Source organism: Brevibacillus choshinensis, assembly GCF_001420695.1.
GTDB lineage: Bacteria > Bacillota > Bacilli > Brevibacillales > Brevibacillaceae > Brevibacillus > Brevibacillus choshinensis.
In genome coordinates, this window is record NZ_LJJB01000013.1 from 1,205,001 (window position 1) to 1,318,725 (window position 113,725).

Consider the following 113,725-nt stretch of genomic DNA (forward strand, 5'->3'; position numbering starts at 1 on the left):
GACATATGAGCTTTTTTTGCAAGGAATCAGTAATCCTTAATAGTCGTTGCTTAATTTGCCTCATATAATCGGCTTTATCAATGAGAATCTCCGCTCTTGCTAGCATGTGGGCCAGCTTCTCATCCAAGCCGTAAATGGTTCCCTTTTCTAGCTGCCACATGCTTATCCACTGCTCCATAATTGATTGGTCCTGAAAAAGAACTCGCCTTATGGTACCATCAATCTCAGGCTGTTTGGCTACAATTAAGTAATAAGTACCCTCTCGACTGGGGAAATCAGGCAACATAAGTACAGCTTGTACATCCAAACGCTTTTGAAGCAGCTCGAGATACGTTTGTTGACTCTCTTCTGGCCTCATGTTCATGCCTTTCTTCCTCCCTGCCCCTGGGTTGAACTTATGGATTCTACATGAGAAGTCCTTTTCCTGCTTGTCAACAGACAAATCCTTTGTATGCTATACTGTAGGGTAGGAGGAATGATGATGAAGAAAACTGAACGCCTTAGCAAGATCAAACGCATGCGCACTTGGGGTAACTGGAGCATGGTGATCGGTATTTTGCTGATGTATACAGGGTACGCTTTTTTTGCTGGATACTTGGACTTTATTCCTTTTCTCGGCAGCCTGTTCAAAGGTTCTCACGTCTTTATGACGTTGCTGTTGATCATCGGCTTTATCTTAACGATGGGCAGCACGGTTATGTTTATGATTTCCGGAATGGTCTCAACCTCTGCTCCACAGGTACAATGCCCTTCGTGCCAAAAAGTAACAAAAATGCTCGGAAAAGAAGACGCCTGTATGTTTTGTGGACAGCCTCTGCGTCTCGAAGACGGACAACCGCAACAAAACCAAACATAATGTGGTATGATGTACGATCCATAAGCAAAAAGCCACCTGCGTTCACCCATCAAAGGGCAAGCAGGTGGCTTTCTTCTGTTTAAGAAGTTGGTTTGTCGTGCTGACTGTTCAATCCCTCTTCTACAGCCTTCCAAATCTCAGGTACTTCGTAACCGCGACGCCAGGACGCTACCCCTGCGAGATTGTACTTGTGCACGAGCGCCATCCGCTTTTCTATAGAAGTGACGTCTTCCAGCCACATCTTATACGTATTCCCATCCTTGGGGTCCGTGTATTGTACATAGTTCTGACCACTTGCCTCATCTAGCTTAGGAGTCAGCTTGCGTTCGTTCATCCACTCCAGCGCGCGGGGCATGGACAGAGCTTTTGAGCTTACCTTCACACTACCGTCTGCCTGCTTGCTCTCCGTCCATAAACGCGTATAGAATGGGACGCCCAGTAAAAGCTTTTGATGCGGAACCTCTTCCATAACGCCTTTCAGTCCGTTCTCGACCCACGGGAACGATGCTACAGAGCCTGCTTTTGGACTGGACGCCCAATGCTCGTCATAGGTCATGACTGCCATGTAATCCACGACCTGTCCGAGTGCAGCGCGGTCCAGGAACATCGACCACGTCTCCGCAGTCGACTTAATCGTCACATCAATCGAGACCGTGAGTCCTTGCTCGTGCATATATGGCGTCAGCTCACGAACAAACTGAACGAGCTTTGGCTTCTCATCCAAATACACGTTTTCAAAATCGATGTTGATACCATCCAAATCGTAAAGGTTGGCGTAATGAATCAGCTGGGCAATCATTTTGTCTCGCTTGTCGTAGCTGCTGAGCACGGATTTGGTCCAGTCCGGGTTAAAACCATTGGTCACCAATCCCCAAACCTTGTAGCCACGCTGATGCGCCCACTTGACATAACCGGAGTCCGCCTTGTTCAAAAACGTCCCTTCTGGATCCTTTAGCTCGAACCATGTTGGAGAGACGACATTGACTCCCGGCATGGCCCCAATACCCTCCACGTTTGGATTACGATTCGTCACTTGCTCCCACACGAGATTGATCTTTTGCCCCAACGGCTTCCAGGCAACAGGTTGTTGAGATTGCGCCGGGCGGTCCAGACTAACCTTGCGCACCTGCGTCAGCTCAACACTCTCTCTCGGCAAAAATCCCGCAATACCGTCAGCGGTCAAGACGCGATACCACTTTTCCGATTCTCCCAACACATCCACACTAGCCCCTGCCGCTAACTCGGCGACAATCGGCGTTCGGATAGACGCACCCGTTCTGACAAGCTGGAGCTCATCCCCTGCGACAACTGTTGCTTGCTGAATGGCGTACCCGTCTTTTTCAACCGATAATACTCCTGTATTTGGTTTTTGCACAAAGGCGTACGGGTACAGCTTTTCCAGCGGATCCATCGGAACGTAGCGCACACCGTCTACCTCTTTGACGGGCACTTGCAAATTGACAGGCTGTTTGTTCAAGTAGGCAACCACTTGCCCGCTCTCCATCCGAAGAACCTTGTCCTTCGTCGTAACGATGACAGAGTGAGTGGGTTCGTCCCAAAAAATAGCAGGATCAATCTGCTCCTTGATGAACTCAAAGGGCAGCAAAACCTGATTGGATTCAACTAAATAAGGCGTGGATGTTCGTGTTCCTTCGTAAACGATTACCTGCTTCGCCCCATCATACGGTTGGACGTGCTCTGTGGACGCCCTTAGCATGAAGAACCAGTATATCGCACCGAATATCGCGACAAAAAAGAGCATGAGCATGAAGAAGAACTGAAGGATTCGTCTTCTTCTTTTCTTGGGACGAGGTGCCATTCCCAATTCCAGACCCATGGCTACGACCTCCTCCCAAACGGACAGCATCCCAAAAGGACGTCCGTCGATCTATTTCGGTCTTTCGCATTTACATTCCATACGTACAAACCATTCACAACCTTCTGACATACTTAACGCTCGTATACACGCTTCCTTCCAAAAGACGTTTGAAACGACAAAACGTTACAGCTTGTGCCAAAAAACACCTTCCTCCTCAACTCATTTCCGGTTGATTCAGAAGGTGTTTCTCAGATTTAAAGTGATTTCAGTGGGTGTTCTTTTGACAGGCATCACAGATGCCATAAACTTCCATGCGATGACCCGTAACGTGAAAACCGATGTCTTTCGCAGCGGATTCTTCCGCGTCCCGCAAATAAGGGAAGTGAAAATCGCTGATAGCCCCACACTTCGAACAGATGGCGTGGTAGTGATCTTCCTCCACATTTGCATCAAACCGGCTGGACGCATCCCCATAAGTCAATTCAACAACTAATCCCGCATCCTTAAAAACGCGCAAATTGTTATAAATCGTGGCTACACTCATATTGGGGAATTTGCCTTCGAGAGCTTTGTATATTTCGTCAGCGGTCGGGTGAGTCATCGTCTCCAGCAAATAGGTCAAAATTGCATGGCGTTGAGGTGTCATTCGAACCCCGGTGTTCTTCAGGATTTCTACAGCTTTTTCTACACGCTGTGCCATATCGTTACACCCCACAGTCTTTCGCAAAGACAAAAGAATAACTGTTTCTCATGCCATTGATTAGAATTAATATAAATAAGTGTACGTCTACTTAGCGAAAAATGTCAATATCCATTACATCGAATTAGGCAATGAAGAAACTGGAAAAGGAGGATTACGCCTGCGCTTTCGTCTTCGCTTTTGATTTAGTCTGAGCTTTTTTTCCTTCCGTAATCGCATGCTTGCACATTGATTGAAGTGGACAAATCCCACATTGAGGGTTGCGCGCAGAGCAGATCCGTCTACCGTGCCAAATGAGCCAGTGATGGGCATCTGACCATTTTTCCCGGGGAATACGCTTCATCAATTGACGCTCTACTTCATCCACGTTATCGCTTTTTGCCAACCCTAGGCGATTTCCTACGCGAAACACATGGGTATCAACGGCGATCGCGGGGACCCCGTACGCATTGGACAGCACGACATTCGCTGTTTTTCTCCCGACACCCGGCAACGCCTCCAGCTCCTTATGCGTTTGCGGCACCTCGCTATTGTATTTTTCGTATAGGATTCGACAGGTCTCTAAAATGTTCTTACTCTTATTTTTATACAGTCCAAGTCCTTTTATATGCTCCTCCATTTCTTCTTGTGTCAAATGAAGGTAGTGCTCCGGCTGATTCAGTTTTGCAAACATCGGTGCTGTTATTTCATTAACCCGTTTATCTGTACATTGCGCTGACAGGATCGTGGCGATCAGAAGCTCAAACGGGGTCGTATAGTTTAATTCACAATGCGCGTCCGGATACAGTTGGTGCAGCGTATCCAAGATTTCTGCGACTGGTACTTTGCGTTGCGCCATAGATATATCCCCCTTTTTCTCCATTATACCGTGCGACGTCAACTCAGCAATCTGGTGACTTCGTGGCATGCTCGCCTAGCGTTGATGTACTATTAGAATGGAAAAATATAACGGGGGGAATGCACGTGAAAGTATTCCTGACCGGCTCGACCGGTTTTGTAGGGAAGGGTTTACTGGCAAAATTGAACAAAGAAGGACATCATACCGTTTGCCTCATTCGGCCTGGATCAGAAAGAAAAAAGCAGCAGGACGAAGCAGCGAGCGAGAATGTCACCTATGTGACGGGTGATCTGTTTGATCAGGCGTCGTTGGTAAAAGCGATGACAGGTTGTGATGCAGTCATTCATCTCGTCGGAATCATTCGGGAGCAGCCAGGAAAAATGATCACATTTTCTCGCATTCATGTAGAGGGTACGAGGAATGTAGTGGAAGCGGCCAAGCAGACGGGAATCAGTCGCTTTGTGCATATGAGCGCGTTGGGAGCCCGTGAAAATGCTACGAGCGGCTATCATCGGACAAAATACGAAGCGGAACAGCTTGTGCAGGCAAGCGGCATACCCTACGTCATTTTCCGGCCTTCTGTCATTTTTGGGCCAGGAGATGAATTCGTAAACATGCTTGTAGATTTAGTAAAGCTACCGGTAACACCTGTGCTCGGAAACGGCTCTTACCCTCTGCAGCCAGTAGCACGGGAAACGGTCGCTGATGTATTCGCCCAAGCCTTGTCGAACACGTCTGCAACGAACCAAATCTATGAAGCAGGTGGTCCAATAGCTATTACGTACGGGCAAATTCTCGACGGTATCGGGTCAGCACTCGGTAAACAACACGTTCGCAAAATTCATATCCCCCTCTCTCTGATGAAGCCAGTCATTAATCTCATGGAGGGTTTTACGTTTTTCCCCATAACGAACACACAATTGACCATGCTGCTTGAAGGCAACGCATGTCAAAATGGGCAGCGTCTCTACGATACGTTTGACACTCCGAAAATCGACTTTCTGCAAGGGATTTCTGCGTATTTACGCTAAGTACGTGCTTGTCTGAAACGCTGGATCGTCTGTATACAAAAGATAGCTGATGGTCAACACGGAATAACTAGACGCCTGAAACGTAAAAAGCCCCTGATCAAACTCCAGGGGCTTTTTACGATCTGACTATCGAATCTCCAAGACACCTTTACCGCCACGAAAAACGTGTACAAATGGAATGACTCCCACCGTCTCAAAACCGTAGCGACTGTAAACCCTTTCTACTCGTTCGTTGATCGGACATACCCAAAGCTGCGAACCACCCGAGAGCATAAACTGCTCCTGCGCAAAGCGGATCAAGTGACCAATCAGTCCCTTTCCGCGAAAGTCTGGCAAGGTCGCTACGTTTTCAATCCGCATAATTTCACCTGCCTGCAGCAAACATAACGATGAGGCAGGCTCCCCATTTACACGAAGCAAGAAGTGTTGGAAGGCCGGGTGGGCAAACTCTTTGGCAAATGCCTTTTCCCTGACTTCCTTTCCCCCAAACTCGGGCACGGACTCGACCCGCAAGCACTCTTCATAATTGGCTGTCGTAACCGGCTCAATCACGATCTCCGCAGTATTATGAACGGTAGCGAGTTCACCCTTCCAAACCTGGATGGGAGAAGGCAATACCTCCGTGCGAAAGCCTTGACTCTCCAGTTGCTTGATCAGCACCTGCTGATTTTGCTGATCGTATAGGTAAAAGCGAGGATAGATGCCTTTTTCCTCAAAGAACGGGATGACTTCCTCCATTATCGCAGCTGCTTGCCCGATCTCCGTGACAGGGTGGGATACATGTGCATGGTTGGCATCATAATGATTTGGATTTTCTTCATTCCAGAACAGATAGCCCCACGGACGCTCCACTCTATTGGAAAAGGCGTGCTTGTAAGCGATGTCTGATTGTTCGACGATCGACAACAGATTCATGAATGCCTCCTGCTGGTTTACTTGCGATATGGTTATGCCAGACCATGCACTCTGCGCGTCTCCCAGATCTGCTCAATATGATGGAGAGCGTGACCCATCAGCGGCTCAATCCGTTGCCGAACCGTTATTGTCTGCCCGGTAGGCAAGGTCACGAAGCGATTCCATGCATCGGGTAGGTGCCGCACAAGTCCTCCCATATGGCCGCGAATCGCACCAAACAGCGCCAACTCGGCTGAAATGCTGCGTCCCGCGTAGTCCAGCCCCTCTGCCCAAACATCTGGATCATAGGCATTCCCATGAAAGTCTCGTCCAGGCTCAGCAAGGGCAAATTTGGCCAACGCCAGTGAGGTTGCTTCCGAATCGACTATATGCAGGACAAGCTGTCAGATCGACCATTTACCGGGGGCTCGGACCAAATCGAGCTGAAGCTCTTCCAAGCCTGCCAACGCCGCTTGAAGACGCTCACTTCCCTGGTCGTAGTAGCTCAAAATTTGTTCATCGGTGAGCGTGCGACCTCCCCAAAAGGTAAGCACATATCCAAAGGGATCGGTTACCGTCAGCCTTTCCCAACCCCATTCTGTCTCGTACCACTCTCCGTTCGATTCCTCACGAGCCAAAAGGCGGTCCCGATAAGCATAAAAAGTATCGGTTGCAGACAAATACAAGCTTTGACCGGGCTGTGGCGCATCGTACCTATCCACTAAATATTCAGACAAATCATCAGATGCCAGACCAGCAAGCACAATAGGCTCACCAGCCGGCGCAACGATGACCGCTATTTCTCGCGTTTCATCCACCTGTTCCAAACGAAACTCCAAAACTTGTTCGTAATAAAACAATGATTGGGAAAACTCTTTCGTTCGAAGGCATCTTCCGATCATAGCGGACATCGTTCACACTTCCTTTTATCCAAATAGGCACTGCCTGACTGCCTGACGCATCTGGATCTATTCGTGCAAGGTTTGTTCTGTCGTAGCAGTTTGTTTATTGACGTGACGAGCAACAACGAACAGGTAGTCCGACAATCGATTCAAGTATTTAACGACCGATTGATTTACTTGCTCTTGCGTGGCTACATGGACAGCCTTGCGCTCCGCTCGTCTCACAACCGTGCGTGAAACATGGAACGCCGAAGCCGCCGGGTTTCCCCCTGGCAATACGAAGTTCGTCAACGGTGGCAAGTCCGCATCCAGCTTGTCGATCTGTCCTTCGAGGAACGTAACATCTTCTTCCCCGATCGGCCAGCCTACCTTTTTCCCCTCGGGCGTCGCCAGCTCAGCGCCTACGTGAAACAGCTTGGTTTGGATGACGTGAAATACTTCACGAAGCTCGGTCCAATCTATAGACTCAGGCAGCAAAGACAGTGCCAACCCAATCTGTGAATTTGCCTCATCACACGTGCCATATGCTTCTACCCGATCTGCAAATTTGGGTACGCGGACACCGGCTACCAATGAGGTTTCGCCTTTGTCTCCTGTTTTCGTGTAGATCTTCATCCAGACCCCTCCATTTATCTCCTTATTTCCCTGGAAATCGACAAGCTAAATCACTTCTGCTACCACGATAAACTCTGAGCTATTGGCATCAAAAGCAGTTTTCGCAAAGGTCCCGTAGCGTTGTGTCACCTTGAAGCCGTTTAACCGGAAAAGATGATGCAGCTCAGCAGGAAAGATATAACGCAGATTAAAGCGACCCGTTACACGTTCCTTGACCAAGCCCTTCGCATCGGAGCGTTCATAAATCCGCGTCACTTCACACAATTGCTGAAAATGGTCATAACGGGTGTAATCCCACATCGCTACTTCTTCACCATCGTCAAGGCGATATGTTCCTCGCAGAGACATCTTTTCGTTTTCTTCATAGAAATGGTTGATTTTCGGCACGAAAACATTCATTACGAATTTGCCACCTGGAGCCAGATGCTTGCGGATACAAGACAATGCCTTCATTTGCTCTTGGATGTGCAGCAGGTGCAGGAATGAACGAAACGGAATCATGATCAACGAAAAGGTCTGTCCCAGATCGAAATTGCGCATATCTCCCTGCAGCAGGTGTAACAAGTCAGTATCTCCTGACTCGCTCGCCTTTTGATTGGCCTTTTCTAACATCTCCTGAGACAGATCCAGTCCTGTAACGTCAATCCCTGCCTGTGCCAGCGGAATGCTGATGCGCCCCGTTCCACATCCCAGCTCCAGCACCTTTCCTCCCGCCTGTTTGGCCTGATCCAGATAAAAGTCCACATCTCCGCTTAAGCCGCGCTGCGTCAAATCGTAATAGTCCGCCCATTGATACATATTGCTCATAACGACACTCCTATGCTTGCAATTGTTCGGATTGGAGGTACGCCATTACCAGTTTCGCTGTGTTATCGAGTGCTTCCCGATGTGTCCGTTCATGAGAGTGGGAAGCATCTACACCAGGACCAATCAATCCGTGAACGATGTCATAGCCAGAACGAAGCGCTGCACTCGCATCCGACCCGTAAAACGGGTAAATATCTACCTGGTAGTTCAAGCTGTTTGCTTCCGCGAGCTTGGTCAAATGGCTGCGCAGTCCGTAGTGGTATGGTCCTGAAGAGTCTTTCGCACAAATGGAGACGCAGTATTCATCCGTCGTCTGCCCATCGCCAATCGCACCCATGTCCACTGCCAAATACTCAATGACATTGGCTGGAATGCTGGAGTTTCCGCCATAGCCGATCTCTTCATTGTTGCTGATAAAGAAGTGAGTAGTGTAAGGCAGCTTTGTGCCTGACTCCTGAAGCTGCTTGAGAACGCCCAGTAATATAGCCACGCTCGCCTTGTCGTCTATGTGACGAGACTTAATAAAGCCACTTTCGGTAACCGTCACGCGAGGATCAAAGGACACGAAATCACCTACGGAAATTCCCAAGTCGAGTACTTCCTGCTTCGTTGTCACCTTTTCATCCAAGCGAACTTCCATGTTTTGATCCGAACGCTCCGCTTTGCCCGCTTCCCGGCCGTATACATGCACGGAAGCTTTCGTAGACAAAATGGTTCCTGTGACAAGAAGTCCACTTCCTGTTTCCACGACACAATGCTCGCCTTCTACTGCATTGAACTCAAATCCGCCAATCAGAGTCAGCTTCAGACGACCGTTGGACTTGATTTCTTTAACCATGGCACCCAGTGTATCCACATGTGCTGTCAGCAGGCGTGCCTTTTCTTCATTCGCTCCTGGAATGGTAGCAATGATTGCACCTTTGTTCGTACGTTTGAACGCAACATCCAGCTTTTCGAGCTCTTGAGAAACCCATGCCATTACTTTGGCGGTATTTCCCGATGGGCTAGGAATATTTGCTAACTGGCAAAAAGATTCGACGACATACTCTGTTGATACGCTCATTGGGTTGATCCTCCTTTTCGATGGAAAGCGTAGTCTATGCTTTCAGTTCTTCCTGAATAAATTGAAGTACTTCCTGAACGTGCCCCTTTACCTTCACTTTTGACCATGCTTTGGCAATATTTCCTTGTTTATCAATGATAAATGTAGACCGCTCGATGCCCATATATTCTCTGCCGTACATTTTTTTCAAAACCCACACACCATAAGCCTCTGCCACCTGATGATCAGGGTCCGCCAACAAAGGAAACGGCAATTCATGTTTTGCCACAAACTTATCATGGGACTTCACTTCATCCGGGCTAATCCCCAATACGACCGTATCCAATTGCTTGAATTGAGGGTGGTAATCGCGAAAATCGCAAGCTTCAGTCGTACATCCCGGTGTCATGTCTTTTGGATAAAAATAAAGCACTACATTCTTTCCCCGATACGAAGAAAGTGAGATGGTCTGATTCTCGTTTGCTTGCAGCGTAAAATCAGGCGCAGCTTGTCCCATTTCGGTCATGCATATCCCTTCCTTCTATTCCGTTTTTTCCTTGTATGTACTTTTTTCATTTTACCACAAGCTTACAGGCACTTCATCTGTATACACGTTGCGCTTTCTATCAGAAAACGATAGAATTGATTGATAGTATAGAGAACGATGAAAAATCAAAATTTGGCCTAGTCAGTTGGATGGTGAGAAATGGCATGAAAGAGATTTATGAAGTTACAGACCCAGAAGCTCTAAAATCCCTTGCGATAGCCGAGCGTGTCAAAATTCTAGAACTCTTTGAGGATCTGGAACCTCGTACAGCAAAGCAAATTGCTACGGAGCTAGGTGAAAACGCTGCCCGTCTTCACTACCACGTGAAGGAACTTGTTCGTGTCGGTTTGCTGGAACAGGTAGATACTCGCGTCAAAGGCTCCATCGTAGAAAAGTACTACGAACCAGTAGCCAAGGTGATTCAGGTTAAGCTGCAAGTCATGATCGAAGAAAACGCACAGCAATTGAGCGATGTGATGTTTACACCGTTCCGAACTACTGAAAAAGATCTCATGCGTACCCTGAACCGTTTTGTTGCCAGTGATCAGGATATGCGTAAAGAGTACAAGAACACGTTTGCATTCAACTTGCATGAGTTTCACCTTAACCAGGACGAGCGCAATCAGTTCGTCGAAGAAATCAGTGAGCTTTTGCACAAGTACAAAGCCTTTAAAAGTGAGCCCGGCCGCCGCAAGTTCAAGTTTTTCGACGTGCTCTTTCCCTTGACACCTGCTGACCCTTCTGATGATTCCGAAGAGCCTTTCGAGGATTCCGAAGAATAGCAGAATCGTTCGCTGCATAATTGTTACTTACACCATGAAAACCATCAGCAGAGATGGTTTTCTTTTTGTGTTGAAAAGGAAGGAGGTCGTCGTATGAGAACCATCCTGTTTGACTTCGATGGAACCGTAGCGGACACGCTGCCGCTCATTTTCACTGCCTTTCGCTCTACATTTCAGCACTTCTTGCAAAAGCATTACACGAATGAGCAAATTATCGCGTTGTTCGGGCCCACTGAGACGGGGATAGTACAAAACGAACTACCGCCCCACGAACACACAGCAGCCCTCGACCACTTTTTTGCCGCCTATACCGACGAGCATGAACGTATGCAAAATCCGCCTGAAATCGCACGGATGCTCGAACAATTGCAGACAACTGGCATTCAGATGGGAATCGTCACAGGAAAAGGAAGGCGGAGTGCAGACATATCGCTGAGAGAATGGCAGTTAACCTCGTTTTTTGATGTGGTTATCACCGGGGATGATGTCACAAACCCCAAGCCCCATCCAGAGGGCATACGGCTCGCTATGGAACAGCTGGGGGTAAATGCATCCGAAACCATCTATGTGGGGGACAGCGATGCGGATATCCTGGCGGGTCGGGCAGCAGGGTTGACGACGGTGGGCGTCGATTGGCTCGCGGTCACTCAAAAAGCAGGCAAGTTCGATCCGCAGCCGGATTATCTTTTTACAGATGTACAAAGTTTCGTGGACTGGGTCATGACCCTACGTTCTTTCGTTTAGCAAAAGCTTGTGTAAAAAGTAAAAAGGCATGCCCAGTTCATGTCCGGGCACGCCTTTTTCTTGTGCATACGGCTCTGTTGACGCCAAAACTTGGCAAAGCCAGATTTCTTTACTCTAGTAAGCGCGTCCGAACCAAACCGTATGCTGCGCTTTTTCTCCACAACAGATGCAGGTTTCTTTGAATACAGGCGGCTCAAACGGAATATTACGGGAGGTGAACTTGGTCTCTTCCTTGACCTTTGCTTCACACGCATCGTCTCCGCACCAGCCAGCTAATACCCAGCCGCTCGTAGCATTTTCCTGCTCGCTCTTGGCAATGTGAGCGGCCAATTGCTCCATGGAGTCGATCTCCAGATGGGAATTCGCTTCGCGGAAAGCTAACGCCTTTTGGAACATGTTTTGCTGAATCTCCTCCAGCAATTTCTGAATGGATTCTACGATACCATCCAGCGCTACGGTCACTTTTTCTCCCGTATCACGGCGAGCCAGGATCACTTGGCCATTCTCTACATCGCGCGGCCCCATTTCCAGACGCAGTGGCACCCCACGCATTTCCCACTCATTGAACTTCCAGCCCGGCGTTTCTTCCCGTAGGTCAGCGCGCACACGGACGCCAGATGCCTTGATCGTATCAAAGAGCGGATCAAAAGCCTCCATCACTTGTTCCCGGAGCTTCATCGGCCCTACAGGAATCATGATCACTTGAGTAGGTGCCATCCGTGGAGGCAACGACAAACCACGATCATCTCCATGCACCATAATCATCGATCCGATCAAACGAGTCGAGCTCCCCCATGAAGTCGTGTGCACGTATTTAAATGTATTGTCTCGATCGAGGAACTTGATTTCAAAGCTGCGCGCAAAATTGTCGCCTAAGTAGTGAGAGGTCCCCGCCTGCACGGCTTTGCCATCCTTCATCATCGCTTCGATAGAATACGTATCGACAGCTCCGGCAAAGCGTTCACTCGGAGTTTTTTGCCCTTTCCATACAGGGATCGCCAGCTCCTGCTCGACGACTTCCCGGTAGATCTCCAGCATCTGCATGGTCTCTTGGCGTGCTTCTTCTTCGGTAGCGTGAGCCGTATGCCCTTCCTGCCAGAGAAACTCGGATGTACGCAAAAACGGCATGGTGCGCTTTTCCCAGCGGAATACGTTTGCCCATTGGTTGATCAATACCGGCAAATCGCGGTAGCTCTGAATCCATTGGCTGTACATGTGGCCGATGATCGTCTCGGACGTCGGGCGCAGGGCCAGCTTTTCCTCCAAAGGCTCACCGCCTGCTTCCGTCACCCACGGCAGCTCTGGATTGAAGCCCTCGATATGGTCTTTTTCTTTTTGCATGAAGGACTCAGGGATCAGCATGGGGAAATAGGCATTACGGTGTCCGGTTTCTTTGAAGCGCTTGTTCATCGCCTCCTGAATCCGTTCCCACAGCTCAAACCCTTCTGGCTTGAACACGATACAACCGCGAACGGGCGTATAGTCCATCAGGTCCGCTTTTTTGATCGTATCGATGTACCAGCGTGAGAAATCCTCCGATTGTGGCGTAATTTCTTTCACAAATGCCTTTTCCTCTTTCATCCTTCTACAGCTCCTCTTTTCAAAATAAATGCGGGTGAATGCAAAAAATCCCCCATCCCAAAATAGGGACGGAGGATCAACATCCGCGGTACCACCCTGATTGACCATAGCAAAAGCTACAGTCCACTCAAAGTCCCGATAACGGCGGGGCATCCGGCACGGCTCATCGCCAGCGGCTTCAGGATGGGGTGCAGTCAATGCCGAAGTATCAGCCTTCCAGACAAGGGCCGACTCTCTGGGACGCGGCGAATAGCTGCGAGTCCTTTCATAGCCTTTATTAAATAGATATGTTAGCAAGTCATCGGCAGATTGTCAATTTGTGGCACGTGGACTTAGACGGGACGCCAGCTTCACGTACACCGGATAGGCAACCAGAGAAAGCATCGCGCCCTTGAAAATGTTGAACGGAACGATTCCGTACAGGACGAGTGACCACACGCTATTTGCTCCAAAGGTCGACAGCAGTGTATCCATCGGCATTTGATACAGCGCAGCGTAAGCAGGTAACAGGAAGAACGCATTGGCGAGAGCCATCACTGCGCTCATCAACAAAGTCCCCAAGGATAGGCCTATCAAAAAGCCTTTTCTTCCTTGACCGAGGCGTTGCATGGAAACGGCCACCAGGATAAAGCTCGCACCCGCTACTACATTGGCCAGCTCCCCGATCAGGAGTCCATCTGTATTTTTAAAGAGCATGTGCATTGCATTTTTCAAAACTTCCACGATGATCCCTGCCACCGGACCGTACATCAGACCGCCGATCAATGCGGGCAACGTACTGAAATCCAGCTTTAAAAAGCTCGGCATCAGTGGAATGGGAAATTCCAAATACTGCAGGATAAACGCAACCGCCGCCAGCATGGGAATCGTCACCAGCCGCTGGGTTGACCGCGATGAATGCATCGCTGTTTCTTTCATGTGTACCATCTCCTCATTTTTGTTCTCCTTCTTGAGGAATGGCAACAGTGGTCGTGATCCACACGTCCTGACACTTGTGCAAACAGCAGAAAAGCCCTGAGGAATAAAAATCCTCAGGGCTTTGGCAGGCGCAAGACAAAAGCATGTGCAAAAAAGAGTACGAGAAACAAGAGGGCTATCGCGTATCGAGCGCCCTTTTCCCGTTTGCACAGGCAAACAAGCACGTGTGGTAACGTACTGTCGTCATCCTTCTCCCATCCAGACTGTACTGTCGGCTCTGGAGTCTCACCAGATCCTGCACTCCTTGCTGTTTATCAGCTCAGGAGGCTCGCGGGCTTACACACACTAGGTATGATCACCGCCGGTCGGGAATTTCACCCTGCCCCGAAGGAATGTGTAGTTGTATACAGCATATTATACTGCGGTTTTTTGTTTTGACAATAGTCGAAAATGCCATTTCGACACTTTGATCATTATTTTCCGATCTTTTTAATCGGTTTTATGTGCAGGATTTGGGCATGAGAGCACGAAAGGTAAGAAAAGGCCGTTCAAATAAAAAAGAGGGGGCCCTAAGACCCCGCTCCTCTATATTTGCTGACACCCACGTTCCATACCAAAATCCCGATGCCAAAGAAGATCACAGCCATCACTGGCGTCATCGCTGCGTAGGTGTACCACGTTTCTTTACGCAGGAAGTAGGCGGCCGGATAAACACCGACAAACGCAAATGGCAGCACGTACGTCAGTACAAAACGAATGACTTTGTTGTACACGTCTACTGGATAGCGACCGTACTGCTGAATATTGTAAATCATCGGTGTGATGCCCGTACGCGAGTCAGAGAAAAAGCTGATGGCGGAAATCGCCGTGTACACTCCGCCGTAGATCAACGCGCCGCTGATCGACAATACGATAAAAATGATCGGGTCGTACCAGTAAAAGCTCAGATCGAGCTGAATCGCCGCGTACGCCATAATAATGAGTCCGGAGATTACCCCGAATATCCGATCAGGTGCAATCGACTCCAGACAGACTTGCGCCAAATTGTGAACCGGTCTGGTCAGAATCCGGTCCATTTCTCCACGGATGATATAGCGCTCGTTGAAATCCCAGAAGCCGAAGAAGATGGAAAACAGCGCGTATGGCACCAAAAAGAATCCGTAAATGAAGATAATCTCGTCGCGCGTCCACTCCCCCATCAGCGGTACATGTTGGAACACGACAATGATAAAGACGAGATTGATCAACTCAGAGATCAGATTGGACGCCAAATCACCGAGAAAGTCAGCACGATATGCAAGTCTGGTCTTGAAATACTGACTTAGGTAGTCCGCGAAAATCCCAAAGATGTGTTTCATATTTTGCATGATCGACCTACCCTCCCTGTACGACGAGCCTGTTGCGGGCCAATCGCCATAGAATCAGGATAGGGACAAAAATAATGAACATCCAAATGAGCTGAAAACCGATCAGTTCCCATGCTCGACCGGATGTGATCGCCCCGGTGAAAATCAGACTGGGATAGTAGTTGATCGCTTGAAACGGCAGAAAGCCCATGACTGTCTGAGCCCAACCTGGAAAAAAGCTGATCGGCAAGACGAGGCCAGACATCAGGTCAACGATCACCCGTTTGGCGCGCATCATGCCGTCATTGCGGAACAGGAAAAACGTGAAGAGCCCTGTCAGCAGGTTGACCTGGGTGTTGATTAAAAAGGCAAACATCAAACTGATCAGGTACAATCCCCAGCCTTGCGCTGTCGCGGGAAAGCTGAACGGGATGATCAGGCTGATCAAAAAGATCCCAGGCCCGGCGAAAAACAGAAAACGGAAGATCCCTTCTCCAAATGCCTGCGCCGTCTTAACGGAAAGGTAATTATACGGTCGGATCATTTCAATCGCGACTTTCCCTTCCCTGACGTCTTGGGCAATTTCCATATCGATGTTGTTGAAATAAAAAGCGCGAGACATCCACGCGATCGCGACGTAGGAGGTCATCTGCTCGACAGATAGGCCACCCAGCTGCTGCTGCCCTCCGTAGATCGCTCCCCACAAAAAGTAATACGCTCCGATATTGATGGCGTAAATAATTATTCCGCTGTAGTAGTTCACCCGATAGGCCAGCATGGTCAAAAACCGCATGCGAATCAGTTCCATGTAAAGCTTACGCATGACTCGCTACCTCGCTGTCCGTCGAATAAATGTTTCGTACGATATCCTCTGTGCTCGTCTCCATGATCTTGACATCGCTCACGTCAAAGGATGCCATTACGGTGGACAAGACGAAAGGCAGCATTTCCTGACTTCGCGCTACCTGCACACTCAATGTGTAGTCATTTACTTGCTCGATCTGACAGGTCAATTCGCCCAACACGCGGCGAAGGTCATCTGCGGATGTGCGCTTTTTCATCTGGAAGGACACCTCTGTGCCATTCCCCCACCGATCTTTCAAATTGCTCAGCAGACCGTCGAAAATCAGCTTGCCTTTGTCCATGACCAAGACGCGCTTACAGAGCGCTTCGATATCGGACACGTCATGCGTCGTCAGCAGAATCGTCATGTTTTCTGTCTCATTCAAATTACGCAGAAACTCGCGAATCTTTTGCTTGACCAGCACATCCAGGCCGACTGTCGGCTCGTCGAGGAACAGCAGTCTCGGCTTATGGATCAAGGAAGCCGCTACCTCACAGCGCATCCGTTGTCCTAAGCTGAGCTTGCGTACAGGCTGGCTGACGAACGGGCTAATATCAAGCTCCTCAATCAAACGATCCAACCATTTGTCGCCTTCCGTGTCATCTACCTTGTAGACGCTCTTCAGCAAGCGAAACGACTCCATCGGCGATAAATCCCACCAGAGCTGGGATCGTTGGCCAAACACGACACCGATCGAACGAACATAATCCTCACGCTGCTTGAATGGGACATAACCATTGATTACGATATCGCCATCGCTAGGGGTGAGAATGCCCGTCAGCATCTTGATCGTTGTCGATTTGCCCGCTCCATTTTCCCCAATGAGTGCGAACATTTCTCCTTCTTCCACCGTAAAAGACAAGTTATCGACCGCTTTTACCGTCTTGTATTCGCGGCTGAACAAATCGCGAAAAGCACCACCAAGACCCGCTCTGGACTGGTGAATGCGGAACTCCTTTTGCAGCTGCTTTACTTGAATCATGGTTTACTCCTTTTGTATTCGGTTGTATTCCATCTGTAAGTGTATATGAGGTGCCCCGATAGTGCAAAATTCGATGTGCTGGAAACTGTTAGAAGAAGTGCAAAACGACGCCTGTCTTGTCATCCGATTTCTTGAAGCGAACGTAGCGAATGCATTCGGGATCGCCATTTTCAAGTGTCAGTAATTCGTCCGTGTAGCGCTGCAGTCCCTTGTGCACGATCGGCAAGACGGTTTCTTCCCATCTCGGCTCAGTTCCTGCGTATGGACGTGGCATAAACAAGCCGTCTGTCAGCAAGACAAGGGCACGTAGATTGATCCGATTGATTCGACCAGACTCCACAAAATCACAGCAGGCAGGCTCCCCGTTTATGACGCCATAGCCGCCCGTTTCATTGGCTAGATAGCGATTGGAGACCAGAATGTCGCGACAGTGCTCCATCAGCTCTGACCGCTGCTTCATCCCTTGCTGAATACACGATTCCCATTTCGCAAAAGCAACCTGCTCCAGATGACTGACCTGTGGATATGTCAGAGCGCGTACCGTATCGTCAGCATAGACAGCGAAAATCATGCAGTCCCCAGTCTGGGCGTACTCAATGTGCGCTTCTCCCACGCGGACCACTGCACAGGCTGCTCCCCACAAGGCTTCCTTTTTCTCCAGATCAATCTGTTGCTTGCGCATGCATTCGTAGAGCCGTTCGTTTGCCCCAACCAGCAATTCTGTCAAGCTCTGCTCTCCAACCTCTTCCTCCACATGCTGCTTCACGAGCTGTGCAGCAAACGCACCTCCCGTCTGTCCCGCTTCATTTTCATACGGAACCAGTGACGACACTCCATCCACAACAGCAAAAAGATGCTTCATCTGATTCGTGACGTAGGCATCCTCATTCATTTTGCCGCTTCCGGCGACAGAGATGCATTCCATTTTCATCGTGACAACCGCCTTCTCTCGTAATCAGTTGCTCGAAAATTGTATCATTTTTCCTTTTTCACATCCATACATCTCCGTGAATACCCACCTATCTTCTAGCTGTGGTAAGATAATGAAGACCTTTTGGACAGAAAGAGGGAAATAACATGAACCGTGAAAAATCCGCACACCTGCACCAACAAGCTACGGATGTGATTCTGGGGGGAGTCAATAGCCCTTCCCGTTCCTTCAAAGCTGTAGGAGGCGGTGCACCCGTCACCATGGAACGCGCCCAGGGAGCGTATTTCTGGGACGTGGACGGAAATCGATACATTGACTACTTGGCGGCATATGGCCCAATCATCACCGGACACGCTCATCCGCATGTGACACAAGCGATCTGCGAGGCTGCTGCCAATGGTACCCTATACGGCACGCCTACCCCTTGGGAAGTAAAGTTTGCCACGATGATTCGTGAAGCAATCCCTTCTATGGAACGGATTCGTTTCAACAACTCCGGTACCGAAGCCGTCATGACATGCATTCGTGTCGCTCGCGCCTATACAGGACGTGTCAAAATCATCAAGTTTGCAGGTTGCTATCACGGCCATTCCGATCTCGTGCTGGTAGCCGCTGGATCCGGTCCTTCCACGCTCGGTATTCCAGACAGTGCTGGGATTCCGCAAAGCATTGCAAACGAAGTCATTACCGTTCCTTTCAACGATGTCGAAGCATTCGCTGAAGCCATGAATCGCTGGGGCCATGAAACCGCTGCCGTACTCGTCGAGCCGATCGTCGGCAACTTCGGTATTGTGACGCCGGAACCAGGCTTCCTGGAAGCAGTAAACCGCATCACGCACGAAGCTGGTGCGCTGGTCGTGTACGATGAAGTGATAACGGCTTTCCGCTTCTGCTATGGCGGTGCGCAAAACCTGCTCGGCGTCGAGCCTGATTTGACTGCGCTAGGCAAAATTATCGGCGGTGGTTTGCCGATCGGGGCATACGGCGGTCGACGGGAAATTATGGAACAAGTCGCACCGCTCGGACCGGCTTATCAGGCAGGAACTATGGCTGGAAACCCAGCTTCGATCCGTGCCGGAATCGCTTGCTTGGAAGTATTAAGCCAACCAGGTGTCTACGACGAGTTCGAGCGATTGGGTGCCTTGCTCGAGGCGGGCATTCGACAAGCCGCTCAAACTCACGGAGTAACCATCCAGCTCAATCGTGTCAAAGGTGCCATGGCTGTGTACTTCACAGACGAGCCTGTCCATGATTACGATGCTGCACAAAAAGCGGATGGAGAGCTGTTTGCACGCTTCTTCCGCCTGATGCTCGACGAGGGTGTCTGCCTCGCACCATCCAAGTACGAAGCCTGGTTCGTCACCACCGCGCATACAGAAAAAGATATCCGTGAAACGATTGCTGCAGTTGAGCGCTCTTTCGCAGCATTGCACGCTTAATCACTCGCAAATGGCGAGCAAGGGAACGGTTCCCTCGACCCGCTTTCGTACAGGTGGGAATACTACTTTTGCAGTTACCCACAAGGGAGGGATCTCGGTGTCAAAAGGTGAACATACCTATCCGCAAGCTCCTGAAAAAACATTGGATTCCAAAATGAGCTCCAAAATGCTGGAGGTCGTTGGTTTCCAAAAACCGAGAAAAACCGAACATCACAAGACGCAAAATCACGATCGTTAACCATTGGAAACAGACACATCCCACCATTTACCCGGTCGGCTGTGTCTGTTTTTTTCTGCGTAAAATCAATGCTTTTACCTATCAAAAATATTTTCCTTACATTGAAGCGCTTACATACTTCCCGCTGCTTGTTCGCTTTATTGTGCAGTCTGTCTGTTCGTGTTATCCTAGACACTACAATATTTTTAGAAGTTTCAGAATATTTAGTGAGAGGGTGGACGGATCATGCTGAATAGAGAACATAAAGAAACCATCGAACAGTTTCATGATTACCATCGGATGGAGCACGACAGCTGTGCCATTATCTGTATTATCGAAAAACAGGGCATTCCGACTCGGACCAACGTAGATGAAACCATTCGCTCCATGATTCAAATGGAACATCGCTCTGGCTTTATTAACGGCGAAGGGGATGGCTGTGGAATTCTGACAGACATACCGCGCCAGCTCTGGTCCCATTACCTGAACGAAGCTGGACTGGATGGAACATTTGCTCACGACCCTCGCTTTGCGGTAGCTCATGTCTTTGTTCCCCTTTCAGGGCATGATCCCCAGGCGGTACAGGACGCAGTGCGAGCTCTATTTGTTCAAGACGATCTGACCATTTTGCTGGAAAAGGAGCATGCTGTAAACTCCGAAGTACTCGGAAAAAATGGACAACGTGATGAACCGATTTTTTGGCAGCTCGCGATCGCAGCTCCGGATGGATTGACGGAGACTTCCTTGGCCAGCCGCTTATTTCACACACATACTGCGATCGAGGCCGCACACAACGTTCATGTCGCCTCGCTCAGCTCGATAAGCTGTGTCTACAAACTAATGGGCTCAGCGAATGTTTTGACGAAATATTTCCGCGATTTAGCAGACGCACAGTTCGTCTCGTCCACTACCATCGGTCACAATCGTTATTCCACCAATACCTTATCCAACTTTTTCCGCGTCCAACCTTTCTCCCTGCTCGGTCACAATGGAGAGATCAATACGATCAGCAAGCTTGAAGAAGAAGCCCTAATGCTGGGTGTTCCCCTCGTCAATGGCGGTAGTGATTCACAAAACCTCAACCGCACGATCGAGACGTTTATTCATCGGTATGGTCTGAGCCTATTTGAAGCGATGGAAGTCGTCTTCCCGCCGATTCACCACGAAATGAAGAACCTTCCGGCGCATCTACAGGATCTGTACGTATATGTACGCCAGGCTTGGGGACATTTTGCCCAAGGCCCTGTCGGTATCGTGTCGCGCTATTCGTCTGAATGTGTGTTTAGCGTCGATGCCCTCGGATTACGTCCACTTTGGATGGTGGAAGGACCTACCTCCCTGTATTTCTCTTCGGAGCAGGGAGTCATCAGTGTTCATGACATGATGAGTGAGCCAAAATCATTGGCTCCTGGCGAAAAAGTAGGCGTCATCCTGCACAAAGATCGAGATGTCGAGATCATCGCGCACCACAAACTGCAGCAAATAGTCTACGAACGCTTTACGCAAAAAGTCCAGCCAGAAGGTTCCCGCCAGCATTTGCACTTTGCCTATGACATTTACGCCTTATCCACAGAGCCTGATGTCGCAACGCCGACATCTCCTGTTTACAGCGCATTTGGCTGGGACCGCGAGCAAGTCCAGCTGGTGGAACAGATGGCTTCCAACGGTGCGGAGCCGATCCGCTCGCTCGGTCATGACGGCCCGCTCGGAGCACTATCCAAAGAACGGCAAAACCTCACCGACTACATGAAGGAAAGCGTCGCTGTCGTGACCAATCCAGCGATTGACCGCGACCGGGAGATGGAGCATTTCTCCACGCGTATCACGCTCGGTTCTCGTGTGCCTCTCTCCTCCAAATCCGGTAGTTACCAGCGCTTGGAGCTGCCATCTCCCCTTTTGCTGGAGGGACAATCGTTACAAAAAACTGCTCAGCGAAACGGCACCCATTCATTAGAACAGATCATTCATTTCTTTAATAACCATCCGACTAGCATCGCGATCCTGTCCACTCATTTCACAGAAAAGGATGGGTACGAAGCCGGCCTGAAGCGATTGAGAAAAGCAGCCGTCAAAGCCGTGGAAAGTGGGTCTGTCTTGATCATCCTGGACGATACCGACACCCACCAGCAAGATAAATACTGGATCGATCCTCTCTTGGCTGTCTCTGTTGTAGACCAGAGCCTGAAAGCAGTGATTTCGGAGGAAGGCATCAACCTACGGCGCAAGACGAGTATTGTTCTACGCTCTGGTGCCATCCGTTCCTTGCATGACCTCGCCCTGTCAGTCGGCTCCGGTGCTGATGCAGTTTCTCCCTATCTGATGTTTGCCACAGCATCTGCCAAAAATATCGATACAGCCCCCTGCAACTTGTACAGCGCCCTGAACAAAGGGCTGGAAAAAGTCATCTCCACCATCGGCATTCATGAGCTGCGCGGCTACGGTCGACTCTTCTCCGCTATAGGACTTCGTGATGAAGTAGCTGCCGCTCTGGGCATCGTCAACTTCTGTGGCTCGGAGCACGCGGGTCTTTCTTTCGCTGACTTACAGGAGGAAAGTATCCGACGTCACCTCGATTTCTCAAGTGAGACTGCTCGTGAATCCAAGACGTTCCACATTTTCCCTCGTCTGTGGAAGCTGATCGGACAAATGGCAGCAGGCGATATTCCGTATTCCGACTACGCCCTGAAGCTGGATGAAAACGAACGGGAAAATCCGATCGCCATTCGGCACACGGCTGATTTTGCCTTTGAGAAAGCTGCGTCACACTTAGAGCCTGAGCAGGTAGATATCAGCGTCGGAGATCACTCCCTACCGTTTCTTATCTCCTCCATGTCTTTTGGATCGCAGAACGAAACAGCCTTTCGCGCCTATCCAGAGGCGGCCGATCAGCTAAACATGATCTGTATGAACGGAGAAGGCGGAGAGATCAAAGACATGCTCGGGCGTTACCGGAACACACGCGGTATTCAGGTGGCTTCCGGACGCTTTGGAATTAACGTAGAGCTGGCAAACGCAGCCTACATTTTGGAAATCAAGATCGGTCAAGGAGCGAAACCGGGCGAGGGCGGACATCTGCCTGGCTCAAAGGTAACTGCGAAAATTGCCGCTGCACGTAACGCCGCTATCGGGTCTGACCTGATTTCTCCCTCCAACAATCATGACATTTACTCGATTGAAGACTTAGCGCAAATGATCACGGAGCTCAAAACGGCCAATGACAAAGCCAAAGTGTGTGTAAAAGTACCGATCGTACCCAATATCGGGACCATTGCTGTCGGGGTAGCCAAGGCAGGAGCTGATTTCATCACCTTGTCCGGCTTTGACGGCGGAACGGGAGCTGCTCGTGTCCACGCCCTGCAACACGTAGGACTGCCCGCAGAAATCGGAGTCAACGCTGCACACAACGCCTTGCTGGAAGCGGGTCTGCGCGATCAGGTCGAGCTCTGGGCTGACGGCGGTGTGAAAAGTGCGGCAGACGTCGTCAAGCTGATGCTCCTTGGAGCCAACCGCATCGGCTTTGGTACTTTCGCGATGATCGCTGTCGGTTGTACGACCTGCCGTGGCTGCCATTTGGATACGTGCCACGTAGGAATCGCCACCCAGATCGACAGCATGGAGGAAGCCCATGAAAAAGGACTGCGTCGCTTTGTTCCCCGGCAGACAGATTTGGCTGTATCGGGCTTGAAAACATTTTTTACGCTGTTCGCCGAGGAAGTACGCCGGATCATCGCCACGCTCGGCTTTAACCGTGCACAGGATCTTGTCGGACACTCGGATTTACTGGTACAGACACGAATGCTCGAGAAGATCGATCTGACTTGGCTGCTAAACGTTCATCCACTCTCTACGGCAACAGTGGCTACCACGGCGACTACCGAAGCAGCAGAAGATGATCGCGTCTTGGTCGCAGCAGGCACTCTCGTGGAAGAAAGGGTAAATCGTTATTTTAATGACAAGCGTCCCATTCAGGAAACATTCTCTCACGTCCTATCCGGCGAGCGGGTATTAGGCAGTCGTTGGGCTGGCGCACGGGTGGAAAATCATCTAGATGGCAGCTACACCTCCTTGCCTGAGGTCTCTCTCCACTTTGTCGCCGGTAGCGTACCTGGTAATGGCCTCGCAGCCTACAACGTGCAAGGGGTAAACATCCGCGTCGAGGGTGGCGCACAGGATGGCGTTGGGAAAACGAGCTTTGGGGGCCGTGTCTCCGTAATAAAAGCGAAAGGTCTGCATGGGGAATTTGTGAACGGTTCCGTCGGAAAAAGCTTTTGCTACGGGGCGCAAAAAGGACTGTTTCTTGTACAGGGCGACGCCGATTCTCGTGCCTGCATCCGCCTCTCTGGAGCAGACGTCGTCTTTGGAGGGGAAATCACCCAGCCCATTCAGGACCATCTTGGCGGGATCGGTGCTCGTGCAAATCTCAAAGGCTTTGCGTTTGAATACATGACCAGCGGCCGTGCAGTCGTGCTCGGTGATCCGGGTCCGTGGATTTGCGCAGGTATGACAGGTGGAGTGGTATACGTCAAGCTGACTCCTGAAATGGGCTTTGACAAAGCGGCTCTGGAGCGTCGAATTGCCAAGGGGGCGAAAGTCTTCCTGTACAATCTCGATCAGCAGGGCCTCCGTGATATCCAGGAGCTACTCAGTGCATACAAGGAAGAACTTCACGCGACAGGCCAATATGAAACAGAGCAGCGTGTACAGACGTGGATCGAGGAAGCGACCTCCCAGTTCGTCATGCTTACACCGAAAAAGGAACAGGCAGATCCATCTGTATCCACCGAATAATAGTTGCAACTACTCCTCCTCTTTCAAGGGGGAGTATCTTTTCGATATGTATATAAGCGTACGATAATATTGTCAAACTTGGTCATGGATTGTACAATAAAAAATGAAACTGCTAGAAGACATATTCGTATACATAGTTATAGGACACAATGAAATGTACTGAAATCGCAATCTTGACGTCGTTGACGAATACTATAAGGAGTGATTGTGAATGTTTTTCCATCCGATGGACTTTCTGATCATTATCGCGTTCTTGCTGTCACTCTGGGCGCAATTCCGGGTGAAAGGTACATTTAACAAGTTTGCTGATGTACCCGCTTCCTCTGGGATGAGCGGTGCAGAGGCTGCTCGTCGCATGCTTGACGCAAACGGCTTGACCGGAGTGCCTGTCGAGCACATACCGGGTACATTGACGGACCACTACGATCCGATGTCTCGTGTCGTGCGCTTGTCCGATCCTGTATACTTCGGCAACTCGATCTCCTCACTGTCCGTTGCCTGCCATGAAGTAGGGCATGCGATCCAGCACAAGGTCTCCTATCCGATGCTGGTAGCGCGTCACCGGATCTTCCCTGTCGTGAATCTCGTGTCAGGTGTAGCTCCACTGTTGCTCCTGGCTGGTTTCTTTTTCAAAATGGCAGGTCTGCTGCTCATCGGGATTATCTTCTTCTCAGCAGCAGTTGCCTTCCAGCTGATCACGCTGCCCGTGGAGTTTAACGCTAGCAGCCGTGCGAAAAAGATAATGGTTCAAATGGGCTTCATCCGCAACCACGAGGAAAAGGGAGCCAGCAAAGTGCTTGGTGCCGCTGCCCTCACTTACGTTGCAGCCGCTCTGATCTCTGTTTTGGAGCTGGCGAAGTACATCATGATTTTCCGTGGCTCTGACGAAGATTAATACAAACATCTCCAGAAGGTGCAGCCTCCCCATGAACGGGGGCTGTACCTTTTTTGCTTGGCCTGCGCTACAATGAGAAGTAGGAGGTTGGTTCAATGAACATCGGAATTATCGGATTAGGCAGTATTGGACAAATGCTCGTAAAAGCCTTTTGCAAAAGTGCCGCTGTCCCTCCGGAAAAGCTGGTTGTTTTCAACCGCACCCGGGAAAAAGCGGAACGTTTGCAAGCAGAATATAACATAGCGATAGCAGAGACTGCTCAGGAGGTTTGCGATCAGTGTGGTGTGGTTTTCGTCTGCACGAAACCACTCGATATCCTTCCTCTTTTACGTGAGCTCTCGGTATCTGCCCAGACCCATGTCGTGTCTGTCGCAGCAGGTGTCAGCATCGCTGATTTGGAAGGCGTACATACAGGTGCCGTCAGCAAGGTGATCCCTACTGTTACGTCTCAGGAGCTACGCGGTGTGTCCTTATACGCCTGCAGCCAACGACTTTCTGACGAACAACGGGAGCAATTCTTGGGGCTTCTCTCCTCGATCAGTCTGGCGCAGGAAGTATCTGAACAAGAAATTGAAACTGCGACGATATTGACGAGCAGCGCCCCTGGGCTGATTGCGGGGATCCTGGAATCCTTCGCACAAGCTGCTGTCCGTAAGACACCAGAGCTACAAATCGATTTGGCACGACGGATGCTGGTAGAAACAATGCTGGGAACCGCAATGCTTCTTCAAAAGGAACAGCTAGGCTTTGACCAGCTGATTGAGCGTGTCGCAACCAAGGGGGGTATCACGGAAGAAGGACTCCGTGTTCTCGATAAAACACTGCCCTCTGGTTTCGACGAGCTATTTGCCATGACGGAATCCAAGCATGATTTGCTCAAACAGCTCGTCCAAAAACAAAATACGGTTGAGTAAAGAGAAAAGGAGTTTGCAACGATGAAAATTGGCTGGATCGGCCTAGGAAATATGGGAATCCCGATGGCAAGAAACCTGCTCGCAGCAGACTATGAGCTATCTGTTTGGAATCGCTCGCCAGAAAAAGCGGAACCTGTGCTCGCACTGGGTGCAAAAAGCGCAACGACACTCGCACAGCTTGTAGATGAATCTGACATCCTGTTTACGATGGTCAGTGACGATGCTGCTGTAAAAGCGGTCTATGATGGCCCCGGTGGCATTCTCGCTGCAGCAGGGAAAGGCAAGCTGGCCGTAGACATGAGCACCATCTCTCCCGATACCTCTCGTTTCCTCGCAGCTCGCTGCCAAGAAGTAGGCATCCGTTTTCTGGACGCTCCAGTATCTGGAAGTGTTGGACCTGCCAAAGAAGGCACGCTCGTCATCATGGTTGGCGGCGAAAAATCCGATTATGAACAGGCAAAGCCCATGCTGGACAAGCTCGGCAAGGTGGCTCTTCATCTGGGGCCAAACGGTGCGGGAACTTCCGCCAAGCTGGCAATCAACCTGCTTTTGGGCATTACCGTCCAGGGCGTTTCTGAAACGTTGCTGTTCGCCCGTTCGTTAGGAATCAGTACGGAACAAATGTTGAATATCATCTCAGAGAGCGCAGTAGGTACGCCTCTGGTCCGCGGAAAGGCAGCCTCCATTCTGGCTGACGACTATCCCGCTGCGTTTGCGCTCAAACATATGGCAAAGGATTTGCGTCTGGCGAGTGAGGCAGGCGTCTCTACCCCGTTGGCTGAATCCGCAAACGCTAGCTACCGCCACGCGTTGGAAAACGGTCTGGGTGATTTGGATCTGATGGCGATCATCAAGGATTTGGAAGGGAAGTAGATCAACAAGCAAAAAGACCGGAATCTATCTTCCGGTCTTTTTACGTACATGTTCTAGTTGCCCTATTGTTTTCCTTTTAACAGCCCGTTCAAAATCTTTGCATCCGCAATCGCCCGCTTATCCTCAAGCACATCTCCCGGTTTGTTGCCTTCCCCGATGATGTAGCCTTCAAATGGCATGCCGACGAAGCCGAAAATATATTGGAATTGCTGGATGAGAGGCAGCCCTTTTACTCGCGGCTCATCGCCACCTGTCGCCATTACGTAGGCTTGCTTCAGCCCCAGCGACTGCTTGAAGTTGTAACGCTTGTCGCGCAGGCTCTGCGACCAGCGATCAACAAAGTTTTTCATATGCCCTGACATTCCGTACCAGTATATCGGAGTGGCAAAAATAAGGACGTCATGGTCCAGTACAGCCTTGATCACTTCATCGTAATCATCGGCTACCGATGAAAAGCCTTCGGGATCATGCCGCTGATCGTGTATGGACTGAATATCTTTGTCCCGCAAACGGATACTGGTATGCGGGACACCTTCCAAAACGAGCTGTGTCAATTGCTCTGTATTCCCATTATCTCTCGAGCTCCCGTACAATACGAGGACGTTCATGCTTATCCCTCCGTTTTTTCAACCATCATGGGGGAGTGCTGACGTAACCGCCATGCGAATAGAACGGCTACACCCAGAATACCTGCCGATAGAAAGTACACCGTCCGAGTCCCCAACCATTCCGCGACGGCACCCATGATCAGGGCAGAAATGCCAAATACCAGTGAATCAATCGTTCCCTTTGCCGACAAAACGTAAGGAAGTCTGTCTACTGCCGTTGCTTGCTGCAACAAGGTCTGCTTGGAGATCATCTGCATTTGATACATCGGACCCAAAGCAAAGGAAAAGAACAAGGCGATGAGAGGATTCGTACTACTACCAAAGCAAAGAGTGACCACTCCCGAACCGATTGTCCCGATGACGATCCAGCGTGGCAACTGGTGGCGCAGTCTTTGCGCATTCGCCAAGAGCAGCGCGCCCCCTGCGATGGAGCCGAGCATGTAGCTCGCATTCAAATAGCCCCACCATTCTTCCCCTCTTCCCAGTTCATCCTTGACAAATGGCAGCATGATTGCAGCGATCCAGACAGCACTGGACAAGCCGATCAGTACATCCATCGCAACCACCGAGCGCACGAGTGGCGTATCGCGGATGAGCATCCAGCCTGCTCGCCAATCCATTTTTGCGTGGTCTGTCTTAGCTTGCACAGGCTCCGGCTTCTCCATGTCCATGCGCGGACTAACGCCTAGCATCGCTATCGTCGCTACCGTGTACGCCAGGACGGTTCCCCATAAAACCACACCATCCCCAAACGTAGCAACGAGCAAGCCCCCTGCTGCCCAGCCCGCAAAGAATACCGTTTGATCAGACGTTGCCAACAATCCATTTGCTCGCATCAGCTCTGTGCCTGTCACCAATCGGGGGACAAGTGCATTCCTCGCTGGATTGGCCCATCCGTCCATAAAGGCGATTGCCCAGCCCAGAGCAAAAAGAACCCACACGATCACCTTCCCAGCTTCGGGAGCCATCGGCACGACGACCGCTGCCGTTGCGAGAAGAATTGTTTTTACCGATTGAGAAAGGACAAGCATCTGCGGCAGGGTCAATCTTTGAAAAAGGAGTGGCGCCGTCAGCCCTCCCAAGGATTGCGCCGTCAAGATGACTACCGGAACCAATGCCGTATACATCACAGATGCAGTCACAGAGTAAATGGCTGAAATAAACGCGACAATATAAATAACGTCCCCTAGGTTGGCCAATGTCTGACCACCCCAGAGACAAATAAACCTTCTATTCCACATCAAAGGTGCCTCCCTGTCGATTTGAGAATATCTGCTATATCCTCATGAACATTTTTCGTTCAATCCAAACCGACATACGATCACAATGGAGGCACACCCCGTTTCAGAAAATTTTCTCTATTATAGATTAGGTACTTGTTCCCTGTAAAGGTTTGTTGCGGTAGAAGAAACTATAGTACACCCATCCTGCATTCATCAGCAAAAACGCAGCTGTCATGAAAAAGACGCCTTTGATGCTGACATAGCCTGCCAAAAAACCGCCGATCATCGGTCCGAGCATACTGCCTATGCTGACAAAGCTCTGGTTGTAGCCATAGACACGACTGACCATATGTGTAGGAGTCGCTCTGCGCAACAATGCGTTGACAGACGGCAGCAATCCCCCCAATGAAAGTCCAAGTAAGAAACGCAGGACAACCAGTTGCCAGACTGTGGTAACCAGTCCTTGCGGGATAAAGACGATAGCCGATGCCAACAAGGCAAACAAAAGCACTTTTTGTGAACCGAATCGGTCACCTAGCATACCTAAGCGCGGTGAGGCAAATACGTTTGCCACCCCCATCCCCGCCTGGACAATCCCTGCCCACAGCGCGACTTTGCTTCCTTCTGAGCCCAACAGCTGTGATATGTAAATGGGCAATACTGGGATGATGCTAAACAAGGCAAACTGGATCATCACGGTTACAAAAAAGAGCGCCGGCAATTCCTTTGACGAGAAAATCATGTGAAAATCTTCCCTAAGATTGGACCGGTCTTCTTTTTCAGGTGGAACAAAGTTCTCTTTCACCATAAACGTAATGACCAACGTCGCCAGTAGCAACAAACAGCCTGTAATGACAAAGATCATTCGAAAGCCAATACGTCCAGCCAAAACCCCGCCAAACAGCGGACCCATGATCGTGCCCGCCGTGACGAATGACTGGAGCATCCCTTGTGCCCAGCCAATTCGTTCCCGAGGGACGGAAGACGCAACAAGCGCGGTACTGGCAGGAATAATGCCACCCACCAATCCATTGATCAAGCGCAAAGCCAATAATTGCCAGAGGCTCCCGGCAAAACCGGTCAGAGCTACGGTGATCGACATGAAGTATCCGGAGCGCAAAATCATGATCTTGCGCCCGTGTTTATCTGCCAAATTCCCCCAGATCGGTGAAACCAGGCCGGCCGTCAAAAAGTTGGCCCCAAAAATGATCCCTGCCCAGGCAGTTACCTGATGCTCATCTTCAATTCCAAAATCCTGCTGAATATACAGTGGCAAAAACGGCATGATCATGCTCATCGCCATCATGACAACAAACAATGAACCACACAACACGTATAAGTTACGCCGCCATGTCTCCATCGGACGCGCCTCCCTTCCCTTCTACAACTCCCCATCATCTCTGGGCGCGTGCAGAAGCGATCCGGTCTCTTTTCACTGTATTATCCCTCTTGCAGTGTTCCCAAATCCTGCACACTCCACAGGCTGTGGTAAACCCCTCTTTTTTCCAGTAATTCTTCGTGTTTCCCCTGCTCGACAATCTGCCCCTCTTTCATCACTACGATCTTGTCTGCATGCGTGATCGTGGACAATCGATGGGCGACAATGATCGTCGTTCTGTCCTTTGTCAAATGAGCCAACGATTCCTGAATCATGTGTTCTGACTCCAAATCGAGTGCCGACGTGGCTTCGTCCAGTATTAAAATACCTGGATCGCGAAGAAACACGCGAGCAATGGCGACTCTCTGCTTTTGGCCGCCAGATAGCTTGACGCCTCGCTCACCTAGCTCGGTGTCGTAGCCATTTGGCAGTTCTGCGAGGAACTCATGAGCGTTGGCTGCCTTCGCTGCGCGAACGACTGCTTCATCGTCCGCATCCGGATTCCCCATCAAAATGTTCACTTTTGCCGACTCGCTAAAGAGGATGTTATCTTGTTGTACCATTCCGATGTGGTGGCGAAGACTCCGCTGTTTGACATCTCTCACATCGACACCATCGACTGTGATCCGTCCCTCTGTAACATCCCAAAAGCGAGGCAACAAACTGATCAAAGAGGATTTTCCGCCTCCCGACATCCCGACAATCGCGACAGTTTCTCCCGGCTCAATGGTCAGATTGATGCGGTCCAGCACGAGTGGTCCTTCATCTCGATAACGGAACGATACATTTTCAAACCGGACTTCCCCCCGAACTCGTTTTGTGGACGGATCAACCGGCATTTCCCGTGCATCTGGCCGATCGACGATGTCATAGGATTCGTCGATAAATTCAAACATCCGATCCATTGAGGCGACAGCCTGAGTCAACACCGTAGAGGAGTTCACCAACCGCCTCAGTGGTGTGTAAAGTCGATCCAGGTAAGCATAGAAGGCGACCAAAGTCCCTACACTCATCGCTCCACCGATGACCTGATATCCGGCATACGCAATCACCAGAAGCGGAGCGATGTCCGTCACGGTATTGATGACAGCAAAGGTATTCGCATTCCATCGGGTTTGGGCCAATGCCTTTTGTAAAAAGTGCTCGTTTTCCTTGGCAAACTGTTTGCTCTCATGCTCTTCCATCGCAAAACTGCGAATGAGCGGCATACCGTTTACCCGCTCATACAGATGTCCTTGGAGACGCGCCAATGCAGCCGATCGATCCTTTGTCAGCTGCCGCAAGCGCTTGTAGAAATATTTAACGGAGATGCTGTACAGCGGAAATACGATGATCGCGACAATGGTCAGCTCGAGATCCATGTAGAACATGATTGCCAGCGTAAGGCCAATCGTGATCAAGTCCAGCCACAAATTCATGAGTCCGGTTTCCACAAAACTCTTGGTCGACTCGACATCATTGATCACACGGGATATCACTTCGCCCGTTTTTGTGTTGTTGTAGTAGCGCATAGAGAGCCGCTGCAAATGGGAGAACAATTGATTGCGGATGTCAAACAAGATCCTGCTGGATACCCATTGTGCGTAATATTGACGGATGTACTCTACAGGTGCGCGAACGACGGTAAACAACAGGAAGGCTCCCAGCATCAGCCAAAATAACTGTGTCAGCTTTTCTGCTTGAGGAATAGAACTTGGAAGCAGATCATCAATGACGTATTTGATCAAAAGCGGTAATGACAGAGGAATGGCAAACTTGATGATCCCGATCAGAATCGTGCCCGCTATTTGTTTCCAATAGGGCATGACATAGGATAAATAACGTCTTATGCTCAACAGCTATACGCCCCTTTGCAAAACAAGGAAATCCCTCCCCCGGCTTAACGGGAAAGGGATTATTCCTCATCATCTCGTACTAGAAGATAACGCTCGTACCAACGTTGAACGAAACCATTTTGAAACGGTCCGCGACGTGCACGCACCCAATCAAGCACTTCCCGCAAAGCAGTTTGTACTTGTTCCACAACAACAGGAGGATAGTTCATCTGTTTGCTGTGCATCAGAAACTCCTCTTCATCGAGGATGGAATACGTCATGTCAGGATAAACCTTCACGTCCAGATCGTAGTCTATGTAACTCAGCAGTTGCCCCTTCAGGCTGAATGGCGAACCAATATTGCAATAATAGTAAATGCCGTCATCACGAATCATCGCAATGGTATTAAACCACTGACCTCGACCAAATGTGCAAATGGCCGGCTCGCGCGTGCGCCACTCCCGCCCGTCTGCCTCTGTCACCTTAACTCGATCGTTTCCCCCAATCACCACCGCATCACTGGTATGAATCAGCGTCGATTTGTCCCATATGCGGTGCAACGAATGGTCATGTTTATAACTTTCAATGCGGATATTGGAGCCTGGAGTCGGTGACATGACTCTCCCCTTTCTTCTCTTCTCTATTTGAATGGGGACAAGCCTCCTTTAAGAAGAGAGCTTTTTGGAAAGTGTAACATATTTTTGCAACTCATAGCCAAGCGAATGGTAAAATGGCAGAACTTCTGGGTTGTCCTGATTCACCATGATCAGTACGCGATTAACGCCTCGTTGCTTGAATCGTTTCTCGATCGCTTCCACCAGTTGTCTGCCTATGCCTGAGCCTTGTTCACTTGGTAAAACAGCCAATCGGTAAAAAAAGGCGCGCGACCCATCAATCGTGCCAACGACGACCCCTACCACATTACCTTCTTTTTCTGCAACCATCACTAAATCGCTGTCCCATGCCAATTGTTGGGCCAAATCGTTCAACGACTCCGTCTCCGATTGGTCCAAACCGGTTTCCCGCCAGATGCTTGTAATAGCCGAATAGTCACCGAGTCGAAACGGACGAATCAGCATACGTTGCCTCCTTCGTAGCCTTCTTGTACTATTGTACACCACTTACCCAACTTTGTCTTGTCCGTCAGTTCGTCAAAAGTCACCTGATCTCACATGCCCAGACACATCGACGATATCTTTTTACACCAGAAACTTATTATACAACTCCCCCTTCGCTTGCGCCACCCGCTACGCGCATCGGAGATGTTTGGTTGTCCCCTTCCAAAGACATACTAATCGAGAAATCAAGACGTGACTGACTGATTGAAAGCCCCTATAGGCCACGCCGTAAAGAAGGAGGATGACGGATGTACATAGGACGCGAATTATCCGAATTAACGATGCTGCCACTTGATCACTGGGAGATCAACGAACTGATGTATCACCATCATATTTTTTCACAGCTGGCAGCCTACCTGAGCACGGAGGGTGCCTCCTTACATGTAAAGGTAATCCGGGAGCTGGAATCGCGGGGACCTGTAGGCGGAGACAAAGGCAGCTGGGACCACTCCTCCACTCCCATATATGATTAACAGCCGCCATCTTTTTCATAGTCCTGTTGCCTGATCGTCATGCTCGGTTTTATCTACACGTTTGTTTAGCGTAAAAGCCCGACTGCGAGGGATCTCGTCGGGCTTTCAAACACCATGATTTGTCAGAATATAATTTCTTTTTACATTTAGGTAAAAAGTGCTTTACATCAAGAAAAAATTCCCATATTCTAAGGGTAAGATTTTAACTACTACTCGAAAGAAAGGAGGCTGCAATAAGATGATGATGACTGTACAGCTTGCACCCAACGCGTTTTCTGATCGTCTTATGTTTGCTACAACTGAATATCGCAGCGCCTCCTGGACGGACGAATTGTAGTTTTTCATTCGTATCTTCGACATTCTCTATTCGTCAAATACCCAGACCGCAGGCGTTGTAGCTTGTGGTCTTTCTTATTCATTGAGCTTTCTCAAAGACCGCAGGCCGTCGTTTGCGGTCTTTTCTGTGTCAAACAAAACCCATTTTTTACCATTTTACCTTGAGAGGAGGTGATTTGATATGGTACTCCACTTTCTTTTCTTCACGATCAAGATTGAACGCGCAACAGCTACTCAACGATTTGCCGAAATCGAGCGCTCCCGTTACCTGGAACAACGCGCTGAGGCTCACGCATTTGAGGCAGCACAACTGATGAGCCGCATCTAATGCCATGAAATATAAAAACACTTGGAGGGATGATTTATGAATAACAGAAGAAGGCGTCAGATGATGAGGTTTACAGGAGTCAAATCGATAGACGGCGGCTGACTGACGAAATCCATACAGATGGGAGGGATATAGCATGTACATTCCCATGATTTTTTTCTCCATCACAATCGAAAAACGGAAATTAACCCCTGAGCAGCAAGAGTCAAAGTATCAACAGAAACAAGCCATCGCTCAGTGGGAAGAACAAAAGCATCAAATCGCTACACAGTTCCCGGAATACTGTATTCGGTAATCTTCCATTCAGTAATCCAAACCGATAAAAAAGCGACCGATTATGACCGGTCGCTTTTTTGCTGCATCAATTCCCGAATTTTGTGGTGAGCCATGGGAAAGGTATAGATGTCGAGCTCGTCCACTGCTACCAATCGAGCATTCGGTGGCAGTTCGTCTCCCTCGATCCAGTCACAGGACCATACCTGCATGTTCCATTGCAAATGGGAAAACGTATGCTGAACTTCCCCGAGTGATTCGAGTACTTCGATCTCGACGGCAAATCGATCACGCAGACTGTTGTTCAGCACATCCTGCTTGGCGGATTCACGCTCGACCTCTGTCTCGACCATCGGGAACTCCCACATGCCGGCTAACAGACCCGTGTCAGGACGCTTGTTGATCAGTACTTGTCCGTCCCGCATGACTACTGCTACCTGCAAATGAACCGGGCGTGGCGGTTTGGCCTTTCCTTTGATCGGGAGGTCTTCCTGCACACCCTCCTGACGAGCCATACAGTAGTCAAACACCGGACAGGTCAAGCATTGTGGCGAACGTGGCACGCACACCATCGCCCCCAGCTCCATCAGCGCCTGGTTGAAATCTCCCGCTCTTCCGCGGGGAATGACCTGCCGGACGAGATGCTCAATCTTGATCCGGGTAGCCGGCTTAGCGATATCATCTGTCAAATACAACAATCGGGAAAAAACGCGCATGACGTTTCCATCGACTGCCGGTTCCACCTTTTCGTAGGCAATGCTTAGAATCGCCCCGGCTGTGTAAGGGCCCACCCCTTTTAGTGTGGCAATGTCCTCAGGCGTATCCGGGACGATGCCTCCATAGCGAGCCTGTACCTCACGAGCCGCTGCTTGCAGGTTGCGCGCACGCGAATAGTAGCCGAGACCTTCCCATGCTTTAAGCACCTCATCTTCTGGTGCTTCTGCCAATGCTCCTACGGTCGGAAATTTCTCCATGAAATTCGCATAATAAGATTTGACGGTTTCTACACGCGTCTGCTGCAGCATGATCTCCGATACCCAGACGCGATATGGATCACGATTGATTCGCCAAGGCAGGTCGCGCTTTTGCGAATCGTACCAAGTCAGCAAATCAGAGGAGAAACCGAAGACATGAAATTCTTCTGGTAATGTATAAGGTAATTCTTTCGCTTTTTTTCCTGCCATCTCTTGTTTGATTGCTCCTTTTTCGTTATAGCACTGCGGAACGAAACGCCCATACATGCAGCTTGGCCGCTCCACCCGCTACACAATCGCAAAAAGCCTCATCCGCAAGTCGCCATGCTTTGATTTGGTCGTACTGTTCCACCGCTTGAACTTCAAACGCTTCTACGAAAAGACCGGGCTGATCAATCCCCTCCATACAGCGGTATTGAGTGGCCCCCATAGCGGTCAGTTTATCGGACATGCCTGCAAGTAACGAAAGAGCAGTTGCTCGCTTGGCGGAATCCAGCTTATATTCCACAAAAACAGTTAGCATCACGAAGTCCTCCTTTGCGAGGTCGATCCTTTACCATCATACCTTTTTTGCGGAAACCGGAACAAGATCACAATTTTTTTCAAATGAGGCGGGAAATCTCCTGCTCTCCACGCTATAATAAACAATAATAAATACAGCCAAGGAGGAAAGGAGGAGTACGACGATTCCATGGATACTGCCACACATTTTGCCATGGGCTTCGGATTGGCCGGTCTCGCCTATCTCGATCCTGTCGTAGCAACTACTCCGGGACTCGCGGAAGCCATCATGATCGGCACGGTCATCGGATCACAAGCACCTGATCTAGATGGTCTGATCCGAATCCGAGGCACCGCTGCTTATGTTCGCAATCACCGGGGCGTATCACATTCTGTTCCAGCGCTATTTCTCTGGACAGGAGCGTTGTTTTCCCTCATTCAGACCATTATGCCACAATCCTCGTGGCTCCACTTATTAGGTTGGATCTTTTTGGCGGTCTGTCTCCACGTATTTGTCGACTTGTTCAATTCCTATGGTACCAAGGGGTTGTATCCGTTTCGAGACAAATGGGTCGCTCTCAACGCCATTTTTATTTTTGACCCGTTCATTTTCACTGCACATCTCGTGGGCTTCATGCTCTGGGCTGCAGGTCTGGAGCCGGGTAGGTTGTTTCTCTGGATCTATGTGATAATCGCCGTCTACTATTACTGGCGCATTCAGGCACAAAAACGCACGACAGAGCTGGTACGTCAGCGTATTGGGAAATCGGGCATCTACACGATCATTCCCACCATCTCGTGGACGCAATGGACGTTCGTCGCCAGAACGGAGCATCACTGGTACGTAGGTGAAATTCATTCCGGCGATGTGATCATTCTCGATACGTTTACCATCAAGCCAGAAACCGAATTGATCAATGCCGCCAAAAAGAGTCGCAAGGTGCAGTCGTTCCTCTCGTTCACGCATCACGTGCATGTAGAAACGACTGAAAGACCTTTTGGCTACGAGGTGAAATGGATCGACCTGCGCTATCGCTCGCGCTTTCAAGGAAAGAGTCACTATATGTTTGTCGCAGTCGTTTACCTTGGTTTTGACTTAGAAATTCGGGATTCGTTTGTAGGCTGGATCCATCGTGGAGAAGACCAATTGACCAAAAAAATGGACCCTAACCGACAGCTCGGTTAAAACTCGTGCCGCCCACGCTAGCTTGGGCGGTTTTTTTCATCTGACCTGCTTCATTTTTTGATAATTGCCCCTTTTGACCATGCCAAAAAACTTTTACGATAGGGCTACCAATTTCAAAGGGAACTTGTCAGATGGAGGGAACTACCGTGATTCCAATTCGCTATTCCAAACGTACGTTGACCGATCAAGAGCAAATTGATGCCTTTTTGGCCCACGCCAAGGTGGGAAACCTGGGGTTGTCCAACGGAACAGAGCCGTACATCATTCCGTTAAATTTTTGCTGGTGGAATGGTCACATTTATTTTCACGGAGCAGACTCCGGACGAAAGGTAGAAATGATCAATGCCAACAACCGCGTTTGCTTCAGCGTTTGCGAGGAGTATGGCACCATTGCGGACCCCATACCTGCTCATACAGACACAGCTTACATGAGCGTCTTTTTGTCGGGAACGATTGAACGCGTGCAGGACCCGGATGAAATGCGGGATGCCATGCAGGCAATGCTCGACAAGTACGTTCCCGGCTACTATCCGGAGCCACTTTCTCTGCAGCACGTGGTCAAATATCGTTCCTCCATGGGAAGTGTGACAGCCGTGTTTCGGATCACGCCAGACAGTCTCACAGCCAAGGGTAGCCCGATGCCTGAAGAAAAGCGGTTTTATCCGGGACGGACGATCGGGCAAGACAGCAAAAAACTAGACTGATCCAATATCCTACCAATTGAAGAAAAAGGTTACCACCGGCACTAGCCAGATGGTAACCCTTTTTTATGCAACACTTATTTCGTGTGAGCAAATACCGCTCGGATGATCGTATCCCAATCCTCATCGTGCACTTCATGTCCGGAACCTTCCAAGGTCAGCAAGGCAGCACCCGGAATTTCCCTCACGAGAGCCAAAGCATGCTCATACGGGAGCACCGTATCATGCGTCCCGTGAATAACCAAAGTCGGTACCTTGATCTGGGTATGCCTGCCTTCAGAATCATCATCCCCTACGAGCAGGGCGTGATTAAACATGCTGAGCAAGTTGCTTGCTCTCTTGATTTCCGCAGTGACTTGAGCGAAAACGCGCTCTCCGTTGAAGGAATGAGCGGGACCGCACAACAACGCTGAGCCTGCTACCAGGTAGTCCGCAACCGCTGCTTCGTCCGTCCAATCCAGGCTGCCGCCATTCGCATGATAAGCTAGTATTCGCTCATCCATCGGAGGCAGATTGCGGTTGTTCTGATCGGAACCAAAAATGCCCGATGCGATCAGTGTCATTGACTGGACACGTTCCGGGTGCTTTACGGCGATCACTTGGGCAATCATCCCTCCGAGAGACATCCCGACCAAATGGGCCTTTTCGATTTGGTAGGCATCGAGTACACCCACGGCATCATTTGCCATATCGGCTACCGTGTAATTGGATGTCCCCGGCTCATAAGCCGTAGAGCGTCCCACATCACGGTTATCAAAGCGGATGACGAAACGGCCCGTATCCGCCAGACGCTGGCAAAATGCTGTATCCCAGTACACCATCGAGCACATAGCTCCCATGATCAGCAAGACTGCCGGATCGGCGGGATTTCCAAAGCTCTCTGCACATATTTCAATTCCATTGATTGGATGGATGGTTTCGCGTTGCATGTTTCATTCCCCATTTCATTCGTAATTGTCCGTAATTTGGTAAAAGGCAAACTCAAATAAACCCACACATTTTTCGCAAAAATGGAATGAGCTTTCTAAGAGTAAATCCCAAATTAGCGCAGACGAATGAATTTGATAATCACGCTACGCACACCCTTCTGGATGAACTGGCTGGCCACCTATTATTGTAGCACATGCCTGCAAGCTCTCGCATGACAGATGCTTGCCTCTCTCCCCTGCATAAAATAAGGAGTGGCTAAAGGAGAAACCTCCTCCCTTTGCCACTCCTCCCTACTTACTTGCTGCCTACAGTTCACATGGCGCCGTCATCCCGGTGGAGATCGCAATCCGATTCCAGGCGTTAATGGTGTTAATCGCCATGATCAAAGCCACATATTGTTGTTCATCGAAATGCTCGCGGACATTCGCGTAGATTTCATCAGATACGCCGCCATTTGAAATCAGTGTAACGGCTTCTGTCAATGCGAGCACCGCGCGCTCCGCATCCGTGTAGAACCCTGCTTCCCTCCAAGCATTGAGCAAGTAGATGCGTTGTTCTGTCTCTCCCAGTTTGCGCGCGTCCTTGGTATGCATGTCGAGGCAAAAAGCGCAGCCGTTGATTTGCGATGCCCGGATCTTGATCAGCTCCATGAGGTTTTTGTCCAAACCGCTCTCCTGCACGTACTTCTCCAACTGCAGCATCGCGTTCAATGCTTGCGGATTGGCAGATCGATAATTCATTCTGGCTTTCATGATCATCTTTCCCTTCTACTCGAATTGTCTTTACAACCTCCAAGACGAGTGACGCTCCCTTTTTGTGACCAAAAATCATGCTTACAGGGAAAAATGCTTCAATTTTTCTGGATTGATCATCATATAAAGCCTTTCGATCCTATCCTCACGGGAATTCAGCACGACATTGATGACTCTTGTCGGTTGACCTTCGCCTGAAATGACGAAACCGGTCTGCCCATTTATGGACCGAATCTGTATGCTGACGTTGTTCTCCCACTTGCGCCACACGCCTGTCAGGAATGCGACTACGCGCTGGTCGGAACGAATCGGGTGGATCGCTGCACGCGTTTTTCCGCCACCATCTGTGATCAAGACAGCATCCTGACTCAACAATCGCACCAGCGCATGGGCATCCGCATGCGACATGGCGTAAATCAGCTGCTCCACTAGTCGTTTGGATCGCTCCGGCTGCGCTTCTACTTGCAATCCGTCGCCCGCTCCATTGAGCTTTTGCTGGGCACGACTGTATAGCTTGCGGCAGCCCGCCTCCGATTTGTTCAGCATCTCTGCGATAGCACTGTATTCGTAGCCAAGTGCGGTGCGCAATACATAGACAGCCCGCTCATCAGGAGAAAGATTCTCCAATAAGACGAGAAGCCCGTACGAGATTGATTCTTCCCGAATGACGGCTTGTAGGGGGTCGCCGCTTACCGAGTCGTCTACCAAGGGCTCTGGCAACCACTCTCCCACGTACTGCTCCCGCTTCCAACGCGCTGACTTCAACGTATCCAGACAACGGTTTGTTACGGCTTTGCACAAATAGCTTTTCATATGGTGAATGTCTTCGATGTCGCTCTGCGTCAAAGCAAGAAACGTCTCCTGTACGCTATCTTCAGCCTCTGTCACGGACCCCAGCATGCGATAAGCAAGGGAGAACATCAGCGGTTTGTACTGTCGATAGACATCCTCCATCCGTATCGTCATTATTCTGCTTGCCCGAACTGCCAGATCGTATGGCTCAGACTGCCGTAACGGAAGCTCATGTGCAGGCGTTTGGCGGTACGCTCGTCATCCGCAGCTCCCATCGCGTAGATGAGCGGAACAAAGTGCTCACTGCCATAAGCAGGAACCGCTTTTTCAGCGTGAGGTGCCAGAGCACGATATTGCGCCAAATCGGTTACGTTCCAATCCGTCAACGTTTCTTTTAGCCATTCCTCAAACTGCAGGGACCACTCAAACGCTCCACCCGATGTCTCCCGCATGTCCAGGTAGGAAAAATTATGGATCGTACTGCCGCTGCCGATGATCAATACATCTTTGGCACGTAGAGGACTCAGCGCTTTCCCGATCGTGTACTGCTGCTCGACGGTCAAATTTGGATTCACGGATAGCGACACAACAGGCACGTCCGCATCAGGATACACTTTTCTCAACACGACCCAATGACCGTGATCAAGTCCACGAGATTGATTCAAACTGACTGGTACCCCGGCAGCCTGCAACAACGCTACCGTTTCTTCTGCAATTTCCTGATCTCCTTTTGCTGGGTATTGGATTTCGTACAACGCTTGTGGAAAGCCACCAAAATCGTGAATCGTCGGAAACGTCTCCATGACCCCGACTTCTTGCGTGAAAGACTCCCAGTGCGCAGAGAACATCACGATCGCACGAGGACGGCGAGGCAGCAGATTAGGCAGATCGTTTAGAGCTTGTGTATAGGAATTATCTTCGATCGCGAGCAATGGTGCTCCGTGAGCGATGAACAGAGATGGCATCATAGTAGAAACACTCTCCTTTATTTTTTTAACCTAGTTACTTTTAGTAAGTATTATAACCGATTTCTTTTCCTTTTTCCATCCTTATCATTGCCAATATCGGAATAAGCCTCTTTAAGAAAAAAATAAGAGGTGATGGCGTCGCTCACGGAAACCATGTAGACACAGTGAAAGCACGGATGTAAAACCCTCCATCCTAGAAATGCAAAAAGGCTTGTCGCTTCAACAGCAACAAGCCTTTTTCTATGTGATGAACAGCTATTATTTCGCAGCAGCGAAACGTTTGCTTACTTCATCCCAGTTTACTACGTTCCAGAACGCGCCGATGTAGTCAGGGCGTTTGTTTTGGTATTTCAGGTAGTAAGCATGCTCCCAAACATCCAGACCCAGGATAGGCTTTTTGCCTTCCATTACAGGACTGTCTTGGTTTGGAGTGGAAGTGATCGCTACTTTACCGCCATCAGCTACCAGCCAAGCCCAACCGGAACCGAAACGGCCAGTTGCTGCTTTCGCGAATTCAGCTTTGAAGTTGTCAAAGCTTCCGAAAGCCGCGTTGATTGCGTCAGCCAGTTCACCAGCTGGTGCGCCGCCGCCATTCGGGCTCAGGATTTCCCAGAAGAGGGTATGGTTTGCATGTCCGCCACCGTTGTTGCGAACTGCAGTGCGAATGCCTTCTGGCAAAGCATCGATGTTGCTGATCAGTTCTTCTACGCTTTTGTCTTGCAGGTCAGCGTGAGCTTCCAGAGCAGCGTTCAGGTTGTTCACGTAAGTTGCATGGTGACGTCCATGGTGGATTTCCATTGTTTGAGCGTCGATATGTGGTTCCAAAGCATTGTGCGCGTAAGGCAATGCAGGCAATTGATGAGCCATTGTAACATTCCTCCTCAAGATATGTAGTGGTCAAGCTTCGTCTTTATTATAATGCAACCGACGCACTTTTACAACAAATAAGTATGCAAAGTATCGAAATCTATAATTTAAACTTTCATAGATTTCCTTCTTGCAAACCCGATCGACCGTGCTAGACTTGGATTATTACAAACATGGAAAACTAGGTGATTTACGTGGAAATGGATTTATCGACCATACTTTTTCTTGCACTTTTTGGCTTTGTTGCCGCCTTTATTGACAGTACCGTAGGCGGTGGTGGACTGATTTCCCTCCCTGCTCTGCTCGGTCTCGGGTTGCCTCCTTACCTCGCGTTGGGTACGAACAAGCTGGCAGGAACGATCTCATCCGCTACCAGCTCTTTCACTTTTATTCGCAACGGTAAATTTGACAAGAAGCTGATGTTCATGCTCTTCCCCGTCTCGCTGATCGGAGCGTATTTCGGAGCCAAAACGGTGTTGTTCGTACCGCAAGAGCTTTTGAAAGTGCTCGTGATTATTATGATGGCTCTTATTTTCGTTTATACGCTGTTCAACAAGCGATTCGGTGAAGTAGCCAATTTCAAAGGCTACACCAAGTTCACTCTCAGTCTGGGGATCCCTTTTACCTTCCTGATCGGTTTTTATGATGGCTTTTTTGGACCGGGTACCGGTTCCTTTTTCGTTTTCTTGATGGTCTTGCTATTCGGCTATGACTTTGTGATCGCTGCAGGAAATGGACGCATCCTCAATCTGGCGAGTAACATCGCAGCACTCACTGTGTTTACCCTCGAAGGCAAGGTCGTTCTTGTAACAGGTCTAGTTATGGGTGTGGCCATGCTGCTCGGTGCTTCCTTAGGTGCTCGAATGGCAATCAAGACCGGTGTGCGCTACGTTCGTCCACTCTTTTTGATCGTCTCTATCACCCTGATCACCAAAATGGTGTATGAATTGATCTTTTCTTAAAGGAAATGTTGTACTTCTCTCCTTATTAACCTTTCGAGGGGCATGCCAAACAGGCTGTCCCTTTTTTGCACGAAAAAAAGCCTGGCAGCCGCCAAGCTTTCCTCTATTCTTCCTTGCCTTTTCTCTGCTTCATGCGCAGAATGATGCCGTCGATCAGCAGGCCGATGCCCGCTCCGTAAAAAGGCGCTGCAAACCGGGTTCCTTCTCCGAGAGGCAGCTCTTTCATATACACGAGGAACACGCCTAAAATAAAGCCGATCATCGTGTAGCGCAGACGGGTCGGACCCATAACGACACCCCTCCGCCTCTATTTCCCGAATTTATTTGGCATTTTCATATTCTTCATTGTGCGACTCATTTGTTTCAGCTGTTTTTGGTTCAAATTCATACCCATTGAACGAGCCATGGCTTGCAGCTGCTTATCATCCATTTGCATGTTTTGCATTTGTTTCTTTAAATAATAAGTCCCTCCGGCAAAACCGCCTACCAGGCCAAGCAAAAGTGTAACGATCGGGATTACCCAGTTGTACCAAGCCATCAATACATTACCATCCTCTTTGCGTAATTACGAACCCTTTTATTGTACCATAGATAGGCGATATGTACATTGTCACCATTAGAAAACTTGGCTTTGCCAAGCCTTGGCGCCAGCGAAGCCTTAGTACCCAAAGGGCACAAGTCTCGCTTTCTCACTTCGTTCGAAGTCTCGCTATGTTGCGGTTATACAATCATCCTTAGAATTTTAAAACTTTCCGATAGTACAAGAAATTGATGACACTGCCCTCAGCATGCTTCCCTTCCCGAGCATATGCTGATGGAGAAGAGGTGATGATAACATGGCTCCTATCGTCATTGTGGACGCCGGGCACGGTGGCATCGATCCAGGCGGAGGAAACAGCGCGCAATTTACAGAAAAGGCGATGACCCTGAACATTTCCCTCTATCAATACCGTCGATTTCAAGAATTACAAATACCAGTAGCGTTGACGAGATCGTCTGACGTGACCTTGCAAAGTGAAGATCGTACCGCACTCGTCCGCAACAGCGGTGCTCGCTACTGCATTTGCAACCATATCAATTCAGGCGGCGGTCGTGGTTCTGAGGTCATTTACTCTATTTACAGTTCAGCTGCGTTTCCACGCTTGATCGCTGATGAACTGGAAGCAGAAGGAATGCCGAACCGTCGCATCTTTACCCGTACCCTCCCCAACAATTCCAAGCAGGACTATTACTACATGAATCGCGAGACGGGTAGCGTAGAAACTGTGATCATCGAGTACGGGTTTGCGGATAATCCGTTGGATGCGGATAAACTGGCCAAAGACTGGAAAACTCTCGCGGAGGCAGTCATTCGCGCGTTTTGCGAATATGCCAATCTAACGTATCAGCCGCCGAAAACCGCCCCACCATCTACAGGCGGAGGCAGCGGAGGTGGCAGCGACGTGCCTGACTGGAAACAGGAAGCAATCGACTGGATGTTTGATCAGGGACTGTTGACCAATGAGGATTGGCGAAACCAGGCTGACACGTCACTCCCTCTATGGGCAGAGGCCGTGATACTGAAACGCTTGTACGAAAAATTGAAACCGTAACGGGAGATGTTGCCGCGTGGGATTTGATCTGGGCTTGATCATCGCATTCGCCCTGGCGGCCACCGCAACCCTGTCCGATGTATTGGGCATTCCCAAAAAGCTGCGCGGCTGGGTAGCGGTGGTCTTGATCGTCGGGCTGTACATGGTGAATCAGTGGTTGTACTCCCCTAACTTTGACTGGAAGGTGGCCTTGATGGAGGGCATCACCGCAGGACTCGCCAGCGTCGGTATCCACTCTTCGGCGAAAAATACCATCGAACAGTGGACGGGGACCTCATCCAAGAACACAAACACCAAGAAACAGGATTCTCAATCTGCCGTGTAACGCGTGAGCGGCGTATCTGTAAGACCTGAATAGTTTTTCTTCGCCGGTACACTCACCAACTCATCCTCCGGGTAGCGATAGGCCGTCAGCATTCCGCCAAACACGCACCCCTGGTCGATGTTGAGTGTGCCGTTTCTTCTTTCCGGTTCGGGACGAGGGTCGTGCCCCCAGACGATCAAGGGCTGACGTTCTTTCCTCTCTTTTGCCCACTCCCTGCGGATCGGACGGCCATCTGGACCGGTACCGGCAACATCACCGTAACGGCAAAACGTATGTACGGCAGGTGACTCCAACCCTATGTAATCATCCTTGATTCCCGCATGGACAGCGACAGCAACGAGCTTATCGCCTCTCTTGACCATCATATGGGAGGGAGATGAAAAGAGCAGTCTGCGACTCTGCTCTCGCAGCAAGGTGGCCTTCTTGGGGCCAAACTCCTGCTGGTAAGAGCGAAATTCTTCCTCGACCTTTTCATCGCCGTGCGCGAGTGTCACGGGTCTGCCATCCAGCCAACGGGCGACCTTCCACCCGTGATTACTGTCCACCATCTCCGCCAAGCCTGTGGAAATATGGTGAATAAAAAATTGCAGCATCTTGATAGAATAAGGGCCTCTGCTTGTAATATCACCGAGGGAAAGGAGCTTTCTGCCCTGGGGATGGCGAAATGTACCGTCATGACTTCGCTCATAGCCCAGCCGCTTCAGCAATTCCATAAATTCGTCGTAACAACCATGGACATCACCGACGATGTCCACGCCATTGTCAGCCGAAAGCACCTTGGAGCGCGTTTGAGGTTTGTGCCTCATAGCCCGTCCCCTCCTTTCCAAATCTATTACTTACTATCTTTACCACATAAACGAAAAAAACTCACCCTCCAATCTGGGGTGAGTTTTTTCTGTCTATCAACCGAGGTTGTTCGTATGCACATAAATCGCTGCTTGCGTCCGATCCTCTACGTTTAGCTTGGCTAATATATTGCTCACGTGCGTCTTGACCGTCTTGATTCCGATGATCAGCTCATCTGCAATTTCCTGGTTGGATTTGCCTTGCCCGATGAGCTTGAGCACCTCCAGCTCTCGTGGCGTCAGTTGCTCATGTGGATGAGATTCTTGTCCGTGGCGGAAGCGCGCCATGATTTTCCCAGCCACTCTGGATTCCAGTACAGGCTCACCAGCAGCAGCCGAGCGAATCGCCCGGGCAATTTCAGCAGCACGCGATGTTTTCAGCAAGTAGCTGAATGCACCTGCTTCAATCACGGGATACACTTTCTCGTCATCAATAAAGCTCGTCAGCACGATGACCTTGCTCGCCGGGCAAGCCTCTCGAATCCGTCTGGTTGCCTCCACGCCACCTATTCCTTCCATGACCAAATCCATCAAGACGACGTCTGGACGCAGCTCCACAGTCAAGCGTACGCCTTCTTCTCCACTGCTCGCTTCTGCCACGACCTCAATATCATCCTCTGTGGACAAATAAGCGGCCAAGCCCATCCGTACCATCTCGTGATCATCTACCAATAAAACTCGAATCACGGATTACTCACCCTTCCCGTTCCGTCTGTGACATCAAGGGAATCCGCACCTCGATTTGCGTCCCCTTACCTTTCGCTGAGTAAATCTCCATCGATCCACCCACTTCTGTTACCCGCTCCTGCATACTGCGCAGGCCGTACGACGTCACCTTTTCTCCATCGGGATCAAAGCCAACGCCATCATCTGTTACGCGCAGTCGCACCTGCTCCTGCAAGGTAAAGAGCTTGACCGCGATTTGAGTCGCCCTGGCATGTCGGAGCGTATTGGAGAGGGATTCCTGCAAAATGCGGAACAAGTGGTCCTCGATGCCACTGGGCAAGCCTTCGACCGCTTCGATCTCCCACGTGATCTCCATGGTATTTTTACGTGTCAACTCATCTAGAAGTTCCAAAATGGCTTCTTTCAACGATTTATTTTGCAACGTAGCAGGTCGAAGGTGCAGGAGCAGCGCACGCATCTCTGCCTGTGCTGCCGCCGCCATTTCCTCCACCAATTCAATCTGTTGGGCTGCCCGCTGTGGATTCTTTTCGATCAGTCTCTTCATCGCGGCCGTCGTCATCGCGATCGCGAAAAGCTGCTGACTGACCGCATCGTGCAGCTCTCTCGCCAAGCGCTGTCGCTCTTCGGTCACAGCAGCCTGTCTGAGCTGGTCAGCAAGTGCCGCATTGTGATTGGACAAGCGCTGCAAAGAAGCTACCTGTTCCTCCCACTGGGATGCCAGACGGTTGAGCTGCCAGCCCAGTTCGCCAATTTCATCGACGCCCAACTCAGGCACGCGATAGGACAGCATACCTCGCCCCAGTTTCATCGCCGCTTCCCACAACACACTGATCCGCTTTTTTAACAGATTGCCGTAAATATAAGACGTGATCAGCCCCATCAACGCGCTAATGGGCAGAGCTACCGCAATCGCTACAGACTGGATGACCCAATCAGGCTCTTGCGGCAATTGGACTCCCAAATAATCTCGTACCCACGCATTGACCTGCGAATCCTGAATCAGACCCGTGTACCACCGTTGGATACCTGGATCATCCTTCCATAAATAATGGAACCAAAAAAAACAAATAAACGCGACTGTGACCGTAGCTATGGACAATCCCATACCGTAACGGACACATTGCCATTGTATACTCGCTAATCGCTGTCGACGCATTCGCCAGTACCTCCTAGATGTACTTGACTTTTATATCGCCGACAAGCAGCGAGATATGCAAATTCACTTTATGCACCGCCAGATCATAGTGATCCGAGCGAATCATAATACTGCGGTTGATTCCACCTTGACGGTTACTAAACACTTCCAGATCTCCGACGGAAAGATCTGCCGAGACGGATACGGGAAGATCTACAGGTACATATATCGTGACGTCTCCGATCCACCCTTCCACGGTCAGCTGTGCTTCTTCCTGCATCAGCATCGCGCGCGACAAATCGATCACCACGTCACCAATTCCATGCCAGACCTGCAAATGGCTCAGCTCAAAACGCCCGGAAGTCAAGTGAAAGTCCCCGATCAACGAACTGCGAGAATCTTTGGGTAATGATTTGCCATGGTGGAGAATCGCCGTATTTTCTTTTTCTAGAATCTTTGCTGGATCTTCTGACATGGGCCCGGGAACATCCTGCTCTTCACGCATAGCAGCTCCAGCAGAGGCTTCCCCTTCTCCTGGGGTGAACTTTTTGCCGACACGTGGTTCTTTTTCCCGTGTCTTTCCCCTGATGAGCCGGAAGCCAAAATAAACGAACAGGATCGGAATCACCAGTTGAAACAAATCATCGATTCCGATGCCAAACCACATTTCCAACGCGATGATAATACCAAGACCAAATAAAATGCCACCGCCGATTCTTTTGTTCTGTCCCCAAAGGCGAACGCCAAAGTAGACCAACACCATCGGCCATAAATCAAACAAACCGAACGAAATAATATGCAAACTGTCTAAAAAGAGACCAATACCCGTCAAGATGATCAGGACACCAGCCAACATTTTGTGCACGCGGGACAGCTTCACGAAAGTCTCCTCTCTTACGCCCCATGCCGATTATTTTCACTTCTGTCCGTTACGACATGTATAAATGAATGCAGGCGGTATGTTCAGCAGGGTGAAATTCGTTTCTACCCAGCTAAATCGTTCCTGCAGCTCAGCTTGGAGTTGTAGTGAATATTGGAATGTAATGAATAGCCCGCCAGGAGCCAGCACAGATTGAATTTCATCCAGGATGGCTGCCCGCAGCTCTTCAGGGAAGTTGGCAAACGGTAGACCTGAAATAATGACGTCCGCCTTGCCAAGTTTCAACTCCTCCAAGTAATGACTCAACATGGTCGCTTCTTCCCGTATCGTTACCTCAGGAAAACGGGACTGCAGCATGGTCCGAAATTGGGCATCGCGCTCCACAAGCACGTAATGAGTATCTGGACGTATGTTTTGATAGATCGATTGGGTGAATGCACCCGTCCCCGGTCCCAATTCCATGATGACATCGGCCCGGTCCCAATCGACACGGCTCAACATACGCTCGCACAAAAAACGGGAGCTGGGAGTAATGCTGCCGACGCGTCCAGGCTCAGCGATAAACCGTCGCAAAAAGACCAAGAAATCTGTCAAGAAAAGAACCTCCTAGGGGAAAAGCAGCCTGTCAGACAGGCTGCCTAATTGCCACAATCTATTCTACATCCGGTGCCCCAGTTCCTGTTCCGATTAGGATTGATCCGCTGGAGCTGCCGTCGTTTTTTTATCCTGCATCGATGCCTTGATGCTCGCCAGTTCGGCATCGAGATCGTCTTTTTCTAGGTCAGACAGAGCGTTGTCCAAGCCGAGACTTGTTTGGCGCCATTGACCGCTCATTTGAGCTTCTGCTTCCATGCGCATGACTTTTTCTTCCATGCGGGCAAACCCGCGGCCGGCGGTCTGGTTTCCCATTCCAACTACGGCATGATTGACTTGCTTTTGGGTACGAGCTACTTGGGCACGAGCCATCAAGGTAAATTTTTTCGCTCGCATCTTATAAAATTCCTCTTTTAGCTCAGCCAGTTTTTCGCGCATTTGTCCAGCCGCCTCCGCTGCGGACAAGTAGAGCGTTTCATATTCCAACGCACGACCCTCATACTGCTTTTTGTCAGCTAATGCACGGCGTGCCAATTCGTCTTCGCCTTCGCTCAAAGCGAGCTTCACTTGGCGATCGCGTTTTTCAATCAAAGCCAATGCTTCATCCCACTGTTGGCGGAATTTCTTTTCCAAAGCTACCTGACGGGCGACTGCTACCTCAACCTGTCCGATTTCTACTTCCATGTCACGCATGTACTGATTGAGCATAACCACCGGATCTTCCATGGAATCCAATGCATCATTCACCGAAGCCACTGTCAGGTCACGCAAACGTCTAAAGATACTCATCTTTTATTTCCTCCTCATCATATCACATCATCTAGTTTCATCCAAAAAGCAAGAGTTCTTACTGCTGATTTCTTGGAACGCCTTTTTCCCAGTTATCCAGTGCATCTTCTTTCAAAACACGCTGTGCCCACTGTCTCTCCCACTCGGCTGGTCCTTCTTTGGGGGCTGGCTTTGGTCGGATCAAGCAGTAGCCTAGATAAATGATCCCTATCGCCAGAATGCTATGAAACAGCAAATGTAACTTCCCAACCAGCATCAGGAGACCAAAGAGGAAGATCAGTACTCCCCAAAAGCGGGAGCCACCATGTCCCATTACTTTGCGGGCTCCGTAAAGCATGATCACACCGGGAACCAAAATCCTTAAAATATCACCACTATCGATTCCCAGTTGATCGAGTAGAACCAACCCGCCGATTAGTAGCAGAACCAGCCCGAGCAGAAACTTTCCAGACCGTTCGCTCATTCCTTCCTTCCCTCCAATCAACTTTCATTGGTGCAGGTGTTAACCTTATGGCTATATTGTATCCCCGGGCATAGGCTCCCCATAACGGGCGAGCGGTTGGTTTTTGTCTCCGTCCTTGGACGGATGCTGCTTCCTGCCCTAATCGGACAAGCTTATTTTCGCTTCTATAGATAGGATGAACCTTGCAATTTCGAGCAAATTCGTTACACGATCAGACAAAATATTGTGACGGAATTGTGAACAAACGCTGAAAAAAAAGGGAAATCCGGACACATACAGAATTCCTATAGGAGTGCGTGTAAAAAAACATCGAAAATAGCCGAGTTCCGCTAGGCGGAAACGGGGGAACCATGTATTTCTGGGGTGAATGGTTGTGCTTTTTGACAACCTAGGGAGTCCTTTCGACCGAACCCTTCAGCTAACCTCGTAGGCTCTGGGAAGGGGCAGTTTCTTTTGCGCAAGTTGGTAGTATCTTTATTTATCGCTGGATTGCTTGCTATGGGAGCCGGCGCTGCACAAGCTGCTGAGGAGCCAACATCTCCTTTGACAGATGTGGTCAGCGATCTGTACGGTACCCCTTACAAATCCTCCGGCACCTCTAAAAAGGGATTTGACTGCTCCGGTTTTACGCGCTACGTATTTGATGCGTTAGGTGTAGACCTGCCACACAACTCTGCTGCTCAGTACCAATTGGGAACTCCTGTCGCCAAGGATGATTTGCAACCAGGCGATCTGGTCTTCTTCAAAACCAATGGTCGCAGCATCTCACATGTGGGCATCTACATCGGGAACGGCACATTCGTGCACTCGGAAACTGGTCGTGGAGTCGTGAACACGAAGCTGAGCGACCCATACTACTGGAGCAAGCGTTACGTTGGCGCCAAGCGTGTAAACGTACCTGTTCTGGAAGCGAAGGCTGCAACTCCGAAAAAGGAAAACGCGGTGCAAGCTGCATCGTTGCCGGAAAATCAAGCAAAAAAACAGTAGTTCGGCAAAAATAGTAAGCCAGGGACCTCGTGTCTCTGGCTTTTTCTGACGAAATTTAGGACCAGGTGTCATGAGGTGACTCTTATAAGCGATTGTTAATGAGTTTTGTACGGTATACTTGCTCTTACCCACTATAGGCATGTTATGATAGACAGATAGTTATTAAATTATTTTTGAACGTAAAGGAATGCATAAGCGCGAAGTCTTATGCGCGATTCCTTATTAATAGAAGTAACTGGGGGTAGTTCCGGTGAAAGATCACGTATTGATAGTCGATGACAACACGGAAATTATTGAGCTGCTGGAAGATATTTTGGAAAACGAAGGCTTTGAAGTATCTACTGCCGAGAGTGGCGAAAATGCGCTGGACCTTTTGAAGAATGGCGAAAAAAAGCCGAATCTGATCTTGCTCGACATCATGATGCCGAACATGAGCGGTTATGAGCTATGCTCGCAAATTCGGCGAGAATGGGATTTACCGATTCTGTTCCTGAGCGCGAAAGGAAAAGCGGTGGACAAGGTCGTCGGTTTTGAGATCGGAGCGGACGACTACATCACCAAGCCATTTGATACCGAGGAATTGCTGGCTCGTATCCGCGCTCACCTGCGCCGCTATGAACGAATTCGCAAGCACACGGAGGAACAGCCAGAAAAAGAAGCGTCCCATTCACCGATTACGGTGCTGAAGTTCAAGGATCTGGAGATTCATAAAGAGACGTATTCGGTCTACGTCAGCAATGAAAAAATCGAGTTGTCCACCAAGGAGTTTCAGTTGCTGACTTTCCTGGCTGAAAATGCCGGTATCGTCTTTACTCGTGAGCAGATCTACGACCGCGTCTGGGGATATGGCTACGGTTCGCTAAACACCGTCACGGTGCACATCAAAAACTTGCGTGAGAAGCTAGAGATGAACCGGCAGTTTATCAAGACACAATGGGGGACAGGCTACGTATTTATCGGGGAGAAGCTGTAGATGAGTCTACGCAACAAGCTGTTTCTTTCTTTTATAGGCTTGCTCACGCTGAACATCCTATTGTTCAAGTTCGTCTTTCAGGACCTCATCGTCGAACAATTAAAAAATGACCGGCATACTCAATACCAGTATGAAAAGGAAACGGCGGAGAAGGTACGCCTCAATCTATTGCTCCGCTCCAGCAACTTCAAGGACCCGACAGAACGAATGGAGCTGGAAAAGCAGCTGCCGGAAGACGTCATGTACCGGATGGTTGTAAAAGACGCAAATGGCAACACGATCTACTCCAAGACCTCGCAAGCCTACAACCTGAAAGTACCACCTCCCACGCCGAATCGAGTTTCTTCCAAAAGAAGTGATCTGAAGGTCGTCGCGGAATATCACTTTCAGCAGGAGCCGCCGCGCGAAGGGGAAACGGTCATCTACTTCTATACAGATGACTATGACATCATGTCGACCAAAGGCGTTTCGATGATGCTGTGGTTTATTTACGGCAGTATTTTGTTAGTCGGGCTCGTCCTGCTAGCCCTGTTTGTTCGCTGGATTTTACGACCTGTCAGCGAGTTGTCACGTGTCACACAGGAAATCCAGGAAGGAAAGCGACTCGTTTCCTTTACTTATCGATCACATGACGAATTCGGCCAGCTCTTCCGCTATTTCGGCGACATGGTCGACGAACTTCGTTTTTCTGAAGAACGCCAGTCTGAACTGATTGCTGCGATTGCTCACGACTTTCGGACACCCCTGACGACCATCAAAGGGTATGCTTCCTACATCGGGTCGGGTCGTGTAACAGATATCAACCGCATCCAAAAACAGATGAACAAAATTGAGCTAAAGACATCAGACCTGGAGCATTTGCTGGACGAATTACAAGATTACACCCAGCAGAGTATTGAGGTACGGCTCAATATTAGCCGCATTCATGTAAAAAACTTCATGAAGGGGATCATCGAGGATTACTTGGTTCGTATTCAGGAAGCCGGGCTATCCTTTCAGTGGAAATTGCGAATATCCAATGAACTGTACATCGATGCAGACGAGACCAGACTGCGGCGGGTCATGGAAAACTTAATCAACAACGCGATTTACTACAACAAGCCAAATGGCTCCATTTTAATTACCTGCGACCAACGCGAGGGACATGTTCTCTTCTCCGTAATCGACAAAGGCGAAGGGATTTCCCCTGAGGACTTGCCCAAGGTGTTCACCAAGTTCTACCGGGCGGAAAAATCCCGCAATCGCAACAGTGGGGGGACAGGTCTCGGCTTGACGATCTGCCAGAGCATCGTCCGACGCCACGGTGGTGAAATGATAGTAAACAGCGAATTGGGGATAGGAAGCAGTTTCTCCTTCACCATCCCCTTTTATCACGCCTAGTTTATTTAGCTTTATAACCAGTTAACATATTCTTTATTTTTGTTTGATATAGTGTGACTTGTAAGCATGTTGCTTTCAGTGATAAATAACCCCCAGTTCGGTATCTGACACAATGCGGCACATCCGTTAGTGAAAAGATGCCTCTTTTTTTTGCCTTCTGAGCCTACCTCCTCTACATCCGTTTCTCCAGTCGCATCGGCAACCCATTTTTCGGACGCAAGGTGACCAACGGCTCTGGCTCTACAACTTGATTGGCTTCAGACAGCCGCATCCGATACCGCTGTGCGATAGTCGCTAGCAGCAAGGCCGCCTCCATCAGAGCAAAGTTGTTGCCGATACATACACGTGGTCCTCCGCCAAAAGGAAAATAGGCAAAAGTCGGGATGCGCTTCAACAAATCCCCTGCAAACCTTTCCGGCATAAACTCGTCCGGATTTTCATAAAAACGCTCGTCTCGATGCATCACAAATTGACTCATCATTAGCGTCTCACCCGGCTGATACTTGTGCCCCCCGATCTCTACTTCCTCTACCACTTCCCGATTGATCGTCCATGCTGCCGGGTATAGTCTCAATGTTTCCTGGACAATGAGATTGGTGTACGTCAGCTGAGGAATGTCTTCCACCGTTGGCAGCTTGTCTCCTAATACTGTGGCCAGCTCATCATGGAGTTTTTGCTCCGCTTCCGGATGGAGCGCAATCAGGTAGAAAATCCACGACATGGTATTGGCAGTCGTCTCATGACCGGCCACAAAGATCGTCATGACCTCGTCCCGCACCTGCTCATCCGTCATCCCTTGCCCGTTTTCCTCATCCCGTGCTGCCAAGAGCATTCCTAAAAGATCGTCCTGTCTTAGATCACCGCTGTTTCGCCTCGCCTCAATCAATGAGAAGATCGTTTTATCCAGGGTCTCATTTGATTCGAGAAACTGACGATTGCTCCTCGTAGGCACGGAGAGCGGGATATCGATAAACGAAGAAGCTTTATTCGCCACATATTTGAGCCCTACGTCGATCGCGTGCCCAATTTCGTCTGCGCCTTCCTTGATGCTTTTACCAAACATCGTAGCCGTTATGATGGCTAAGGTGACCTTCATCATATCGTGATGGATGTCACGTACTTCCCCATCCTTCCAATCACGCATGAGCTCTACGCCCTGCCTGACCATTACTTCTCCGTAAGCAGCAATCCGCTCCCGGTGAAAGGCTGGCTGCATCAGTCTGCGCTGCCTCAGATGTTTTTTCCCTTCACTGGTGAGAATTCCATCTCCCACAACCGCTCTCGCTATCTGGAGTCCTTTCCCTTTGCGGAAATTTGCTTGCTTGGTGACGAGCACTTCCTTGATTTGCTCGGGATTGGTCAACAAATAAATAATTCGTTTGGGGCCAAAGCGGAATAATACGACATCACCATGCGCTTTTGCCGAAGTACGGATAAATTGAAGGGGATTTCTCCGGAATGACAGCAGGTTGCCTGAAATCGGGAGGCCTTTGGGGCCAGAAATAGTCTCGTTCATCTTTTCCTCCTCATGTACGTGAGACTTGCTGTTATCGATAGTATCCGGCACAAAAAGGAGTTTATGCGAAAAAAACCACCCTAAGCTAGGATGGTGTTGTAGCATGTATGATGTCGATTATCGAGTAGAGGACGTTTCCACACGGAGCAATCGAGAGGAGATCAAACGCTCCCGCACCTTGATGCCGATCAGGGAAGCCAATACCGCCTTGATCACACCGACAGCGATGAATGGCGTCGCCCCAAAGGCAATCGCTTTGTCCCAAGGAATATCCAGTACGAATTTCAATTGGATCGAACCGCAAATAAGAGTGATGACCATGCCAACAAGATTAGCGATAATGGCATTTACCAACGTAAAACGCGTCTTTTCCAATATCAAGCCAGTAGCGTAAACCGTCAGTATAAAACCGAATATATACCCGCCGGTTTTACCAAACAAGATTTGCAATCCGCCGCTCGCTTCTGTGAAGACAGGTAACCCGATCGCGCCAAGCAACGTGTAGATCAACATCGCCAAGGTCCCATACCGACTTCCCAAAATCGTAGCGGTCAGCCCTACTGCCAACGTCTGTCCCGTAATGGGGATCAGCGGGAGTGGAATGGTCAGTTGGGATAAAACAGCCATAATCGCAGCAAAGATAGCAGATAAGAGCAACCATCTCAATCTTTCGTTTCTCATTACGTATTAGCCTCCGTTTGTTAACTAAAATGATGATAAGGTTAACAAAATAATAATACGCATGATGGGAAAAGTAAATGCTTGTTCAATAAATTATCTTTGACTCTCTACATACTCTTGTAAGTGGTGCAGCGATTGGACCGTGTGATCAATCAGGTCACGCAGGTCATCGATGTTGCCTTCATCGATCTTTCGATAAAAATCAAGCGTGATTTGGTTATCCACCCGTTGTGGTGGCCATTCGTATCTCTTTTCCTCCAGTCGCGCTTTTAACGTATGAGTGATATAGGGACGTTGCCCCCAGATTTCGTCGAGCAGGGCCGTGATGGCTCGCGCTTCTTCGGGAATCTCTTTGCTCGCATTCATCGGCAAATGAAAATGAATGCAAATCGTACAGCCGATCTGTTCGGTCAAAGGCTGCTCCAGCTGTTCGGCGGCGATGTCCGCCAGACCAGTGCGAAGCTGCATTTGAGCGAGGACTGCAGACTCACGGTCTGCAACTCCTGCCTGTTTGAACTCAATTTGAAACAGACGATGAAAGGTCGCCATATCCATGACATCCGAACGGCCTGTAATCGTGATCGCTCCATCAAAGTCACGATCGTACACGGCCCCTTCTAGCACGACCCGAATATTATCAAACACTAGGGGATGAAACATGCTCTCTCTCCTTTTGCTCGTTTGGCTTTCTTCTCTGCTATATCCATCACTAGAATGCCCGCTTTTCACTCCTTTTGCAAGCTTGCAGACTTCCCCATAGCAGAACTTACCTACCTAATGGTAACATGGGGGAGAACCAAACTTAGAGGTGACAGCCATGTTTCTAATCGGCATATTAATTGTTGTAGCGATCTTCGGAGAAATCCTCCACAGATTAAACCCCTGGAAAAAGCCAGAGCCCGCTTATGATGATCTGGTCGCCCAAATCAAACAGGCTGAATGGTATCAGGAATTGTCTCAAGATGCAGCCTGTCGACAGATACTGGAGAACGATCCGCACGTCCTGGCCTATTACTCAGGTACGTATGAGGCACAACGCCTGCTTACACAGGAAGGATTTCAGCTCGGTCTGATCGACTACGTGAAAAAACAAGCAAAGACTACTACGGGTTCCCCTCAACAGCATTAGGTGAGGAACGAAAAAGCCGCTGCGGACTAGCCCCAGCGGCTTCTGTATGCCTTAGTCAGCACCATGTTGGCGCAAAAGCTCTACGACGTGTGCATTTCCTTTTCCTAAAGCGAGCGCCAGTGGCGTTTGTCGACCCTCGTTTTTCGCGGGTTCATTTACCTGTGCCCCGTGTGCGATCAGCAACCGGATGATTTCGATATGCTCGTCATGGAAAGCAGCGGTATGTAGACAGGTGTGTCCGTTACTGTCAAACGTATCGGCTTTGGCACCACTCGCTAGCAAAAGTCCAACGACTTCCACATCCCCCTCACCCGCTATCGCTGCATGCAGAGCCGTATTGGACGGTATGTATGCAATCTTCGAGTGGGACACAGCCTGTACGTCTGCACCTTTTTCCAACAAGAGACGCACGACATCCACGTGCCCAAAATGAGCAGCGTAACCCAGTGGTGTCAATCCTTCTTCATTTTCAGTATTTGCAAGTGAAGTATCCTTTTCCAGCAAATCTTTTACTTTCCTACTGTCGCCTGCCTGCGAGGCCTGAAACAATTCCTTTATCGTCGTAGCTGCATTCATTGATACATCCTCCTCTTCTTTTATCCGTTATCCTCTTGCCCATGCAATTCTGGGATCGATGAAACGAGACAAGCGGTATGCGATCGGCAAAAAACCTTGGCGAGGCCAGAACCTTGACGATTGAAGATTGGTCATCCTCCAATCTGTCAGGACGTACTCCATGCCTTTTGCCTTCGCATGCATGAGGCCATGTTGCGTGAGAGCATGGTTGAAGCCCAGTCCGCGATATTCTGGCTCCGTCGCTGCGACACCCAACTCAATGCCATTTGCCGGCACCAGCATGGCGGAAGGCTCTTCTTCGGCTGGAAAATAGGCCTGAAAGGAAAGAACCTGTCCTTCTTTCTCTACCAGCCACAAATCAACGTCAGGATCGTCAACCAACTGCGAATACCCGTCTCGAATCTTTTGGGCATCTTCGGGCAATGCCACCCCGAAAGTCGGTGCCGCCGCTTGGAACGTTCGAATCAACTGAGAGACTTCCGCCATTGCTTGGCGATCCTTTGGGGTTGCTAGACGAAGCTGTACATTTGGCACCCGCATGTCGGCGACCACTGGTTCATGGAACGAGTGGAGAGGCAGGCTACCATGGACCTGTTCATGCCCGAAGCCGAGGCAAAACCAACTATTCACCAGCGCAGTGTCATTGGCAGGTACAAGTGAATAATGGGCAAAGTATCCCTCATCCACCCAGCGCTGCGAAGCGGCTGCATACAAATCTTTGTACAATTCGGCATGTTGATCACCCGCTATACCATGACCGGCCAGGCTCACCCATACATGCCTTCCCCTGGTTGGATTCTCGGCTTTTCCCCCAAACAAATACCCGATAAGGGAACCTTTTTCGATAGCGGCGACTCCAGTTGCCACTGTTTTTTCCCAATCCGCACGAATGGCTTGCTCGGCAACCCGTTCGCTTTCAAAACGGGAGGGCAGTACAGGAGCAGCCAATCGATCTCTTTGATGGCGCCTGGCCAATAGCTTTGCAGCCTCATCAATCAGATCGCAAGTAAATGGTACGATATTCAAAATGTCTCCTCCTCCCAGCCTGTCGATGAGCCTATACTCTTTCTGGAAGTTTCCGTCATTTCCTTCTCCGAAACTATCTGACTGACACAAACAAAAAAGGCGTACCCGCTGGTTGCTCACCATGTGGTACCCCTCATATATGGTTCATCCTCATTATTTCTTTTGGTGGTAGAACTTGTAAGCGTCGTAGCTCATTTTCTCCTGGCATGTGGAGCATTCTGTCGCATACGACTCTGCCTGCTCATGGATGGTTTGACCGCAAGCAGCACAGCATTTTGCTTCCAGGTTGCGAAAAAAAGTGGTGATCGGCGTCATCGTTAAAACCCCCTGTTGTGTTAGTAACTGTATTGTATTACAACAGCGGCTGTTTTATAAAAGTTTGTTATAATACATTACGCCGAATTATCTTTTTCTCGCTCCTGATTTCTGCTGTTTGCTTTTATTTTCGCTGTATTCATACATTTTTGCATTTTCTTAATCTGTTGTAACACAACAGCCTCAAATCAACAGATTAAACAGATACGGATCGCTGGTGATTTCCACGTAGCGGATGCCATGCTGCTTCATTCGCGTCACGAGCGGCCCGTAGTCATCCTGGCATTTCAGCTCAATGCCTACCAGGGCTGGCCCGTTGTCCTTGTTATTCTTTTTCGTGTATTCAAAGCGTGTAATGTCATCATGCGGTCCAAGAACCTTTTCCATGAATTCCCGCAATGCCCCTGCTCGCTGCGGGAAGTTGATCACAAAGTAGTGTTTCAGTCCCTCATGTAACAGTGAACGTTCTTTGATTTCCTGCATCCGGTCGATATCGTTGTTTCCCCCACTGATGACGCAGACAACGTTTTTGCCCGCGATCTGTTCCCGGTACAGATCGAGAGCCGCGATCGACAGAGCACCAGCAGGCTCGACTACGATGGCACTGCTGTTATATAACTCGAGGATGGTCGTGCACACTTTTCCTTCCGGTACGAGCACGATGTCATCCAGTACATCCTTGCAGATCGTCATGGTCAGCTGACCGACCTGTTTCACCGCTGCTCCATCCACGAACTTGTCGATCTCATCCAGCGTCACCACATCACCCTTTTCCAGTGCCGCTTTCATCGAAGGCGCGCCTGCTGGCTCCACACCGATGACACGAGTAGCAGGACTTACTCCTTTTACGTAGGTCCCGACGCCAGCCACCAATCCACCCCCGCCAATACTGGCGAAAACAAAATCAGCAGGCTCTTCCATATCATTCAAGATTTCCAGCCCGACCGTTCCTTGGCCCGCAACAACTAACGGGTCGTCGAACGGATGCACAAACGTGCGCTCTTCCTGCAGGCAATATTTCATCGCTTCTGCAAACGAATCGTCAAAGGTATCTCCGACCAGCACTACTTCTACGTACGAGCCGCCGAAGAGCTTTACCTGAGATACCTTTTGCCGTGGCGTCGTCGTCGGCATGAAGATCGTACCCTGGATTTGCAAATGCTGGCAGGAAAACGCTACTCCTTGGGCATGGTTGCCCGCACTGGCGCAGACGACACCTCTCTCCCTCTCTTCCATGGAGAGATTGTGGATGAAATGGTACGCGCCGCGAATCTTGAACGACCTCACGACTTGTAGATCTTCGCGTTTTAAATACACGTTGCAGCCGTACCGCTCGGAAAGCTGCTTGTTCTTTTGCAGTGGCGTTTTGTCCACTACGTCCTTTAATGCATGATTAGCAACGACGATCTCTTCGACTCTCACTGTTGTGACTGTCTGCATAGGGGGTGATGCTCCTCTCTCCTGTTTCTTTTTGTATCTATCTGATCTGAATCCACATCTTGGCAAGTAAAAAAGCCCTCGCCATGCCAGCAGCGCTATTCACGCATGGCTGGCTGAGGCGAGAGCATCGCGGTACCACTCAGCTGTTCTGCTTTCCTCACGAAAAACAGACTCGAGAAGTTCACCTAGGAACTCCCGTCCGGTAACGTGGACGAATCCGTTGTCCTTTACTCACGGCGGGTAACCACACCCCTTTTTTTCTAGGACACTGCTCCAAGGTGATTTTCAAAACAGGCTGGCGGCCATCCTTTCAGCTCGGGGGAAGGCTCTCTGAACGCTGCTCACTGCTCCTACTCTTCCTCATCAACGCAAAGACGATCGAACATTCAAATTTTTTCACATTATATCTGTTGAAAGGAACCGTTGTCAAAGAGAATGTGCTGAGCGGACAGTCAGTGCGCTACCTGATTTGGCCAAAGAAAAAAGGATGCAGCTGCCTCATACAGCTACATCCTTCATGCGTTTTCTTCGTTAGATGGTACTCCTTAAACGGCTTCGTAGATCGCTTCGTAACGCTTGCCGATCTCTTCGTCATTCAAGCCAGCTTCACGCAGGCGACTGATCAGAGCGTTTGCCCAGATCTCGGTGCGTTGTGACATTTTCGCATATTTCTTTGCTTCCTTCACTTTGCGCTTGGCACGATCTTCCCCATTGGACTTGAGGTTGTCGAGGACGAACAGCATATGCATGGTGTCGTCTTCATTCAGGCTTGTCCAGTTGTCGTTCAGGAACGCAACTACCTTTTTATAATAATCGTCAAACTCGTCAAAGGAAATCTCAGTATCCATGTTGAGATATTCTTTCATTTTTTCAAATAGCTCTTGCATCTAGCGTCACAACTCCCTCATGAATTCTCCGCATTATTATAACAAAAACAAGCCTTGGTAGGAAGTTGCCATTATCTGTGAAGAAATCCCTGCACCAGAAGCCGCCTGCCAGCATGCATCCTCGACCAATATCAACTATAATAGGAGGACAATTCATCGATGAGGAGAACGGAACAGATGAAACCGTATCAAAAGGAACAAGACGCCAGCATCCGTGTCGGCCAGCAAATGACCCTGACGATCAAGAGTCTGGGCATCAATGGCGAAGGGATCGGCTATTTCAAACGAAAAATTGTATTTGTAGATAAAGCTTTGCCTGGCGAAGTCGTGCATGCCGAAGTGACAGAGGTCAAAGAAAAGTACGCGCTGGGCCGTTTGCTACGCGTCGTGGAAAAGTCGAAGTCACGGACCGTCCCACCCTGTCCTGTCTACGAAGAATGTGGTGGCTGTAGCTTGCAGCACATGGATTACCAGGCGCAGCTCGCGAGCAAGCGGGAGATCGTGGTCGAATCGCTGCGCAAGTACGCTCGTCTGGAAAATCCCCCTGTCGCGGACACAATCGGTATGCACAATCCGTGGGGATATCGCAATAAAGCTCAATTTCAGGTCGGGAAGCAGGACGGCAAGCTCATCGCAGGCTTGTATCAGACAGGAAGCCACAAGCTAGTCAACCTGGAAGGCTGTCAGGTACAGCACGATGCGACCAGCCAGATCGTGCAGAGCGCCAAGCAGGTTCTCGAAGAGCTGGGTATCCCTGTCTATGACGAGCGCAAACACACGGGTGTCATACGTACCATTGTGGCACGTGTCGCCTTTGGGACTGGCGAGACTCAGCTGACACTCGTAACGGCAACAAAAGAAATCCCACGTGTGAAGGAATTGATCCTGGAGCTACGAACGCGACTCCCGCAGCTCGTCGGCATCACCCAGAATGTGAATGCGCAGAAAACCTCTCTCGTCTTTGGTGAAAAAACCACTTCGCTGTGGGGCAAGCCGACGATCGCAGAGAAGTTGGGCGATCTGTCTTTTGCCCTTTCCGCCCGCGCGTTTTTCCAGCTCAATCCGGAGCAGACGAAAAAGCTGTACGATCAGGTCAAAGCTGCGGCTGGACTCACGGGCAGCGAGCTCGTGCTGGATCTGTACTGCGGGACAGGCACCATCGGGCTGTGGCTGGCGCCATTCGCGCGTGAGGTGCGCGGGATCGAGCTCATCCCCGAAGCGGTAGACGATGCGAAACGCAACGCAGAACACAATCAGATCGGGAATGCCAGCTTCCATGTAGGGCACGCAGAGAAACTCATGCCAAAATGGGCCAAGCAAGGGGTACGACCGGATGTTGTCGTGGTCGACCCACCGCGGACCGGGCTCGATGATGCTTTGATTCGCTCTTTGTTGGAAGTGACGCCTGAGAGAATTGTTTATGTGTCCTGTAATCCTTCTACGCTGGCGAAAGATATTGCGAAGCTGATGGTGAAGTACGAGCTGGTAAGCGTGCAGCCGGTGGATATGTTTCCACATACGAGTCATGTGGAGTGCTGTGCGTTGCTTGTAAGACAATAAAAAAATTATGTTCATTCTTACAAAGCATACTAGTCTTTACCAAATGAAAGAGAGTACCGCTTTTGAAGTACTCTCTTTCTTCAAACATAGGAAAATTCTATTTTGCGTTCGCATCTGGCTGATGAATACCAAAAATGTTGCCTTCGGTATCAATATAATATCCTTGCCACGCCATTCCAGGCAGAGCATACTTTGGAAGGGCGACCTTGCCTCCATTTTCTAGAATTTTTGCTTCAGTTGAATCGTAATCTTCCACTCCCATTGTACAGGCATAACCATTCAAAGCCTTGCTAGGTTCTGGGGAAGCGCCTTGACGTTGCATCAAAGCTCCGTTAATTCCAGGCTCGTTCACATCGCCAGTTACAGCCCCAAAATAAGGCATTCCAGCATAATCACTCCAATCTTCAAATGCCCACCCAAATACCTCTCCATAAAACTTCTTAGCACGCCCCATGTCATCTACATGAATTTCGAAATGAACTAATCTTCCCATGATACCCTCCTGGTTTTTTTATTCCTTAATTTGCTATTGTGTATTCTACTTATAGTTTTGATACTTCTTTATGTCAATTTTACTTATTCTACACATATGGAGGCGGTTGTGAGACTTGACCTGATTTGAGTGTCTGAATATATAGGAAAGCACCCAAACGTGTATGCTTTCGTGCTTTCCTATCAGACTAAAATGTTATGAGGGAAAGTAGCCCTTTTTAAATATTTCGTACCATTCATTCAATCCATCGCCTTCTAATACACCCAATCTCTCCAAGATATGTCTTGAAAACTCCAATGCACCGCTTCCATTCGCGGTGATTAGATTCTCGTCACGGACAGACTGACCATCTACATAATGTTGAACTCCTCTGTAATTCGGAGCTCCTTGCTTCAAATAAGGTAACGTATTGCCTGTATGTCTATGATTATCCAAATATCCGTGGTTTCCCAAAAAAGTGGTAGCATCGCAGATGGCTGCAACAGGAATATCCTGGCTAACACAATAGTCAACAATTACTTTTGCTTGCTGATTCTTTGCTTCTCTCCATTGCGTTCCACCAGGTATGATTAACATTGCGATATCGAATTTCGGATTGAATTCTTTTACGCTATAATCTGGAAGGACCGTTAATCCACCCATCGAAACTTTGGGTTCCTGATCAATCGCGATTGTCTTTACACGATATCCTGTGCCTGGCTTGTTTAGCTCTGAACTGACGTAACTTGCCTCCCAATCAGCAAAACCATCCGTTATAAAAATTAACACTTCCTTCAAAGTGATTCCCTCCTCGTAAATTTTTGTATAAATCAATAGTAAACCAACTTCACTGACAATTATGGTCAGGAAAGATAAGTTTTCTCTGAGCCGATATCATTCCTCTTTTCTAGGACTGTACTCCCTATCACCTCAACACATGTGGAGGCAGTTTCGCTGTTGATTAAGAAAAACGAATAGCAGAAATGGGCTGAAATAGTAAAGAGGGGCGGATAGCCCCTCTCTTTCTTTTTACCCGAACATATAAGGTAAAGCAGATATGAATGTCTTCAGAAAAATAAATCCGATAATCGTTATGAATATTGTCACACCCCATAAAATTAGACCTAGTAAAAATCTAATGAGCGGATGTAATCGAAGACTCGCGCCACAGTGAGGGCAGTTGTTTGCAGAAGAGGCAATTTCCTTAGAGCATACTTTGCAATCTTGCCATTTATTTTTGTTCCGAGGATTTAGAAACCTCGTAAATATGAAATACACAAGCGCAAAACATAATAAGGCAAATAGGATGGATAAAGCTTCAAAGACAGTATAATTCAAAACAATAAATCCCCTTCCTGAGTCGTTCAATGATGTTTACTCACTGGTAAGCTTTAACATTATCATAGGCCTATAGTATCATATTTCGTGTCATGTAGAATGTAATTGTACTTCGAACGAGTCACGTGAAGGGGGTTTCGTTGTTGGTAGCTATCCTGGCACTTACTCCAAAAACGCACGAGAATATTCCACAACCCCCGAAACATTCTCCAGAGCATGTTCCCGCAGCTCTATGGCCATAAACACTTCGTCCGGCACTTCAAAAGGCGCTTTTATTCCCCACAAAGATGCTTTTTGAAAGCCGAGCTTCGGATAATAGTCTGGGTGCCCCAGTACTACAACAGAAGGATATCCAAGCTCTTTTGCCTTTTGTAGTGCTTCGAGAATCAACATCCTGCCTATCCCCTTACTTTGATACTCCGGCAAGACAGACACGGGAGCAAGTGCAAGTGATTCTGCACTTTGATTCTCTTGGTTGATTTTGATCTTCGATAAAAGAATATGCCCCACGATCTCTTTCTCTTGATGAATGGCGACGAGAGACAGCTCGGGGATGAATGCCCCAGAATCCTTTCTGATTCGAGCCACCAGTTCATGCTCTTTTTGATCGCTGAATTCCATATCGGCAAATGCGCTTTTCACTACTTGATCCGTCGTTTTGTAATCCTCCGCTCGCTCATTTCTGATCGTGATCATCATCGTTAACCTCTCCTATTCTTTTTCCTTCAATTGTGTATTTACGAGCGTTCCAGCATGTCAAACGTATCATTTTTGCAGCAGAGACAGCCTTGATTTTTGAGCTGTTCAATCGTAGAAACATCCCCCTGAATCCCTACCTCTACCTTTTTCCCACACTGTTTGCAACGGTAAATCCGAAGCGTTCGTTTCACCTCCCCCGTGTATAGCGCATCTACGAATACATCCGTACATTCAGGGGTGGTTTGATCGGTCGTTTTGAGAATGATCATTTGGCTCCGATTGGCGATCATCTCCGCTCCTTCATACTCGTTGAAACTTGGGATCGTCATGCCTGTCGTCAATCCCATCCGTATAAACTCGCGTTGCATCGCAAGCGTGAAAGCAGGTGACTTATGGGCAAATGACAAAAAGATCGGCAATCCTTTTCTTTGCTTTAAGGCGCTAATGCCACGAGAAATAAATAGGGTCATCCCTTGCAAGGTGTAGGGCGGATCGGTGAAGAAACAGTCATACTGCCCATGCATGTGTTCTAGTAACGGCTGCCTCAAATCGTGATGATGACACTGTATCGGGAGCTTTTCTCGTTCTGCCATTTCACGAATGTAACCTAAAAATCGCTCATCAATATCAGTAACATGAATGGCCGTCCTCTGGTGTCTTCCATTTGGAAATAAGCGCTGCAAAAGCAAACCGATCGACACGCTGACCAGGTCGTCATCACCGACACACAAAATCTTCTTTCCAACTAAAGAGTGGTGTTTCAAGCAAAGAATGGCCCGGCGCAGACTTGTCTCCGCGGTACATTTTGATTGATCGATCTGTACGTTTACTTGTGGACGCAGGCTCATGATGTCTCGGAGCACAACCAAAGTGTCGGCCAAGTCGGGATGGCTTTCTACCCCATTCGCCATGAGTTCTTTGTACAGATTCTTGTTGATGCCGCTAAAACCCCATTCCTTCTCAATCCAAGCCTTTCCTTCTACCGTGCAATGTACGCCGTTGGCCTGCGTCAAAGCCCCTGCCTTGATCAGCTCCTTCTTGATGGCAGCGGCTATAGGTACAGGTAACAGCGTAGCACGAGCCAGCTCCTTTGTTGAGATTCCCGGGTTCATATAGCATTCGAGCAAAAACTGTTCGATGACGGGAGTCCCCTCTTCCAGACGTATATGTGCACTTGCGATATCGATATAGTTTTTCATTCGATCGTTCTCCCTTCATGCTGAAATCTAGAAAATAAAAAAGGGCAGAGAATGAACAAACGTCATTCTCCGCCCTTTTTTTCGTTACCTAAATAAGCCCCAAAAATAAAAAAACCGCGCTGAACTCAGCACGGATGTGGGTACATAAATAAGCAATACCTAAGGCATTGTTTGATATCCGTTGTTCTTAACTAATTCCGAGGCATAACAAATAAACAATGCTAACATAGCAAATTGTTCATGAGTTTTTAAAAAGCCTCTTCTATGGAATTTGATTAGTTAAGAACGACCGCCAACATCAACATCTCTCCCTAGTGAATTTGGAGTTATCTTATCAGGATGAGTAGAGGAAGTCAAGAATTACCCATTTTTTAGTATCTAGGCATTTGTATCAAGCATTGCAGGAATATGGATTTCCTTCACGCATGACGCCTTGGACAGATTTATTACACATTTTACTAAGGCAACAATATCTTGTACGGGAATTCGCGTGCCCTCATACAAAGACATCGCTTTTTCTGCTCCTTCCTCGTAAGGAACCTCCGCAGCAATCTCGCCCGGATTGATACACGTCACGCCGATCCCATATTTCCTGCAATGTTCCCGTAAAGCATTGCCAATACCTCGCAACCCAAATTTGGATGCTACAAAGGTCACTTGTTGATGATTCGTATTGTCTAGTCCTGCCGTCGAACCGATTAAGAAGACTTTTGCATGTTCCGATTTTTTGAGATTGGGCAATAGTTTTTGGATGCATGTAATAGGTGAAGAGACGTTAACCCGGATCATATTGGCTATCTCCTCGGGATCATCTTTCTCGAAGTCATAGTGTTCACGAAATCCTTCTTTCTCCCATATCCCCACGTTGTAGATCAAGACATCAATCACAGCGCCCTCTAGAGCAGCAGCTATCTGATCACTTGCAGCAGATAATGATAAGTCGGCTTCAATCCAATGTCGATATACGCCATCTTCTATTCCTACACTGCGCGGTTGACTTCTTGAAACGATCCACACGTTGTCTCCCGGCTCGGGCAATCCTTTTACAAAGGCATCCCCTAATCCCTTGCTTGCTCCGAAGATCATATAGTTTTTCATCATTATCTCCCCCTTCTTGCCTTTCTGTGATTGGATCAACTACCCATTTCTCTCAAAATACCCCATTTTCCGCACTTTGTAAACAAATATGTTTATTAAAATACCTTGCAAAAAAAGGGGGCTCAATCACGAACCTCCTCCTCAGATTAATGCTCCCTTATTTTAGACATACTTCCACTGAACATCTCGACCTTGACATCGATAGTTGAAATCATCCCTTTGTCGAGAGGTAATTCTCCCTCTTTTGTAAGCCTGTGCCATTCCTTTGGGTACTTTCTATATAAAGCATCTGATAATTGAAGAACGTCCGTCTGGGTTTTTAGACCCAAGGAATAGGTGTGCCTGATCTCTTCCGAAATATTTTCTTCTGCATACTCACTTATTTTTTCTTCCGGTATGGCCTTAACCAATTGGGGCATGTTTGCCTGTGCTTTTACCTTGATTTGATAGGTTACTTTGCCATTGTCCACCTTAGGAATAATAGCGGGCTTGATATCTTCCAAGGTAAGAGTCGCCACGATACGCCCTTTATGGCGAACCATTAGCCCAGCACGGCTCGTATCTTTATCTAGCCAGCGCAAACCCATGACATCTGAGCGCCTGAGGCATTGCTTCAGCTTTTTGTTTTGCAAGAAGCAGACACCATCCATGATCAACTTTGGGTGCCTTTTCTTATTTTCTGTCCATTGTTCTTTATTGATGTTCAACAAGGGGAGCTGCACCGTTTGTCCATTCTCTTTCCATTTCCAGATAAACTTGTATAGATATAGCGGGGCAACCACTGAGCTTTGCCTGTAAATATCCTGCGGATCGTTCAATTGGGAATAAAGTACAGAGATATTCAAAATCGGCTGGGCATTAAATATTTCCTCTATCGGCTCATTGGTTGCAAAAGTCCATATCGTGTAACGGAATTCATAATAGCGGTCGATCACGTCCAGCATTTGATTGACCCCATACTGCTTCAGAGCTGCCTCGGAGAAAACGATTGCTTTGACGTGACTCCATGCCAATCGCTGCTGGGTCGTGGAGTACAGATTAAAAATGGCTTGATCAATAGTCTCCCCTTCAGCTTTACCGATTGAAATGGCTTGAGGGAGGCGTTGCCCTCCTGCTTCTTGTTTGGCGATATTGCCGAAGCTGATAATCTGCGTATAAAACACATATTTCCCCTTTACGTAATCTACACCGATGGAATTGACATAGATCAAATGCTCGATTTCCTTGGCGCCCCAGCATCCACTTACCATGGCAGAGATCAACACTATGATGAGAATGCAGCGGAGTTTATGCATAACTACTTTGGATTCTCCTCGTTGGAACTGTTTTTTTGCAGCATTCTAGGTGCTTTAAGCCACGCTCCCAACGGAATTCGAAAGATCACTTTCCATAGATCATGAAAGCTCGGAGGAGAGAGCGGTTCCATATAATAGACCCCGAACGACCGTAAATTGGTCAGATACAACACAATCACTCCTACTGCTATCAAAAAACCAAACAACCCTGTAATACCTGAAATAATTAAGATTAAGAGCCTCAGCAAGCTCACCGTACCGACGAGATCCTGATTGACGAGGGAAAAGGTGGATAGAACCGCAATCGCCACTACCACTAATATTCCTGGGGCGGTTAAGCCTGCACTGATGGCAGCCTGACCGATAATCAGCCCGCCTACTACGGATAAGGTTTGGCCAAAAGCCATAGGAAGACGCATGCCTGCTTCACGGAATAACTCAAATAAAAGCAGCATGACGATCGCTTCCAGTGGTGCAGGAATAGGAACGCCCTGCCTGGATAGAACGAGGGTAGCCACCAATGTATAAGGAAGCTGATCCTGATGATACGTGATCAGGGCAACCCACAAACCTGGCAGAAACAAGGCAATCACGAATCCAAACAATCTCATGAACCGGGTAAACGCGCTATACCATAAATACGAATGGATATCCTCCGGAGTATTAAATAAAAAAGTCAATGTAACGGGAGCAATCGTGGCAGTAGGTGAGCCATCAACGAACAGGATAAATTTACCGTGCAGCAGGGAGTTAACAGCAAAATCGGGCCTGCCTGTATACTCAAAGAGAGGAAACAAAGGAATGCGGCCGTTTGACAGCATTTCCTCCAGCTGTGTGCTGCTGACAATTCCCTTTACCTTTAGTCGGGAAAGCTTTGTTTTAATTTCAGATAATGTCTCTGGATTGATGGTGTGAGTAAGATACAGCAGATTGACTTTGGTCTCGGTCTCCTCGCCTAGGTTGTACTGTTCCACCGCCAACCGATTCGTTTTTAATCTTTTCCTGATTAAGGCAACATTGATGTGAGCTTCCTCGGTAAACCCATCTCTCGGACCTTTGACAGAGACCTCTGTATTGGCTTCTTCGGGGTTCCGTTGCGGCGGGCTGGAGAGATCCACAGCGTATAATCTGTTTAGGGAGTGAAAAAAGAGCAGCACATCCCCGCTAAAGACGCACTTGATAATGAGGTTCGGATCTCTTTCGTCTCTCAACGGCTTCAGTAATAGTTGACTGTATTGCTGAATGTCATCGGACTGGAATCGGGGAACTTCCGTATTCATTTTGAACACATGGGGAATCACTACTTGGTCGATTTGCTGGATATTGCACATGCCTTCGCAATAAATGAAGGTAACAACAGACGGATTCTGCTGATTTTCCTGCAAGGGAAGAGTAATGGTATCGACATTCACATCTCCACATAAGGCAAACAATTGATGAAAATATTCTTCGCTCAATGGATGATCATGAGGTATGGATGAAGGAAGCTCGTTTGGGACAAATACATCACTCACCCTTTTTTTCCGCATCATTCATCCCCCTCCTTCGACTCGCCCAATTTACCAACACCACGATAACCAAGGAATAGCCCACCATGACATAAAACATGAGTGGCAGAAGATAGGCGGTGAGCACATCCAGAAAATCGTTATCACTGTAAGGCAGAACAGAAACAGCAATCAACAGGGAAAACAACACTGCTAGGACGAACAGTCTTTTGCCGTTGCTTTGAATCCGTAAAATGTCGACGATGAGAAACATGGTGAGAGACATTCGAATAAACGCTCCCGAAAACCATTGGTAAATACTCAAGAAATCCATATGCTCAATGTAGCGGCCAATATTGACCAGGCGCCATTCTTCGTAGGCAGGGTATCTCAGCTTTTCTGATTCTCCCACACCGAACTCAGAAATGGCTCCCGTGACCGGTCCAAAAGTCAGCCCAATTAAAATGAGCACAAGCATGAGCAGCAACAGAAGCGAATACTTGACCCGAATATGCTGTTGCATAAACAAAAGAATGATCAGCTCAACAAAGCCTGCCCCTACAAAGACCACGCCTTTCCACACGGGGAGCATCCCGTATTCCAGAAATGGCTTTAGGAGAATGTAGCTTTTATGCGTATAGTTGGCGGTCATCACGTAAAAACCCAGCGCAATGACAAGCGGCAGAAAAATGGCAGCTGTATTGGCAATCGAGCGAATGCCCAAATAAGCATTGCCCAAGCATATACACGCCAAGAGAAGCGCAATAAATAAAATAGGCATTTTCGGGGAAAAAGCGACATGAATCCACGTAATGGTATCTCTCATCGTGATCGCACACATCACGAACAAATAGACGCATGCAATGCCCGCTAACATGTAGGAGATGGCAGAAGGATAGGCCTTTTTCAATAAAAGAAACAGATTTTGCTGACGGGTTTTCGCAACAACCGAATAGAGTAGAGTGCTCCAGACGATAAAGAAGGCACCTGCTAACAGAACTGAGATCCATGAATCACGTTTCGCGGCATCCAACAAGACGGGAATGACAATAACATGGCTCATCAATCCTATGGTAAGCATCAGCATGCAGACTGCCTGAAAAAAAGTCACCGAACCGTTATTCATAATTAGACCTCGAACAGGGAGGATGTTAAACTCTGCTACATTGCGTTTTCCGTAGTATCCTCCTGCCAGGAATTTTTATACAATGTTTTCCATCCCCCACACTTCTCCCCTCCTGTTGTCTTGACATAAGAGAAGAGGTTTTCTAATCTTAGAGGCAGTAGGTCGCTGTTCCTAACTCTCAGATAAGGGGGCACCAAGATGCAGCTTATCAATCAATCGGAAGTACAGCGTAGAATTGATGATCTCAAAGATCAAGATCTGTATATCCATCTCGAGATGACTACGGGAGCTTATGCCGCCCATTTCGATAGCTCCAAGCATCCAGCTGCAACCTTCATCACCAACGCCATCATTCGCTTTTCTCACGGATCGATATCCGGAAGTGGACCGTATCGGGTTGGCTTAAAGATGGAGCATGGATGGGTCTACTCCGAAGGGTTGACTCATTACGAAGAAACGGAACCAGAGCGATTGATCATGGCAGGTCATGACAGTCAGGGCAAATTGATCGTATCCTTGCAGTTAAGCCGGCAGCCCTTTTAGAGGGAAGAGGAGATGAATGTTTCTATGGAACGACATATTCTTGTTGTGCTGCCTCACCCGGATGACGAGGCATTTGGCTTATCGGGGACGTTAGCCAAGCATATAAAGAACGGTACTCAAGTCACCTATGCCTGCCTGACGCTTGGTGAGATGGGTCGTAATATGGGAATTCCGCCTTTTGCCACACGCGTGACGCTCCCGTCCATTCGCAAGGGTGAGCTGGAAGAATCGTGTCGTGCAATCGGCATACAGGATTTGCGAATGCTCGGTTTTCACGATAAGACAATCGAGTTTGAGGATCAGGATCTACTGGACGCTAAAATCAATGACATTATCAAAGAAGTGCGTCCGTCGCTGATCTTTACCTTTTACCCGGGCTACAGCGTTCATCCAGACCATGATGCGACCGGAGCCGCTGTGATTCGCACAGTAGCAAGACTTCCCAAAGACGAGAGACCTACTGTTCACTGCATAGCTTTTGCCAAAAATCTGGAGCAGGGGATCGGGCACCCGGATGTACTCGTTGATGTAAAAGAGTTTTTGCCACAAAAAGTACAATCCATTCTTGCGCATCGTTCCCAGTTCCAGGTCGCTGAGCTGTTAAACAGTACAGATCATACGTCCAAAGAAATTCAGGACCGTTTTGGGACAGAGCGTTTCTGGACGTATAAGTTTGATTAGATAAGGCAGCCCAACTTCGAATAGGATAGAGCCGTCAGTAAAAATCGCTGATGCTCTATCTTTTTTTATTCTTGACCTTTACACGATGTGAGCCAAGTGGGGGCGCTCGTGAATGATGCAGGGATTAATCAGGATATGTAGAAGAATTTGTTCTAAAAGCGACCTGTGAGGCTAGCTTTCTTCCCAGCAGGCGTAGATGGATGATCACTTCCGTGTAAAGGAGAATACCCGCTATGAAGCATATCTATCTCGTTCGTCATTGCAAAGCAACCGGGCAGGAGCCTGACGCTCCGTTGACTGAGCTTGGGGTGAAGCAAGCAGAGCAGCTCGCAGAGTTCTTCTCAGGAAAGGAGATCGATTCTATCATCTCTAGTCCTTTTGAGAGGGCTCATCGCACGATCAAACCCTTGGCCGACAAGCTAGGACTGGACATTTCATTGGATGAAAGATTGACGGAGAGAGTTTTGTCTGCTCAGGATCTTCCCGACTGGTACGAGATGCTTCGCAAGACTTACGACGATCTGGACTTGTTTTACGCTGGCGGAGAATCCAGTCGGACTGCCATGAGTCGAGTGAGCAGTGTGATCCACGAGGTGTTACATGGAGCGAGTCAACACACGGTCGTCGTATCCCACGGCAACCTGATGTCACTTCTTCTCAAGCATTTCGATGACCAAATCGGGTTCAAGGAATGGGAAGCCCTCTCCAATCCGGATGTGTACCAGCTTTCCTTTGAAAACGATTCTCCCAGTATTCGCCGTGTGTGGGTCGACTGATTGATCTGGCTCTTTGCTCAATAGGAAGAGGCCGTCTCTACGTCATTCGACGTAAGAGACAGCCTCTTTTCAGTATCCTCTGACGTTTACGGTAATTTTACTCGTCTTTCCTCCGTAGCTCACAGAAATGGTGGTCTTGCCTTTCTTGTGAGCGGTCACCTTCCCATCTTCTACCGTAGCGATTTCCGGGTCTGCAACCTCCCACTCTACTACCTCGTTGATGCGTTCGTCATACACTCTTTCATAAACAGCATACACGTCCAGCATCGTGGAGTCGTTTTCCTTTAGATTCAAGGAAGAAGGAGCGATCTTGATCTTTTCGAACTTCTCCTTGTCCTTCACGACCAGAATGCGTACCGTTACTTTTTTGTAGCCATATTCGGCTGTCACGATAGCTTTGCCCGGTTTTCCGGCGATGATTTCCCCTTCAGCCGTCACTTCTACTACATCCAGGTTACTCGAAGACCAGTTGGCAAGCTCGGTTATGTCTTGGCTGCCTTTGTCACTCAAAGTCGCAATCAAGTGTAGCTGCCTGTATTCGCCGTCCTCCAGAACTGCCTTGTCTCCTGGAGTCACCAAAATGGAGCGGATGGTTTTCTTGGAGATGGTAACAGGGATGGTCAGCTCTTCCCCTTGGTAGCTTACCGTGATGAAGTCCTCGCCCTCTTTTTTGCCCGACTTGATGCGACCGTTCTGGACAGTGACGAGGCTATTGTCTGTGCTATAGCTAACATCCGGATCTTTGGTAATATTTCTTCTCTTGCTACCATCCTTCTTGTAAATGCTGATCGTTGTCGTAATTCCGGGACGTAGCCAGAGAGCAGATTCCGAAGCCTCCAACATTCCATCTGCTTCTTCCTCTTTCGTCACACTGACCGTCGAGGAGGCCGTTTTTTGTCCGTCCTTGGTCGTAGCAGTGATTTCAGCTTCGCCCGCTCTATTTGCTGTAACTTCGCCCTCTTCGTCTACACTTGCCACTCGTGGATCGCTACTCGACCAGGTGAGGGATTGATTGGTAGCATTTTCAGGAAAGACAGTTGCTTTTAACCTTTTCGTCTCGCCCATAGCCAATGTAAACGAGCTCTCATCAAGCGATACGTCCTTCACAGGTATGGTCGTCGGCGGAGTCGGTGATGGTGGATTATACACGCGCAGCTCAATGCTTTCTTGCAAAGCAGTGACGTTATTTGCCTCATCTCGCAATTCGAGCAAAACCTTTTTTGTTCCATTACCAGTTGGCAAGGTCCATGCGGTGGATGGCGTGTAAGGCTGCCAGCTGCTCCACGCTTCGTTTTCGTTGGCCATGCGCATTTCGATTTGGCTCTGTGTGTCTGTACCTGTGATGGTCAGGGTAACCCGAGTGGAACTGGTAGTAGCAGCCCCGCTGTTGATCGTAAAGCTTCCACTTGGCGGGGTTTTATCGATCGTGAAGTGAACGGTTGTGGAAAGACCTGATGTATCGGTCACGATCAAGTTGTATCTTCCTTCTTGCGACACCGTGGTACCACTCGTGAAATCTGCACCATTCAACTTCGCACTGCCTTTATTGAAGGTAATCGTCACGTCCGAATTGTAGATGCTGCTATCGGTTACTCCTGTTACAATAGGTCCTGTTGTACTCAGCGTGATGCTTTTAGAGAAGGAACCGACATTGCCTGCTTGATCGCGTACCTCCATCGTAACAATTTTCAGCCCGTCTCCGTTTGTCAGCGTCCACTCCGGTAATGGGATTTGGGAAGACCAAGCTGTCCAGTTGCCATCTTCATTGGATAGACGAAACTCCATTTGATGTCCATCGCTTGCAAAAAGGCTCAACAATACTTGACGCGATGATGTGTGACTAGCACCATTGTTGATCTGGATACTTCCTGTTGGCTTTATCTGGTCCAGAATGATGCTATCCGTCTCAATCGTTTCGTGACCGGCTGCGTCTATCAGCTTCACGTAAACCGTTTTGTCCCCATCACCACTGGTTAGGACCCATGCCTTATTCGCAGAAAATGGTTCTCGTGCACTCCATGTCACACCGTCGTTGGAAAAAGCCATGTCGACACTTGTTAAATCCGACACGGTCAAGCTTAGGGTCACGGAGGTATTATTGGTAAAGGCTGCTCCGCCGTTGATCATTATCGTTGCTGTCGGTGCTGTCTTATCCACTGTAAATTGTATGGTTGTCGTATCGCCACCATCACTGGTCGCAATCAGAGTATAATGGCCTTCACCGCTAAGGGTGGAACCGCTGGTAAAAGGACTGCCGTTCAGTACAGCCGTGGCTGTCCCACTGTCAAAGGTAACCGTGACATTATGATTGTAGATTCCTCCATCAACGACTCCGGTAACAACGGGTGGATTGTATACTTTTGTGACATTGATGGTGAAGGGTTTGACAAGCGTGTTGCCTGCCGAATCAGTTGCTTGGATGGATATCGAATAAGCATTTTTTGTTTTATAGTCTAGAGGAGTGTTCGTTTTCAAGGCGTTTCCACTTATCGTAAATGCTGCTGCATCCACTCCACCCAATGAGTAGGTGAAGGTCTCACCTGCATCTGCATCAGTGGCAGAGAGTGTTCCGATTGTCGTGCCAATTGGGCTGTTTTCTTGGATGGAGCTGCTGGACAACGCGATGTCTGTAGGTGGAGTGTTGACATTGTAGGAGATTTCCAGATAAGTATTTACATTTGGATCATTGACTTTGCTATCTTTGATCCAAAAATATTTGCTGAGTTGCGAATTATCGTTCCCTTCCAAAACAAACGTTACTTTATCTCTCCCTTCCCCAAGCTTTGATTTTACATACTGGGTTACATCGATGCTTTGCCTGCCAACTTTAGAGATGGGGTAATTCATGAAAACCGGACTATTTTTCCATGGTAAATTTAAGGTGCGATCTTCCAACCAGTTTATATCCTCTGACCCAAAAACATTTACAAAGGTGCTTGCACCTGATGTTCCTAAGATATTCATATTCAGAACAGCCTTTGTAATCTTCGCATGTTGCGGGATCGACCCGAAATTATATCGCATGGCTCCCTTCTGATCCCCGAACCCCGGATCATAACCGATATAAAGAAAATTACCCTGCGCTCCCCCTCCCTCCGGATCTCCATCTGGATAGCCTTCGATATTGTCAACGAACTTGTCCGCTTCAGGCCTAAGCTGTAACAGCGATTCCTGTTCAGCAGCTCGCGCCTCTTTCTGAAAGAAAATAGTGGGGAACAGAGTAACGATCAAAGTAAAAACAAGTAGACGTGCAATATGCTTTTTCATAAGACTCCTCTCTCCTCTATCAAACTAACCAAGTTCGGTGTCTTCCCCTGTTGTCTTTTTACGAAAAATGATTGGCGAATAACGATATTACCTCTCGATGATTATACGATCGACATTCTCACAATTCTGTAACCGCGGTCACATTATGTAAATTTTTTCTTATTCCAACCAAGCTATTCTACCAAGCGCCTCAAGAAAAATAACCCAACTAAAGTTAGCAAAAGGGAATTCTTATCCCTTCACCTTCCTCCCCAGGATCACATTAATGCTACCAAAACGAAAAGGATCGGGGAACGATCACAGCTCATCAAAACGAAGAAATAGCCCCATCGCGACGCCAATCGCAATGAGACTCCGGGTATAAACTATGATCTTTTACTTCCCTCGGTGCTTTGCCTTCGCCTTTTGCACCTTGATTTCCCGTTTCCGGGCATGCAATCGAATATTCGTCCTCATCATGCGGCGCCAAGCCTGTGACGGGAATCTAGCATCTGCCCGAAAAAAAGAAACCACAAAAAACTCGCAAGAATGACTCGCTCAAACAAAAAAAGAACACCCCATCTGGGGCGTTCTCTAGCTATAGGATAACTTCAAGAAAAGAATAAGTCTACTCTTTTTTTCGATTTCTCGATATATTTTATCTGCTGCTTCCGCGGGCCAGCTAATAATGCATTGCATGATGCAAAGGAAAGGAAGCGTTTTGTTATGTCCAGCGACGCACGTCATGTACGACTGATCACGACCAGTCTCTTATTGGGGTTGATTTTGTCATCCATCGATCAGACCATTGTTTCCACTGCAATGCCCAGCGTTAGTAATGAATTGGGAGGGATTTCCCTATATAGCTGGGTGTTTGCCATCTACATGTTAGCTTCTACTACCTCCATGCCGATTTACGGAAAAACGGCTGATCTGTTTGGACGCAAGAAAATGTATTTGATCGGGTTGTTTTTCTTTCTGGCTGGTTCCGCCTTATGTGGTTTTGCTCAAACGATGACCGAGCTGATTGTGTACCGAGGCATTCAAGGGCTTGGCGCAGGAACGTTAATGCCCATTGCCTTTACGATCCTTGCAGATATCTATCCACCCGAAAAGATCGGAAAGTTTCAAGGGATGTTTAGCGCCGTATTCGCTGTATCGAGTGTCCTGGGTCCTGCCATTGGGGGAACGATCGTCGAGCAATGGCATTGGGGATGGATCTTTTTCATTAACCTTCCGATCGGCATTCCTGCTTTTTTCTTGCTGGCATTTTCGCTGAAAGAAAAGAAAGGGAACGAGAAACGATCCATCGACTGGATGGGAGCTGTTACACTTAGTGGCGCTGTCATCTCCCTCTTACTGGCTATGGTCCTGATAGGGAATGGGCAGGAAGGGGGAGTTCCGAGTGAATGGCAATCTCCGCGCACGATCGGAATGTTGAGTGCTAGCACCATCCTTCTCGCCCTGTTTTTATGGCTAGAAACGAAAGCAAAGGAGCCCATCATTCCGCTCCATTTGTTCAAGCTACCTGCCATTGCGTTTGGAAACATCTCTGGATTCTTTGTCAGCGCGGCGCTGTTCAGTGCAATTGCGTATATTCCTTTGTTCGTTCAGGGCGGGATCGGGCTAAGTCCTTCTCAAGCCGGCTATCTGTTATCCCCGCTGATGCTCGCAACGGTCGTCACCTCGAGCATCGGTGGACGCTTGATAAGCAAAGTATCTTATCGAACGATTCTCCTGCCGAGTCTGGCTGTGATGGCCAGCGGATTCTTTCTTTTGCAGCTGATCGATATGGATACTCCCACCTCTGTCATTGTTCTGGATTTGATTGTCATCGGCTTGGGGATGGGCGCCGTCTACCCTACGCTTGGTACTGCCGCGGTGAGATCAGTCGATCCTGTTAATCGGGGAGTTGCATCTTCTTCTTCGCAATTTTTCCGTTCGATTGGCGGGACGATCGGGGTCAGTGTACTGGGCAGTCTGCTTAGCCATTCCTTTCAAACCGTGTTTTTTGCAGGCTTTGTCTTCGTTTGTGTCGGCTTACTGGCGACCGTCTTTTTGGGAAAGGCTCGTTTGATTCCCAAGGCAACATCGGATCGAGACTCTTCTATGAAATAGAAAAAAGGACGTGCTTTTCTTTACAGGAACCCAGCGCCCAGCTCCCACATATGCTAAACCAGAAAAATTCAGATAGTGAGGATGAAGTATGGCATGAGCATGTATCACCCCAATGGGTACCACCCTCAATCCGTATCTTCTCAACAAGGATATAGGCCCACACAATCTTTTGCGGAAATTCATGGCGGACCTTTGGCTCCCGATTTGCAGGGATATATCGTATTTACAGATGTCCCATACGGCACGGAAGTCTACGTCGAGGTCAGCGGTCTGCCGGAATACCAGCCAGCAAGCGGTGCTCAGCAGCCGGTCGGTCCATTCGGCTTTCACGTGCACGATAAAAGTGCATGCGTCGTAGGTGATCCCAATGATCCGTTTCAGTCAGCTGGCTCTCACTGGAATCCAACCCACCAACCTCATGGCAATCACGCAGGGGACTTTCCCGTGCTTTTTTCCAATGATGGATATGCACGCATGAATTTTTTCACGAACAAATTTCAGGCAGCAGATGTCGTTGGCAAAACGATCATTATCCATCAAAACCCGGACGATTTCCGCACACAGCCTTCTGGCAATTCGGGCAAACGATTGGCTTGTGGCGTCATCCAGGCAGGGTGATTGTTTACCCCTTTTGCTTGGTGGTCGATCGGACTTTAGTGGAGGAGTGGAAAAAGGGGAAAATACCTTCGAAGCGCAACGATCGGGAAAATAAGCTTTTGCTCCTTGAACCTCGTAGAACAGGTGGCTAGAAACTACAACGGCTGGCAGGAGAAGCAGGTTTCCAGGCGGAGCGACTCCGGAACCCAGCTTAGCAGAACAACGAATTTACGGGATCAAGAAGCGGTACCTCTGTGTTCGCTTCGAAGCGGCTACTACTTTACCGCTTCCCCGTGAATCGTTGTGGAGCGGACAGACTAATCTTCTTCGTAGGGTGTAGGCTGGAGCGGAGATCGGAAACCTGCTTCTCCCCACCTCAGCTATGTTGATATCCCCATCTTTGTTAATGGCTACACCAAGCTTTTGCCGGGGAGTTGCACGGTAATGAATAGAAAATTTATTGATTCCTTTCTGTACAAAAAGACTCTGTCGCACGTACCACATAGCGATTACAGAGTCTTTTTTCATGTATCAGGAACGCAAGAGAGCTAGATCAAATTTCGGGACAAGCCCCTCATCTGCAGCCCGAGAGAGCAATGCCGTGATTGCGGCAAATCCATCCTCCCCCAAGTCTCGCGTAAATTCATTGACGTACAAATCAATATGCGCTTGTGTAACCTCTGGCGCCATCTCTTGTGCGTGACACGCGACGTATTCTTTCGATGCTTGAGGATGTGCCCATGCGCATTCGACGGAAGCACGCGTCCATTTGGTCAAAGAATCGATATCCATAGAGCGACGCGCGATAATAGCACCCAAAGGAATCGGCAGACCCGTGTCTGACTCCCACCAGTTGCCCAAGTCTGTCATCAACGTCAATCCGTAGTTTTGGTAAGTAAATCGCGCTTCGTGAATGACCAGACCCGCATCAATTTTTCCATCACGCACAGCCGGCATGATCTCATGGAACGGCATGACGACAATCTCGCCTACGCCACCAGGCACGTTTTGCGCTGCCCACAACCGGAACAACAAGTAGGCTGTTGAACGCTCACTCGGAACAGCCACCCGCTTACCTGACAGTTGAGCTGGGTCGCTACTGTCTTGCGTCAAAACGAGAGGGCCGCACCCTCTGCCCAACGCGCCACCGCACGGAATCAGTGCGTAGTCTTTCAACACCCATGGCAGAGCCGCATAGGAAATTTTCATGACCTCTGGGCCTTCCGTGTTGATGGCCAAGTGATTGGTAATATCGATATCTGCATACATAATATCCAGCTCAGGAGCACCCGGAATGAGCCCGTGCGCCCAGGCATGGAATACAAAGGTGTCATTTGGACATGGGGAAAATGCGATTTTCATCATAATACCTCCCGTAATACGGAACTGGCCGCTTCCAATGCAGCCAATGCGTCTTTGATTCGCCATGCGGACTTGTCTCGTGGTCCAATCGCATTGGATACTGCCCGGATCTCTAATACAGGTACGCCGACATCCTGTGCAGCAACGGCTACGCCATACCCTTCCATCGCTTCGGCAGCAGCACCTGGCATCCTTTTGGAAAGCACTAGCGCCGTCGCAGCTGTACCGGTCACAGTAGACAGCGTGAGGACAGGTCCCTTTCTCGCAGACAAGCCTGCTCGTTGCAGAGCATCTGTCACATGTGCAACCAGCTCTTGATCGACTGGGACACTGGCAGAACCGAATCCGAGCTCGTCCAAGCTAGAAAAACCCTCTGCCGTTTCTGCTCCAAGATCCGCGCATACGATTTCACTGGCAACAACCAGTGAGCCTACCTCCGCTTGGTCGACAAAACCACCACTGATCCCGGCACAAATGACCAAATCAAATGGCTCTTCTGTCGCCAAAATTCTCGCCGTACTCGCCGCAGCAGCGATCGGACCTACTCCACCGATTCGGACCGTGAACCGACTGTCATCGCGAAGCCCGCGCAAAACCGCCACACGCTCCGGCTCGACTGAGGTTACGATCAGCACTCGCTTCTCGTTTTGTGCAGCCTCCATTGGCAAACTGCCTCCTTCCTACCCTCGACTTTTGTTGCTATTTTTACTTTCATTCCACTTCCAACGTTATCGCTACTTTCACTCGGTGTAAAGTTGTTTACGCAGTTTGCTAGAATTCAGGAAAAATATTACAATAGCTGTCCGTAGTAATTCCACGAAAGAGGTTCTCGTATGAAACCACTCTAACGCCTTCTATTTCGTACGTATGATTGTCTAACAGTCTATGAACGAACAAAAAAAGAACCTGGTCCACAGATAGGTACTGATCTGCTTACAGGTTCATCCCTTTATCATGGACAAGCCTTACTAATCTTTTAACAAAAAGCTGTTGCCGTCCTCATCCTTAAAGGAAACGAACGTGCCCCATTGCATTTTGTTCGGCTCTCCCTCAAATTCTACACCGTTTGCCTTCATCGTCGCGTACGTCGCCTTCACATCCTCGCACACAAAAACGATCGACGCCTTCAGCTCTCCCCAGTTCTTCATCATTCTCTTTGGGTAGATGACGAGAGCAGTCTCTGCCTCAGTCGGTCCTACCTCCAACCAGCTGCTGTCTGGTCCCATCGGATGCTCCTGCTTAATCTCGAAACCTACTTTCTCTGTCCAAAATGATTTTGCCTTTTGCTGGTCCTCCACATAAACGGCCACTGTCGCGATTTTACGAATCATCGTTGCCCTCCTTGAATGTTCTCTCCTGTAGCGGTTCAGGTCTTCCTTATTCTTCTCACTTGCCCGCTTCTTCAACTACGACAATCCGGATTCAACTTCCTGCTCCTTTTTCATGCATTTAGACTTTAGAAAAGATAGATACTTGACAAAAATTAGTATATAAAATAAAGTCAATTACGAAAAGTAAGCTACTGGGCTTCGCATACTTTTCTCGCTCTGAACGCATGATGGTAAATAAAAAGATCAATCCAGGAGGGAATTTCCATGGGAAAAGATTTCTTTACAGCCATAAAAGACAGAAGAACGTACTACGGCATTAGCAAAGAGACGGTTGTTTCTGACCAACGTATTCAGGAGATCATTAACGAAGCAGTGAAATACACACCTTCCTCCTTTAACTCACAGAGTGCGCGCGTGGTCGTATTATTGGGTGAACAGCACGACAAGCTGTGGGATCTCACCAAAGAAACATTGCGTAAAATTGTTCCAGCCGAAAACTTTGCTTCCACCGAAGAAAAAATGGACGCTTTCCGTAGCGGTTATGGATCCGTCTTGTTCTTCGAAGACCAGAGCGTGATCGAGAATTTGCAAAGTCAGTTTGCCCTCTACAAAGACAACTTCCCTGTTTGGTCGGAGCAATCATCTGGCATGCTTCAATTGGTTGTATGGACAGCTTTGGAGGCCGAGGGCTTTGGAGCCTCTCTCCAGCACTACAATCCGCTGATTAATGAAGGGGTCCAACAAGAGTGGAACGTACCGAGCTCGTGGAAGCTGATCGCCCAAATGCCTTTTGGAAAACCAACCTCTACTCCGGGCGAAAAACAATTCCAGCCACTAGATGAACGCGTGAAGGTTTTCTCCTAAGATTGCATACAAAAGACGGCAAGACGACCTGTTTTGCCGTCTACTTATTTGATTGCTTTCCTCGCCGGGCTGTGGTAGTATAAACCTAAACAAAAGATTTTTTTAAGCGTTCACATATTGTAAAGGGTTTACATGTATGTTTGAACCTTTTACAATGTGTGAATTTTTATTTTACCCATAAATAAAAGTTGCATATTCATTTTATTTTTTGGAGGTAACACCCATGCAAACAGGTACAGTAAAATGGTTCAACGCTGAAAAAGGTTATGGCTTCATCGCAGTTGAAGGCGGAAACGATGTATTCGTTCACTTCAGCGCTATCCAAGGTGAAGGTTTCAAATCCCTCGAAGAAGGCCAACGCGTTGAGTTCAACGTAGTAGAAGGCAACCGTGGACCACAAGCTGAGAACGTTGTAAAACTGTAATCGGCTTTCAAAAGCTGTCCTTCTGAATAGAGGGACAGCTTTTTTTGTTCCCTATTTCTCACCAAGGTCGTTCTTTCTTCCTAAAGAGATTGTTGACATGCTGGGCCTGTAACCATATAATCACGTTATAATGCAGAGTAAAGCAACGGCGCTTTTCCAGCATAAATTGTCCGACTAGATGAATTTATCAGTGGGACGCACTTGTTTCAGCTCTTATTTTTTTCTTTCGATTGTAAGCGGTTCCAGATGGTTTTTAGCTAGGTGTTTGTACACAAGTCCATACAAATAAGCAAAGGCGCTTAGGAAATTCTCGGTTTCGAGAACCTAAGTGCCTTCATTGTTTTCATTCCTAAAAAAGGCGGGGTTGTCCATGGAACACATTGGAAGTGTCATTATCTACATTATCATGTTATGTGCCGTCATCGGTGCTGTCGCAGCCATTCGCAACAGTGATGAAGGACTTGGCAAGGAGTTCATGGAAGGCTTGCATTCGACCGGGTATATCTTTGTGCCAGCCGCCGGTATCATGGCCTCCCTCCCTTATATTTCCTGGTTCGTCGAAAAAGCGGTTTCCCCCATTTTCCATGCGATCGGGGCTGACCCAGCACTGGCGGCTACCGCCATCCTCGCCTCTGACATGGGCGGTTACCAACTAGCGAATATCTTGAAAAGCTCTACAGAAGGTTGGGTCATGGCAATGGTCGTGGGGCTCATGGCCGGTGCTACGATCGTGTTCTCCATTCCGATGGGACTCGCCATGCTCGACAAGCGCGACCATAAATACATGGCACTGGGAGTCATGTCCGGTATCTTGACCGTTCCGATCGGGGCATTTATCACCAGTGCCATCCTTTCCTTGACCAATGCGCAGGTACGCGCGGAGATTTCCACTAATGCTGATTCCACTTATGCTTTTGCGATCGGAATTGGACAAGTCCTCTTGAATCTGTCACCGATCCTGATTTTCGTCGTAGCCATTGCGGCAGGACTGCGCTTTATGCCGGACCTGATGATTCGCGGATTCATGCTCTTCGGGAAAACGATGGACGCCGGCATCAAGCTCGTACTCGTCTTTTCTATCGTACAGCACTTTACCGGGCTCTTCTCTACTTTGTTTGGCGCATGGGGCTTCGACCCGATCATCGCCGACCCCAAAGACCAGTATCGCGCACTCGAAACAGCTGGTTATATCGGTATCATGTTGGCAGGTGCTTTCCCAATGGTTTACTTGCTGCGTAAATATGCTGCGAAGCCTCTGGAAGCCTTGGGTAACAAACTGGGCTTGAGCTCTACGGGTAGTGCCGGGCTGCTCGCCACAATCGCAAACATTCTCGCTATGTTCCGTCTCGTCCGTTCGATGCCGCCTAAAGACAAAGTCATCAACATTTCCTTTGCCGTCTGTGCTGCTTTTCTTTTGGGCGATCACCTTTCTTTCTCCGCCAACTTCCAGCCAAACATCATTCTCCCTGTGATGCTAGGTAAATTGGGTGCCGGCGTGATTGCCATCGCTCTCTCGTATTGGCTTTCCGTACCAAAAGCTCTCGAGCTGGAAAGACAAGACCGCGCCGCTGGCATTATCGGGCCAGATGAGTATCTCGATGAAAAACAATCGCCCATCGTGAGTGAAGTTGCTGCAACAAAAGAATAATCGTTATTCCAACGAAAAAAGGAGCCGTCCACGAAATGCTGGACAGGCTCCTTTTATTGTCGTGGCGCCCAGAGCATGATACTCACACCGATCAAACAAATACCGGCACCCATCCAGTCGTACAGATCGGGTGTCTTTTTGTCGACCAGCCAGCCCCAAAGCACGGCTAGAATGATAAATACCCCTCCATATGCTGCGTACACACGACCAAAGGAAGGATAGCTCTGAAATGTCGGGATCACCCCGTACAGGATCAGGATGATTCCTCCCATGATGCCGTATCCGACTGGTTTGGACTCTTTGAGCCAGAGCCAGATCAAATATCCGCCACCGATTTCAGCTAATCCCGCCAACAGGAACAGGACGATCGATCCCATCATATTCTACCTCACTCCTGCCTCTCTATATGTCTGAAAGAAAACGCGTCTGAAAACGACTCGTCTTACATACCTTGTAGTGTGTTTTTTAGATCTGAGCAAGGAGTGAATTACTTGAAGCAGCCCGTCTATCTGGGGAGCCAACGGCTTTTACTGACAACTTCACACGGAAGCAAGCTCCTCTGTCCATCCGATGATCTGAGTGTATCCCTCGAATTGGCGGCGAGCGGAACATTTGAGGCACCCCTCACCAAATACTTTCTGCACCATGTGCTGCCCGGACACACCATCCTCGATCTCGGGGCACACATCGGATATTATTCCGTTCTGTTCGGGCGGCTCATCGGTCCTACGGGAAAGCTATTCGCTTATGAAGCACATCCCCGAGCGTATGCGTTCTTGATGGACAATCTCTCGATCAACGATCTTCACGACAGGACACGCGCCTACCATCGCGCCGTTTACTCGTGTGAGACCACCTTACCCTTTTACGCGAGCAAACGCTACTTGGGAAACAGCTCCATCCACCAGCATCACGAAACATACTTTCTGCATTACGTGGACGAATTTGAAACGATTTCCATTGATACGGTCGTCCTGGATGACCACCAACGTGATCTGGAATCCATCGACTTTATTAAAATGGACATGGAAGGAAGCGAATATCAGGCTTTTTTAGGGATGGAACGAATCATCAGAGAGCAGGCAAAAACCGTCGTTTTTGAAGTGAATCGCTCCATGCTTCACGATGACTGGGACGCCTTTGTAACGCTCCTTCGCTCCTACAGACATCAGTTCAACAAACAATTCTATGTGATCACACAAGAAGGCTCTACCGTTGAAATGGACCTCGAAATTATATTAAGCTCAGGCGAATGTCCGTATTTGGTCATGTGCTGACGATTACTTCAAGTTTACTTGAGGGGCGCAGCACAAGTCCCCCTTTCCTGATTCGATCGCGGCCCGTAGACTCGATAGAGCATGGAACCAGGCCCTTTCATGCCAGGAGCGGGCATTCTCCCACTCCTCGCCTTCCTTCCAGCCAAAATGCTCGATGACGATTCGGGTCTTTCCTTCATTCTCGGACAAAGAAACGAGCACGTACGTCAGGGAATCATCGTGATTCATCAAGTCCGCAAAATCATCGGGCCCCTTCCACGTAAAGCCTAGACGTTCTTTTGGTTCAAAAAGTGTGATGATGCACCCGCTTGTCCCCATCTGATCGCGGTTGTCAGGGGTAAAGAACAGCTCAAACGCCCCACCGAGCCGTGGTTCAATATTTGCTTCAGGCGCGAACCATTGGACGATCCGTTCGCTCCGAGTCCACGCCCACCATACTTGCTCCATGGATGAAACGATTTCTGTTTCTACTTGAAAGGCACTCATTGGCAACCTTCCTCCTTCTTATTGTCCCAACCCTTTGAAAATAGCAACGTTCCCCTTTCCAGTCAATACCAATCGAAAGAGAATCTCCTATAAACAGATATGAATGTACTTTTTTTTGCAAGATCGCACATTTAAACCTTAGGCACACTAAAATGAATGTTATAATGATAATGTAAACAATCAATATTTGGGAGGGGAACGATGGAACAAACAATCGCCAAATCGACTCACCAAAAATTGCCGTTGGGAAAACTGCTGAAAAGAATCTTCTTCATCCTGATCGGTGCTTCTCTCGTCTCTGTAGGTCTGGAAATCTTCTTGGTTCCGAATCAAATTATTGACGGTGGTATTGTAGGCATCTCGATTATTGCGTCTCATTTGACTGGATGGACTCTTGGCATTTTTCTATTTTTACTCAACTTACCATTCCTGGTTGTTGGCTACAGACAGATCGGAAAGACATTTGCCTTGTCTACCCTATTTGGAGTAACCATCATGTCGGTCGGAACCGCTCTGTTGCATCCGGTTCCAGGATTGACGGATGACCCGCTGCTCGCTGCAGTATTTGGCGGAATCATTTTGGGTATTGGTGTTGGTCTCGTCCTTCGTTATGGAGGATCTCTGGATGGTACGGAGATTATCGCCGTCTTGTTTAATAAGAAAACCCCTTTCTCCGTTGGTGAGATCGTCATGTTTTTCAACCTATTCATTTTGGGCAGTGCCGGATTTGTTTTCGGTTGGGATCGTGCGATGTATTCGCTGATCGCCTATTACATTGCTTTCAAAATGATCGATCTGACCATCGAAGGCTTCCAGGAATCCAAGTCCGTTTGGATTATTAGCGACAATCACAAAGATGTAGGAGACGCGATTGTTGCTCGTCTGGGCCGCGGTGTCACCTATCTGAAAGGTGAAGGGGGCTACACAGGCGATGAGAAGAAAGTCGTTTTCTGCATCATTACCCGTCTGGAAGAAGCAAAGCTGAAGCTGATCGTCGAGGAAGTAGACCCGAATGCCTTTTTGGCTGTCGGTAACATCCACGATGTACGCGGCGGACAGTTTAAAAAGAAAGCTATTCACTAACAATAGGAATAAAAACGAAAGCGCCACCCGTTCAATCCCGGGAGGCGCTTATTTATTATGCTAGACTCTTTTGGCCTGGGAACATCACGCTGACTGCTGTTCCGCTCCCAAGCTCACTCCTTACCTCGATTTCACCCTCATGCGCCAACACCAGCTGCTTGGCGATCGCCATCCCCAAGCCCGTTCCACTGACATCCTCCTGAGTATGGCCGCCTCGATAGTATCGTTCAAACAGATTTTCTTTGGTTTCCTCATCCATCCCTGGCCCATTGTCCTTTACCTCGATCACAAAGCCACCGTCCTGCCTACTGGCAATCGAGACGATTACCTGGGTGTTTGCTGGTGTATGCTTGATGGCATTCGCCAAGATGTTTACCATGATGCGCCTGAACCACTTCGGATCTACTTCTGTCGTGAGGGTCCGCGTGTCTGACTGGAACTCAATCACATGGTCGGCGGCACTTGGGTCGTTTACCATATCCACCGTAATCCGACGAATCGTTTCCACGATTTCTACTGGTTCCTTGACCATCGACAGGGCATGATTTTTCAGACGGTAGGTGAGATTCAAATCCTCGATCAAGTCATCCATATACTCGGCCTTTTCACGAATCGTCCTGCCAAACTCTCTGATTTCCCTCTGCCCCCACTCGTATGGACTGGAATCAAGAATAGAAGCGTAGCCAAAGATGGAGCTGAGCGGTGTCTTCAAGTCATGAGAGAGGCCGGTGATCCACTCCTCCCGCGTCCGCTCTACGTCGCGTTGCCGCTGTTCATTCATGCGCAGTGTCGTAGTCAAATGCTGCAAGGAATCAAACATGTCCTTGTAGACTGCAAACGATTTTTTCCGTTTGCCACTGCGAGTCGTTCCTACCTTTTTACCCTTTCTGTTTACTGGCTCCTCATAGTGTCCTTTTGCCAACTGCTCCAACCAGTTGACCATATGTAAAAGTGGTTGTCCCACCCGAAGTGCATACCAGATACCTGCCACCAAAATACAGAGCAGCAAGACAAGCAAGAGCTGTCGCAGCGCGTACGCTACGATGTCGTTGATAGACGAATCAGCATCTCCCATCGCTGGGTCGGGTGATAGAGGCACACCAACCACATAGGTGAGCCTACTCGTTTGATCAAAATGGCTAAGGATGAAATCATTCTCCAAGACTTCCGCCAAGTCGAGGCGTCTGGAGACTTCTGGTTGATTTAGCTCCTCAACGAGCTGACCATTCCTGTCATAAACAGCGAACCAAGCCTTTTCCCGGGAAAAGGCGGTTTGGATATCTTTCTTTCCTTTCCAGCCACCTTCAGGCATAGAGGTAGTCACCAAAAGCTTTAGCAGTCTGGTACCCGGAGATGGCGTCCCGTAGTAGACGATCAGCTTTTCCCCTCTTGACTCAACTACCCAAAACTTCACTCGGTAAGGAAAATCAAGCGAAGGCTGAGACTGTTCGATACGTACACCCGGCGCTTGAATGCCAGTAAGCTCTGGAGGGGTGCGATAGGAGTAGACGACATCGCCGTATTTTCCGAGGATTTGCAGCCAACCGTTATGGCTTTCCACGCTTCGTTGTATCTCCTCATTTACTCCAACGTTCTCTCCCCCGTAAATCAGTCGTGCCTCGATGTCAGTGGTGCTTAATCCAGACAGATCGGATGCGATTTGTTCATTCGTCACTCGGGTTCCCAGAATCAGCATGGATATAGTCAGACACAGGAGCAGCACTAGAACGAATCCAAAAAACTGCCTGACGTATTGGACAATCAGCTTGTTGCGCAGACTCATGGGTGAGATCTCCCAGGGCTCACCAGCTTATACCCCAAGCCTCTGACCGTTACAAGATGCTTGGGCGCAGAAGGCAGTTCCTCGATCCGCTGACGTAGCTTATGAATATGCACCATGACTGTATTTTCATCAAACAAGCCGTACTCGTCCTTCCATACATGGTCGTAGATCTGCTCTTTGGTAAAAACGCGGTTTGGATTCTGACAAAAGAAAGTGAGCAATTGGAAGACCTGCGCCGGACAATCTACCTGTTCTCCGTCCACAATTAGTTCAGCGGCGTCCAGATTCACTCGGAACCTTCCAAAGTCGTAGACTCTCTCCTCTGGCAAAGGTGTCTGCCCTGCTCCCATCGAACGCCGCAGATGCGCCTTCATTCGCGCTACGACCTCCAGTGGATGAAAGGGCTTGGTGATATAATCATCGGCCCCATAGGCAAACCCGCTCAACTTATCGAAATCCGTGCCTCGTGCCGTCAGGAAGAAGATCGGCGCATTCGTTCGCTGCCGCACTGCAGAGCACAGTTCAAACCCGCTCTTGTCTGGGAGCATGACATCCAGAATGAACAGTTGATACGTCTTTTCTTCGATCAAACGCAGAGCCTGATCTGCATGCGTGCACGTATCTACTTGGGCAAAGCCTTCCTTTTGCAGCACGGTCTTGAGCATCTGCAAAATGGCTTCCTCGTCATCGACAATTAAAATATTTGCTTGTGTTTCCATAGTCCGTCCCTCCTTGCTCCCCCCTATCATATCACGCGTATCTGCTTCCTATGAGCAAAGGTAAGGCAATGGTAAGGTAGCGTTTCACTTCTAGAAAGCTGTGTGAGCTACAATAAATGTGAAAGGAGTGAACAACGATGTGGGCCATTTGCCAACACGAATTTTTCCGTTTGTTTAAAAGTATGAAATCGTTAATTACCGTCGCCTTTATTGTCGGCGTATCGTATTGGGTGTCTGATCTGGTGAACCAAGCTGCCAGCTTTTTGCCAACGAACGAACTCGCCAAAGGACATGCCCTGGGAGTCTTTGCCCTGGTTATGCTATTTGGACCTCTGTTTGTCTTTAGCCTTTCCCACGATGTACTGAACCGGGAGCTGGCAGGTCGGACGATTCGCTTTCTCGTCACGCGAACTTCGCGACAAAAGATTATCGTTGGCAAGTTTCTCGGCGTACTTCTCTTTTGGCTGGCGTGCATGGTGGTCACCTTTGGTGTCGTTCTGGCGACTGTGCATACGTTTGACGCCAAAACCTTTTACCAATGCGTGACGCTGCTCGTGTACTGCATTTCTCTGGCTCTCTTGCTCTCGCTCGCTGTGCCCCGACCTAGCTACACCATGTTTTTGGGGATCGTCGTAGCGATGGCTTTGCCCGGAGTAGGATTGTGGAGTCTTTTCTCCAGCCATCCTGCTGCGCAATGGATTGTTTATTTGACCCCGTTCAAATTCATCGAGAAAGGGGTAGCATGGACAGGCTTTATCTGGCTCTATGCCGCTCTGTTCCTGACTGCCTCCATCTTTCTATTCCGTAGGAGGGATTGCTGATGGACATCTTGGAAACGGTCCAACTGACGAAACGCTTTGGAGAACGGACAGTCGTGAAGGGGGTAGACTTGACCGTACAACGCGGAGAAATCTTTGGCTTTCTGGGGAGAAATGGCGCGGGAAAATCTACGTTTATCAACATGCTGACAGGCATTCTACTGCCTTCCTCCGGGACGATCCGGATGTTTGGAGGAGAAGGAAGTCTGGATGATTGGAAGCGGCGGATCGGCGTGCTGCCTGATTACTCGACCTTTTACGACTCCCTGTCTGCTGCCGAGCATCTCCGTTATTTTGCAAGCATCAAAGGCGTTCGGATGACCGATCAGGAGTGTGCCCGCATTCTTGCCTCCGTAGAGCTGGAAGAACATGCCTCGCGCAAAGCCAAGACGTTTTCCTTTGGTATGAAGAAAAAGCTGGGTATCGCGCAAGCGCTCGTGGGTGACCCGGAGCTGCTGTTTCTCGATGAGCCCACATCCGGCGTGGACGTCGAGTCATCCCTGCATATTCAGGAGCTGCTCCGCTCTTTGCATCAGCAAGGCAAGACGATATTCATGACCTCGCACAACCTGCATGAGGTAGAAAAAATCTGTAGTCGTATTGCGATCATGAAGGACGGAAAAATTGGTTCGCTCGGTAGCTTGGGTGAGCTGCAGGCAGCTCATCAGACTTGGCGAAATGTGAGCGTACGCCATTCTGCTTTCGCTCTGGACAGCCAGCCTACCCTGGTAGCTTTTGTTCAATCGCTCGGACGAAATGTCCAATGGGAAGCTGGTCGCTTCTCTCTTCAAGTAGATGAAGACCAAAAAATCGCCTCCCTCGTACGCGCACTCGTGCAGGCACGGGTGGATGTCTACGGCGTTTCCGTGGATGAGCCTTCGCTGGAGAAAATCTTCCTCGAGGAGGAAGCTACTGTCTAAGAAAAAAGCAGCTCTCCTTCATATACAATGTCGGAGAGCTGTTTTCCTTATTATTTCTTGTTAATTCTTCAAGGTATTGTTTCGCTGTTTCTGTAATTTGGATGTGTGATTTCTGATGGTATCGATCAAGTGAATAGTCAAACATGTCCCTCCAATAGTTAGAGCCAGCCGTTTAAACCTATTTGGCTGGCCCTATGCTTCATTTCATTAGTCATTTTTACTACAACGTTTTTATACAAATGCCCGTAACTGTTCCAATCGCTCTATCGTTGCCAGAGGCTCGTGGCTCGTCTCGGGCTTTTTGCCTTTCGGATTGATCCAGACCGCGGAGAGTCCGGCATCCATCGCTCCGGAGACATCCGCCTCCCACGTATCTCCCACGAACAGTACTTGCGAAGCCTCCACACCCAGCTCCTCCAAAACAGTCGCATAGATGCGCGGGTCTGGCTTGTGATAACCGATCAGCTCAGAGAGAAAAACGCGCTCTTTCGGAAAGTAATCAGACAATCCCAGACGACTCAGCTTGATAAAAGCCATATCGACCGGACCGTTGGTGACGATGCCCAACGTGTAACGGCTGGCTAATTCGGCGATTAGTTCTTGTACAGCCGGATCAGGGGTGACAGCATCCATACAGACAGCAGCGTATGCTTGCTGAAAGCCATTGACTTCCTCGACACTGACTTGGCGATTGAAATCTGCCATCGACCGTTGCAGCCGCAATTGACGGTATTGTGTAAAGTCGTATCGCTTGGCGATCACATCGACCCACAAATCATCACCGTGGCGGCGTAATGCCGCAAGTAAAGCTGCACCATCCAGATCAGCGGTCAAAGGATGCGTCGCCACTGTATGCTGCATTCCCTTTTCCCAACAAGCTGAAAAATCGAACAAAGTATCATCTAGATCAAATAAGATCGTTGTAAAAACAGACATGCACCGTCACTCCTCTCACGTTCATTGTAACGGAAAAAAGCATGCCTGAGGGGAGGAAACTAGCACTGCAAGTCTCGTTCTTTGTTATTTGACGGGCAGTTCAGCAAACAGTGCTTCTCGTAGCTCCTCGGGAATAGCCGTAGAACGACGGGAGTTGGCATCGATCATGACCATCGTGACATCAGCGTCTGCCACCAGCTGTTCCGATTGATTAAATAGCTCATGCTTGATGACAAAGCTCTTTTCTCCGACTTTGACAGCTGACGTTCTTGCTATGACCTGTTCTCGAATGCGTAGTTCTTTTCGGTAGTTGATGTTGATATTGACGACCACAGGCATGATGGCACGGCGTTGCAGCTCGTCGAGGGTCAGCCCCGTCTGCCAGATCCAGTCAAATCGAGCCCACTCCATATACTCCAAGTATTTGGCATTGTTCACGTGACCGATGAAGTCAAGATCTGTGGAACGTACTGAGAATTCAATTTGATGCGGCATCCCCATCACTCCTTTTACTTTCCTCCAGTATAACGAATTTACAGAACTGAGTGAACGTTCATTCGCAATATTCAAAATGATTCGGCTGTTCATTTGTCCCATTTCTCCTATAATAAAGAGAGATGTCATGTTACAAGTGACCAGGAAGGATGATCGCGATGTTTGAGCATACACTGCTCCCTGCACTGCAAACAGCTCGCTCTCGTTATACAGACGTGCTGGCAAATCTAGACGAAAAGGAGCTTGTCTGGAAATTGGCCCCTGGCTCCAACTCGGTCGGCTTCTTGATCCGTCACATTGCCGAGGTCGAGTATCGCTTCTGTTTGATGTTTTTTCAGCGTCCGATACCAGAGGGCGTGGAGCTTGCCACAATCGGAAAAGTCAAAGACGAAGGAATCTACACAGATCTGTCTTCTCTCCATTCTTTCCGTGAAGCTTCGTTTGCTTATTTGCTCGAATCACTCGCTGCTTTGCCTGAAGAGGCATGGGACATCCCCTGTGAGGCGCCTATTGCGACCATCACTCCTCGTCAGGCGCTCGGACGTCTGATCTATCACAACGGATATCACGCAGGTCAAATTGGTCTGATTCGCAAATACGGAGGAAATGAATGAGTCTTGCTTTAACGGGGGAACGGATCGTACTGCGTGAAACGGTGCGTGATGAACTCCCTGCCCTCTTATCCGTTTACAACAGCAATCCTGATTACAACCTTTTGCGAAACGGTACAGAAGAAGTGACTTTGGCAGAAGTGGCAGCGGAATACGACTCCACTCTGAGCATTCCCACCGGTCACTGGCTGACGTTGTCGGCCGACGGTCAGATGATCGGCGTGATGCATCTCGTCGTCTCCAATCCGGCCGATCAGAAAAGCTGGATCAGCCTACTACTACTCCACCCTGACTTCCAACGAAAAGGGTATGGCAGGGAAGCCGTTCACCTAGCTGAAACCTACTGCGCCTCTGCTGGCAGTCTCCACGTACATCACGGTGTGATCGCCCAAAATGAGCAGGCTCTCCTTTTCTGGGGCAAGCTCGGATATGAACAGTATCGTCAGGTGCATGCACCAGCCGGTCGCCTGGTACAGCCTGTTTTACTCGTAGCAAAATGGCTAACCTCAATGCAATGAGGAGGTGAAACGAATGGCACTCCACATGTATGAATGTGATGTACCTGCTACCCTCTCCTAGTCGTGAGGGAGCCATTCCCCTCGGCTACGGAATCTCACCTTTTTACTGAACATTCCGGGAGGGGCTATTCATGAATCAATTACAATGGAAACAACAGTTATTTGGAGCACTATGCCTGACGTTGGCTGCAGCCATCTGGGGCGGCGTCTACGTCGTGAGCAAGGTCGTTCTCGACGTCATTCCGCCGTTTACGTTACTAATTTTGCGCTTTGCGATTGCATTGGTAGTATTGGGTGCCTTTGTTGTTGCGAGAAGAGAATACATCGCCAAAAAAGATTACCCGATGATCATGCTCATCGCCTTTGTGGGGGTCACTATCTCGATTGCCGCCCAGTTTCTCGGAACCAAGCTGTCTACCGCTCATATGGGAGCCCTGATCACTTCAGCGTCTCCTGCCTTTATCGCCATCTTTGCCGTTTGGCTACTAAAGGAGAGCATCAACTGGAAGCAGCTTGCGGGAATCCTGCTCGCTACAGTCGGTGTCCTCATCGTCATCGGCGTGCCTGATCAGGCAGATGCCGAGTCGTCACTGACAGGCAACCTGATCCTGCTCGTCGCCGCCGTCAGCTGGGGACTGTATACCGTTCTCAGCAAGAAAGCGACACAGACCTATTCATCGCTCGCCGTTACCACATACGTAGCCTTGTTCGGCTTGATTTTCACCAGCCCCATCATGGTGTGGGAATTATCAGCCACTCCCATATCCTGGCAGTTTGGCTGGGAAATTTGGGCGGGCGTCCTGTATATCGGGATCATTTCGACGGCGGGTGCGTTCTACTTGTGGAACAAAGGCTTTGAGCTAATGCATGCGGGCAGCGGTGCAGGCTTCTTCTTTGTGCAGCCGATTGTCGGCGCATGTTTGGGCTGGCTGCTTCTACATGAGCATCTGGGAGTAAGCTTTTTTGCTGGAGCGATCTTTATCTTTCTGGGTGTGGCCCTCTCCAATCTGCGAAAGTCCAAGACTGCCGAGCAGGAGCGCGAAGCCTAAGCAAAATACAACTCTACACGATACGAAATTGGCTGTTGTCCGGCGGATGCTTGGGCAACAGCTTTTTCCTTATTAATGAAAGTAGTATTTCGGATGAGATTACTGTTTTCAAAAGTGTAAAAATAAATTAAAATAAATAAAAATTTAGTTTCGTAACAAGTTGACAAATTTTTGTTAAAATCATAAAATACTTATTTGTATATTCATTCACATTCATGAATAAACCTACAGGAGATGTCGTCATGTTTACTATTCCAGGCCCTGGAAAATACGTTCGAGAAGTAGAGCTAGTAAATGAGATTGGTGCCTATATTCGTGGATTCGGAAACAGTGCACTCTTGATCGGCGGGAAAACGGCATTGTCGGTCGTAGAATCTACCATCACAGCTAGCTTGGAAAAAGAAGGAATTGATCATCTAGGATTCGTTTGGTACGGCGGTGAATGCTCGTGGTCGAAAGTAGAAGAGCTCCTAGCGATTGTCCAGGAGAAAAAGCCCGAGGTACTGGTAGCTGTCGGGGGCGGCAAGGCCATTGATACAGTGAAAGCAGTCGCTTTTGCTGCCAATCTGCCATTGCTCGCAGTACCTACGATCGCAGCTACATGTGCACCAGCTACTCCGATCGCTATCATGTATGACGATGAAGGAACATTCATAGAAATTAGCCATCGCTCCAAGGCGCCCAATGTTGTGCTCGTAGACACCAAAGTGATCAGCGCAGCGCCCTACCGCTTCCTCGCAGCAGGGATCGGCGACACATTGGCCAAATGGTTCGAATCTTCCGTATCTGTACAAAAAAGCCAACCGACTGCGCTCAACCAAAGTGCAGTACGCCTGGCAGAAGGCCTCTACCAACTGCTCCTGGAAAAAGGTCCATCTGCGATAGAGACGATCAAACAAGGAAAAGTCGATCAGTCCGTGAATGATGTCATCGACAGCATTATCCTGATCAGTGGTAGCGTAAGCGGCTATGGCGGTGACGATTGCCGAACGGCTGCAGCGCACGCGATTTATTCCGGTTTGACCATCTTCCCCGAAGTACACGATACCTATCACGGTGAGATCGTTGCTTTCGGGATTCTTTCCCAGCTCGTCCTGGAAGGCAAAAGCGAAGAAACCATTCGCGAGCTGATTTCCTACTATCAAAAGGTAGAGCTGCCTTACACACTCGCAGATATGGCGATCACGGAGCTGTCACAGGAAGATTGGGATCGCTTGGGAGTCGTGACGGTCGGTATCGAAGACATGGACAACATGCCTTTTGCGGTAACCCCTGACATGGTCGTAAAAGCGATCCAGGGAGCCGATCAAATCGGAAGGAAGGTTAACCAGCAATGAAACTTACGCAAATGGTCCGCCATGTATACCCCAACCTGATGCCGTATACGTGCTCACTTGCCGATCTACCTGTAGAAGAAATGAAACAGGTGCTGGGTAAAGAGCAGGTGTACAAGCTGTCCTTTAACGAAAATCCGTTGGGCCCTTCACCGAAAGCCATTGAGGCGATGCAGCAATCTCTTTTGCAATTGAATCTGTACCCGAGCTCCAACGGGGAAGCTGTCTTGAACAAGATCGCGGAAAAAGAAGGCGTACAGCCACATAACGTCATCTTGTCCAATGGCGCGGATGAGATGATCATTCTCGTCGCTCAAACGTTCCTGGAGCCTGAGGACGAGGCGATTATTCCAGAAATTTGTTTCGTTCAGTATCTGGCTTCTACTCACCTGATGGGTGCCAAACCCGTCTTCTCTCCAATGAAAGAAGATCTCGGCATTGATCTGGAAGGTGTTCTGCAAAAGATTTCAGAGAAAACAAAGGTCATCTTCCTCTGCAATCCGAACAATCCGACTGGTACCGTCATTCCGTCCGATGAGCTGAAAGCTTTTATTGAGAGAGTTCCGGAAAACGTACTCGTCGTCATCGACGAAGCCTACCACGAATTCGCGGAAGGTGATGGCTATGCCTCTTCTGTCGAGTTCGTCAAGGACTTTGCCAATGTGTTCGTCATCCGTACGTTCTCGAAAATCTATTCGATGGCTGCTGCAAGGATTGGTTACGGAATTGGACAGGCTGAGCTGGTCGATGCGGTCAACCACGTCAGACCTCCGTTTAACGTAAACAGCATCGCTCAAGCAGGAGCGTTGGCTAGCCTCGATGATTCCGAGCACGTAGCCGAATCAAGACGGAACAACCAAATCGGCAAACAGCTTCTGTGCAAGACGTTTGAAGAACTGGGACTCTCCTACCTCAAGAGCCAGGCAAACTTTGTCTGTGTGGATACAGGCAGAGATGGCAAGGAAGTATTTGATCGTCTGGCTGAGCGCGGTTTTATCGTGCGTACGCTAGCGGGATATGGTCTCACAAGCTCTCTTCGCGTATCGATTGGTCGCCAAGAGGAGATGGAAGCTTTCGTTGCGGCATTTAAAGAAGTCATACAAAACTAACACATAAGGGGATTTTACATTGAAAAAGTTTCTGTTTTTGCTGTTGTCGGTAATGGTTGCCCTCACTGCAGTCGGTTGTGGCTCTTCCAACCAAGCAAACCAAGCGAAGCCTGCTGAAGGTAGCAATGCTGCTGCCTCCAAAACACCGTTGAAAGTAACACTGCCTACATGGACAGGCTATGGCCCATTGTTCCTGGCGAAAGAAAAAGGATTGTTTGAAAAGCATGGCGTAGATGTGGAGCTGTCCATCATTGAAGGCCTGGCAGAGCGCAAACAAGCTCTAGCTGGTGGACAAGTAGACGGTATGGCAACTGCACTCGACGTGCAAGTAACACTGGCTGCTGCTGGCGTACCTATGCAAGTGGTTTGGCTGCTCGATGACTCTTTCGGTGGCGATGGGATCATTGCCAAGAACGAAATCGCAACTGTTGCTGATTTGAAAGGCAAAAAAGTAGCGTTTGAACAAGGCTCCACTAGCCACATGCTGATTCTCACTGCTTTAAAACAAGCGAATTTAACTGACAAAGACGTAGAAATGGTACAAATGTCTGCAGGTGATGCCGGCGCCGCTTTCGTGGCTGGTAAAGTAGATGCAGCTGTAACGTGGGAGCCATGATTGAGCAAAGCTTCCCAAGCAAACGGTAAGGTTCTCCTTTCTACCAAAGATTTGTCCGGTATCATCGTTGATACTGTCGGCTTCAAAAAAGACGTGATCGAACAACGTCCAGACGATATCAAAGCATTCGTAGCAGCGATGTCAGATGCTATGGATTACTGGAAGCAAAATACAGACGAGTCCAATCAAATCATGGCAAAAGGTCTGAAAATCGACCTAGCTGAATTTACCGGCACTGTACCAGGACTGAAATTCCTGTACAAAGAAGACAACAAGAAACTGTTTGGCGATGGAAAAGGCGATATTTACGTCTCCACCAAAAATGCCATCGACTTCTACATGGAACAAAAATTAATCGATAACGCTCCTAAGCCAGAAGACGTATTGAACTCGACATTTGTTGGAGGACTATAAGGGAGAGCCCACTTGGGCCTCCTTTTCTCTTGCAAGACCCCAATAAGTAGAATCACACCCACTAAACTTGATTACAAATGAGGAATGACGATGTGGAAAAATGTCTTTACCCCGAATAAGGATATCGCCAAACCTCTCTACTCGGGGGCTGGAATTGCTACCTTTCTTCTTCTGCTTCTTATCTGGTCTGTACTCAGCTACGGAGGATTCGTCAATCCGCTGTTCCTCCCTGCTCCTGACAAGATCGTCAAAACAGCCTTCTCTATGTTTTCCAGTGGAGAGATCTGGGGCGATATCGGCATCAGTTTTTCACGGGTAGCTCTCGGATTTATCATTGCGGCTCTCATCGGTGTACCGCTGGGCATGCTGATGGGTAGCTTACGCATTATGCAGGGAGCATTTGAACCGATCATCGGCTTCATTCGCTATATGCCTGCCTCGGCCTTTATCCCTTTGTTAATCTTGTGGATCGGCCTCGGTGAAGGGGAAAAAATGGCTGTCATCTTCTTGGGCACCTTTTTCCAGCTGACACTCATGGTGATGGACGTGACGAAGAACATTCAGAATGAACTGATTGAGGTCTCCTATACACTGGGTGCGAAAAGCTTTCAGCTCTTTAAACGAGTCATCCTCCCCGCTTCCTTGCCAGGGATTGTCGATACGCTCCGTATCACGTTTGGCTGGGCCTGGACGTATCTGGTTGTCGCTGAGCTGGTCGGTGCATCGGATGGTCTCGGATTTATGATCATGCAGGCTTCCCGCTTTTTGAAGCCGGACAAAATTATCGTCGGGATCTTGATCATCGGGGTACTGGGATTGATCATGGACTTGATTTTTAAAGCGATCTATCGCGCATCCTTCTCCTGGATGAGAAAGGAAGGATCTTAAGATGACGACAACGCCAAAGCTAGTGATTGATAACGTAGGCAAAGTATTCTCGACCAAGAGTGGACAAGTCGTCGCGCTGGATCAGACTTCGTTCTCCGTAGCCGAAGGAGAGTTCGTAACGATTCTCGGGCCTTCCGGTTGTGGGAAATCCACCATCCTCCGTGTGGTAGCCGGTTTGGAAGAACCATCTTCCGGTCATGTGTACTTGGATGGGAAAGAAATAAAGGGACCGGGTCCAGACCGCGGAATGGTGTTTCAGTCGTATACGCTCTATCCGTGGTCGAATGTAAAAGACAACATCACGTTTGGATTGGATCTCAAAGGGGTTCCCAAGAAGCAACAAGAGGAAATCGCGAATCATTACTTGGAACTGATCGGCTTGAGGGGATTCGACAAACACTATCCCATCCAGCTATCGGGTGGAATGAAGCAACGTGTGGCGATTGCCAGAGCACTTGCCAATGACCCGCAAATCTTGTTGATGGACGAGCCTTTCGGTGCCTTGGATGCGCAGACTCGAACGATCATGCAGGAGATCTTGCTGAAGGTCTGGGAAGAGTCGAAGAAAACCATCCTGTTCATCACCCATGATGTAGAGGAATCCATTTTCCTGGGAGATTCCATCTATGTGATGACAGCAAGACCAGGACGTCTCAAGAAGAATATTAAAGTGCCACTCCCTCGTCCTCGTGATTATCAAAACAAAAACAGCGAAGAGTTTTTGGCTCTGAAGCTGGAGTTGCTTGATTTAATTCGAGAGGAAAGTCTGAAGGCTGTTACTCCTTAAACAACATAGAACGAAGAAAAACCAAGGCCACCAGCGATAGCCTTGGTTTTTCTTATCCTTTCCTTTCCAGCAACAAAACAAAAAAGGCGGCATATAAGCCGCCTATCAAATGTATATGGTAAACCCGGGGAGGGAAGTAGAGGAGTACAAACGAACAAGTTGGCTTCTTGTCGTTACTGCTAGATTACTGCTTTCCTAACTACTGATTACTGCTTGGTTGTACTGGTTGTGCCAGACTGGTCAGTAGAACCACTGTTCTCTGTTCCAGTTGTTCCTGTCGCACCTGCAGAGCCTGCGTCAGACTTGCTGTCTGTGCTGCTGTCACTCGAAGTGCTGGAGTCGGAGCTGCTAGAAGATCCAGTTGTGGCGCCTGAATCGGATGAGCCGCCCGTTGCAGCATCAGGTGTTGATTGATCTTTGGAAACCGAGTTATCGGTCGATTGGTTGTTTGTAGTGGAGGAGCTATCCGGTGTGGTCGCGCTACCTCCTTCTTGTTGGGTCGCTGGTTCTGGTGTACCTGTATTGCTAGAGCAGGCAACCAAGCTACCTGACAGGAGCAATGCGACAGCTGCGATGGAAACCCATCTTTTATTCATGTTCATTCCCCTTTCATTCCTTGGCTTCGTGACTCTCTCTCCGTCACACTTATATCGTAACGGGCAAAGATAATCATTCTGTGAGGAAGATAGGAAAAAACCATGATCAAAATATGAAAAAAGTATGACCTTCACCTGGCGGGCTTCATTCACAGGATCAGATTGATTGACGAGAGGAAGCCATGGTTGGAAGCCATACCGTAAACGTACTCCCTACGCCTGGCTCACTCTCTACATTCCATTTACCCTCATGGAGCTCCACCAGCTCTTTGACGATAGCCAGCCCCAAGCCGGTACCCTTGTTGTTTTTTGAACGCCCTCGATCCACTTTAAAGAAACGCTCCCAGATCCGATGCAGATCGTCCTGCGAGATGCCAATTCCCGTATCCGCCACTTGAATCTTGACGTACGACTCCTCTGCAACTGCGCACAACCGAATTTCTCCTTGTTCCGTAAACTTCACCGCGTTTTTCACAAAGTTTTTCAGAATTTGCGCGACACGATCTCGATCTGCATAAATTTTCGGCAGGTCATCAGCCAGCTCCACCGCAATGGCAAGTCCTTTTTCTTCGGCCTCCGCACGAAACGAGAACGCTACCTTGTTCATCACTTCCGCTACATCTACAGGGAACTTCGCCAGATTGACCTCGTTATTCTCCAGCTTCATCAAATCCATCAGGTCATCGACTAGCCGATTGACTTGCATCGTCTCCGAGTACATCACAGCGTAGTATTTCTGCCGAGCCTCTTCTTCCTCTACCAAGCCATCCTGTAGCGCCTCCAGAAAGCCCTGCATGGCTGTCAGTGGCGTTCGCAGCTCATGGGATACATTTGCGAGAAAATCATTTCGGACTTGCTCCAGATGGTGCCGTTCCTGTTCGACCCGCTCCAGCTTTTCTGCCATCGTGTTGATGGTCTGCGCGACGTCACCGATTTCGTCGGACGTATCCACACGTACCCGTTCGGCATAGTTGCCCCTGCCAATCTCTGCAGCCGTCCTTTCAATCGTTCGCAACGGACGGGAAATCGACCAGGACAAGTAAGAAACCATCGCAGTCGAGAGGAGGACCCCAAAGAGCGTCGCCCACAGAATCGTCTCGCGCATTTGTCCAAAGGTTTTCTCGATCCCTTCGATCGGGGCATGCAAGATAATACCCCCATACACCTTCTCGCCCTCTCCCCACGGTACCGACACAGACAGCATCGGGTCTTCCAGTCCTTCGATTTGCAGCTCCGTTACCGCGCTCTTACCTTTTAGCACATTATCTGCAATCGAGACGGCCACTGATTTGCCCGTAAACACTTCGTCTTTCATTGAGGTCGCGACAATCTTTCCGTCCTTGTCGAACAACCAGATTCGCGTGTCAAATGCTTCATCCAGCGAGACGAGCTGATCGATCAGCCTCTTGTTCACCTGATCGTAGTTCTGAATAGCGACATTCACTTTCTTGGCCATGCGCAGCATTTCTTCTTCTTTGGAATCGTAAATATACTCCCTTGCAAAAAGAGAAATGAGCAGACCCGAAATACCCAACCCAACGAGAACAGTGGCCAAAAAACTGAAGAGCAGCCGACGGAAGATGCTTTTCGATGTGCCTAGCATCAGCTTTCCACCCCGAACTTGTAGCCGATCCCCCAGACAGTATGAATGCATTCATACGGGAGATTATCCAGCCGTTGTCGGATCTTTTTGATATGGACATCAATCGTGCGCACGTCCCCAAAGTAGTCAAAGCCCCATACAAGCTCCAGCAGCTGCTCGCGTGAGAATACACTGCCTGGTGACTTTGCCATCTGCACCAGCAAGTCAAACTCCTTGGGTCGGAAGTTGATTTTCTCACCCGCTGCCACCACTTCCCGCTTGTCTACATCGATCGTCAGCTGATCAAAGGCGAGTGGCTTGGACACGTCCTCCACAGCTTTTGTTTTCGGCTGCATCCGGCGTAAAATAGCGCGAATCCGCGCAACCAGCTCGCGCGGACTAAACGGTTTTGTCACATAGTCATCCGCGCCCAGCTCCAAACCGAGAACGCGATCGAATTCTTCATCCTTGGCCGTCAGCATGATGATGGGCGTGTCCCACTTTTTGCGAATTTCCCGACAAGCCTCAAAGCCATCCATCTGCGGCATCATCACATCCAGAATCACCATGTCTGGCGCTTCTTTTTCCATCAAATCGATGGCTTGCTGACCGTCATTTGCAACGACTAAATCTATTTGTTGTTTCAAAAAGTAAAGGCGAATAATTTCGCGTACATTTGGATCATCGTCAGCTACTAAAACCTTTGTTGGTGCCAAAGCTAACAACCTCCCTTCCGTAAAAAACCTAGTTCAGACCGGCAGGCTTTTTCCTATGGTAACACAGATACAGGGGCTTGTGGACGGATGGAAGTCCTAGCTGGCTGGAACTAGAAGGAAAGAAAAGAAAAAAAGCCGGGAACAAATCCCGACTCCTTTCATGTTCGATTCGAATTACGTATTGCTCGGCTTCTCCTGATAGACCTCTTGCTCCCCTTTTCGCTTCGGACGCAAGCTTCCCCACAGAAAACCGAGCAAGGCCCCTGCGATCGCTGGGAGCAACCAGCCGATGCCTTCTTTATAGAGGGGAAGATGCTCGTATACATCCGTAATTCCCCTAACCGGCAAACCAATCAGAGCAGCCCCATCGACCAAGCTGATCGCCGCCGTAACCACGATGGCGCCTACGTAAACGGCCGAGTAGCCTTTGAACCATTTGTGAAAAAACGATACGAACATCAGGACAATCCCAATCGGATAGATCGCCATCAGAACCGGAACTGAGAATGCAATCAGTTGGGTCAAGCCAACATTCGCTACAGCCGCACTAAACACGCACAGAATAGCAGCCATGGTGCGATAGGAAATCGAAGGAATCCGATCCGAGAAGAAGCGTCCGCATGCAGTAACCAGCCCAATGGATGTCGTCAGGCAAGCCAATGTCACAGCCAGCCCCAAAAGCATAGAACCAAACGATCCAAACAAATGTTGGACGACAGTAGTCAGGATTTGCCCCCCATTTTCAGACGCACCCAATGAAATGCTAGTCGCTCCCATGTAACCTAGCGCGAGATAGACAAGCCCCAAACCGATCGCTGCAATGACCGCAGCCTTGATCGTCGACGTCGTGATTTTCTTGCGATCCGTCACTCCTACTGCCTGTACGGAAGCCGTCACGACGATACCAAATACCATCGCTGCCAAGGCGTCAAGCGTCAAGTAGCCTTCCAAAAAGCCTTTGATGAACGGAGACTTCTCATAGGCTCCAGTCGGTTGTCCCATCTCTCCAATCGGATTGAACATGGTCCCAACGAACATGACACCAATAATGATCAACAAAGCCGGTGTCAAAATTTTCCCGATCCTGTCTACCAGTTTGGACGGATTCAAGCTAAGCCAGTACGTGAGAGCAAAATAGGCAATCGTCGTAATGAACAACGGTACCCAGCTTCCCTTTGCGGACTCTGGCAGGAACGGCATGACTCCCATTTCGAATGTAACTGTACCGGTTCGCGGTATCGCCAGAAAAGGACCAATCGCCAAATATACGACAAAAGTAAACACAACAGCAAAGACAGGGTGTACCCTTCCTGCCAGCGTCTGCAAGTTTCCTCCACCAAGACCCACTGCAATAACACCTAGCAATGGCAAGCCTACACCCGTGATGATAAAGCCAAGCATGGCTATCCACACGTCAGTTCCCGCAGCTTGTCCCAAAGCAGGTGGAAAGATCATATTGCCCGCTCCGAAGAACAGGGCAAACAGCATGAGTCCTACAGTAATGGTTTCTCTCGTTGATAATTCTCTCATGTTGTTCCCCTTTATATTTTTAATAATAATAAATTTTAGTTTATTATAAAGGAATTATTAATGAAACAACAACCTTCATTTTTTTCTAATTTATTGGAACAAAAGATCGTATTTCATCATTTTTCCTGTATCGGACTTAGTATTTCTACTTCGATGATATTCCATTCTCGCCATGAGACTCTCTCCAGAATAAAGAGCAGGGTAGCATCTGAAACAGCGCGTACCCTGTTATCCCGCTCATATATGATGGATTCCCATTGTGCAGTAACTTGCGGGCGATTGTCAATGCTCTTGCCCCGATCCTTGACATGAAGCTCGTATGTACCCGCATGATTGCTTTCAAAATAAGAAACCATTTCCCGAACTTTTTCCAGCTGATCACGCTGAACTGTCAGACCGGTCGTGTCTTGGTCCCTCACGTGCTCGATGGCCGATTTGACGCTCCCATAGCTACTCCCAGGTCTCTTTCCGTCTGACAGCTCCGACGGCTTCCCAAATGTACAGCGAGCATACACTTCGCCAAGGCGCCCAATCTTCACCGATGCGGCGGATTTCTTTTTCATCTGGCTTTTCCGCCAAACCGTACACCATGTGAATGCCGTTTCGCAGGCCAATGTCCGCAGCAGGCAGCAGGTCAGGTCGGCCCATCCCGAACATCATCAGGCACTCCACGGTCCATCTGCCAATCCCTCTCAACGACGTTAAGTAAGAAATAATTTCTTCATCCTCCATGTGCCAAACCCGGTCCAGATCAATCGTTCCGTTTACAATGGCGCGAGCGTAGTCGATGATGTATTCTGCTTTTCGCTGGCTGAATTGCAGAGGACGCAAATCAGAGGGCTCTAGTCTGGAGACAGCCTCCTCCGTCGGGAATGCCAAAAATTTGCGACCTTCTTCATCTTCCAACGTATCACCCGCCAATTCCAGCAAGCGCTGAGTAAGCGAAGCAGCAAACACCAAATTGATTTGTTGACCGATGATCGTCTTTACCATGCATTGAAACAAATCCGAATCTAAAAAAGGGCGCAGACCGCGAAATCGCTCGGTCAGAATCGCCAGCGGTTGCTGCTCACGCATATGTATGTAGATGGGGGTCAGGTCAAGATCGGCACTAAACATATGCCGGACCGTTTTCTCCAAAAGCTGTTGCTCTGCAGAAGTGAGCGTCGACTCCGTGTGCAAACGAATGAATGGCTCTTCCATAGAGCCTGCAAACTGAAGGCTGACCAATACAGGGCGTGCAGCGACTCGAAATACACGGCGAAGCGTCTGGCCCTGCACATCCACCAGCAGTTGCGGATCCGGATGTGTCTCCAGCCGGCGTAACAGCCGTTCAAAGGAGTAAGGGGGTCGTAAGGAAATGGCAGTCTCGTACAAAACCATCGCACCTTCCTAGATTTTCCACCATAATAACACAAAACACCCCCGGAACTCATCCGGAGGTGCCATTTGTCATTTCGCGATCTTGCTCTTTTACTTGGTAAACATCCCTTTGAGGACGAATTTCACGTTTGCCGGGCTCTCAGCCAGACGACGCATGAAGTAGCCATACCAGTCGTTGCCGTATGGTACGTAGACACGCATCTTGTAGCCTTCACGTGCCAATTCGATCTGGGACTGAGTGCGGATCCCGTACAGCATTTGGAACTCAAATTGAGTCCGCGGGATGTCGTGTTCTTTCACCAGCTTTTTCACGTACTCAATGATCGCATCGTCATGTGTGGCGACTGCAGCATAACCACCGTTGAGCAAATGCTGCTTGATGATTTTTTTGTAGTTTTCATCCACATCTGGCTTGTTCGGGTAAGCAACTTCGGGAGATTCCTTGTAAGCGCCTTTTACCAAGCGGAAGTTAACCTTTTTATCTTTGAGGCTATCGATGTCATCAGCTGCCTTGTACAGGTATGCTTGAATCACGGTACCTACGTTGGTGTAATCTTCCAACAGCTCGTTCAAGATCTCCATGGTGACATGATTGTGCGCGTAGTCCTCCATGTCGATTCGTACGAAGATGTTGCCATTTTTCCGAGCGGCATCCAAGATACGGCGCATGTTGCTCATGCACAGCTCGCGGCTGATGTCGAGACCTAGTGAAGTCATTTTCAGCGACAGGTTGCAGTCTACACCAGACTGATGGATCGCTTCAATGGTTTTAATGCAGTAATCAGCCGATTCATTTGCCTCTTCCACACTAAAGACGAATTCGCCCAAGTGATCGAGTGTGCAAACGAGACCTTTTTGATTCAAGTCACGGACTGCCTTGATGGCTTCCGCAATGGTCTCACCCGATACGAAGCGGTTCGCACCGAACCGAAGACCCCATTTCTTAGCAGCTGCGTTCAGCGTTTGGTTTTTAGATAAAAATAGAAAAAAGTCCTTCATAGCTTGTTCCATCGTTGACTGTCTCCTCCTCAACGTACTCTGCATCCTTTTTATTAGCATGAATCATGCCAAACCTAATCACTTCAAGATGCTTTGTATTTTCATTAAAAAGGGCTCGTTGTCTGATCAGGGATCGCACAAGTTATTTCAACACATATGTACAAGCTGTGTCTATTCTTGTACACTTTTGATTAGATGAAGTTTCGTGCACGACAAGAAAGTGGTTTTCTTGTTAGTTTGGATAGGAAGTGATGATTTGAAACCATTATTCTCACTGGATAGTGTTGTCTTCTCCTTGGCCGCTCCCGTCAATCCTGATGACATCAGAATACGCACGGGCGAAAAAGAAGGTGTATGGCAGAATGGAGAGCACAACGTCCACGTATTGGTGGTCAAGGAAACGGACTCATTAGAAGCAGTCACCAAAGAGCTTCGTTCTGCGTTGAGTGAATCCTCTTTGCCCGCACTTGTCACTGTCGATGAAAACGATACACCCACTGGCATCATTACTCCCAGTCAGTTGCTCGCCTACTATCTCAGCTTGATTCAGAATCAGTCTGTGTTGTTGCGAACCTTGATGGACACGATGAGTGAAGCCACTACAATCGTGGATTCCCGAAATGTCGTGCAATACTGGAATCGTGCTGCGGAGAATATTTATGAAATTGACCGTGTGCAAGTGATCGGCACTTCTCTGGATGAGCATTTTGCCAGCGAGTCGATTCGTCTGTTGGATGCGTTGCGGCAAGGAACTTCCGTGCAACGCGTATACCACATTCCCCGCCCAGATAGTCACGTGCTGATCAATGCTGCCCCGATCCGCCTCGAGGGTGACATCATCGGTGCCATCTCCATCGAACAGGACATTACCGAGCTCGTCCGACTGAACGAAGAGCTCGCTCACACGACAGCACATCTGCACACGCTGCAGCAGGAGATGAGCCGATTTCATGCGGCTGATGATCCTTTCTATTCGATCAAAGGGCATTCCGCCTCGATCCACGCTGCCATCTCATCCGCACAAAAAGTGGCTCAGACAGACGCTACCGTTCTGATCTATGGAGAGAGCGGAGTTGGCAAGGAGCTATTTGCCAAAGCCATCCACCAAGCGAGTCGACGTCGGGAAAAACCGTTTATCGCTATCAACTGTGGAGCCATCCCTGCTGCCTTATTTGAAAGCGAGCTGTTTGGCTATCAAGGAGGGGCTTTTACCGGCGCTGAAAAAAAAGGAAAGCCAGGCAAGCTGGAATTGGCCCACGGAGGCACGCTGTTTCTCGATGAAATCGGTGAGCTGCCGCTGGAATTACAGGTCAAGCTTCTCCGCGCACTGCAGGAACGGCAGTTTTATCGCGTAGGAGGGACGGAGCCCATTACCGTGAATACTCGCATCGTCGCGGCAACCAATCGCCATCTGGAGCAAATGGTAGCAGATGGACGGTTCCGTGAAGACCTGTATTACCGGCTCAATGTCTTCTCCCTCGAAATTCCGCCTTTGCGTGAGCGGCGTGAAGACCTACCCGAATTGGTGCAGATTTTCATTCAGGAATACTCGGTCGTCCACGAACAGCCTGTTCCGCGCATCGCGTCTGAGGTTATGCAATCTTTATTCGATTACAGCTGGCCTGGTAACATCCGTCAGCTCCGCAATGTTATTGAGCGCTTGTCCATCCTGCAGGAAAATGGCGTCATCTTGCCAGAGCATCTCCCGTCTGCTATTCGCTCGCATCAAGCGATGGAGTCTGTCAGTGCGTATCAGCCGCCTGTTCTGTCTCGCCCAGCACCGCATGCGATGTATCCTCCTGCACCCAGTGGAGCCGAACGGGAACGAATTGTCGCGGCATTGGCTCGAACTTACGGTAACAAAAAAGCTGCCGCTGAATTGCTCGGAATCTCACGCGGAACGCTGTACAACAAAATGAAAAAATACGGCTTACACGAGGAGTCATTTAGATGGGAATGATTTCATGGTCGGATGAGCTGTTCCAGGTTCATCACGCTGACGAAACCGTTTCGCTTTTGCCCAAGGAATACGCCTTGTTTCAATATCTATTCACGTGGAAAAACCGGACATTCAGCCGGGAAGATCTGCTCGATCGGGTATGGCCGTTAGAAGACCCGACTGATCGGACCGTCGACGACCACATCTACCGTCTGCGCCGCAAGCTGCAAAAGTGGTCGCATCTCTTTACCATCGACACGGTACGGGGAGTCGGCTACCGCCTCTCGTGGAAGCAGCATCAACCGCCCAAGCCTTCTGCTCTCAACCGCGACTTTTCTGATTCCATACGTAATTTGATGGAGACGTATCATGGCATGGGAATGGGGGCAGCCATGCAGACGCTCTCCACTCATCAAGAAGTCCTCGGATTTTCGATGGATCCTTTTTACGACATGTACCTGCACTTCATACGCGGCGATTTCGTCTGGTTTATAGAGACAACCTCCTTTCCATTGCCAGAAAAGCTGTTTTATCTATTTCACATCTACTACATGGCTGAGACTGACCCGCGAAAAACGGTGCGTGTCTTTAAACATGTGGAGTCACACCAAGATCAAATGCCCACCTCTTTTCGCGATGAACTGCAAATAGCCGCCGTGGGCTTGTATGCGATGGCCGGCTTACTAGCAGAAGCTGAGCAACAACTGGTGAAAGCGACACAAATCGTGGATGGTATGAATTCGGAGAGCTTTACCCTATTTCTGAACGCGGAGCAAACGATGCTTGCCCTCCTGTCCAATCGCTTGGATGAGGCAGAAGAGATCATTCGCCGCTCTGCGGAGAAGCTGCAAATGGTTCCTATGCAGCGTGAGTTGGGCAGCTTTACCCTTTCTCGCGGAATATGTATGTACCTAAGAGGGGAACGAACGAAAGCTCGTCAATTGGTCGATGAGGGGATCGAAATCATTCGCGCAACCAAATTTATGCCTCATCTGATCTATGCCGTGCACTCCTTACAGTTTTTTTTGCAGACCTTCGAATGCGATGATGAATGGCTGAGAAAGTATAAAAAGGTGTGGACAGAGCTGACCAGCGAATTCAAGTTTGAAGAGCTTAAAAAATCGATCCTTTCCATCATTTCCTGAACCGTCTGATATTCCTCTGACAATTCCCGCTTAGTATCAAAGGGAATCGTTCGATGGAGGGATTATCTTGTTACGAGAAAATAAGACGTTTCGCATATTGTTCTTTTCTTATGGATTGTCGACGTTGGGGGACTGGTTTGATTTTATTGCCGTGTCGATCCTGCTTGCATTTGTCTGGAAAGCGGATCCGATGATGATGGCGTTCTTGCCGATTGCCTATGCTGCACCGGGTATTATTCTAGGACAGTTTGCGGGGGTGCTCGCCGATCGCGTGAACAAAGTCAGAATGATGATTCTCATGGACGTCTTTCAGGCTGCATCTACCCTCTTACTACTGGCGATGCCTGATCCAGTATCGTTCTTGATTGTCATAGCCTTGCGCTCCTGTGCTTCTGTGTTCAACGATCCTGCGCAGCAAACGTTGACGCGCCAGATTGTACCTGAGCATCAGCTGTTGCAGGCGACTTCTTTAAACGGCGCGGTCTTTCAAATGGGGAAACTGATCGGACCATTGATCGGCGGGACGGTCGCTGCGTTTTTTGCCCCTGCCATCTGTCTGATCGTCAATGCCTGTAGCTTTCTTTTGTCTGCCGTGCTGCTCCTCTCGATCCGAAATGTCGAAAAAAACACTACCTCTTCCCGCGTTCACACTCGCGAAAAATCCATCCCGCTTCATCTAGCCTGGCGAGAAGGCTGGGGCATCTTTTTGCAAAACCGCATCCTGTTGTTCAGCACGATTTTTTCTCTCTTTGCCATGATGGCGATCCAGCTAGCCGATGCGCAGTTGCCCGTCATCTTCCGAGAAAAAGTACCGCTTCACCCTGAGATGGTCGGATATGTGGTCAGCGCTGTCGGCTTGGGAGCCTTGCTTACTGTGACATGGCTGCATCGTCAAAAAGAGCTGCGCTCGTACGGCTGGATTTTGGGAGGCGGAGTCTTTTTGATCGGGATTTGCTTTTCGTGGATCGCTTTATACCAGCCAGACAGCAACCGTTATTGGATGTTGGTTGCTGCCTTGTTCGCAGGTGTCGGGACTGGACTCACGACAGTCGGCACTAACTACCTCGTCCAAAAGGAAACACCGCGTGAAGCACTCGGGCGAGTCCGGGGAATTATCGACTCCCTGACCAGCACGACGTTTATCATTGCGCCCCTCATGGGTGGCTGGCTCATGACGGTCTGGGGACCCAGTCTCGCCTTTTTACGAGTCGGCGCAGGGATTGCTGCGATTGGTTTAAGTGCACTTCTACTCCAGCGCCTCATTTGGGGAAAGCGGAAGACAGAAGTTACGGTTGTCTCGGAACAAGCCGGATAATTTTGTCATCGTCATCTCGGGGGGTGCCACGGCCATCCCGGTTGTTTGTTAATAAGTAGAGGGAGCCGTCCTTGGCTTCGAACACATCACGCAGACGGCCATTTTCCCCTTGCCAGAAAGATGTCGCTTTCACCACCGTATCCGGACGCTCCGGGTCCAGAGTGATCTTTTGCACTTGCATCCCTCGCAGGTTGGCGACGAGCAGTTGACCTGCCCATGGACCCTTCGTCACGAAGGTCATGCCTGATGGTGCCCATGTCGTATCTCCACTGTGGATAATCGGAGTGGCCATCCCCTCTTTTTTCTGGTCTCCCTGAATGACTGGCCAGCCGTAGTTGACTCCATTTTGGATTCGGTTGATCTCATCATGCGCAGATGGACCGTGCTCCGAGCTGTACAATAAGCCATTTGCCGGATTCCAGGCGATGCCCTGCGGATTGCGGTGTCCCCAACTGAATACGGGTGAACCAGGAAAAGGATTGTCTGCTGGTAGTGAGCCGTCCAATTGAATGCGCAAAATTAAAAAATTGGCCCAGAGCGAACCAATTCCTCAAAAGGGTCTATTCAATTTTGACTTTTCTGCGCTCCTCAATTTGACGCTGCAAGATATACTTGCGCAGATTGTGGAAGTGACGCGCATTGATTCCTTTGATTGTACAGCCTAACATATGATGACGTCCCTCGATCCGCTCGTGGATGACCTGTAGCTCTGCCTTGATGACCCCGTCTGGCCGATTGCGCCCATGCAGCTCAGCCGAAAAGAGGATCGGCTGCTCCTCGGGAATCGGCTTGTCTGAACGGAAGGCCAAACCACCCAGGCTCAGATTGACCAGATCGACCATTTGACTGTATACGGAAAACAGCGAGTCTGGCTCTTTTGAGGGATACTGAATCCACCCTTTCAGTTCCATATCAAATCGCGGGTAGCGACGCCGTTGCTCACGGAATTCAACCGCTGTCGGCGAATGGAACAAAAAGAGCCGATTGTTTTCTTTGGCCACGACCACTGCCTCAAAATTATTAACAGATTCATAGTCAATCGTCAGCAAACAAGGGAGCTGATCCCCTACCGTCACATCTACCTGACAGGGAAAGACGGCTTCG

Annotated in this window: 119 protein-coding genes, 2 pseudogenes and 2 riboswitches (2 of these 123 only partly in view); of the genes and pseudogenes, 47 read left to right on the plus strand and 74 right to left on the minus strand. The window is 49.0% G+C overall.

All coding sequences use genetic code 11. The features are described from left to right. Positions 1-364: the beginning of a nucleotidyltransferase-like protein gene (locus AN963_RS26085; RefSeq protein ID WP_055747416.1), read on the minus strand. Its footprint begins 500 nt before the window's first position; 364 of the gene's 864 nt are visible here — the first part of the coding sequence; it begins with the start codon at positions 362-364; its stop codon lies beyond the left edge, outside the window. Positions 365-481: 117 nt separating this feature from the next. Between AN963_RS26085 and AN963_RS26090 the strand changes: the two genes are divergently transcribed. Then, positions 482-856 (plus strand): YgzB family protein, encoded by a 375-nt coding sequence (locus AN963_RS26090; RefSeq protein WP_055747417.1) that lies wholly within the window; start codon positions 482-484, stop codon positions 854-856. A gap of 79 nt (positions 857-935) precedes the next feature. Here AN963_RS26090 and AN963_RS26095 read toward each other — a convergent pair whose 3' ends face one another. The 3 genes from AN963_RS26095 to nth form a co-directional block, all read right to left on the minus strand. Continuing rightward, positions 936-2,693 carry a glycosyl hydrolase family 18 protein gene (locus AN963_RS26095; protein ID WP_055747418.1) on the minus strand — a complete coding sequence of 586 codons (1,758 nt, stop codon included), beginning with the start codon at positions 2,691-2,693 and terminating at the stop codon, positions 936-938. A gap of 247 nt (positions 2,694-2,940) precedes the next feature. After that, complete coding sequence (perR, locus tag AN963_RS26100; protein ID WP_055747419.1) at positions 2,941-3,375, minus strand: peroxide-responsive transcriptional repressor PerR; 435 nt, start codon at positions 3,373-3,375, stop codon at positions 2,941-2,943. Between the two features lie 154 nt (positions 3,376-3,529). Beyond that, positions 3,530-4,213, minus strand: a complete 684-nt coding sequence (nth, locus tag AN963_RS26105; RefSeq protein WP_055747420.1) for an endonuclease III — start codon at positions 4,211-4,213, stop codon at positions 3,530-3,532. Positions 4,214-4,338: 125 nt separating this feature from the next. Here nth and AN963_RS26110 point away from each other — a divergent pair, with 125 nt between their 5' ends. Further along, on the plus strand, positions 4,339-5,244 hold the full coding sequence (locus tag AN963_RS26110; RefSeq protein ID WP_055747421.1) for a complex I NDUFA9 subunit family protein: 906 nt from the start codon (positions 4,339-4,341) through the stop codon (positions 5,242-5,244). 126 nt (positions 5,245-5,370) lie between these two features. Here the strand turns inward: AN963_RS26110 and AN963_RS26115 are convergent, their stop codons facing one another. The 7 genes from AN963_RS26115 to bcp are packed head-to-tail and all read right to left on the minus strand — an operon-like array spanning position 5,371 to position 10,030. Further along, positions 5,371-6,159 carry a GNAT family N-acetyltransferase gene (locus AN963_RS26115; protein WP_055747422.1) on the minus strand — a complete coding sequence of 263 codons (789 nt, stop codon included), beginning with the start codon at positions 6,157-6,159 and terminating at the stop codon, positions 5,371-5,373. 32 nt (positions 6,160-6,191) lie between these two features. Continuing rightward, entirely contained in the window at positions 6,192-6,533 is a 342-nt protein-coding gene (locus AN963_RS26120; RefSeq protein WP_330218862.1) for a DinB family protein, read from the minus strand. Positions 6,534-6,542: 9 nt separating this feature from the next. Next, a complete protein-coding gene (locus tag AN963_RS26125; RefSeq protein ID WP_055747424.1) occupies positions 6,543-7,049 on the minus strand; it encodes a VOC family protein in 507 nt (168 codons plus the stop codon). Positions 7,050-7,106: 57 nt separating this feature from the next. Further along, positions 7,107-7,655 carry a cob(I)yrinic acid a,c-diamide adenosyltransferase gene (locus tag AN963_RS26130; RefSeq protein ID WP_055747425.1) on the minus strand — a complete coding sequence of 183 codons (549 nt, stop codon included), beginning with the start codon at positions 7,653-7,655 and terminating at the stop codon, positions 7,107-7,109. A gap of 45 nt (positions 7,656-7,700) precedes the next feature. Next, on the minus strand, positions 7,701-8,462 hold the full coding sequence (locus tag AN963_RS26135; RefSeq protein ID WP_055747426.1) for a class I SAM-dependent methyltransferase: 762 nt from the start codon (positions 8,460-8,462) through the stop codon (positions 7,701-7,703). Positions 8,463-8,472: 10 nt separating this feature from the next. Then, on the minus strand, positions 8,473-9,525 hold the full coding sequence (locus tag AN963_RS26140; protein WP_055747427.1) for a M42 family metallopeptidase: 1,053 nt from the start codon (positions 9,523-9,525) through the stop codon (positions 8,473-8,475). A gap of 34 nt (positions 9,526-9,559) precedes the next feature. Then, positions 9,560-10,030, minus strand: coding sequence for a thioredoxin-dependent thiol peroxidase (gene bcp / locus AN963_RS26145; protein ID WP_055747428.1), 471 nt, complete (start codon positions 10,028-10,030; stop codon positions 9,560-9,562). A 185-nt stretch (positions 10,031-10,215) separates the two neighbouring features. Between bcp and AN963_RS26150 the strand changes: the two genes are divergently transcribed. Both AN963_RS26150 and AN963_RS26155 read left to right on the plus strand, forming a co-directional pair. Next, positions 10,216-10,833 (plus strand): winged helix-turn-helix domain-containing protein, encoded by a 618-nt coding sequence (locus tag AN963_RS26150; RefSeq protein WP_055747429.1) that lies wholly within the window; start codon positions 10,216-10,218, stop codon positions 10,831-10,833. Positions 10,834-10,926: 93 nt separating this feature from the next. Next, a complete protein-coding gene (locus tag AN963_RS26155) occupies positions 10,927-11,577 on the plus strand; it encodes an HAD family hydrolase (RefSeq protein WP_055747430.1) in 651 nt (216 codons plus the stop codon). Positions 11,578-11,691: 114 nt separating this feature from the next. Here the strand turns inward: AN963_RS26155 and proS are convergent, their stop codons facing one another. From proS to AN963_RS26185, 6 genes are all read right to left on the minus strand, one after another. Then, on the minus strand, positions 11,692-13,158 hold the full coding sequence (gene proS / locus AN963_RS26160) for a proline--tRNA ligase (RefSeq protein ID WP_055747431.1): 1,467 nt from the start codon (positions 13,156-13,158) through the stop codon (positions 11,692-11,694). A gap of 312 nt (positions 13,159-13,470) precedes the next feature. Next, positions 13,471-14,076: an ECF transporter S component gene (locus AN963_RS26165; protein WP_055747432.1), complete on the minus strand. Its 606-nt coding sequence runs from the start codon at positions 14,074-14,076 to the stop codon at positions 13,471-13,473. 242 nt (positions 14,077-14,318) lie between these two features. Further along, positions 14,319-14,472: riboswitch (FMN riboswitch) on the minus strand. Between the two features lie 173 nt (positions 14,473-14,645). Beyond that, on the minus strand, positions 14,646-15,443 hold the full coding sequence (locus AN963_RS26170) for an ABC transporter permease (RefSeq protein WP_055747433.1): 798 nt from the start codon (positions 15,441-15,443) through the stop codon (positions 14,646-14,648). A gap of 7 nt (positions 15,444-15,450) precedes the next feature. Beyond that, positions 15,451-16,245: an ABC transporter permease gene (locus AN963_RS26175; protein ID WP_055747434.1), complete on the minus strand. Its 795-nt coding sequence runs from the start codon at positions 16,243-16,245 to the stop codon at positions 15,451-15,453. After that, positions 16,238-17,248 carry an ABC transporter ATP-binding protein gene (locus AN963_RS26180; protein WP_055747435.1) on the minus strand — a complete coding sequence of 337 codons (1,011 nt, stop codon included), beginning with the start codon at positions 17,246-17,248 and terminating at the stop codon, positions 16,238-16,240. Before AN963_RS26180 ends, AN963_RS26175 begins: the two co-directional genes overlap by 8 nt. 88 nt (positions 17,249-17,336) lie before the next feature. Next, the gene (locus AN963_RS26185; RefSeq protein ID WP_055747436.1) at positions 17,337-18,179 is read right to left on the minus strand and encodes a protein phosphatase 2C domain-containing protein; all 843 of its coding nucleotides are present in this window, start codon (positions 18,177-18,179) and stop codon (positions 17,337-17,339) included. A gap of 146 nt (positions 18,180-18,325) precedes the next feature. On the opposite strand from AN963_RS26185, the gene AN963_RS26190 reads away from it, so the two are divergent. The 6 genes and pseudogenes from AN963_RS26190 to AN963_RS26210 all read left to right on the plus strand — a co-directional run. Continuing rightward, entirely contained in the window at positions 18,326-19,618 is a 1,293-nt protein-coding gene (locus tag AN963_RS26190; RefSeq protein ID WP_055747437.1) for a glutamate-1-semialdehyde 2,1-aminomutase, read from the plus strand. 97 nt (positions 19,619-19,715) lie between these two features. After that, on the plus strand, positions 19,716-19,856 hold the full coding sequence (locus AN963_RS31635; protein ID WP_169791945.1) for a hypothetical protein: 141 nt from the start codon (positions 19,716-19,718) through the stop codon (positions 19,854-19,856). A 225-nt stretch (positions 19,857-20,081) separates the two neighbouring features. After that, positions 20,082-24,623: a glutamate synthase-related protein gene (locus AN963_RS26195; RefSeq protein WP_055747438.1), complete on the plus strand. Its 4,542-nt coding sequence runs from the start codon at positions 20,082-20,084 to the stop codon at positions 24,621-24,623. A gap of 211 nt (positions 24,624-24,834) precedes the next feature. Beyond that, entirely contained in the window at positions 24,835-25,518 is a 684-nt protein-coding gene (locus AN963_RS26200; protein WP_055747439.1) for a zinc metallopeptidase, read from the plus strand. A gap of 95 nt (positions 25,519-25,613) precedes the next feature. Next, complete coding sequence (locus AN963_RS26205; RefSeq protein WP_055747440.1) at positions 25,614-26,432, plus strand: pyrroline-5-carboxylate reductase dimerization domain-containing protein; 819 nt, start codon at positions 25,614-25,616, stop codon at positions 26,430-26,432. An 18-nt stretch (positions 26,433-26,450) separates the two neighbouring features. Beyond that, positions 26,451-27,305: pseudogene (locus AN963_RS26210) on the plus strand (NAD(P)-dependent oxidoreductase); the annotation flags it as partial. 62 nt (positions 27,306-27,367) lie between these two features. Here the strand turns inward: AN963_RS26210 and AN963_RS26215 are convergent. The 6 genes from AN963_RS26215 to AN963_RS26240 form a co-directional block, all read right to left on the minus strand. Further along, positions 27,368-27,913 (minus strand): flavodoxin family protein, encoded by a 546-nt coding sequence (locus AN963_RS26215; RefSeq protein ID WP_083497062.1) that lies wholly within the window; start codon positions 27,911-27,913, stop codon positions 27,368-27,370. Positions 27,914-27,915: 2 nt separating this feature from the next. Further along, the gene (locus AN963_RS26220; protein ID WP_055747442.1) at positions 27,916-29,154 is read right to left on the minus strand and encodes an MFS transporter; all 1,239 of its coding nucleotides are present in this window, start codon (positions 29,152-29,154) and stop codon (positions 27,916-27,918) included. A 127-nt stretch (positions 29,155-29,281) separates the two neighbouring features. Next, positions 29,282-30,496, minus strand: coding sequence for an MFS transporter (locus AN963_RS26225; protein WP_055747443.1), 1,215 nt, complete (start codon positions 30,494-30,496; stop codon positions 29,282-29,284). An 80-nt stretch (positions 30,497-30,576) separates the two neighbouring features. Further along, positions 30,577-32,349 carry an ABC transporter ATP-binding protein gene (locus AN963_RS26230; protein WP_055747444.1) on the minus strand — a complete coding sequence of 591 codons (1,773 nt, stop codon included), beginning with the start codon at positions 32,347-32,349 and terminating at the stop codon, positions 30,577-30,579. A 59-nt stretch (positions 32,350-32,408) separates the two neighbouring features. After that, the gene (locus tag AN963_RS26235) at positions 32,409-32,945 is read right to left on the minus strand and encodes a DUF402 domain-containing protein (RefSeq protein ID WP_055747445.1); all 537 of its coding nucleotides are present in this window, start codon (positions 32,943-32,945) and stop codon (positions 32,409-32,411) included. 48 nt (positions 32,946-32,993) lie between these two features. Continuing rightward, positions 32,994-33,407 carry a GNAT family N-acetyltransferase gene (locus tag AN963_RS26240; RefSeq protein WP_055747446.1) on the minus strand — a complete coding sequence of 138 codons (414 nt, stop codon included), beginning with the start codon at positions 33,405-33,407 and terminating at the stop codon, positions 32,994-32,996. Positions 33,408-33,694: 287 nt separating this feature from the next. On the opposite strand from AN963_RS26240, the gene AN963_RS26245 reads away from it, so the two are divergent. From AN963_RS26245 to AN963_RS30605, 3 genes are all read left to right on the plus strand, one after another. After that, positions 33,695-33,919 carry a hypothetical protein gene (locus AN963_RS26245; protein ID WP_055747447.1) on the plus strand — a complete coding sequence of 75 codons (225 nt, stop codon included), beginning with the start codon at positions 33,695-33,697 and terminating at the stop codon, positions 33,917-33,919. Between the two features lie 517 nt (positions 33,920-34,436). Next, positions 34,437-34,583 carry a hypothetical protein gene (locus AN963_RS31640; RefSeq protein ID WP_169791946.1) on the plus strand — a complete coding sequence of 49 codons (147 nt, stop codon included), beginning with the start codon at positions 34,437-34,439 and terminating at the stop codon, positions 34,581-34,583. A gap of 136 nt (positions 34,584-34,719) precedes the next feature. Beyond that, positions 34,720-34,878 carry a YrzI family small protein gene (locus tag AN963_RS30605; protein ID WP_083497063.1) on the plus strand — a complete coding sequence of 53 codons (159 nt, stop codon included), beginning with the start codon at positions 34,720-34,722 and terminating at the stop codon, positions 34,876-34,878. A gap of 40 nt (positions 34,879-34,918) precedes the next feature. Here AN963_RS30605 and mutY read toward each other — a convergent pair whose 3' ends face one another. Next, the gene (gene mutY / locus AN963_RS26250) at positions 34,919-36,040 is read right to left on the minus strand and encodes an A/G-specific adenine glycosylase (protein ID WP_055747887.1); all 1,122 of its coding nucleotides are present in this window, start codon (positions 36,038-36,040) and stop codon (positions 34,919-34,921) included. Between the two features lie 25 nt (positions 36,041-36,065). Beyond that, positions 36,066-36,353: a hypothetical protein gene (locus AN963_RS26255; RefSeq protein ID WP_055747448.1), complete on the minus strand. Its 288-nt coding sequence runs from the start codon at positions 36,351-36,353 to the stop codon at positions 36,066-36,068. A gap of 168 nt (positions 36,354-36,521) precedes the next feature. Here AN963_RS26255 and AN963_RS26260 point away from each other — a divergent pair, with 168 nt between their 5' ends. Together AN963_RS26260 and AN963_RS26265 are read left to right on the plus strand one after the other, a co-directional pair. Further along, a complete protein-coding gene (locus AN963_RS26260; RefSeq protein ID WP_055747449.1) occupies positions 36,522-37,517 on the plus strand; it encodes a metal-dependent hydrolase in 996 nt (331 codons plus the stop codon). A gap of 146 nt (positions 37,518-37,663) precedes the next feature. Beyond that, complete coding sequence (locus AN963_RS26265; protein WP_083497064.1) at positions 37,664-38,221, plus strand: pyridoxamine 5'-phosphate oxidase family protein; 558 nt, start codon at positions 37,664-37,666, stop codon at positions 38,219-38,221. Between the two features lie 74 nt (positions 38,222-38,295). Here AN963_RS26265 and AN963_RS26270 read toward each other — a convergent pair whose 3' ends face one another. From AN963_RS26270 to AN963_RS26290, 5 genes are all read right to left on the minus strand, one after another. Then, complete coding sequence (locus AN963_RS26270; protein ID WP_055747451.1) at positions 38,296-39,147, minus strand: alpha/beta fold hydrolase; 852 nt, start codon at positions 39,145-39,147, stop codon at positions 38,296-38,298. 306 nt (positions 39,148-39,453) lie between these two features. Further along, positions 39,454-39,900: a carboxymuconolactone decarboxylase family protein gene (locus tag AN963_RS26275; RefSeq protein ID WP_055747888.1), complete on the minus strand. Its 447-nt coding sequence runs from the start codon at positions 39,898-39,900 to the stop codon at positions 39,454-39,456. An 81-nt stretch (positions 39,901-39,981) separates the two neighbouring features. Beyond that, a complete protein-coding gene (locus AN963_RS26280) occupies positions 39,982-40,866 on the minus strand; it encodes an RNA polymerase sigma-70 factor (protein WP_055747452.1) in 885 nt (294 codons plus the stop codon). Next, the gene (locus AN963_RS26285; protein WP_055747453.1) at positions 40,866-41,660 is read right to left on the minus strand and encodes a dioxygenase family protein; all 795 of its coding nucleotides are present in this window, start codon (positions 41,658-41,660) and stop codon (positions 40,866-40,868) included. Before AN963_RS26285 ends, AN963_RS26280 begins: the two co-directional genes overlap by 1 nt. A gap of 258 nt (positions 41,661-41,918) precedes the next feature. Further along, a complete protein-coding gene (locus AN963_RS26290; protein WP_055747454.1) occupies positions 41,919-42,527 on the minus strand; it encodes a superoxide dismutase in 609 nt (202 codons plus the stop codon). A gap of 194 nt (positions 42,528-42,721) precedes the next feature. Between AN963_RS26290 and AN963_RS26295 the strand changes: the two genes are divergently transcribed. Further along, the gene (locus AN963_RS26295; RefSeq protein WP_055747455.1) at positions 42,722-43,489 is read left to right on the plus strand and encodes a TSUP family transporter; all 768 of its coding nucleotides are present in this window, start codon (positions 42,722-42,724) and stop codon (positions 43,487-43,489) included. A gap of 103 nt (positions 43,490-43,592) precedes the next feature. Here AN963_RS26295 and AN963_RS26300 read toward each other — a convergent pair whose 3' ends face one another. Then, on the minus strand, positions 43,593-43,778 hold the full coding sequence (locus AN963_RS26300) for a hypothetical protein (protein ID WP_055747456.1): 186 nt from the start codon (positions 43,776-43,778) through the stop codon (positions 43,593-43,595). 18 nt (positions 43,779-43,796) lie between these two features. Then, positions 43,797-44,027: a YneF family protein gene (locus AN963_RS26305; protein ID WP_055747457.1), complete on the minus strand. Its 231-nt coding sequence runs from the start codon at positions 44,025-44,027 to the stop codon at positions 43,797-43,799. A gap of 298 nt (positions 44,028-44,325) precedes the next feature. Here AN963_RS26305 and AN963_RS26310 point away from each other — a divergent pair, with 298 nt between their 5' ends. Next, entirely contained in the window at positions 44,326-45,081 is a 756-nt protein-coding gene (locus AN963_RS26310; protein WP_055747458.1) for an N-acetylmuramoyl-L-alanine amidase family protein, read from the plus strand. A gap of 16 nt (positions 45,082-45,097) precedes the next feature. Further along, positions 45,098-45,406 carry a hypothetical protein gene (locus AN963_RS26315; RefSeq protein ID WP_055747459.1) on the plus strand — a complete coding sequence of 103 codons (309 nt, stop codon included), beginning with the start codon at positions 45,098-45,100 and terminating at the stop codon, positions 45,404-45,406. On the opposite strand, the gene AN963_RS26320 is transcribed toward AN963_RS26315, so the two are convergent. The 7 genes and pseudogenes from AN963_RS26320 to AN963_RS26350 form a co-directional block, all read right to left on the minus strand. Continuing rightward, entirely contained in the window at positions 45,391-46,212 is an 822-nt protein-coding gene (locus AN963_RS26320) for a metallophosphoesterase (protein ID WP_055747460.1), read from the minus strand. The two genes, AN963_RS26315 and AN963_RS26320, sit on opposite strands and share 16 nt — an antisense overlap. A gap of 96 nt (positions 46,213-46,308) precedes the next feature. Then, entirely contained in the window at positions 46,309-46,938 is a 630-nt protein-coding gene (locus AN963_RS26325) for a response regulator (RefSeq protein ID WP_055747461.1), read from the minus strand. 7 nt (positions 46,939-46,945) lie between these two features. Continuing rightward, a complete protein-coding gene (locus AN963_RS26330) occupies positions 46,946-48,094 on the minus strand; it encodes a HAMP domain-containing sensor histidine kinase (protein ID WP_055747462.1) in 1,149 nt (382 codons plus the stop codon). 13 nt (positions 48,095-48,107) lie between these two features. Further along, on the minus strand, positions 48,108-48,953 hold the full coding sequence (gene liaF, locus AN963_RS26335; protein ID WP_055747463.1) for a cell wall-active antibiotics response protein LiaF: 846 nt from the start codon (positions 48,951-48,953) through the stop codon (positions 48,108-48,110). 14 nt (positions 48,954-48,967) lie between these two features. Continuing rightward, positions 48,968-49,547 (minus strand): annotated as a pseudogene (locus AN963_RS26340) (class I SAM-dependent methyltransferase). Positions 49,548-49,640: 93 nt separating this feature from the next. Continuing rightward, positions 49,641-50,336, minus strand: coding sequence for a PspA/IM30 family protein (locus AN963_RS26345; RefSeq protein ID WP_055747465.1), 696 nt, complete (start codon positions 50,334-50,336; stop codon positions 49,641-49,643). A gap of 58 nt (positions 50,337-50,394) precedes the next feature. After that, the gene (locus tag AN963_RS26350) at positions 50,395-50,799 is read right to left on the minus strand and encodes a LiaF transmembrane domain-containing protein (protein ID WP_055747466.1); all 405 of its coding nucleotides are present in this window, start codon (positions 50,797-50,799) and stop codon (positions 50,395-50,397) included. 307 nt (positions 50,800-51,106) lie between these two features. Next, positions 51,107-51,247, plus strand: a riboswitch (cyclic di-AMP (ydaO/yuaA leader). A gap of 5 nt (positions 51,248-51,252) precedes the next feature. On the opposite strand from AN963_RS26350, the gene AN963_RS26355 reads away from it, so the two are divergent. The 3 genes from AN963_RS26355 (at position 51,253) to AN963_RS26365 (ending at position 54,139) form a co-directional block, all read left to right on the plus strand. Then, positions 51,253-51,786 carry a C40 family peptidase gene (locus tag AN963_RS26355; RefSeq protein WP_055747467.1) on the plus strand — a complete coding sequence of 178 codons (534 nt, stop codon included), beginning with the start codon at positions 51,253-51,255 and terminating at the stop codon, positions 51,784-51,786. Between the two features lie 250 nt (positions 51,787-52,036). Continuing rightward, positions 52,037-52,759, plus strand: a complete 723-nt coding sequence (locus AN963_RS26360; protein ID WP_055747468.1) for a response regulator transcription factor — start codon at positions 52,037-52,039, stop codon at positions 52,757-52,759. Then, entirely contained in the window at positions 52,760-54,139 is a 1,380-nt protein-coding gene (locus AN963_RS26365) for a sensor histidine kinase (protein WP_055747469.1), read from the plus strand. It begins immediately after the preceding gene. Positions 54,140-54,311: 172 nt separating this feature from the next. Here the strand turns inward: AN963_RS26365 and AN963_RS26370 are convergent, their stop codons facing one another. The 3 genes from AN963_RS26370 to AN963_RS26380 all read right to left on the minus strand — a co-directional run bounded on the left by AN963_RS26370 (position 54,312) and on the right by AN963_RS26380 (position 56,996). Then, positions 54,312-55,655: a cytochrome P450 gene (locus AN963_RS26370; RefSeq protein ID WP_055747470.1), complete on the minus strand. Its 1,344-nt coding sequence runs from the start codon at positions 55,653-55,655 to the stop codon at positions 54,312-54,314. A 117-nt stretch (positions 55,656-55,772) separates the two neighbouring features. Next, complete coding sequence (locus AN963_RS26375; protein WP_055747471.1) at positions 55,773-56,336, minus strand: biotin transporter BioY; 564 nt, start codon at positions 56,334-56,336, stop codon at positions 55,773-55,775. 93 nt (positions 56,337-56,429) lie between these two features. Further along, positions 56,430-56,996: a hypothetical protein gene (locus AN963_RS26380; RefSeq protein WP_055747472.1), complete on the minus strand. Its 567-nt coding sequence runs from the start codon at positions 56,994-56,996 to the stop codon at positions 56,430-56,432. A 157-nt stretch (positions 56,997-57,153) separates the two neighbouring features. On the opposite strand from AN963_RS26380, the gene AN963_RS26385 reads away from it, so the two are divergent. Next, positions 57,154-57,465 (plus strand): hypothetical protein, encoded by a 312-nt coding sequence (locus AN963_RS26385; protein WP_055747473.1) that lies wholly within the window; start codon positions 57,154-57,156, stop codon positions 57,463-57,465. Between the two features lie 51 nt (positions 57,466-57,516). Here AN963_RS26385 and AN963_RS26390 read toward each other — a convergent pair whose 3' ends face one another. The 5 genes from AN963_RS26390 to AN963_RS26405 form a co-directional block, all read right to left on the minus strand. Then, complete coding sequence (locus AN963_RS26390; protein ID WP_055747474.1) at positions 57,517-58,041, minus strand: ankyrin repeat domain-containing protein; 525 nt, start codon at positions 58,039-58,041, stop codon at positions 57,517-57,519. A gap of 27 nt (positions 58,042-58,068) precedes the next feature. After that, positions 58,069-59,067: a GNAT family N-acetyltransferase gene (locus tag AN963_RS26395; RefSeq protein WP_055747889.1), complete on the minus strand. Its 999-nt coding sequence runs from the start codon at positions 59,065-59,067 to the stop codon at positions 58,069-58,071. Positions 59,068-59,220: 153 nt separating this feature from the next. Continuing rightward, positions 59,221-59,382 (minus strand): protein YhfH, encoded by a 162-nt coding sequence (gene yhfH / locus AN963_RS30610; RefSeq protein WP_083497066.1) that lies wholly within the window; start codon positions 59,380-59,382, stop codon positions 59,221-59,223. Positions 59,383-59,565: 183 nt separating this feature from the next. After that, positions 59,566-60,822: a threonine ammonia-lyase IlvA gene (gene ilvA, locus AN963_RS26400; RefSeq protein ID WP_055747475.1), complete on the minus strand. Its 1,257-nt coding sequence runs from the start codon at positions 60,820-60,822 to the stop codon at positions 59,566-59,568. Between the two features lie 545 nt (positions 60,823-61,367). Beyond that, entirely contained in the window at positions 61,368-61,709 is a 342-nt protein-coding gene (locus tag AN963_RS26405; protein WP_055747476.1) for a hypothetical protein, read from the minus strand. Between the two features lie 177 nt (positions 61,710-61,886). Here AN963_RS26405 and rlmD point away from each other — a divergent pair, with 177 nt between their 5' ends. Beyond that, positions 61,887-63,269: a 23S rRNA (uracil(1939)-C(5))-methyltransferase RlmD gene (gene rlmD / locus AN963_RS26410; RefSeq protein WP_055747477.1), complete on the plus strand. Its 1,383-nt coding sequence runs from the start codon at positions 61,887-61,889 to the stop codon at positions 63,267-63,269. A 97-nt stretch (positions 63,270-63,366) separates the two neighbouring features. On the opposite strand, the gene AN963_RS26415 is transcribed toward rlmD, so the two are convergent. From AN963_RS26415 to AN963_RS26450, 8 genes are all read right to left on the minus strand, one after another. Next, positions 63,367-63,762: a VOC family protein gene (locus AN963_RS26415; RefSeq protein ID WP_055747478.1), complete on the minus strand. Its 396-nt coding sequence runs from the start codon at positions 63,760-63,762 to the stop codon at positions 63,367-63,369. A gap of 195 nt (positions 63,763-63,957) precedes the next feature. Then, on the minus strand, positions 63,958-64,539 hold the full coding sequence (locus tag AN963_RS26420) for a type 1 glutamine amidotransferase family protein (RefSeq protein ID WP_055747479.1): 582 nt from the start codon (positions 64,537-64,539) through the stop codon (positions 63,958-63,960). A 702-nt stretch (positions 64,540-65,241) separates the two neighbouring features. Further along, positions 65,242-65,775, minus strand: coding sequence for a GNAT family N-acetyltransferase (locus AN963_RS26425; RefSeq protein ID WP_055747890.1), 534 nt, complete (start codon positions 65,773-65,775; stop codon positions 65,242-65,244). A gap of 41 nt (positions 65,776-65,816) precedes the next feature. Beyond that, positions 65,817-66,977: a bis-aminopropyl spermidine synthase family protein gene (locus AN963_RS26430; protein WP_055747480.1), complete on the minus strand. Its 1,161-nt coding sequence runs from the start codon at positions 66,975-66,977 to the stop codon at positions 65,817-65,819. 378 nt (positions 66,978-67,355) lie between these two features. Continuing rightward, positions 67,356-68,075: an SDR family NAD(P)-dependent oxidoreductase gene (locus tag AN963_RS26435; RefSeq protein ID WP_055747481.1), complete on the minus strand. Its 720-nt coding sequence runs from the start codon at positions 68,073-68,075 to the stop codon at positions 67,356-67,358. A 146-nt stretch (positions 68,076-68,221) separates the two neighbouring features. Then, positions 68,222-69,370: a Ger(x)C family spore germination protein gene (locus AN963_RS26440; protein WP_055747482.1), complete on the minus strand. Its 1,149-nt coding sequence runs from the start codon at positions 69,368-69,370 to the stop codon at positions 68,222-68,224. 2 nt (positions 69,371-69,372) lie between these two features. After that, entirely contained in the window at positions 69,373-70,902 is a 1,530-nt protein-coding gene (locus AN963_RS26445) for a spore germination protein (protein WP_236708095.1), read from the minus strand. Beyond that, positions 70,877-71,983: an endospore germination permease gene (locus AN963_RS26450; protein ID WP_055747483.1), complete on the minus strand. Its 1,107-nt coding sequence runs from the start codon at positions 71,981-71,983 to the stop codon at positions 70,877-70,879. The genes AN963_RS26445 and AN963_RS26450 overlap by 26 nt, the downstream gene beginning before the upstream one ends. A 198-nt stretch (positions 71,984-72,181) precedes the next feature. On the opposite strand from AN963_RS26450, the gene AN963_RS26455 reads away from it, so the two are divergent. The 3 genes from AN963_RS26455 to AN963_RS26465 all read left to right on the plus strand — a co-directional run bounded on the left by AN963_RS26455 (position 72,182) and on the right by AN963_RS26465 (position 73,983). Next, positions 72,182-72,526, plus strand: coding sequence for a YojF family protein (locus tag AN963_RS26455; protein ID WP_055747484.1), 345 nt, complete (start codon positions 72,182-72,184; stop codon positions 72,524-72,526). A 24-nt stretch (positions 72,527-72,550) separates the two neighbouring features. Then, positions 72,551-73,207 carry a bacillithiol biosynthesis deacetylase BshB2 gene (gene bshB2, locus AN963_RS26460; RefSeq protein WP_055747485.1) on the plus strand — a complete coding sequence of 219 codons (657 nt, stop codon included), beginning with the start codon at positions 72,551-72,553 and terminating at the stop codon, positions 73,205-73,207. A 233-nt stretch (positions 73,208-73,440) separates the two neighbouring features. Then, on the plus strand, positions 73,441-73,983 hold the full coding sequence (locus AN963_RS26465; RefSeq protein ID WP_055747486.1) for a histidine phosphatase family protein: 543 nt from the start codon (positions 73,441-73,443) through the stop codon (positions 73,981-73,983). Between the two features lie 69 nt (positions 73,984-74,052). Here the strand turns inward: AN963_RS26465 and AN963_RS26470 are convergent, their stop codons facing one another. Beyond that, on the minus strand, positions 74,053-77,250 hold the full coding sequence (locus tag AN963_RS26470; protein WP_055747487.1) for an Ig-like domain-containing protein: 3,198 nt from the start codon (positions 77,248-77,250) through the stop codon (positions 74,053-74,055). A gap of 705 nt (positions 77,251-77,955) precedes the next feature. Here AN963_RS26470 and AN963_RS26475 point away from each other — a divergent pair. Further along, positions 77,956-79,347 carry an MDR family MFS transporter gene (locus AN963_RS26475; protein WP_055747488.1) on the plus strand — a complete coding sequence of 464 codons (1,392 nt, stop codon included), beginning with the start codon at positions 77,956-77,958 and terminating at the stop codon, positions 79,345-79,347. 99 nt (positions 79,348-79,446) lie between these two features. Next, positions 79,447-79,965, plus strand: coding sequence for a superoxide dismutase family protein (locus tag AN963_RS26480; protein WP_407922569.1), 519 nt, complete (start codon positions 79,447-79,449; stop codon positions 79,963-79,965). Positions 79,966-80,475: 510 nt separating this feature from the next. Here AN963_RS26480 and AN963_RS26485 read toward each other — a convergent pair. The 3 genes from AN963_RS26485 to AN963_RS26495 all read right to left on the minus strand — a co-directional run bounded on the left by AN963_RS26485 (position 80,476) and on the right by AN963_RS26495 (position 82,637). Beyond that, positions 80,476-81,306: a 1,4-dihydroxy-6-naphthoate synthase gene (locus AN963_RS26485; RefSeq protein WP_055747490.1), complete on the minus strand. Its 831-nt coding sequence runs from the start codon at positions 81,304-81,306 to the stop codon at positions 80,476-80,478. After that, entirely contained in the window at positions 81,306-81,968 is a 663-nt protein-coding gene (locus AN963_RS26490; RefSeq protein ID WP_055747491.1) for a futalosine hydrolase, read from the minus strand. Before AN963_RS26490 ends, AN963_RS26485 begins: the two co-directional genes overlap by 1 nt. A 306-nt stretch (positions 81,969-82,274) precedes the next feature. Beyond that, positions 82,275-82,637, minus strand: a complete 363-nt coding sequence (locus AN963_RS26495) for a VOC family protein (protein ID WP_055747492.1) — start codon at positions 82,635-82,637, stop codon at positions 82,275-82,277. Between the two features lie 264 nt (positions 82,638-82,901). On the opposite strand from AN963_RS26495, the gene AN963_RS26500 reads away from it, so the two are divergent. From AN963_RS26500 to eutH, 3 genes are all read left to right on the plus strand, one after another. Beyond that, positions 82,902-83,501: a nitroreductase family protein gene (locus AN963_RS26500; RefSeq protein WP_055747493.1), complete on the plus strand. Its 600-nt coding sequence runs from the start codon at positions 82,902-82,904 to the stop codon at positions 83,499-83,501. Between the two features lie 223 nt (positions 83,502-83,724). Beyond that, positions 83,725-83,925: a cold-shock protein gene (locus tag AN963_RS26505; protein ID WP_023556290.1), complete on the plus strand. Its 201-nt coding sequence runs from the start codon at positions 83,725-83,727 to the stop codon at positions 83,923-83,925. A gap of 370 nt (positions 83,926-84,295) precedes the next feature. After that, the gene (gene eutH / locus AN963_RS26510; RefSeq protein ID WP_055747494.1) at positions 84,296-85,573 is read left to right on the plus strand and encodes an ethanolamine utilization protein EutH; all 1,278 of its coding nucleotides are present in this window, start codon (positions 84,296-84,298) and stop codon (positions 85,571-85,573) included. 53 nt (positions 85,574-85,626) lie between these two features. Here the strand turns inward: eutH and AN963_RS26515 are convergent, their stop codons facing one another. Further along, complete coding sequence (locus AN963_RS26515) at positions 85,627-85,953, minus strand: YnfA family protein (RefSeq protein ID WP_055747495.1); 327 nt, start codon at positions 85,951-85,953, stop codon at positions 85,627-85,629. Positions 85,954-86,064: 111 nt separating this feature from the next. On the opposite strand from AN963_RS26515, the gene AN963_RS26520 reads away from it, so the two are divergent. Then, positions 86,065-86,850, plus strand: coding sequence for an FkbM family methyltransferase (locus AN963_RS26520; protein ID WP_161827307.1), 786 nt, complete (start codon positions 86,065-86,067; stop codon positions 86,848-86,850). Between the two features lie 3 nt (positions 86,851-86,853). On the opposite strand, the gene AN963_RS26525 is transcribed toward AN963_RS26520, so the two are convergent. Further along, positions 86,854-87,336, minus strand: a complete 483-nt coding sequence (locus tag AN963_RS26525; protein WP_055747496.1) for an SRPBCC family protein — start codon at positions 87,334-87,336, stop codon at positions 86,854-86,856. Between the two features lie 201 nt (positions 87,337-87,537). Here AN963_RS26525 and AN963_RS26530 point away from each other — a divergent pair, with 201 nt between their 5' ends. After that, positions 87,538-88,419: a YitT family protein gene (locus tag AN963_RS26530; RefSeq protein WP_055747497.1), complete on the plus strand. Its 882-nt coding sequence runs from the start codon at positions 87,538-87,540 to the stop codon at positions 88,417-88,419. 55 nt (positions 88,420-88,474) lie between these two features. On the opposite strand, the gene AN963_RS26535 is transcribed toward AN963_RS26530, so the two are convergent. Then, the gene (locus AN963_RS26535) at positions 88,475-90,202 is read right to left on the minus strand and encodes a sensor histidine kinase (RefSeq protein ID WP_055747498.1); all 1,728 of its coding nucleotides are present in this window, start codon (positions 90,200-90,202) and stop codon (positions 88,475-88,477) included. Further along, on the minus strand, positions 90,199-90,921 hold the full coding sequence (locus AN963_RS26540) for a response regulator transcription factor (RefSeq protein WP_055747499.1): 723 nt from the start codon (positions 90,919-90,921) through the stop codon (positions 90,199-90,201). Before AN963_RS26540 ends, AN963_RS26535 begins: the two co-directional genes overlap by 4 nt. A 137-nt stretch (positions 90,922-91,058) precedes the next feature. Between AN963_RS26540 and AN963_RS26545 the strand changes: the two genes are divergently transcribed. Both AN963_RS26545 and AN963_RS26550 read left to right on the plus strand, forming a co-directional pair. Continuing rightward, the gene (locus AN963_RS26545; protein ID WP_055747500.1) at positions 91,059-91,742 is read left to right on the plus strand and encodes an ABC transporter permease; all 684 of its coding nucleotides are present in this window, start codon (positions 91,059-91,061) and stop codon (positions 91,740-91,742) included. After that, positions 91,742-92,659 carry an ABC transporter ATP-binding protein gene (locus tag AN963_RS26550; RefSeq protein ID WP_055747501.1) on the plus strand — a complete coding sequence of 306 codons (918 nt, stop codon included), beginning with the start codon at positions 91,742-91,744 and terminating at the stop codon, positions 92,657-92,659. The genes AN963_RS26545 and AN963_RS26550 overlap by 1 nt, the downstream gene beginning before the upstream one ends. Before the next feature lie 231 nt (positions 92,660-92,890). On the opposite strand, the gene AN963_RS26555 is transcribed toward AN963_RS26550, so the two are convergent. After that, entirely contained in the window at positions 92,891-93,595 is a 705-nt protein-coding gene (locus AN963_RS26555) for an HAD family hydrolase (protein ID WP_055747502.1), read from the minus strand. 84 nt (positions 93,596-93,679) lie between these two features. Then, positions 93,680-94,090, minus strand: coding sequence for an acyl-CoA thioesterase (locus AN963_RS26560; RefSeq protein ID WP_055747893.1), 411 nt, complete (start codon positions 94,088-94,090; stop codon positions 93,680-93,682). A 158-nt stretch (positions 94,091-94,248) separates the two neighbouring features. On the opposite strand from AN963_RS26560, the gene AN963_RS26565 reads away from it, so the two are divergent. The 9 genes from AN963_RS26565 to AN963_RS26600 all read left to right on the plus strand — a co-directional run bounded on the left by AN963_RS26565 (position 94,249) and on the right by AN963_RS26600 (position 101,416). Beyond that, on the plus strand, positions 94,249-94,704 hold the full coding sequence (locus tag AN963_RS26565; protein WP_055747503.1) for a DinB family protein: 456 nt from the start codon (positions 94,249-94,251) through the stop codon (positions 94,702-94,704). Then, positions 94,701-95,219 (plus strand): GNAT family N-acetyltransferase, encoded by a 519-nt coding sequence (locus AN963_RS26570; RefSeq protein ID WP_055747504.1) that lies wholly within the window; start codon positions 94,701-94,703, stop codon positions 95,217-95,219. Before AN963_RS26565 ends, AN963_RS26570 begins: the two co-directional genes overlap by 4 nt. Positions 95,220-95,350: 131 nt before the next feature. Further along, complete coding sequence (locus AN963_RS26575) at positions 95,351-96,268, plus strand: DMT family transporter (protein WP_055747505.1); 918 nt, start codon at positions 95,351-95,353, stop codon at positions 96,266-96,268. Positions 96,269-96,510: 242 nt separating this feature from the next. Further along, positions 96,511-97,605 (plus strand): iron-containing alcohol dehydrogenase family protein, encoded by a 1,095-nt coding sequence (locus AN963_RS26580; protein WP_055747506.1) that lies wholly within the window; start codon positions 96,511-96,513, stop codon positions 97,603-97,605. Next, positions 97,602-98,711, plus strand: a complete 1,110-nt coding sequence (gene hisC / locus AN963_RS26585; protein ID WP_055747507.1) for a histidinol-phosphate transaminase — start codon at positions 97,602-97,604, stop codon at positions 98,709-98,711. Before AN963_RS26580 ends, hisC begins: the two co-directional genes overlap by 4 nt. A 19-nt stretch (positions 98,712-98,730) precedes the next feature. Continuing rightward, positions 98,731-99,327 carry an ABC transporter substrate-binding protein gene (locus AN963_RS32165; RefSeq protein WP_236708096.1) on the plus strand — a complete coding sequence of 199 codons (597 nt, stop codon included), beginning with the start codon at positions 98,731-98,733 and terminating at the stop codon, positions 99,325-99,327. Further along, positions 99,328-99,741, plus strand: coding sequence for a substrate-binding domain-containing protein (locus AN963_RS32170; RefSeq protein ID WP_236708097.1), 414 nt, complete (start codon positions 99,328-99,330; stop codon positions 99,739-99,741). It begins immediately after the preceding gene. A 90-nt stretch (positions 99,742-99,831) separates the two neighbouring features. Next, the gene (locus tag AN963_RS26595) at positions 99,832-100,629 is read left to right on the plus strand and encodes an ABC transporter permease (RefSeq protein WP_055747508.1); all 798 of its coding nucleotides are present in this window, start codon (positions 99,832-99,834) and stop codon (positions 100,627-100,629) included. Position 100,630: 1 nt separating this feature from the next. After that, positions 100,631-101,416: an ABC transporter ATP-binding protein gene (locus tag AN963_RS26600; protein WP_055747509.1), complete on the plus strand. Its 786-nt coding sequence runs from the start codon at positions 100,631-100,633 to the stop codon at positions 101,414-101,416. A gap of 206 nt (positions 101,417-101,622) precedes the next feature. Here AN963_RS26600 and AN963_RS26605 read toward each other — a convergent pair whose 3' ends face one another. From AN963_RS26605 to AN963_RS26635, 7 genes are all read right to left on the minus strand, one after another. After that, a complete protein-coding gene (locus AN963_RS26605) occupies positions 101,623-102,012 on the minus strand; it encodes a hypothetical protein (RefSeq protein ID WP_055747510.1) in 390 nt (129 codons plus the stop codon). A 157-nt stretch (positions 102,013-102,169) separates the two neighbouring features. Further along, positions 102,170-103,615 (minus strand): sensor histidine kinase, encoded by a 1,446-nt coding sequence (locus tag AN963_RS26610; protein WP_055747511.1) that lies wholly within the window; start codon positions 103,613-103,615, stop codon positions 102,170-102,172. Further along, on the minus strand, positions 103,615-104,310 hold the full coding sequence (locus AN963_RS26615) for a response regulator transcription factor (protein ID WP_055747512.1): 696 nt from the start codon (positions 104,308-104,310) through the stop codon (positions 103,615-103,617). Before AN963_RS26615 ends, AN963_RS26610 begins: the two co-directional genes overlap by 1 nt. Before the next feature lie 174 nt (positions 104,311-104,484). Beyond that, positions 104,485-105,840, minus strand: a complete 1,356-nt coding sequence (gene brnQ / locus AN963_RS26620) for a branched-chain amino acid transport system II carrier protein (protein ID WP_055747513.1) — start codon at positions 105,838-105,840, stop codon at positions 104,485-104,487. A 116-nt stretch (positions 105,841-105,956) separates the two neighbouring features. Then, on the minus strand, positions 105,957-106,403 hold the full coding sequence (locus AN963_RS26625; protein ID WP_152985729.1) for a hypothetical protein: 447 nt from the start codon (positions 106,401-106,403) through the stop codon (positions 105,957-105,959). After that, positions 106,291-107,223 carry a DNA-3-methyladenine glycosylase family protein gene (locus AN963_RS26630; protein WP_055747515.1) on the minus strand — a complete coding sequence of 311 codons (933 nt, stop codon included), beginning with the start codon at positions 107,221-107,223 and terminating at the stop codon, positions 106,291-106,293. The genes AN963_RS26625 and AN963_RS26630 overlap by 113 nt, the downstream gene beginning before the upstream one ends. A gap of 90 nt (positions 107,224-107,313) precedes the next feature. Next, entirely contained in the window at positions 107,314-108,234 is a 921-nt protein-coding gene (locus AN963_RS26635) for a proline dehydrogenase family protein (RefSeq protein ID WP_055747516.1), read from the minus strand. A 244-nt stretch (positions 108,235-108,478) separates the two neighbouring features. Here AN963_RS26635 and AN963_RS26640 point away from each other — a divergent pair, with 244 nt between their 5' ends. The 3 genes from AN963_RS26640 (at position 108,479) to AN963_RS26650 (ending at position 112,621) form a co-directional block, all read left to right on the plus strand. Beyond that, the gene (locus AN963_RS26640; RefSeq protein WP_055747517.1) at positions 108,479-110,182 is read left to right on the plus strand and encodes a sigma-54 interaction domain-containing protein; all 1,704 of its coding nucleotides are present in this window, start codon (positions 108,479-108,481) and stop codon (positions 110,180-110,182) included. Continuing rightward, positions 110,173-111,306: a winged helix-turn-helix domain-containing protein gene (locus AN963_RS26645; RefSeq protein ID WP_055747518.1), complete on the plus strand. Its 1,134-nt coding sequence runs from the start codon at positions 110,173-110,175 to the stop codon at positions 111,304-111,306. The genes AN963_RS26640 and AN963_RS26645 overlap by 10 nt, the downstream gene beginning before the upstream one ends. Positions 111,307-111,373: 67 nt before the next feature. Beyond that, entirely contained in the window at positions 111,374-112,621 is a 1,248-nt protein-coding gene (locus AN963_RS26650; RefSeq protein WP_055747519.1) for an MFS transporter, read from the plus strand. Here the strand turns inward: AN963_RS26650 and AN963_RS26655 are convergent. Together AN963_RS26655 and AN963_RS26660 are read right to left on the minus strand one after the other, a co-directional pair. Next, positions 112,593-113,138, minus strand: a complete 546-nt coding sequence (locus AN963_RS26655) for a PQQ-dependent sugar dehydrogenase (RefSeq protein ID WP_330218858.1) — start codon at positions 113,136-113,138, stop codon at positions 112,593-112,595. The two genes, AN963_RS26650 and AN963_RS26655, sit on opposite strands and share 29 nt — an antisense overlap. A gap of 43 nt (positions 113,139-113,181) precedes the next feature. Continuing rightward, positions 113,182-113,725 carry the 3' portion of a PilZ domain-containing protein gene (locus tag AN963_RS26660; protein WP_055747520.1) on the minus strand. 77 nt of this gene lie beyond the right edge of the window, so the window shows 544 of its 621 coding nt (coding positions 78-621); the start codon falls outside the window, past its right edge; the stop codon is at positions 113,182-113,184.

Excerpts from the sequence above, each read along its gene's own strand:
- AN963_RS26090 (WP_055747417.1), top strand. The coding sequence starts at position 482 with ATGAAGAAAACTGAACGCCTTAGCAAGATCAAACGCATGCGCACTTGG.
- AN963_RS26095 (WP_055747418.1), bottom strand. The coding sequence starts at position 2,693 with ATGGGTCTGGAATTGGGAATGGCACCTCGTCCCAAGAAAAGAAGAAGA.
- perR (WP_055747419.1), bottom strand. The coding sequence starts at position 3,375 with ATGGCACAGCGTGTAGAAAAAGCTGTAGAAATCCTGAAGAACACCGGG.
- nth (WP_055747420.1), bottom strand. The coding sequence starts at position 4,213 with ATGGCGCAACGCAAAGTACCAGTCGCAGAAATCTTGGATACGCTGCAC.
- AN963_RS26115 (WP_055747422.1), bottom strand. The coding sequence starts at position 6,159 with ATGAATCTGTTGTCGATCGTCGAACAATCAGACATCGCTTACAAGCAC.
- AN963_RS26125 (WP_055747424.1), bottom strand. The coding sequence starts at position 7,049 with ATGTCCGCTATGATCGGAAGATGCCTTCGAACGAAAGAGTTTTCCCAA.
- AN963_RS26130 (WP_055747425.1), bottom strand. The coding sequence starts at position 7,655 with ATGAAGATCTACACGAAAACAGGAGACAAAGGCGAAACCTCATTGGTA.
- AN963_RS26135 (WP_055747426.1), bottom strand. The coding sequence starts at position 8,462 with ATGAGCAATATGTATCAATGGGCGGACTATTACGATTTGACGCAGCGC.
- AN963_RS26140 (WP_055747427.1), bottom strand. The coding sequence starts at position 9,525 with ATGAGCGTATCAACAGAGTATGTCGTCGAATCTTTTTGCCAGTTAGCA.
- bcp (WP_055747428.1), bottom strand. The coding sequence starts at position 10,030 with ATGACCGAAATGGGACAAGCTGCGCCTGATTTTACGCTGCAAGCAAAC.
- AN963_RS26150 (WP_055747429.1), top strand. The coding sequence starts at position 10,216 with ATGAAAGAGATTTATGAAGTTACAGACCCAGAAGCTCTAAAATCCCTT.
- AN963_RS26155 (WP_055747430.1), top strand. The coding sequence starts at position 10,927 with ATGAGAACCATCCTGTTTGACTTCGATGGAACCGTAGCGGACACGCTG.
- proS (WP_055747431.1), bottom strand. The coding sequence starts at position 13,158 with ATGAAAGAGGAAAAGGCATTTGTGAAAGAAATTACGCCACAATCGGAG.
- AN963_RS26165 (WP_055747432.1), bottom strand. The coding sequence starts at position 14,076 with ATGAAAGAAACAGCGATGCATTCATCGCGGTCAACCCAGCGGCTGGTG.
- AN963_RS26170 (WP_055747433.1), bottom strand. The coding sequence starts at position 15,443 with ATGCAAAATATGAAACACATCTTTGGGATTTTCGCGGACTACCTAAGT.
- AN963_RS26175 (WP_055747434.1), bottom strand. The coding sequence starts at position 16,245 with ATGCGTAAGCTTTACATGGAACTGATTCGCATGCGGTTTTTGACCATG.
- AN963_RS26180 (WP_055747435.1), bottom strand. The coding sequence starts at position 17,248 with ATGATTCAAGTAAAGCAGCTGCAAAAGGAGTTCCGCATTCACCAGTCC.
- AN963_RS26185 (WP_055747436.1), bottom strand. The coding sequence starts at position 18,179 with ATGAAAATGGAATGCATCTCTGTCGCCGGAAGCGGCAAAATGAATGAG.
- AN963_RS26190 (WP_055747437.1), top strand. The coding sequence starts at position 18,326 with ATGAACCGTGAAAAATCCGCACACCTGCACCAACAAGCTACGGATGTG.
- AN963_RS26195 (WP_055747438.1), top strand. The coding sequence starts at position 20,082 with ATGCTGAATAGAGAACATAAAGAAACCATCGAACAGTTTCATGATTAC.
- AN963_RS26200 (WP_055747439.1), top strand. The coding sequence starts at position 24,835 with ATGTTTTTCCATCCGATGGACTTTCTGATCATTATCGCGTTCTTGCTG.
- AN963_RS26205 (WP_055747440.1), top strand. The coding sequence starts at position 25,614 with ATGAACATCGGAATTATCGGATTAGGCAGTATTGGACAAATGCTCGTA.
- AN963_RS26215 (WP_083497062.1), bottom strand. The coding sequence starts at position 27,913 with ATGAACGTCCTCGTATTGTACGGGAGCTCGAGAGATAATGGGAATACA.
- AN963_RS26220 (WP_055747442.1), bottom strand. The coding sequence starts at position 29,154 with ATGTGGAATAGAAGGTTTATTTGTCTCTGGGGTGGTCAGACATTGGCC.
- AN963_RS26225 (WP_055747443.1), bottom strand. The coding sequence starts at position 30,496 with ATGGAGACATGGCGGCGTAACTTATACGTGTTGTGTGGTTCATTGTTT.
- AN963_RS26235 (WP_055747445.1), bottom strand. The coding sequence starts at position 32,945 with ATGTCACCGACTCCAGGCTCCAATATCCGCATTGAAAGTTATAAACAT.
- AN963_RS26240 (WP_055747446.1), bottom strand. The coding sequence starts at position 33,407 with ATGCTGATTCGTCCGTTTCGACTCGGTGACTATTCGGCTATTACAAGC.
- AN963_RS26245 (WP_055747447.1), top strand. The coding sequence starts at position 33,695 with ATGTACATAGGACGCGAATTATCCGAATTAACGATGCTGCCACTTGAT.
- AN963_RS31640 (WP_169791946.1), top strand. The coding sequence starts at position 34,437 with ATGGTACTCCACTTTCTTTTCTTCACGATCAAGATTGAACGCGCAACA.
- AN963_RS30605 (WP_083497063.1), top strand. The coding sequence starts at position 34,720 with ATGTACATTCCCATGATTTTTTTCTCCATCACAATCGAAAAACGGAAA.
- mutY (WP_055747887.1), bottom strand. The coding sequence starts at position 36,040 with ATGGCAGGAAAAAAAGCGAAAGAATTACCTTATACATTACCAGAAGAA.
- AN963_RS26255 (WP_055747448.1), bottom strand. The coding sequence starts at position 36,353 with ATGCTAACTGTTTTTGTGGAATATAAGCTGGATTCCGCCAAGCGAGCA.
- AN963_RS26260 (WP_055747449.1), top strand. The coding sequence starts at position 36,522 with ATGGATACTGCCACACATTTTGCCATGGGCTTCGGATTGGCCGGTCTC.
- AN963_RS26270 (WP_055747451.1), bottom strand. The coding sequence starts at position 39,147 with ATGCAACGCGAAACCATCCATCCAATCAATGGAATTGAAATATGTGCA.
- AN963_RS26275 (WP_055747888.1), bottom strand. The coding sequence starts at position 39,900 with ATGAAAGCCAGAATGAATTATCGATCTGCCAATCCGCAAGCATTGAAC.
- AN963_RS26280 (WP_055747452.1), bottom strand. The coding sequence starts at position 40,866 with ATGACGATACGGATGGAGGATGTCTATCGACAGTACAAACCGCTGATG.
- AN963_RS26285 (WP_055747453.1), bottom strand. The coding sequence starts at position 41,660 with ATGATGCCATCTCTGTTCATCGCTCACGGAGCACCATTGCTCGCGATC.
- AN963_RS26290 (WP_055747454.1), bottom strand. The coding sequence starts at position 42,527 with ATGGCTCATCAATTGCCTGCATTGCCTTACGCGCACAATGCTTTGGAA.
- AN963_RS26300 (WP_055747456.1), bottom strand. The coding sequence starts at position 43,778 with ATGGGTCCGACCCGTCTGCGCTACACGATGATCGGCTTTATTTTAGGC.
- AN963_RS26305 (WP_055747457.1), bottom strand. The coding sequence starts at position 44,027 with ATGGCTTGGTACAACTGGGTAATCCCGATCGTTACACTTTTGCTTGGC.
- AN963_RS26310 (WP_055747458.1), top strand. The coding sequence starts at position 44,326 with ATGGCTCCTATCGTCATTGTGGACGCCGGGCACGGTGGCATCGATCCA.
- AN963_RS26320 (WP_055747460.1), bottom strand. The coding sequence starts at position 46,212 with ATGAGGCACAAACCTCAAACGCGCTCCAAGGTGCTTTCGGCTGACAAT.
- AN963_RS26330 (WP_055747462.1), bottom strand. The coding sequence starts at position 48,094 with ATGCGTCGACAGCGATTAGCGAGTATACAATGGCAATGTGTCCGTTAC.
- AN963_RS26345 (WP_055747465.1), bottom strand. The coding sequence starts at position 50,336 with ATGAGTATCTTTAGACGTTTGCGTGACCTGACAGTGGCTTCGGTGAAT.
- AN963_RS26350 (WP_055747466.1), bottom strand. The coding sequence starts at position 50,799 with ATGAGCGAACGGTCTGGAAAGTTTCTGCTCGGGCTGGTTCTGCTACTA.
- AN963_RS26365 (WP_055747469.1), top strand. The coding sequence starts at position 52,760 with ATGAGTCTACGCAACAAGCTGTTTCTTTCTTTTATAGGCTTGCTCACG.
- AN963_RS26370 (WP_055747470.1), bottom strand. The coding sequence starts at position 55,655 with ATGAACGAGACTATTTCTGGCCCCAAAGGCCTCCCGATTTCAGGCAAC.
- AN963_RS26375 (WP_055747471.1), bottom strand. The coding sequence starts at position 56,336 with ATGAGAAACGAAAGATTGAGATGGTTGCTCTTATCTGCTATCTTTGCT.
- AN963_RS26380 (WP_055747472.1), bottom strand. The coding sequence starts at position 56,996 with ATGTTTCATCCCCTAGTGTTTGATAATATTCGGGTCGTGCTAGAAGGG.
- AN963_RS26385 (WP_055747473.1), top strand. The coding sequence starts at position 57,154 with ATGTTTCTAATCGGCATATTAATTGTTGTAGCGATCTTCGGAGAAATC.
- AN963_RS26390 (WP_055747474.1), bottom strand. The coding sequence starts at position 58,041 with ATGAATGCAGCTACGACGATAAAGGAATTGTTTCAGGCCTCGCAGGCA.
- yhfH (WP_083497066.1), bottom strand. The coding sequence starts at position 59,382 with ATGACGCCGATCACCACTTTTTTTCGCAACCTGGAAGCAAAATGCTGT.
- ilvA (WP_055747475.1), bottom strand. The coding sequence starts at position 60,822 with ATGCAGACAGTCACAACAGTGAGAGTCGAAGAGATCGTCGTTGCTAAT.
- AN963_RS26405 (WP_055747476.1), bottom strand. The coding sequence starts at position 61,709 with ATGCAAGAGCTATTTGAAAAAATGAAAGAATATCTCAACATGGATACT.
- rlmD (WP_055747477.1), top strand. The coding sequence starts at position 61,887 with ATGAAACCGTATCAAAAGGAACAAGACGCCAGCATCCGTGTCGGCCAG.
- AN963_RS26415 (WP_055747478.1), bottom strand. The coding sequence starts at position 63,762 with ATGGGAAGATTAGTTCATTTCGAAATTCATGTAGATGACATGGGGCGT.
- AN963_RS26425 (WP_055747890.1), bottom strand. The coding sequence starts at position 65,775 with ATGATCACGATCAGAAATGAGCGAGCGGAGGATTACAAAACGACGGAT.
- AN963_RS26430 (WP_055747480.1), bottom strand. The coding sequence starts at position 66,977 with ATGAAAAACTATATCGATATCGCAAGTGCACATATACGTCTGGAAGAG.
- AN963_RS26435 (WP_055747481.1), bottom strand. The coding sequence starts at position 68,075 with ATGAAAAACTATATGATCTTCGGAGCAAGCAAGGGATTAGGGGATGCC.
- AN963_RS26440 (WP_055747482.1), bottom strand. The coding sequence starts at position 69,370 with ATGCATAAACTCCGCTGCATTCTCATCATAGTGTTGATCTCTGCCATG.
- AN963_RS26445 (WP_236708095.1), bottom strand. The coding sequence starts at position 70,902 with ATGATGCGGAAAAAAAGGGTGAGTGATGTATTTGTCCCAAACGAGCTT.
- AN963_RS26450 (WP_055747483.1), bottom strand. The coding sequence starts at position 71,983 with ATGAATAACGGTTCGGTGACTTTTTTTCAGGCAGTCTGCATGCTGATG.
- AN963_RS26455 (WP_055747484.1), top strand. The coding sequence starts at position 72,182 with ATGCAGCTTATCAATCAATCGGAAGTACAGCGTAGAATTGATGATCTC.
- bshB2 (WP_055747485.1), top strand. The coding sequence starts at position 72,551 with ATGGAACGACATATTCTTGTTGTGCTGCCTCACCCGGATGACGAGGCA.
- AN963_RS26465 (WP_055747486.1), top strand. The coding sequence starts at position 73,441 with ATGAAGCATATCTATCTCGTTCGTCATTGCAAAGCAACCGGGCAGGAG.
- AN963_RS26470 (WP_055747487.1), bottom strand. The coding sequence starts at position 77,250 with ATGAAAAAGCATATTGCACGTCTACTTGTTTTTACTTTGATCGTTACT.
- AN963_RS26475 (WP_055747488.1), top strand. The coding sequence starts at position 77,956 with ATGTCCAGCGACGCACGTCATGTACGACTGATCACGACCAGTCTCTTA.
- AN963_RS26480 (WP_407922569.1), top strand. The coding sequence starts at position 79,447 with ATGTATCACCCCAATGGGTACCACCCTCAATCCGTATCTTCTCAACAA.
- AN963_RS26485 (WP_055747490.1), bottom strand. The coding sequence starts at position 81,306 with ATGAAAATCGCATTTTCCCCATGTCCAAATGACACCTTTGTATTCCAT.
- AN963_RS26490 (WP_055747491.1), bottom strand. The coding sequence starts at position 81,968 with ATGGAGGCTGCACAAAACGAGAAGCGAGTGCTGATCGTAACCTCAGTC.
- AN963_RS26495 (WP_055747492.1), bottom strand. The coding sequence starts at position 82,637 with ATGATTCGTAAAATCGCGACAGTGGCCGTTTATGTGGAGGACCAGCAA.
- AN963_RS26500 (WP_055747493.1), top strand. The coding sequence starts at position 82,902 with ATGGGAAAAGATTTCTTTACAGCCATAAAAGACAGAAGAACGTACTAC.
- AN963_RS26505 (WP_023556290.1), top strand. The coding sequence starts at position 83,725 with ATGCAAACAGGTACAGTAAAATGGTTCAACGCTGAAAAAGGTTATGGC.
- eutH (WP_055747494.1), top strand. The coding sequence starts at position 84,296 with ATGGAACACATTGGAAGTGTCATTATCTACATTATCATGTTATGTGCC.
- AN963_RS26515 (WP_055747495.1), bottom strand. The coding sequence starts at position 85,953 with ATGATGGGATCGATCGTCCTGTTCCTGTTGGCGGGATTAGCTGAAATC.
- AN963_RS26525 (WP_055747496.1), bottom strand. The coding sequence starts at position 87,336 with ATGAGTGCCTTTCAAGTAGAAACAGAAATCGTTTCATCCATGGAGCAA.
- AN963_RS26530 (WP_055747497.1), top strand. The coding sequence starts at position 87,538 with ATGGAACAAACAATCGCCAAATCGACTCACCAAAAATTGCCGTTGGGA.
- AN963_RS26535 (WP_055747498.1), bottom strand. The coding sequence starts at position 90,202 with ATGAGTCTGCGCAACAAGCTGATTGTCCAATACGTCAGGCAGTTTTTT.
- AN963_RS26540 (WP_055747499.1), bottom strand. The coding sequence starts at position 90,921 with ATGGAAACACAAGCAAATATTTTAATTGTCGATGACGAGGAAGCCATT.
- AN963_RS26545 (WP_055747500.1), top strand. The coding sequence starts at position 91,059 with ATGTGGGCCATTTGCCAACACGAATTTTTCCGTTTGTTTAAAAGTATG.
- AN963_RS26550 (WP_055747501.1), top strand. The coding sequence starts at position 91,742 with ATGGACATCTTGGAAACGGTCCAACTGACGAAACGCTTTGGAGAACGG.
- AN963_RS26555 (WP_055747502.1), bottom strand. The coding sequence starts at position 93,595 with ATGTCTGTTTTTACAACGATCTTATTTGATCTAGATGATACTTTGTTC.
- AN963_RS26560 (WP_055747893.1), bottom strand. The coding sequence starts at position 94,090 with ATGCCGCATCAAATTGAATTCTCAGTACGTTCCACAGATCTTGACTTC.
- AN963_RS26565 (WP_055747503.1), top strand. The coding sequence starts at position 94,249 with ATGTTTGAGCATACACTGCTCCCTGCACTGCAAACAGCTCGCTCTCGT.
- AN963_RS26570 (WP_055747504.1), top strand. The coding sequence starts at position 94,701 with ATGAGTCTTGCTTTAACGGGGGAACGGATCGTACTGCGTGAAACGGTG.
- AN963_RS26575 (WP_055747505.1), top strand. The coding sequence starts at position 95,351 with ATGAATCAATTACAATGGAAACAACAGTTATTTGGAGCACTATGCCTG.
- AN963_RS26580 (WP_055747506.1), top strand. The coding sequence starts at position 96,511 with ATGTTTACTATTCCAGGCCCTGGAAAATACGTTCGAGAAGTAGAGCTA.
- hisC (WP_055747507.1), top strand. The coding sequence starts at position 97,602 with ATGAAACTTACGCAAATGGTCCGCCATGTATACCCCAACCTGATGCCG.
- AN963_RS26595 (WP_055747508.1), top strand. The coding sequence starts at position 99,832 with ATGTGGAAAAATGTCTTTACCCCGAATAAGGATATCGCCAAACCTCTC.
- AN963_RS26600 (WP_055747509.1), top strand. The coding sequence starts at position 100,631 with ATGACGACAACGCCAAAGCTAGTGATTGATAACGTAGGCAAAGTATTC.
- AN963_RS26605 (WP_055747510.1), bottom strand. The coding sequence starts at position 102,012 with ATGAATAAAAGATGGGTTTCCATCGCAGCTGTCGCATTGCTCCTGTCA.
- AN963_RS26610 (WP_055747511.1), bottom strand. The coding sequence starts at position 103,615 with ATGCTAGGCACATCGAAAAGCATCTTCCGTCGGCTGCTCTTCAGTTTT.
- brnQ (WP_055747513.1), bottom strand. The coding sequence starts at position 105,840 with ATGAGAGAATTATCAACGAGAGAAACCATTACTGTAGGACTCATGCTG.
- AN963_RS26625 (WP_152985729.1), bottom strand. The coding sequence starts at position 106,403 with ATGAAAAAGAAATCCGCCGCATCGGTGAAGATTGGGCGCCTTGGCGAA.
- AN963_RS26630 (WP_055747515.1), bottom strand. The coding sequence starts at position 107,223 with ATGGTTTTGTACGAGACTGCCATTTCCTTACGACCCCCTTACTCCTTT.
- AN963_RS26635 (WP_055747516.1), bottom strand. The coding sequence starts at position 108,234 with ATGGAACAAGCTATGAAGGACTTTTTTCTATTTTTATCTAAAAACCAA.
- AN963_RS26645 (WP_055747518.1), top strand. The coding sequence starts at position 110,173 with ATGGGAATGATTTCATGGTCGGATGAGCTGTTCCAGGTTCATCACGCT.